Source organism: Pseudomonas sp. MPB26 (assembly GCF_046605355.1).
GTDB classification, from domain to species: Bacteria; Pseudomonadota; Gammaproteobacteria; order Pseudomonadales; family Pseudomonadaceae; genus Aquipseudomonas; species Aquipseudomonas cedrina.
Genome location: NZ_CP176793.1, coordinates 3577736 through 3693078, shown reverse-complemented (window position 1 = coordinate 3693078; position 115343 = coordinate 3577736). Strand labels below are relative to the sequence as shown.

General features: G+C 61.1%; 102 protein-coding genes, 1 other RNA gene and 1 pseudogene (2 of these 104 running past the window's edge). 52 read left to right on the top strand and 52 right to left on the bottom strand.

Annotated features, from left to right (window positions below; genetic code table 11):
* Positions 1–399, top strand: the final stretch of a protein-coding gene (locus ACLH0H_RS17170; protein ID WP_411378539.1) for an IS3 family transposase. Its footprint begins 438 nt before the window's first position; 399 of the gene's 837 nt are visible here — the last part of the coding sequence; its start codon lies beyond the left edge, outside the window; it ends in the stop codon at positions 397–399.
* Between the two features lie 491 nt (positions 400–890).
* Here ACLH0H_RS17170 and ACLH0H_RS17165 read toward each other — a convergent pair whose 3' ends face one another.
* From ACLH0H_RS17165 to ACLH0H_RS17145, 5 genes are all read right to left on the bottom strand, one after another.
* On the bottom strand, positions 891–1430 hold the full coding sequence (locus ACLH0H_RS17165; RefSeq protein ID WP_411378904.1) for a C40 family peptidase: 540 nt from the start codon (positions 1428–1430) through the stop codon (positions 891–893).
* A gap of 144 nt (positions 1431–1574) precedes the next feature.
* On the bottom strand, positions 1575–2204 hold the full coding sequence (locus ACLH0H_RS17160) for an NlpC/P60 family protein (protein WP_411378903.1): 630 nt from the start codon (positions 2202–2204) through the stop codon (positions 1575–1577).
* 209 nt (positions 2205–2413) lie between these two features.
* Positions 2414–3118, bottom strand: a complete 705-nt coding sequence (hda, locus tag ACLH0H_RS17155) for a DnaA regulatory inactivator Hda (protein ID WP_058424954.1) — start codon at positions 3116–3118, stop codon at positions 2414–2416.
* Between the two features lie 203 nt (positions 3119–3321).
* Positions 3322–4395 carry an AI-2E family transporter gene (locus ACLH0H_RS17150; RefSeq protein ID WP_411378902.1) on the bottom strand — a complete coding sequence of 358 codons (1074 nt, stop codon included), beginning with the start codon at positions 4393–4395 and terminating at the stop codon, positions 3322–3324.
* A 32-nt stretch (positions 4396–4427) separates the two neighbouring features.
* Complete coding sequence (locus ACLH0H_RS17145; RefSeq protein WP_411378901.1) at positions 4428–5468, bottom strand: DUF2066 domain-containing protein; 1041 nt, start codon at positions 5466–5468, stop codon at positions 4428–4430.
* A gap of 353 nt (positions 5469–5821) precedes the next feature.
* On the opposite strand from ACLH0H_RS17145, the gene purM reads away from it, so the two are divergent.
* From purM to ACLH0H_RS17125, 4 genes are all read left to right on the top strand, one after another.
* Positions 5822–6880 carry a phosphoribosylformylglycinamidine cyclo-ligase gene (gene purM / locus ACLH0H_RS17140; RefSeq protein ID WP_411378900.1) on the top strand — a complete coding sequence of 353 codons (1059 nt, stop codon included), beginning with the start codon at positions 5822–5824 and terminating at the stop codon, positions 6878–6880.
* Positions 6880–7530, top strand: coding sequence for a phosphoribosylglycinamide formyltransferase (gene purN, locus ACLH0H_RS17135; protein WP_411378899.1), 651 nt, complete (start codon positions 6880–6882; stop codon positions 7528–7530). The genes purM and purN overlap by 1 nt, the downstream gene beginning before the upstream one ends.
* Before the next feature lie 8 nt (positions 7531–7538).
* Positions 7539–8252 carry a DUF3108 domain-containing protein gene (locus ACLH0H_RS17130; protein ID WP_411378898.1) on the top strand — a complete coding sequence of 238 codons (714 nt, stop codon included), beginning with the start codon at positions 7539–7541 and terminating at the stop codon, positions 8250–8252.
* 220 nt (positions 8253–8472) lie between these two features.
* Positions 8473–8661 carry a hypothetical protein gene (locus ACLH0H_RS17125; RefSeq protein WP_010208657.1) on the top strand — a complete coding sequence of 63 codons (189 nt, stop codon included), beginning with the start codon at positions 8473–8475 and terminating at the stop codon, positions 8659–8661.
* Positions 8662–8811: 150 nt separating this feature from the next.
* On the opposite strand, the gene ACLH0H_RS17120 is transcribed toward ACLH0H_RS17125, so the two are convergent.
* The 7 genes from ACLH0H_RS17120 to ACLH0H_RS17090 all read right to left on the bottom strand — a co-directional run bounded on the left by ACLH0H_RS17120 (position 8812) and on the right by ACLH0H_RS17090 (position 16649).
* Positions 8812–9357 carry a DUF2058 domain-containing protein gene (locus ACLH0H_RS17120; protein WP_076952926.1) on the bottom strand — a complete coding sequence of 182 codons (546 nt, stop codon included), beginning with the start codon at positions 9355–9357 and terminating at the stop codon, positions 8812–8814.
* Between the two features lie 25 nt (positions 9358–9382).
* A complete protein-coding gene (gene mazG / locus ACLH0H_RS17115) occupies positions 9383–10216 on the bottom strand; it encodes a nucleoside triphosphate pyrophosphohydrolase (RefSeq protein ID WP_411382427.1) in 834 nt (277 codons plus the stop codon).
* Positions 10217–10368: 152 nt separating this feature from the next.
* Complete coding sequence (gene relA, locus ACLH0H_RS17110) at positions 10369–12612, bottom strand: GTP diphosphokinase (protein WP_076952924.1); 2244 nt, start codon at positions 12610–12612, stop codon at positions 10369–10371.
* Between the two features lie 122 nt (positions 12613–12734).
* Positions 12735–14087: a 23S rRNA (uracil(1939)-C(5))-methyltransferase RlmD gene (gene rlmD / locus ACLH0H_RS17105; protein WP_411378897.1), complete on the bottom strand. Its 1353-nt coding sequence runs from the start codon at positions 14085–14087 to the stop codon at positions 12735–12737.
* Positions 14087–14989 carry a cysteine synthase CysM gene (gene cysM, locus ACLH0H_RS17100; protein ID WP_076952922.1) on the bottom strand — a complete coding sequence of 301 codons (903 nt, stop codon included), beginning with the start codon at positions 14987–14989 and terminating at the stop codon, positions 14087–14089. Before cysM ends, rlmD begins: the two co-directional genes overlap by 1 nt.
* A gap of 153 nt (positions 14990–15142) precedes the next feature.
* Complete coding sequence (locus ACLH0H_RS17095; protein ID WP_411378896.1) at positions 15143–15748, bottom strand: tRNA-uridine aminocarboxypropyltransferase; 606 nt, start codon at positions 15746–15748, stop codon at positions 15143–15145.
* 7 nt (positions 15749–15755) lie between these two features.
* Positions 15756–16649, bottom strand: a complete 894-nt coding sequence (locus tag ACLH0H_RS17090; protein WP_076952920.1) for a LysR family transcriptional regulator — start codon at positions 16647–16649, stop codon at positions 15756–15758.
* 246 nt (positions 16650–16895) lie between these two features.
* Between ACLH0H_RS17090 and speB the strand changes: the two genes are divergently transcribed.
* Genes speB through ACLH0H_RS17070 form a run of 4 tightly spaced genes read left to right on the top strand, consistent with a single transcriptional unit; the run spans position 16896 to position 21220 of the window.
* Positions 16896–17846 (top strand): agmatinase, encoded by a 951-nt coding sequence (gene speB / locus ACLH0H_RS17085; RefSeq protein WP_064453522.1) that lies wholly within the window; start codon positions 16896–16898, stop codon positions 17844–17846.
* Positions 17846–18268: a YybH family protein gene (locus tag ACLH0H_RS17080; protein ID WP_411378895.1), complete on the top strand. Its 423-nt coding sequence runs from the start codon at positions 17846–17848 to the stop codon at positions 18266–18268. Before speB ends, ACLH0H_RS17080 begins: the two co-directional genes overlap by 1 nt.
* Positions 18269–18289: 21 nt before the next feature.
* Positions 18290–19801, top strand: a complete 1512-nt coding sequence (locus tag ACLH0H_RS17075) for a purine-cytosine permease family protein (RefSeq protein ID WP_411378894.1) — start codon at positions 18290–18292, stop codon at positions 19799–19801.
* Between the two features lie 36 nt (positions 19802–19837).
* Positions 19838–21220 carry a sodium:solute symporter gene (locus ACLH0H_RS17070; RefSeq protein WP_411378893.1) on the top strand — a complete coding sequence of 461 codons (1383 nt, stop codon included), beginning with the start codon at positions 19838–19840 and terminating at the stop codon, positions 21218–21220.
* 27 nt (positions 21221–21247) lie between these two features.
* Here ACLH0H_RS17070 and ACLH0H_RS17065 read toward each other — a convergent pair whose 3' ends face one another.
* The 5 genes from ACLH0H_RS17065 to ACLH0H_RS17045 form a co-directional block, all read right to left on the bottom strand.
* The gene (locus ACLH0H_RS17065; protein WP_411378892.1) at positions 21248–23368 is read right to left on the bottom strand and encodes an FAD-dependent oxidoreductase; all 2121 of its coding nucleotides are present in this window, start codon (positions 23366–23368) and stop codon (positions 21248–21250) included.
* 343 nt (positions 23369–23711) lie between these two features.
* On the bottom strand, positions 23712–23834 hold the full coding sequence (locus ACLH0H_RS17060; protein WP_003193089.1) for a PA1414 family protein: 123 nt from the start codon (positions 23832–23834) through the stop codon (positions 23712–23714).
* Positions 23835–23976: 142 nt separating this feature from the next.
* Positions 23977–24870, bottom strand: a complete 894-nt coding sequence (gene ptrR / locus ACLH0H_RS17055) for a putrescine utilization regulator PtrR (protein WP_411378891.1) — start codon at positions 24868–24870, stop codon at positions 23977–23979.
* Between the two features lie 112 nt (positions 24871–24982).
* Complete coding sequence (locus tag ACLH0H_RS17050; protein WP_411378890.1) at positions 24983–26425, bottom strand: NCS1 family nucleobase:cation symporter-1; 1443 nt, start codon at positions 26423–26425, stop codon at positions 24983–24985.
* A gap of 366 nt (positions 26426–26791) precedes the next feature.
* Positions 26792–27628 (bottom strand): S1 RNA-binding domain-containing protein, encoded by an 837-nt coding sequence (locus tag ACLH0H_RS17045; protein ID WP_017134857.1) that lies wholly within the window; start codon positions 27626–27628, stop codon positions 26792–26794.
* Between the two features lie 335 nt (positions 27629–27963).
* Here ACLH0H_RS17045 and ACLH0H_RS17040 point away from each other — a divergent pair, with 335 nt between their 5' ends.
* The 5 genes from ACLH0H_RS17040 (at position 27964) to ACLH0H_RS17020 (ending at position 31296) form a co-directional block, all read left to right on the top strand.
* A complete protein-coding gene (locus ACLH0H_RS17040) occupies positions 27964–28143 on the top strand; it encodes a hypothetical protein (protein ID WP_003193095.1) in 180 nt (59 codons plus the stop codon).
* Positions 28144–28349: 206 nt separating this feature from the next.
* On the top strand, positions 28350–29072 hold the full coding sequence (locus ACLH0H_RS17035; protein WP_411378889.1) for a TorF family putative porin: 723 nt from the start codon (positions 28350–28352) through the stop codon (positions 29070–29072).
* Between the two features lie 69 nt (positions 29073–29141).
* A complete protein-coding gene (locus tag ACLH0H_RS17030) occupies positions 29142–30008 on the top strand; it encodes a DUF6279 family lipoprotein (protein WP_411378888.1) in 867 nt (288 codons plus the stop codon).
* Positions 30009–30160: 152 nt separating this feature from the next.
* Positions 30161–30463: a transposase gene (locus ACLH0H_RS17025; protein WP_014717988.1), complete on the top strand. Its 303-nt coding sequence runs from the start codon at positions 30161–30163 to the stop codon at positions 30461–30463.
* Complete coding sequence (locus tag ACLH0H_RS17020; RefSeq protein WP_411378539.1) at positions 30460–31296, top strand: IS3 family transposase; 837 nt, start codon at positions 30460–30462, stop codon at positions 31294–31296. Before ACLH0H_RS17025 ends, ACLH0H_RS17020 begins: the two co-directional genes overlap by 4 nt.
* A 71-nt stretch (positions 31297–31367) precedes the next feature.
* Here the strand turns inward: ACLH0H_RS17020 and ACLH0H_RS17015 are convergent, their stop codons facing one another.
* Entirely contained in the window at positions 31368–31757 is a 390-nt protein-coding gene (locus ACLH0H_RS17015; RefSeq protein WP_411378887.1) for a transcriptional regulator, read from the bottom strand.
* 153 nt (positions 31758–31910) lie between these two features.
* Here ACLH0H_RS17015 and ACLH0H_RS17010 point away from each other — a divergent pair, with 153 nt between their 5' ends.
* Positions 31911–32186 (top strand): hypothetical protein, encoded by a 276-nt coding sequence (locus tag ACLH0H_RS17010; protein WP_411378886.1) that lies wholly within the window; start codon positions 31911–31913, stop codon positions 32184–32186.
* A 105-nt stretch (positions 32187–32291) separates the two neighbouring features.
* On the opposite strand, the gene ACLH0H_RS17005 is transcribed toward ACLH0H_RS17010, so the two are convergent.
* A complete protein-coding gene (locus ACLH0H_RS17005; RefSeq protein ID WP_411378885.1) occupies positions 32292–33635 on the bottom strand; it encodes a DEAD/DEAH box helicase in 1344 nt (447 codons plus the stop codon).
* Between the two features lie 194 nt (positions 33636–33829).
* Between ACLH0H_RS17005 and ACLH0H_RS17000 the strand changes: the two genes are divergently transcribed.
* Positions 33830–35128, top strand: a complete 1299-nt coding sequence (locus ACLH0H_RS17000; RefSeq protein WP_411378884.1) for a mechanosensitive ion channel family protein — start codon at positions 33830–33832, stop codon at positions 35126–35128.
* Positions 35129–35134: 6 nt separating this feature from the next.
* Here the strand turns inward: ACLH0H_RS17000 and ACLH0H_RS16995 are convergent, their stop codons facing one another.
* Positions 35135–35704: a TetR/AcrR family transcriptional regulator gene (locus ACLH0H_RS16995; RefSeq protein WP_411378883.1), complete on the bottom strand. Its 570-nt coding sequence runs from the start codon at positions 35702–35704 to the stop codon at positions 35135–35137.
* A gap of 169 nt (positions 35705–35873) precedes the next feature.
* Between ACLH0H_RS16995 and ACLH0H_RS16990 the strand changes: the two genes are divergently transcribed.
* The gene (locus ACLH0H_RS16990) at positions 35874–36662 is read left to right on the top strand and encodes an SDR family NAD(P)-dependent oxidoreductase (RefSeq protein ID WP_411378882.1); all 789 of its coding nucleotides are present in this window, start codon (positions 35874–35876) and stop codon (positions 36660–36662) included.
* A gap of 86 nt (positions 36663–36748) precedes the next feature.
* On the top strand, positions 36749–37747 hold the full coding sequence (locus tag ACLH0H_RS16985; RefSeq protein WP_411378881.1) for an NADP-dependent oxidoreductase: 999 nt from the start codon (positions 36749–36751) through the stop codon (positions 37745–37747).
* 9 nt (positions 37748–37756) lie between these two features.
* Here the strand turns inward: ACLH0H_RS16985 and ACLH0H_RS16980 are convergent, their stop codons facing one another.
* From ACLH0H_RS16980 to ACLH0H_RS16970, 3 genes are all read right to left on the bottom strand, one after another.
* Positions 37757–38635, bottom strand: coding sequence for a carboxylate/amino acid/amine transporter (locus ACLH0H_RS16980; protein WP_411378880.1), 879 nt, complete (start codon positions 38633–38635; stop codon positions 37757–37759).
* A gap of 212 nt (positions 38636–38847) precedes the next feature.
* Positions 38848–39450, bottom strand: a complete 603-nt coding sequence (locus ACLH0H_RS16975) for an FMN-dependent NADH-azoreductase (protein ID WP_411378879.1) — start codon at positions 39448–39450, stop codon at positions 38848–38850.
* Between the two features lie 138 nt (positions 39451–39588).
* Positions 39589–39903, bottom strand: a complete 315-nt coding sequence (locus tag ACLH0H_RS16970) for a 3-phosphoglycerate kinase (protein ID WP_411378878.1) — start codon at positions 39901–39903, stop codon at positions 39589–39591.
* Between the two features lie 49 nt (positions 39904–39952).
* Between ACLH0H_RS16970 and ACLH0H_RS16965 the strand changes: the two genes are divergently transcribed.
* From ACLH0H_RS16965 to aqpZ, 5 genes and pseudogenes are all read left to right on the top strand, one after another.
* Positions 39953–40876, top strand: a complete 924-nt coding sequence (locus ACLH0H_RS16965) for a LysR family transcriptional regulator (protein WP_076952900.1) — start codon at positions 39953–39955, stop codon at positions 40874–40876.
* A 7-nt stretch (positions 40877–40883) separates the two neighbouring features.
* Positions 40884–41105, top strand: a pseudogene (locus ACLH0H_RS16960) (alpha/beta fold hydrolase); the annotation flags it as partial.
* 3 nt (positions 41106–41108) lie between these two features.
* Complete coding sequence (locus ACLH0H_RS16955; RefSeq protein WP_076952899.1) at positions 41109–41672, top strand: peptidylprolyl isomerase; 564 nt, start codon at positions 41109–41111, stop codon at positions 41670–41672.
* 81 nt (positions 41673–41753) lie between these two features.
* Positions 41754–43586 carry an ABC transporter ATP-binding protein gene (locus ACLH0H_RS16950; RefSeq protein WP_411378877.1) on the top strand — a complete coding sequence of 611 codons (1833 nt, stop codon included), beginning with the start codon at positions 41754–41756 and terminating at the stop codon, positions 43584–43586.
* Between the two features lie 666 nt (positions 43587–44252).
* Positions 44253–44954: an aquaporin Z gene (gene aqpZ / locus ACLH0H_RS16945; protein WP_411378876.1), complete on the top strand. Its 702-nt coding sequence runs from the start codon at positions 44253–44255 to the stop codon at positions 44952–44954.
* A gap of 177 nt (positions 44955–45131) precedes the next feature.
* Here aqpZ and ACLH0H_RS16940 read toward each other — a convergent pair whose 3' ends face one another.
* The gene (locus ACLH0H_RS16940; RefSeq protein ID WP_411378875.1) at positions 45132–46256 is read right to left on the bottom strand and encodes a GNAT family N-acetyltransferase; all 1125 of its coding nucleotides are present in this window, start codon (positions 46254–46256) and stop codon (positions 45132–45134) included.
* Positions 46257–46540: 284 nt separating this feature from the next.
* Between ACLH0H_RS16940 and ACLH0H_RS16935 the strand changes: the two genes are divergently transcribed.
* Positions 46541–47893 (top strand): putative porin, encoded by a 1353-nt coding sequence (locus ACLH0H_RS16935; protein WP_411378874.1) that lies wholly within the window; start codon positions 46541–46543, stop codon positions 47891–47893.
* Positions 47894–47994: 101 nt separating this feature from the next.
* On the opposite strand, the gene ACLH0H_RS16930 is transcribed toward ACLH0H_RS16935, so the two are convergent.
* From ACLH0H_RS16930 to aceK, 5 genes are all read right to left on the bottom strand, one after another.
* Positions 47995–48228: an anti-sigma factor family protein gene (locus ACLH0H_RS16930; protein WP_411378873.1), complete on the bottom strand. Its 234-nt coding sequence runs from the start codon at positions 48226–48228 to the stop codon at positions 47995–47997.
* Positions 48222–48836 (bottom strand): RNA polymerase sigma factor, encoded by a 615-nt coding sequence (locus ACLH0H_RS16925; protein ID WP_411378872.1) that lies wholly within the window; start codon positions 48834–48836, stop codon positions 48222–48224. Before ACLH0H_RS16925 ends, ACLH0H_RS16930 begins: the two co-directional genes overlap by 7 nt.
* Before the next feature lie 149 nt (positions 48837–48985).
* Positions 48986–50107, bottom strand: coding sequence for a beta-ketoacyl-ACP synthase III (locus tag ACLH0H_RS16920; RefSeq protein WP_411378871.1), 1122 nt, complete (start codon positions 50105–50107; stop codon positions 48986–48988).
* 350 nt (positions 50108–50457) lie between these two features.
* Positions 50458–54369: an ATP-dependent RNA helicase HrpA gene (gene hrpA, locus ACLH0H_RS16915; protein ID WP_411378870.1), complete on the bottom strand. Its 3912-nt coding sequence runs from the start codon at positions 54367–54369 to the stop codon at positions 50458–50460.
* 104 nt (positions 54370–54473) lie between these two features.
* A complete protein-coding gene (gene aceK / locus ACLH0H_RS16910) occupies positions 54474–56183 on the bottom strand; it encodes a bifunctional isocitrate dehydrogenase kinase/phosphatase (RefSeq protein ID WP_411378869.1) in 1710 nt (569 codons plus the stop codon).
* A gap of 122 nt (positions 56184–56305) precedes the next feature.
* Between aceK and ACLH0H_RS16905 the strand changes: the two genes are divergently transcribed.
* A complete protein-coding gene (locus tag ACLH0H_RS16905) occupies positions 56306–57190 on the top strand; it encodes a DMT family transporter (RefSeq protein ID WP_411378868.1) in 885 nt (294 codons plus the stop codon).
* A 130-nt stretch (positions 57191–57320) separates the two neighbouring features.
* A complete protein-coding gene (locus tag ACLH0H_RS16900) occupies positions 57321–58886 on the top strand; it encodes a methyl-accepting chemotaxis protein (RefSeq protein ID WP_411378867.1) in 1566 nt (521 codons plus the stop codon).
* Between the two features lie 142 nt (positions 58887–59028).
* Here the strand turns inward: ACLH0H_RS16900 and ACLH0H_RS16895 are convergent, their stop codons facing one another.
* The gene (locus tag ACLH0H_RS16895; RefSeq protein ID WP_411378866.1) at positions 59029–59721 is read right to left on the bottom strand and encodes an alpha/beta family hydrolase; all 693 of its coding nucleotides are present in this window, start codon (positions 59719–59721) and stop codon (positions 59029–59031) included.
* 79 nt (positions 59722–59800) lie between these two features.
* Here ACLH0H_RS16895 and ccoN (ACLH0H_RS16890) point away from each other — a divergent pair, with 79 nt between their 5' ends.
* The 16 genes from ccoN (ACLH0H_RS16890) to hemN all read left to right on the top strand — a co-directional run bounded on the left by ccoN (ACLH0H_RS16890) (position 59801) and on the right by hemN (position 74631).
* Positions 59801–61225, top strand: coding sequence for a cytochrome-c oxidase, cbb3-type subunit I (ccoN, locus tag ACLH0H_RS16890; protein ID WP_186693664.1), 1425 nt, complete (start codon positions 59801–59803; stop codon positions 61223–61225).
* Between the two features lie 10 nt (positions 61226–61235).
* On the top strand, positions 61236–61844 hold the full coding sequence (ccoO, locus tag ACLH0H_RS16885) for a cytochrome-c oxidase, cbb3-type subunit II (protein WP_411378865.1): 609 nt from the start codon (positions 61236–61238) through the stop codon (positions 61842–61844).
* A 3-nt stretch (positions 61845–61847) separates the two neighbouring features.
* A complete protein-coding gene (locus ACLH0H_RS16880) occupies positions 61848–62048 on the top strand; it encodes a cbb3-type cytochrome oxidase subunit 3 (RefSeq protein WP_076949454.1) in 201 nt (66 codons plus the stop codon).
* Positions 62045–62992, top strand: a complete 948-nt coding sequence (gene ccoP, locus ACLH0H_RS16875; RefSeq protein ID WP_076949455.1) for a cytochrome-c oxidase, cbb3-type subunit III — start codon at positions 62045–62047, stop codon at positions 62990–62992. The genes ACLH0H_RS16880 and ccoP (ACLH0H_RS16875) overlap by 4 nt, the downstream gene beginning before the upstream one ends.
* Before the next feature lie 457 nt (positions 62993–63449).
* On the top strand, positions 63450–64892 hold the full coding sequence (ccoN, locus tag ACLH0H_RS16870; protein ID WP_076949456.1) for a cytochrome-c oxidase, cbb3-type subunit I: 1443 nt from the start codon (positions 63450–63452) through the stop codon (positions 64890–64892).
* Positions 64892–65500, top strand: coding sequence for a cytochrome-c oxidase, cbb3-type subunit II (gene ccoO / locus ACLH0H_RS16865; protein WP_065881226.1), 609 nt, complete (start codon positions 64892–64894; stop codon positions 65498–65500). Before ccoN (ACLH0H_RS16870) ends, ccoO (ACLH0H_RS16865) begins: the two co-directional genes overlap by 1 nt.
* 3 nt (positions 65501–65503) lie before the next feature.
* Positions 65504–65689: a CcoQ/FixQ family Cbb3-type cytochrome c oxidase assembly chaperone gene (locus tag ACLH0H_RS16860; protein WP_003183474.1), complete on the top strand. Its 186-nt coding sequence runs from the start codon at positions 65504–65506 to the stop codon at positions 65687–65689.
* Complete coding sequence (gene ccoP, locus ACLH0H_RS16855) at positions 65686–66663, top strand: cytochrome-c oxidase, cbb3-type subunit III (protein WP_411378864.1); 978 nt, start codon at positions 65686–65688, stop codon at positions 66661–66663. Before ACLH0H_RS16860 ends, ccoP (ACLH0H_RS16855) begins: the two co-directional genes overlap by 4 nt.
* A gap of 160 nt (positions 66664–66823) precedes the next feature.
* Complete coding sequence (locus ACLH0H_RS16850) at positions 66824–67078, top strand: type II toxin-antitoxin system Phd/YefM family antitoxin (RefSeq protein WP_076949458.1); 255 nt, start codon at positions 66824–66826, stop codon at positions 67076–67078.
* The gene (locus ACLH0H_RS16845) at positions 67078–67488 is read left to right on the top strand and encodes a type II toxin-antitoxin system VapC family toxin (RefSeq protein WP_411378863.1); all 411 of its coding nucleotides are present in this window, start codon (positions 67078–67080) and stop codon (positions 67486–67488) included. The genes ACLH0H_RS16850 and ACLH0H_RS16845 overlap by 1 nt, the downstream gene beginning before the upstream one ends.
* A 207-nt stretch (positions 67489–67695) precedes the next feature.
* A complete protein-coding gene (gene ccoG, locus ACLH0H_RS16840) occupies positions 67696–69099 on the top strand; it encodes a cytochrome c oxidase accessory protein CcoG (RefSeq protein WP_411378862.1) in 1404 nt (467 codons plus the stop codon).
* Between the two features lie 14 nt (positions 69100–69113).
* Complete coding sequence (locus tag ACLH0H_RS16835; RefSeq protein ID WP_411378861.1) at positions 69114–69653, top strand: FixH family protein; 540 nt, start codon at positions 69114–69116, stop codon at positions 69651–69653.
* Between the two features lie 124 nt (positions 69654–69777).
* Positions 69778–72228 (top strand): heavy metal translocating P-type ATPase, encoded by a 2451-nt coding sequence (locus ACLH0H_RS16830; RefSeq protein ID WP_411378860.1) that lies wholly within the window; start codon positions 69778–69780, stop codon positions 72226–72228.
* Between the two features lie 22 nt (positions 72229–72250).
* Complete coding sequence (gene ccoS / locus ACLH0H_RS16825) at positions 72251–72469, top strand: cbb3-type cytochrome oxidase assembly protein CcoS (RefSeq protein WP_411378859.1); 219 nt, start codon at positions 72251–72253, stop codon at positions 72467–72469.
* Positions 72462–73145: a sulfite exporter TauE/SafE family protein gene (locus ACLH0H_RS16820; RefSeq protein WP_411378858.1), complete on the top strand. Its 684-nt coding sequence runs from the start codon at positions 72462–72464 to the stop codon at positions 73143–73145. Before ccoS ends, ACLH0H_RS16820 begins: the two co-directional genes overlap by 8 nt.
* Positions 73146–73248: 103 nt before the next feature.
* Positions 73249–74631, top strand: a complete 1383-nt coding sequence (gene hemN / locus ACLH0H_RS16815; RefSeq protein WP_411378857.1) for an oxygen-independent coproporphyrinogen III oxidase — start codon at positions 73249–73251, stop codon at positions 74629–74631.
* Between the two features lie 6 nt (positions 74632–74637).
* On the opposite strand, the gene ACLH0H_RS16810 is transcribed toward hemN, so the two are convergent.
* Positions 74638–75132: a hypothetical protein gene (locus tag ACLH0H_RS16810; protein ID WP_411378856.1), complete on the bottom strand. Its 495-nt coding sequence runs from the start codon at positions 75130–75132 to the stop codon at positions 74638–74640.
* A 156-nt stretch (positions 75133–75288) separates the two neighbouring features.
* On the opposite strand from ACLH0H_RS16810, the gene fnr reads away from it, so the two are divergent.
* A complete protein-coding gene (fnr, locus tag ACLH0H_RS16805) occupies positions 75289–76023 on the top strand; it encodes a fumarate/nitrate reduction transcriptional regulator Fnr (RefSeq protein WP_411378855.1) in 735 nt (244 codons plus the stop codon).
* A 79-nt stretch (positions 76024–76102) separates the two neighbouring features.
* The gene (locus ACLH0H_RS16800) at positions 76103–76651 is read left to right on the top strand and encodes an adenine phosphoribosyltransferase (RefSeq protein ID WP_076949468.1); all 549 of its coding nucleotides are present in this window, start codon (positions 76103–76105) and stop codon (positions 76649–76651) included.
* An 87-nt stretch (positions 76652–76738) separates the two neighbouring features.
* On the opposite strand, the gene recR is transcribed toward ACLH0H_RS16800, so the two are convergent.
* The 5 genes from recR to ACLH0H_RS16775 form a co-directional block, all read right to left on the bottom strand.
* Positions 76739–77341 (bottom strand): recombination mediator RecR, encoded by a 603-nt coding sequence (recR, locus tag ACLH0H_RS16795; protein WP_010208540.1) that lies wholly within the window; start codon positions 77339–77341, stop codon positions 76739–76741.
* A 66-nt stretch (positions 77342–77407) separates the two neighbouring features.
* Positions 77408–78442: an NADP-dependent oxidoreductase gene (locus ACLH0H_RS16790; protein WP_411378854.1), complete on the bottom strand. Its 1035-nt coding sequence runs from the start codon at positions 78440–78442 to the stop codon at positions 77408–77410.
* 222 nt (positions 78443–78664) lie between these two features.
* Positions 78665–79003 (bottom strand): YbaB/EbfC family nucleoid-associated protein, encoded by a 339-nt coding sequence (locus ACLH0H_RS16785; RefSeq protein ID WP_076949470.1) that lies wholly within the window; start codon positions 79001–79003, stop codon positions 78665–78667.
* A 44-nt stretch (positions 79004–79047) separates the two neighbouring features.
* A complete protein-coding gene (gene dnaX, locus ACLH0H_RS16780; protein WP_411378853.1) occupies positions 79048–81108 on the bottom strand; it encodes a DNA polymerase III subunit gamma/tau in 2061 nt (686 codons plus the stop codon).
* A gap of 133 nt (positions 81109–81241) precedes the next feature.
* Entirely contained in the window at positions 81242–82111 is an 870-nt protein-coding gene (locus ACLH0H_RS16775; RefSeq protein WP_411378852.1) for a DMT family transporter, read from the bottom strand.
* Between the two features lie 102 nt (positions 82112–82213).
* Here ACLH0H_RS16775 and ACLH0H_RS16770 point away from each other — a divergent pair, with 102 nt between their 5' ends.
* The gene (locus tag ACLH0H_RS16770; RefSeq protein WP_411378851.1) at positions 82214–83077 is read left to right on the top strand and encodes a LysR family transcriptional regulator; all 864 of its coding nucleotides are present in this window, start codon (positions 82214–82216) and stop codon (positions 83075–83077) included.
* Positions 83078–83204: 127 nt separating this feature from the next.
* Here the strand turns inward: ACLH0H_RS16770 and ACLH0H_RS16765 are convergent, their stop codons facing one another.
* The 10 genes from ACLH0H_RS16765 to ACLH0H_RS16720 all read right to left on the bottom strand — a co-directional run bounded on the left by ACLH0H_RS16765 (position 83205) and on the right by ACLH0H_RS16720 (position 96976).
* On the bottom strand, positions 83205–83795 hold the full coding sequence (locus tag ACLH0H_RS16765) for a hypothetical protein (RefSeq protein ID WP_411378850.1): 591 nt from the start codon (positions 83793–83795) through the stop codon (positions 83205–83207).
* A 1-nt stretch (position 83796) separates the two neighbouring features.
* Positions 83797–84843, bottom strand: coding sequence for an N-acetylmuramidase family protein (locus tag ACLH0H_RS16760; protein WP_411378849.1), 1047 nt, complete (start codon positions 84841–84843; stop codon positions 83797–83799).
* Positions 84844–84999: 156 nt separating this feature from the next.
* A complete protein-coding gene (locus ACLH0H_RS16755; RefSeq protein ID WP_411378848.1) occupies positions 85000–86961 on the bottom strand; it encodes a hypothetical protein in 1962 nt (653 codons plus the stop codon).
* 38 nt (positions 86962–86999) lie between these two features.
* Positions 87000–87425: a hypothetical protein gene (locus ACLH0H_RS16750; protein WP_411378847.1), complete on the bottom strand. Its 426-nt coding sequence runs from the start codon at positions 87423–87425 to the stop codon at positions 87000–87002.
* Positions 87426–87552: 127 nt separating this feature from the next.
* An RNA gene (gene ffs, locus ACLH0H_RS16745) (signal recognition particle sRNA small type) lies at positions 87553–87649 on the bottom strand.
* Positions 87650–87922: 273 nt separating this feature from the next.
* Positions 87923–89089 carry a putative zinc-binding metallopeptidase gene (locus ACLH0H_RS16740; RefSeq protein ID WP_411378846.1) on the bottom strand — a complete coding sequence of 389 codons (1167 nt, stop codon included), beginning with the start codon at positions 89087–89089 and terminating at the stop codon, positions 87923–87925.
* 160 nt (positions 89090–89249) lie between these two features.
* Positions 89250–91616 (bottom strand): NAD-dependent DNA ligase LigA, encoded by a 2367-nt coding sequence (gene ligA, locus ACLH0H_RS16735; RefSeq protein ID WP_411378845.1) that lies wholly within the window; start codon positions 91614–91616, stop codon positions 89250–89252.
* A gap of 86 nt (positions 91617–91702) precedes the next feature.
* Positions 91703–92566 (bottom strand): cell division protein ZipA, encoded by an 864-nt coding sequence (gene zipA / locus ACLH0H_RS16730; protein ID WP_169377487.1) that lies wholly within the window; start codon positions 92564–92566, stop codon positions 91703–91705.
* 259 nt (positions 92567–92825) lie between these two features.
* A complete protein-coding gene (smc, locus tag ACLH0H_RS16725) occupies positions 92826–96314 on the bottom strand; it encodes a chromosome segregation protein SMC (RefSeq protein WP_411378844.1) in 3489 nt (1162 codons plus the stop codon).
* Positions 96315–96316: 2 nt separating this feature from the next.
* Positions 96317–96976, bottom strand: coding sequence for a GntR family transcriptional regulator (locus ACLH0H_RS16720; RefSeq protein ID WP_411378843.1), 660 nt, complete (start codon positions 96974–96976; stop codon positions 96317–96319).
* 280 nt (positions 96977–97256) lie between these two features.
* On the opposite strand from ACLH0H_RS16720, the gene xdhA reads away from it, so the two are divergent.
* The 4 genes from xdhA (at position 97257) to guaD (ending at position 103366) form a co-directional block, all read left to right on the top strand.
* A complete protein-coding gene (gene xdhA, locus ACLH0H_RS16715) occupies positions 97257–98705 on the top strand; it encodes a xanthine dehydrogenase small subunit (protein ID WP_411378842.1) in 1449 nt (482 codons plus the stop codon).
* Positions 98698–101091 carry a xanthine dehydrogenase molybdopterin binding subunit gene (gene xdhB, locus ACLH0H_RS16710; RefSeq protein WP_411378841.1) on the top strand — a complete coding sequence of 798 codons (2394 nt, stop codon included), beginning with the start codon at positions 98698–98700 and terminating at the stop codon, positions 101089–101091. Before xdhA ends, xdhB begins: the two co-directional genes overlap by 8 nt.
* A gap of 115 nt (positions 101092–101206) precedes the next feature.
* On the top strand, positions 101207–102046 hold the full coding sequence (xdhC, locus tag ACLH0H_RS16705) for a xanthine dehydrogenase accessory protein XdhC (protein WP_411378840.1): 840 nt from the start codon (positions 101207–101209) through the stop codon (positions 102044–102046).
* Positions 102047–102058: 12 nt separating this feature from the next.
* Positions 102059–103366, top strand: a complete 1308-nt coding sequence (gene guaD, locus ACLH0H_RS16700; protein WP_411378839.1) for a guanine deaminase — start codon at positions 102059–102061, stop codon at positions 103364–103366.
* A 155-nt stretch (positions 103367–103521) separates the two neighbouring features.
* Here guaD and ACLH0H_RS16695 read toward each other — a convergent pair whose 3' ends face one another.
* Positions 103522–104286: a GntR family transcriptional regulator gene (locus ACLH0H_RS16695; protein WP_411378838.1), complete on the bottom strand. Its 765-nt coding sequence runs from the start codon at positions 104284–104286 to the stop codon at positions 103522–103524.
* Positions 104287–104531: 245 nt separating this feature from the next.
* On the opposite strand from ACLH0H_RS16695, the gene ACLH0H_RS16690 reads away from it, so the two are divergent.
* Positions 104532–105722, top strand: a complete 1191-nt coding sequence (locus tag ACLH0H_RS16690; RefSeq protein WP_411378837.1) for a benzoate/H(+) symporter BenE family transporter — start codon at positions 104532–104534, stop codon at positions 105720–105722.
* Between the two features lie 40 nt (positions 105723–105762).
* On the opposite strand, the gene ACLH0H_RS16685 is transcribed toward ACLH0H_RS16690, so the two are convergent.
* Positions 105763–106107 carry a YggL family protein gene (locus tag ACLH0H_RS16685; RefSeq protein WP_010208515.1) on the bottom strand — a complete coding sequence of 115 codons (345 nt, stop codon included), beginning with the start codon at positions 106105–106107 and terminating at the stop codon, positions 105763–105765.
* 237 nt (positions 106108–106344) lie between these two features.
* On the opposite strand from ACLH0H_RS16685, the gene dacB reads away from it, so the two are divergent.
* Positions 106345–107805 carry a D-alanyl-D-alanine carboxypeptidase/D-alanyl-D-alanine-endopeptidase gene (dacB, locus tag ACLH0H_RS16680; protein WP_411378836.1) on the top strand — a complete coding sequence of 487 codons (1461 nt, stop codon included), beginning with the start codon at positions 106345–106347 and terminating at the stop codon, positions 107803–107805.
* Positions 107806–108139: 334 nt separating this feature from the next.
* Here dacB and ACLH0H_RS16675 read toward each other — a convergent pair whose 3' ends face one another.
* Together ACLH0H_RS16675 and rlmKL are read right to left on the bottom strand one after the other, a co-directional pair.
* Positions 108140–110569, bottom strand: coding sequence for a diguanylate cyclase (locus tag ACLH0H_RS16675; protein ID WP_411378835.1), 2430 nt, complete (start codon positions 110567–110569; stop codon positions 108140–108142).
* A 202-nt stretch (positions 110570–110771) separates the two neighbouring features.
* Positions 110772–113036, bottom strand: coding sequence for a bifunctional 23S rRNA (guanine(2069)-N(7))-methyltransferase RlmK/23S rRNA (guanine(2445)-N(2))-methyltransferase RlmL (gene rlmKL, locus ACLH0H_RS16670; RefSeq protein ID WP_411378834.1), 2265 nt, complete (start codon positions 113034–113036; stop codon positions 110772–110774).
* Between the two features lie 542 nt (positions 113037–113578).
* On the opposite strand from rlmKL, the gene rmf reads away from it, so the two are divergent.
* Positions 113579–113794 (top strand): ribosome modulation factor, encoded by a 216-nt coding sequence (gene rmf / locus ACLH0H_RS16665; RefSeq protein WP_074702867.1) that lies wholly within the window; start codon positions 113579–113581, stop codon positions 113792–113794.
* Between the two features lie 251 nt (positions 113795–114045).
* On the opposite strand, the gene ACLH0H_RS16660 is transcribed toward rmf, so the two are convergent.
* Positions 114046–115065 (bottom strand): quinone-dependent dihydroorotate dehydrogenase, encoded by a 1020-nt coding sequence (locus tag ACLH0H_RS16660; RefSeq protein ID WP_411378833.1) that lies wholly within the window; start codon positions 115063–115065, stop codon positions 114046–114048.
* 86 nt (positions 115066–115151) lie between these two features.
* Positions 115152–115343 carry the 3' portion of a transglycosylase SLT domain-containing protein gene (locus tag ACLH0H_RS16655; protein ID WP_411378832.1) on the bottom strand. 270 nt of this gene lie beyond the right edge of the window, so the window shows 192 of its 462 coding nt (coding positions 271–462); its start codon lies off the right edge, out of view — the gene reads right to left on this strand; its stop codon occupies positions 115152–115154.

The following is a 115343-nucleotide window of genomic DNA, read 5'->3' as shown; positions in this document are numbered from 1 at the left end:
TACGCTCGCAGGATCGTAGGCTGGTCGTTCTCGATGATTTCTGATGCCAACCTGACCTGCGAAGCGCTACGCATGGCGGTTGAGCTACGCGGCCATCCCCAGAATGTGTTGTTTCATTCTGACCAAGGTTGTCAGTACACCAGTCATAAGTTTCGAAACGAGCTGCTCAAACAGGGTTTTAGGCAAAGCATGAGCCGTAAAGGCGAGTGCTGGGATAACGCCCCGATGGAGCGTTTCTTTGGCAGTTTGAAATCAGAGTGGGTGCCTGAGACGGGCTACAAACTGGAACATGAGGCCCGAGCAGACGTACAGCGCTATGTCTCTCGCTACAACATCAGCAGGCCTCACAGCTATAACGACTACCGGTCGCCGGTCATGAAGGAAAGGTTGGCGGCGTGAACCGTAATCAGTGTCCAAGATTACTTGACCAGTTCAGCTTGCCCCCGATGGCGGTGGGTCAGCTAAACATTTATCAACTGACCCACCCTCATCGGGGGCAAGCCCCCTCCCACATTTTTCAAGCGAGTACACCGCCCCCCATTACCGGTCGGCTCTTAGGCCGCCGCGCTTTTGCTTTTGATCTGGGATCGCCCCGTCAACCACGCTGGCCGGAATTCGACAGTGATTTGGGGGGTAAACCGGCAGGACGCCGGTTTAGCCGCCCCGCGCCATGGATGGCGCGTGGCGGCGGCCCCCCAAATCAATGTCGGATTACGGGCATGCCGAGCCTAGGCGAGGCACCGAGTGGTGGGGCGAAGACCTTTTGGTTACTTTTGGGTCTTTCCAAAAGTGACCCGCCGTAAGGGCGGAACCCTAAGCCGCCGTTACCGCAGTAACGGATATGTACTCGGTCCCCCGCACGGCAGCAAGCCCCACATTTGAATCGTATCTCAGGGATTACGCGCCAAATTCCCCGGCAACACCCGCTTGGCACTCAGATAAGCATTCTGCCAATACGCCTTGGCCAAGCTATCCAGCTTCACCGTCCCACCCGTTTGCGGCGCGTGCACAAAGCGGCCCTCACCCACATAGATGCCGGCGTGGCTGACTTGCGAACCGCCCCCGGTGGCGAAGAACAGCAGGTCGCCGGTCTGCAGGTTCTGCTCGCTGACGTCTTGCGCGCGCATCACGATCAGTTCGCGGGTGGTGCGTGGCAATGAGATGCCGGCGGCATCGCGGAAGACAAAACCGATCAGGCCACTGCAATCGAACCCCGAGTCTGGCGTGTTGCCGCCCCAGCGGTACGGCGTGCCGACCAGGCCGAGCGCGCGGAAGAGCACGTCGTCAGCCGCCGGCGAGAAATTCTGGGTGGAATAGTTGAACACCGGCTTAGGCTTGACCGCGACAGGTGCGGGCGGCGGTGGGCGGCTGGCGCAGGCGCTGAGCAGCGCGGCGCAAACGAGGAGAATCAAGCGGGCCGAGGTCGACATGTGCAGAACAATCCTGGTCTGGATGCGGCTTTCGCTGCCGAACGCTGAAAACCAGAACGCGCAAGCAAGGCTCGCGCGAACGGATTACAGCAATGTCCAGGGATTCTAGCGCTTACACGTCAAACTTCAAGTATCACTTTAAGTTTACTTACTGGCGGTAACCGTAGTCGGGGCCATGGCGAGTGCGCGCTTGGCTTCGATGAAGGTTTTGCTCCAGTAGGTGTCGCCCAGGCTGTCGACACGAACACCACCACTGCGACGGCTGCTGGAGTGGATAAACTGGTTATCGCCCAGGTAGATACCGGCATGACTCACGCGACCACGGCCCGCCGTACTGAAGAAAAGCAGATCACCGGGCTTGAGGTTGTTGCGTGCGACCAACGGTGCTTTTACGTTGATCATTTCGCGGGTGGAGCGCGGCAGGTTCATGCCGGCTTCTTCACGAAACAGGTAGCCGATGAAACCGCTGCAGTCGAACCCGGCTTCGGACGTACCGCCGAAACGGTAACGGGTACCGATCAGGGACATGCCGCGCTCAAGGATACTGTCGGCCAGGACAGGGAGCTGATAAGGCTTGCTGCCGGAAAAATCGGCCAGTTCCTTTTCAGTTGCCACTTCTTCTTCATAAACGGAAGAAGACTGTGCGGCGACGAATTTTGCCTGGGACTGTTGCTGAGGCTTCTGCTGCTCGACCACTTGTTGAGGGTGGGAGGCGCAGCCAAACAACAGGGTAACGAGTGCGAGAGGCACGAGGGGTGCGAAGCGATTTAGCATGGGCACGACCGTGGCTGGTATGTAAAGAAGCCGAGACTATGCCTTCTATCACATCGATTTGCAAATTCAATCGTGGTCTATGTGACTTCGCAATTGGACCACGGCATCTAAGCCGTAATTCCATTTATCGGTTCAAATGCGTGGCCAAACAGGTCATAACGCAGGATTTCTGGCGCCTGTAAAATGCCGAACCTCGACGAATCAACGACTTACCAACCCAACGTCTCTTTGAGAAAAGGGATCGTCAATTTTCGTTGTGCCTGCAAGGAGGCCTGATCAAGCTGCTCGAGCAGATCGAACAACGCACTCATGCTGCGGGTGCCACGGGTGAGGATAAAATGCCCGACCTCGTCGGTGAGGTGCAGGCCGCGCCGCGATGCGCGCAGCTGAAGGGCACGCAATTTGTCTTCATCGGACAGCGGACGCATCTGGAAGATCAGTGCAAGGGTCATGCGCGACTTGAGATCGGCCAGCTTGATCGGCAATTCGCGTGGCGAGGTAGAGGCTGCGATCAGCAGGCGCCGCCCGCTGTCACGCAAACGATTGAACAGGTGAAACAGCGCCTCTTCCCAATCAGCCTTGCCGGCGATCGCCTGCAAGTCGTCCAGGCACACCAGTTCGTATTGCTCAAGATGGTCAAAGATGCCGATACCGCGGTCCATCAATTCAGCCAGGGGCAGGTAGACCGCCGGCTCGCCCATTTGCTCGAAACGCAGGCAGGCGGCCTGCAACAGGTGGGTACGCCCTACGCCGTGTTTGCCCCACAGGTAGATAAGGCTTTCGGTCCACCCGGCGTCGGCTTCGCAAAGCCGCTCGACATAGCCGAGTGCAGCGGCATTGGCGCCTGGGTAGTAGTTGATAAAGGTGGCGTCATCACGCAGACGCACACCCAAGGGCAGCTGAATCGGTTTCATGCTGACTGAACGGCTGCAAAAGAACCGTTAGTGGCCTCTATGTAAAGTTTGCAAAGTTTATACCCGTGACGCCGGGCGCACAATGCAGCAGACCCCAAGCAAAATCAAAGGTTTGCGTTAACCCGTTGGATTCACGAAGATTGTTTGACGTTACGGCGCCACAAATAACAAACCCGGCCGGAGCCGGGTTTGTGGTGCACCGATTACAAGTCGGGGTCTTCAACCCCCGTATACACTTCCGAATCCTTGTACAGATCGTGCACATGGCGCACCAGCACCATGATCACCGCCGCCACCGGCAGCGCCAACAGAATGCCGGTAAACCCGAACAGCTCACCGCCCGCCAGGATCGCAAAGATCACCGCCACCGGGTGCAGGCCAATCCGATCGCCTACCAGCAACGGCGTCAGCACCATGCCTTCCAGGGCCTGGCCGACCATGAACACGGCGACGATCCCCAGCATCGGATACAGGTCGCCGCCAAACTGGAACAGCCCCGCCACCAAGGCCGCGCCAATACCGATCACAAACCCCATATACGGCACGATCGCGGCCAGGCCGGCGATCAGGCCGATCAACAGGCCCAGTTCCAGGCCAAGCGCCATCAAGCCCGCAGCGTAAATGATCCCCAAAGCCAGCATGACCAGCAACTGGCCACGCACAAAGGCACCCAGCACCTCATGGCATTCCTCGGCCAGGGAGACGATGCGCTCCTCACGGTTACGCGGCAGCAAACTGCGGATCTTGGCCATCATGATGTCCCAGTCGCGCAGCAGGTAGAACGCAACCACCGGGATCAGCACCAGGTTGGTCAACCAGCCGATCAGCGCCAGGCTGGACGCGGTCGCCTGGCTGAGGATGACACCGACGATATCGGTGGTCTGGCCCATGTGTTCACTGATGGCTGCCTTGACCTTGTCAAATTTCCAGAACCCATCCGACAACCCCAGCTTGGCCTGGGCCCACGGCATCGCCGTGTGCTGCAGCCAATCGAGCATCTGCGGCGCCAGCTCATACAGGCGAAACAGTTGCTTGGCCAACATCGGCACCAGCACCAGCACCAACGCCGTGATGATCAAGGTAAACAGGGCGAACACCGCCACAGCGCCCCAGGTACGCGACAACCCAGCCTTCTCCAGGCGATCCACCACGGGATCGAACAGGTAGGCCAACAGCAACGCCACCAGGAACGGCGTCAGGATAGAATGCAGCAAGAATACAAAAACGCACAGCAGGACAATCCCGCCAAGCCACACCCAACGACGCGTATCCGCCATAAACCACTCCAGCTATATAAAGAAGAAAACTGTTACCAACGAAAACGCAGTTGCGCCTGAGGCTCAGGCGCGGCAGGTGGCTGAGCGCCATCCGCCAGCGGCTGTTGAACCGGCGCCTCACCGGCAGGAATCTCCTGCAACTTGGCCAGGCTCAACTGGGTACGCAACTGATCGGCACTGCCGTTGACGCGATACACAATGCGATCGCCCTCCACCCGCTGCGGCTGAGCGCCAAAGGGTTCAAGCAGATGGCCCAGCGCGGCATACCGCTCAAGGGTCATGCCCTGCACTTCCAGCAACTGTTCGGCGCTCACGCCAGGCTTGACCGCAAAGCGCGGTGCCAGTTTCTGGCTCACCGCCAGCATCACCGCGTCCGCCACGGCGCCCGTGTCGGCACCTTGCGCGGTGCCCTGCTCGCTTTTGTCGCCCAACCACAGGCGCCATTTGGCCTGCCATTGGCTGCCTTCCTGACGCGCGTGCACGGCCAGCAAGGCGTCGGCGCCGTAGCGCTCGGAGGCCGCGCGTAGCGGCGTGGCGTCGGCGTTCTCAAGGTTCGGCGCGGTGGCGACCACCTGCTCATCCAGGTCGCCCAGCGGCAGGCGCAACGGCAAGCCACGGTGTTGCGCGGCACGACGCAGCGCCTGGGCGACGGTCTGGCCATCGCCGACCAGGCTGCTGCCCTCGGTGGAGTCGTTCAGCCACCAGCCGAGGATTGACGGCCGGTTGCTGCCCCAGATCGACAAGCCTGCTTCACGCAGCACACGATCAGTGCTCACCGGGTCGAAATCCACTTGCAGGCTCTCCGGCGGGCCGGCGTCATAGCCATATTGCGTGATGATTTGCTGCGGGTCTTTGCGAACGGCCGCCAGGCCCGGGCCCTCGGCGGCCTTGGCATCGCCGGTCAGGCGTATGACCAGGGTCTGCACGGCGCGCTGGGTAGCCTGGTCGCGCTCTTGCGCAGACTGGCTGCCGACCGGTTCGAGTACTTGATACAGGCCATTGAGTGTTTCGGCATGACTCGCCAGGCTGACCAATGACAAGCAGCCTACAAAGAAGAATTTACACAGACGCATGGAAGATTCCCGAACGACAAATTTAGCGGCTGGATCAGACCGCGTGGACTCGGTTTGGCAGGGCTGTGACCACAGCGACCGGCAAAACACTCACGGGGTCCCGGTAGTTTTCGTACTGTCATAACGATAGCGAGTTAAAGGCTATACCTTAATACGTGCCAAAGCAGAGCCGATCAGCATTTTTTAACCGGCTTTTTTACCGATATGCCCCTGCCCGTCGGCCCGAGGATGGCCGCTGCCCCTCAAGCCTGATAAAATCGCGCGCCTTCGCAGACCGTCAACGGCTGGGCCTTTACCAAAAGCGCCTGCCGGCCCGGTCGTTACCCAGAAATCCCCCCCTAAAGGCCTGGATCATGAGCAAGCAACCCTCCCTGAGCTACAAGGACGCCGGTGTAGACATCGACGCCGGTGAAGCATTGGTCGAACGCATCAAGAGCGTCGCCAAGCGCACTGCGCGCCCCGAAGTCATGGGCGGCCTGGGCGGTTTTGGCGCCCTCTGCGAAATCCCGGCCGGCTACAAGCAGCCTGTGCTGGTGTCCGGCACCGACGGCGTGGGCACCAAGCTGCGCCTGGCGCTGAACCTGAACAAGCACGACACCATCGGCATCGACCTGGTTGCCATGTGCGTCAACGACCTGGTGGTGTGCGGCGCCGAGCCGTTGTTCTTCCTCGACTACTATGCCACCGGCAAGCTGAACGTAGACACCGCGGCGCAAGTGGTCACCGGCATCGGCGCCGGCTGCGAGCTGTCGGGTTGCTCCCTGGTGGGCGGCGAAACCGCTGAAATGCCAGGCATGTACGAGGGCGAAGACTACGACCTGGCCGGCTTCTGCGTCGGCGTCGTGGAAAAAACCGAGATCATCGACGGCTCCAAGGTAGCTGCCGGTGACGCACTGCTGGCCCTGCCATCCTCCGGCCCGCACTCCAACGGTTACTCGCTGATCCGCAAGATCATCGAAGTGTCCGGCGCCGACATCGAGAACACCCAACTCAACGGCAAGCCACTGGCCGACCTGCTCATGGCCCCGACCCGTATCTACGTCAAGCCGTTGCTCAAGCTGATCAAGGACACCGGCGCGGTCAAGGCCATGGCGCACATTACGGGTGGCGGCCTGCTGGACAACATCCCGCGCGTGCTGCCAAAAGGCGCCCAGGCGATCGTTGACGTGGCCAGCTGGCAGCGTCCTGCGGTATTCGACTGGTTGCAAGAGAAAGGCAACGTCGACGAAACCGAAATGCACCGCGTGCTCAACTGCGGCGTGGGCATGGTCATCTGCGTGGCTCAGGAGCACGTTGAAACTGCGCTGAACGTGCTGCGTGAAGCCGGCGAGCAGCCTTGGGTCATCGGCCAGATCGCCAGCGCCGCCGAAGGCGCGGCCCAGGTTGAACTGAAGAACCTCAAGGCTCACTGATGTCCGCAACCTGTGATGTCGTGGTGCTGCTTTCCGGCACCGGCAGTAACTTGCAGGCCCTGATCGACAGCACGCGCACCGGCAACAGCCCAGTGCGCATCGCGGCGGTGCTCTCCAACCGCAGCGACGCCTACGGCCTGCAGCGCGCCAGAGACGCGGGTATCGCTACCCGCTCGCTGGATCACAAGACGTTCGAGGGCCGCGAGGCGTTCGACAGCGCCTTGATCGAACTGATCGACGCCTTCAACCCCAAACTGGTGGTACTGGCCGGTTTCATGCGCATCCTCAGCGCTGATTTCGTGCGACATTACGAAGGGCGCCTGCTCAATATCCACCCTTCCCTGCTACCCAAGTACAAAGGCATGCACACGCACCAGCGTGCGCTCGATGCTGGCGACCGCGAGCACGGCTGCAGCGTGCATTTTGTTACCGAGGAACTCGATGGCGGGCCTCTGGTCGTACAGGCAGTGGTTCCGGTAGAGTCCAACGACTCGGCGCAGAGCCTTGCGCAACGGGTTCACACCCAGGAACACAGGATTTACCCACTGGCTGTTCGCTGGTTTGCCGAGGGACGGTTGATTCTTGGCGACCAGGGTGCATTATTGGACGGTCAGTTACTTGCGGCCAGCGGCCACTTGATTCGAACCTAGGAGATTTTATGCGTCGCGCCTTGCTCTTCGCCTTTGCGCTGTTCGCCTTGCCTGCCGTGCAAGCAGCAGATTTACATCCTTTCTCCGCCAGCTATACCGCCGACTGGAAACAGTTGCCCATGAGTGGTTCGGCAGAACGCAGCCTGACCAAGAACGGTGACGGCACCTGGACCTTGAATTTCAAGGCTTCCATGATGATCGCCAGCCTGACGGAAACCAGCGTGATCCTGTTCGACAAGGACACCTTGCAACCTAAGAGCTACTCCTTCGAACGCGGTGGCCTGGGCAAGGCCAAGAAGATCAACCTGGACTTCGATCAATCCGCCAAGAAAGTCACCGGCTTTGAGAACAAGGACCCGGTCAACGTCACGCTTGAAAGCGGCATGCTCGACAAATCGACTTACCAGCTTGCCCTGCAACGTGACGTGGCTGGCGGCAAGAAGAGCATGAGCTACCGCGTGGTCGAAGGTACTGATGTCGACACCTACGACTTCCGCGTGATTGGCCAGGAAAAGGTCCAGACCAAAGTCGGCGCCATCGATGCGATCAAGGTCGAGCGCGTGCGTGATCCGTCGCAGAGCAAGCGCATCACCCAGATGTGGTTCGCCAAGGATCAGGGCGGCATCCTGGTTGCGTTGCGCCAGGTGGAAACCGACGGCAAGGAATACAACATCATGCTGCAGGACGGTACCGTTGATGGTAAGGCTGTCAAAGGTAGCTGATTGAGCTGGTGGGTAGAAAAGGCCTCGCTGAATGCGGGGCTTTTTTTCGTCTGCAGGTTTTTTGTTGAAGCTTCTGCCGCCATCGCAGAGCTTTTAGCCGACCCCCAACATGAAACTTCTGTCATAAACCGTTAAAGCCATTTACTTAGCAAGCTATCAAAATATATAACAAAGGCCTGCGACGACTTGCCGCAGGCCCGCCAGAGATTGGAGCAAGCAGATGACTGTAAAAGTAACTGAACGCGACGACGAACATATGTCCCACGAAGCATTGGGCCATGGGATTCATATCTGGGATGTACACCAACAAGACCTGTTGGTCGGCATGTTTCACAACGAGAGCGACGCTCATAACTATAAAAACGAGCTTGAAGCCCTTGAGATGAGACGCCAGGCGCAAGGCTCCTGAAACGCTGAATTAGCCCTTTGTAGGAGCGAGCTTGCTCGCGAAGAACTCACAGACGCCGCGTTCGTTCAGGAAGCACGCGTTATCGTTGACGTTTTTCGCGAGCAAGCTCGCTCCTACAGAAAAAAGCCTTAACTGACTATTTTTACAGCCTTACCACATCAGGTCATCAGGGATCTGGTAGGCGGCGTATGGGTCATCCTCATCCGGCACCTGGCTTTCGGTAAGCAGGTTGAGCTGCACGATACGCTCCGGTGCGCGCTCCTGGATCTTCAGCGCCGCTTCGCGCGGGATCACCTCATAGCCGCCGCCGTGATGCACGATCGCCAGGGAGCCGTTGCTCAGCTTGTTACGCATCAGTGTGTTGACCGACAAGCGCTTGACCTTCTTGTCATCCACGAAGTTGTAGTAGTCCTCGGTGGTCAGCTTGGGCAGGCGCGAGGTCTCGATCAGTTGCTTGACCTGCGCGGTGCGCGCCTTGGCCTCGGCTTTCTCCTGCTGCTGGCGGTTCAGCTCCTGGTCGCGCTTGACCTTCTCGGCGTGCGCCTCGGCGGCCAGGCGGGCCTGGGTGTCATCCGCCTCGATCTGGCCTTTGTGGACCAGGCGCTGCTGCTTCTGTTTGTCTTTGCCGACCTGCTTGGCCTGCTTTTGGTTGACCAGACCTGCTTTGAGCAACTGGTCGCGAAGGGAAAGGCTCATGGTGCTTACTCACTTAGGCAACTGCTCAACCGCAGCTGGACACGTTCTTTTCCTGACGTTTGGCTTCGCCCCAGAGGGCGTCCAAGTCTTCGAGGGTGCAATCTTCCATGGGACGGTGGGTCTGGCGCAATGCCTGTTCGATAAATCGGAAACGTCGCTCGAATTTGGCGTTGGCACCACGCAGCGCGGTTTCCGGGTTGACCTTGAGGTGCCGAGCCAGGTTCACCGCCGCGAACAGCAGGTCACCGACCTCGTCGGCGATGGCCGCTGCATCGTTATCGGCCATGGCTTCGAGCACTTCGTCCAGCTCTTCGCGCACGTTATCCACCACCGGCAACGCAGACGGCCAGTCGAAACCGACCTGGCTGGCGCGCTTCTGCAATTTGGCGGCGCGGGACAGGGACGGCAGCGCGGTGGGCACATCGTCAAGCAGGGACAGTTGCTCCGGCGCGTCGGAATTCTCCGCGCGCTCTTCAGCCTTGATCTGCTCCCAGCGTTCCTTGACCTGCTCTTCGTTCAACTGCGCAATATCCAGCGGTGCGTACAGATCGCCGGTGGGGAACACGTGGGGATGGCGACGGATCAACTTGCGCGTGATGCTGTCGACTACCCCGGCGAATTCAAAGCGCCCTTCTTCACGCGCCAGTTGGCTGTAGTAGACCACCTGGAACAACAGGTCGCCCAACTCGCCTTGCAGGTGATCGAAGTCACCGCGTTCGATGGCGTCGGCCACTTCGTAGGCTTCTTCAAGCGTGTGCGGGACGATGCTGGCGTAGGTTTGCTTGATGTCCCACGGGCAACCGTATTGCGGGTCGCGCAGGCGGTTCATCAGGTGCAGCAGGTCTTCGAGTGAATACATCATTCTGTGTCCGATCAATAAGAACGCCGCCGGTCAAATGTGGGAGCGGGCTTGCTCGCGAAGGCGTTGGATCAGCCAATACATCTGACACTGATACACCGCCTTCGCGAGCAAGCCCGCTCCCACAGTTTAGTCCGCGTTTATCCAGCTATTCATGGCGTACGGTTACGCCGCGTCTCAATGATGTTCGGCAACTGGGAAATCCGCCCCAGCAACCGCCCCAGTGCGTCCAGCCCCGGAATCTCGATGGTCAGGGACATCAACGCGGTGTTGTCCTCTTTATTCGAACGGGTGTTGACCGCCAGCACGTTGATCCGCTCATTGAGCAGCACTTGGGACACGTCCCGTAGCAAACCGGAACGGTCGTAGGCGCGGATCACGATGTCCACCGGGTAGGTGAGCACCGGCACTGGCCCCCAGCTGACCTGGATGATCCGCTCCGGCTCGCGCCCGCCCAGTTGCAGCACCGAGGCGCAGTCCTGGCGGTGGATGCTCACGCCGCGCCCCTGGGTGATGTAGCCGACGATAGCGTCGCCCGGCAACGGCTGGCAGCAACCGGCGATTTGCGTCATCAGGTTGCCGACGCCCTGGATCTGGATGTCGCCGCGCTTGCCGGGCTTGTAGCCAGTGGCCTTGCGCGGGATCAGTTCCAGCTGTTCGTTGCCGCGTTCCGGCTCGACCAGTTGCTGGGCCAGGTTGACCAGTTGCGCCAGGCGCAAATCGCCGGCGCCGAGGGCGGCGAACATGTCTTCGGCGATCTTCATGTTGGCCTTTTCGGCCAGCTTGTCGAAGTCCACCTGGGGCAGGCCCAAGCGGCCCAGTTCGCGCTCGAGCAAGGTCTTGCCGGCGGCGACGTTCTGGTCGCGCGCCTGCAATTTGAACCAGTGCACGATCTTCGCCCGCGCCCGCGACGTGGTGATGTAGCCCAGGTTCGGGTTCAGCCAGTCGCGGCTCGGCGTGCCGTGCTTGCTGGTGATGATCTCGACCTGCTCGCCGGTCTGCAGGCTGTAGTTGAGCGGTACGATGCGCCCATTGATCTTGGCGCCCCGGCAGTTGTGGCCGATTTCGGTGTGCACGCGGTAGGCAAAATCCAGCGGCGTGGCGCCCTTGGGCAAGTCGATGGCATGGCCGTCGGGGGTGAAGATGTAGACCCGGTCCGGCTCGATATCCACCCGCAGCTGTTCGGCCAGGCCGCCAATATCGCCGAGTTCTTCGTGCCACTCCAGCACTTGGCGCAGCCAGGAGATTTTCTCTTCGTACTGGTTGGAACCGGCCTTGACGTCGGTGCCCTTGTAGCGCCAGTGCGCACACACACCCAGCTCGGCCTCTTCGTGCATGGCATGGGTGCGGATCTGCACTTCCAGCACTTTGCCTTCCGGGCCGATCACAGCCGTGTGCAGCGAGCGGTAGCCGTTTTCCTTGGGGTTGGCGATGTAGTCGTCAAATTCCTTGGGAATGTGGCGCCACAAGGTATGGACGATACCCAGCGCGGTATAGCAGTCGCGCATTTCCGGCACCAGCACGCGCACGGCGCGCACGTCGTAGATCTGGCTGAAGGCCAGGCCCTTGCGCTGCATTTTGCGCCAGATGGAATAGATGTGCTTGGCGCGGCCGCTGATGTCGGCTTCGACGCCGGTGGCCTGCAACTCGGAACGCAATTGGCCCATCACGTCGCTGATGAAGCGTTCACGGTCAAGCCTGCGCTCGTGCAGCAGCGTGGCAATCTGTTTGTACTGATCGGGTTCGAGGTAACGGAAGGACAAGTCCTCCAGTTCCCACTTGATATGGCCGATACCCAGGCGGTGCGCCAGCGGCGCGTAGATATCGAAGACTTCCCGAGCGACGCGGTTGCGCTTCTCGTCGTCGGCGGTCTTGACCGCCCGGATCGCGCAGGTGCGCTCGGCCAGCTTGATCAGGGCGACACGCACGTCGTCGACCATCGCCACCAGCATCTTGCGCAGGTTTTCCACCTGGCCCTGGGTGCCCAGCACCATGGACTGGCGCGGGCTGAGGCTGGCGCTGATCGCGGCCATGCGCAGCACGCCGTCAATCAGCTTGGCCACGACCGAGCCGAAACGCTGACCAACGGTGGCCAACGGGATGTGCCCTTCACGCACGCCGCGATACAGCACGGCGGCGATCAGCGAATCCTGGTCCAGCTTGAGATCGGCGAGGATCTCGGCGATTTCCAGGCCAGTGCGAAAGCTTGAAGTGCCTTCGGCCCACAGGTTTTTGGCCGCATTGTCTTGCTGCTCAGACTCGCGAGCGAACTCGCAGGCTGCTTTCAAGGCTTCACGGTCCAGCGCCGGGTCGACGCTGATGGCATGATCCAGCCATGCCTCGAGATTGATACTGCCGTCGGTGTTGATCGGCTGGTGTGCTCTCACCTGTACCATCTTGCTTACCTTCCCTACGACGCACCTTGGATGCGCCAGAATTCATCGCCGACCTTGTACTGCAGGCTCCCTGGCAGATCACAGCCCAGGAGACGACAGGCCGGTCGGATTAAACGGGCATCCTAGCCCGCTTCAAATAACGCCATGGCCTCGACATGCGCGGTTTGCGGAAACATGTCGAGGATCCCGGCACGTTTTAGCCGGTAGCCTTGCTTGACCAATTCAACCGTGTCCCGCGCCAGCGTGGCCGGGTTGCAGGACACATACACCAGGCGCTTGGCCCCAAGGGTCGCGAGCGTACGCACAACCTCCAGGGCACCGTCACGGGGTGGGTCCAAGAGTACCGCAGAAAAGCCCTGTTTGGCCCATTGCGCGTCAGTCAAAGGCTGGGACAAATCGGCTTGAAAAAACTGCGCATTATGCAAATTATTCTCGGCGGCGTTGACGGCCGCGCTATCGACCATGGCCTGCACGCCTTCTACCGCCACCACTTCACGCACGTGGCGCGCCAATGGCAGGGCAAAGTTGCCCAGGCCGCAAAACAGGTCCAGCACCCGTTCGTCGGGTTGTGGCGCCAGCCATTCCAGAGCCTGGGCGACCATCGCCGCGTTAACTCCAGCGTTGACCTGCACGAAGTCTCCCGGCCGATAGGCCAGCGCCAGGTCCCACTGTTCCAAGCGATAACCGAGGGTTTGATCCGCCTCGACCGGTTCCGGTTGCCCCTCGCCATGCAGCCACAGCTGGGCCTCATGGAAGCTGCAGAATTCTTTCAGGACCAGCAGGTCCGCTTCCGATAACGGCGACATGTGCCGTAGCAACACGGCCACGGACGTGCCACTGAACAGCTCCACATGCCCCAATGCCTGAGGCTTGCTCAAGCGGCGCAGCAGGTTGGGCAGGCGTTGCATGATCGGTTGCAAAGCCTGTACCAGCACCGGGCATTCATCGATGGCAACGATGTCCTGGCTGGCCACCGCGCGAAAACCGACCTCCAGGTGTTTGGCCTTGGCGTCCCAACGCACGGCCACGCGGGCGCGGCGGCGGTAGCCGAATTCCGGGCCGCTCAACGGCGCGGCCCATGCGTGCGGTTCGACACCGGCCACACGGGACAATTGCTCGGCGAGCATGCGCTGTTTGAGGGCGAGCTGTTCGGCATGGGGCAAATGCTGCACGCTGCACCCGCCGCAGCGGTCAAAGTGCGCACAGGGCGCCGGGCGCCGCAACTCGCTGGCCTTGAACACCCGCTCGGTACGCGCCTCGACGATTTTGCCGTGGGCGCCCAACACCCGTGCTTCCACCTCTTCGCCGGCCAGCGCACCATTCACAAACCAGGTGCGCCCTTCAAAGAACACGATGCCGCGACCGTCATTGGCCAGGCGCTCGATGGTCAGGCGTTGCTTCTTGCCCACCGGAATCTGCGGGGCCCGGCTGCCGCCCGTGGGTTGGAAGCGCAGGCCTCTCTCGTGCTTGGCCATCAGTTGGGTTCGTCGAAAATGCCGGTCGACAGGTAGCGGTCGCCTCGGTCACAGATGATCGCGACGATCACCGCGTTTTCAACCTCCTGGGACAAGCGCAACATACCGGCCACGGCGCCACCGGACGACACGCCGCAGAAGATGCCTTCTTCACGGGCCAGTCGGCGGGTGGTGTCTTCGGCTTCACGCTGCGCCATGTCGATAATGCGGTCCACGCGGGTCGCGTTGTAGATCCTGGGCAAATACTCTTCGGGCCAGCGGCGGATACCTGGGATGGCCGCGCCTTCCATCGGTTGCAGGCCGACGATCTGCACGTCCGGGTTCTGCTCCTTGAGGTAGCGCGAATTGCCCATGATGGTGCCGGTGGTGCCCATGGAACTGACGAAATGGGTGATGGTGCCCTGGGTCTGGCGCCAGATTTCCGGGCCGGTGCTGGTGTAGTGCGCTTCGGGGTTGTCGCCGTTGGCGAACTGGTCCAACACCTGGCCACGGCCTTCGGCGGCCATGCGCTCGGCAAGGTCGCGCGCGCCTTCCATGCCCTGCTCCTGAGTCACCAGGATCAGTTCGGCGCCATAGGCCGTCATCGCGGCCTTGCGCTCGGCGCTGGAGTTGTCGGGCATGATCAGGATCATCTTGTAACCCTTGATCGCCGCGGCCATGGCCAGGGCAATCCCGGTGTTACCCGAGGTGGCTTCGATCAGGGTGTCGCCGGGCTTGATCTGCCCGCGCAATTCGGCACGGGTGATCATCGACAATGCCGGGCGGTCTTTTACCGACCCGGCCGGGTTGTTGCCTTCGAGCTTGAGCAACAGGGTATTGCTGGTTTCACCCGCCATGCGTTGCAAGCGGACCAGGGGCGTGTTGCCGACGCAATCGGCGATTGTGGGGTACTGCAAGGTCATGGCGTATTCGCAATCCAGACTGCGGGGCGCACATCATACCGGGAAAGGCCGGCGGGCCATATCACGCAAAGTGCGGTGCATATGACCTAAAGGAATAAGAGAGGGAGGTGGTGGCTGAGCTTGCCCCCGAGGGGCCGCGCCTCGATAACCCGCCTAACCCAAATGCCCGTCGCCATGATTTCTTTGAAAAATCTCCTGCCCCATCGCCGCAATCTGCCCTTCGATCAGCGCTTCGAAGGGTTTAAGCAATGGCTCGAACGAGGCTGGCGCTTCCAGCACCTGCAATGCCTGTGTGATGGCTTCTACCGTCGACAGCGCCCCTGCGCCCGGTGCCTTGCGTAGCCGGTAACGTGAAATGCCGCCGTCGTCCAACGTCACCCGTGGCAACGCCGCCAGCAGCGGATTGAGATGCAGCAGTTTGCGCGCCTTGCGCCAAGTGCCGTCGGGAACCACCAACAACAGCGGTTGATCCTTGGGCGCATAGGCTTGCAGCGGCTGGGCGTCATCCGCCGGAAACAGCAGCCGGGCCTGATAACCGGGCGGGTTCAATAAAGTCGCCAAATCCTCGAACACCTCCCCCACCACCAACTGCGCATTGTTCAAGCCCAGCGCTGCCAGACGCGCGGTGTTCAGCGCATGGCCGACCTCACTCGGATGCTGCAGCAGCAACACACGGGTGCGGCTGTCGAGGCTGGGAATCAGCGCGCACAGGCAATGGCTGGTGGGGCGGTGGCAACGGGCACATTGCGGTCTGGACATGGTGTTTTCAGGCCTGGTTGAGCTGGGCTTTGAGCAGATCGCGAAAGGTCTGGATCAGCGGTTCGCGGCTGCGGCCACGGCGCATGATCATTGAGAACGGCGCCTGGTAGCCGAAGGTGGCGGGCAGCAACACGCGCAAGTCGCCCTTGTCGGCCCACGCCTGGGCGTAGTGCTCCGGCAGGTAGCCGATGTAGGCGCCCGACAGCACCAGTATCAGTTGCGCTTCCATACTTTCCACCGTGGCGGCGCTGTGCTTGAAGCCGTGGCGCGCCAGCTCCGCCTGGCTCCAGTAGCCGCGCCCCACCATACGCTGCTGGGTGATGACCTGCTCCGGAATGCGTCGCTCATTGAACAACGGGTGCCGGGAACTGCAATACAACCAATGCTGCTCACGATACAGCGGCATGTAGATCAGCCCGCTCATACGGTTGGAGAAGGCGCCGATGGCCAGGTCCAGGCGATTGTCCTGCACGCCCAACTGCAGCTCGTAGGGGCTCATCACCGACAAATGCAGGTGCACCGCCGGGTGTTCCAGGCTGTAGGCGCCGATCACCTCAGCGAACGGCAGGGCCTTGTCGCTGACGGTGGAATCGAGCACGCCGAGCTTGAGGGTGCCGCGCAACTCGCCCTTGAGTGCAGCGGCATATTGCTCGAAACCTTCCAGCTCCCCTAAAAGACGCAGGGTTTCCTGATGAAACAGCTCGCCCTTGCTGGTCAGGCTGAAACCACCCCGGCCACGATGGCACAGCACCAGCCCCAGCGCCGATTCCAACTGGCTCATGTAGGTGCTGATGGCCGACGTCGACAGGTTGAGTTCGTGCTGGGCGTTGGCAAACCCCTGGTGCCGCACGACGCTGACGAAGATGCGCAGGAGTTTCAGGTCGGGCAAGGCGTTGGCCATCGGATCTCCAAGGTGAACACGAAACCTGTGGGAGCGGGCTTGCTCGCGAATACGGTGGATCATTCGAATGATCTGTGACTGACACACCGTATTCGCGAGCAAGCCCGCTCCCACATTTGGACCGAGTTTACCCCAGGCTTTAGTTTAGAAAAATCTGAACTAAGTATTTGCCCCTGCCGATTCTTTCGTTTCCACCTATTTCGCAGAATCGGCCCCAGATAACCACAACAACGATGAGGCACTACCGTGGACAAGATTTTCCACCAACCACTGGGCGGCAACGAAATGCCGCGCTTCGCCGGCATCGCCACCATGATGCGTCTTCCCCACCTGCAAACGGCCAAGGGCCTGGACGCCGCCTTTGTCGGCGTGCCCCTCGACATCGGCACCTCGCTGCGCGCCGGTACCCGCTTCGGTCCGCGTGAAATCCGCGCCGAATCGGTGATGATCCGCCCCTACAACATGGCCACCGGCGCCGCGCCGTTCGACTCGCTGTCGGTGGCGGACATCGGCGACGTGGCGATCAACACCTTCAACCTGCTCGACGCCGTGCGCATCATCGAGGAAGCCTACGACGAGATCCTCGAGCACAACGTCATCCCGATGACCCTGGGCGGCGACCACACCATCACCCTGCCGATCCTGCGGGCGATCCACAAGAAACATGGCAAGGTCGGGCTGGTGCACATCGATGCGCACGCCGACGTCAACGACCATATGTTCGGCGAGAAAATCGCCCACGGCACCACCTTCCGCCGCGCCGTGGAAGAAGGCCTGCTCGATTGCGACCGCGTGGTGCAGATCGGCCTGCGCGCGCAGGGCTACACCGCCGAAGACTTCAACTGGAGCCGCAAACAAGGTTTCCGGGTGGTCCAGGCCGAAGAATGCTGGCACCACTCCCTCGCGCCGTTGATGGCCGAGGTGCGCGAAAAAGTCGGTGGCGGCCCGGTGTACCTGAGCTTTGATATCGACGGCATCGACCCGGCCTGGGCGCCTGGCACCGGCACACCGGAAATCGGCGGGCTGACCACCATCCAGGCGATCGAGATCATCCGTGGCTGCCAGGGCCTCGACCTGATTGGTTGCGACCTGGTAGAAGTTTCGCCGCCCTATGACACCACCGGCAACACCTCGTTGCTGGGCGCCAACCTGCTGTACGAAATGCTCTGCGTACTTCCCGGCGTGGCCCATCGCTGATGAGCACGCACGAAGTGCTGCAAGCCGCCGCCGACCTGGTGGCAGCCTTCGCGCGCAATGACCGCGCCGCTTATTTCGGCGCGTTCTCGGCCGATGCCAGCTTTGTGTTCCATACCCTCCCCCAGCCGCTGCTGAGTCGCGATGCCTACCAGGCGTTGTGGGACAGCTGGCGCCGGGACGAGGGGTTCGAGGTGCTGTCTTGCGCCTCGAGCAACGCCTTTGTCAGCCTGCAGGGTGACGTGGCGATTTTCATGCATGACGTGGCCACCGAGCTGCGCATGAACGGGGAGCAATTCTTCAGCCAGGAACGCGAGACCATTGTCTTCAAAAGGCAAGGTGCTCGCCCACAACAAGAAAAAGGCCTGTGGCTGGCCTGTCACGAACATTTGTCCGCTATGCCGGAAGGGCTGCCGCCCCCTTAGCCAATGTGATCGGAGCTGATCATGAATAATAAAAACAACGATAAACGTATTCGCAAGATAGAAACCAACGGGGTCGAACAGATCCCCGACCAGGAACGTACCGCCGGCCCCATGGACTTGTTCCGCCTGATCTTCGGCGGTGCCAATACCTTTGCTACCGCGGTGCTGGGCTCCTTCCCGGTGCTGTTCGGCCTGTCATTCCAGGCCGGCGTCTGGGCGATTGTGCTGGGCGTGCTGGTGGGTGCGCTGATCCTCGCGCCCATGGGCCTGTTTGGGCCGCTCAATGGCACCAACAACGCCGTGTCTTCCGGTGCGCACTTCGGCGTACACGGACGGATTGTCGGCTCATTTCTGTCGCTGCTGACGGCGATTGCCTTCTTCTCGCTGTCAGTATGGAGTTCAGGCGATGCGCTGGTGGGCGGTGCGAAACGCCTGGTCGGCTTGCCGGAAACCGACCTGACCCTGGGCCTGGCCTACGGTGTGTTCGCCCTTCTCGTCCTGACGGTGTGCATCTACGGCTTTCGCTTCATGCTGTGGGTCAACCGCATTGCGGTGTGGGCGGCGAGCCTATTGTTTCTGCTGGGGATCTTCGCGTTTGCACCGGCCTTCGACAGCCAGTTCAGCGGCACCGTCGCCATGGGCCGGCCCGGGTTCTGGGCAGCGTTCATTGGCGCGGCACTGGTGGCCATGAGCAACCCGATTTCCTTCGGGGCGTTCCTGGGTGACTGGTCGCGCTATATCCCGCGCCAAACACCGAAAATACGCATCATGCTGGCCGTCGTCGCGGCACAGATCGCCACCCTGATCCCCTTCCTGTTCGGCCTGGCCACTGCGACCATCGTGGCGATCAAGGCACCGGACTACATCGCGGCCAACAACTATGTCGGCGGTTTGCTGGCGGTGGCGCCCACCTGGTTTTTCCTGCCGGTGTGTCTGATCGCGGTGATCGGCGGCATGTCCACCGGCACCACCGCGCTGTACGGCACCGGGCTGGACATGTCCAGCGTGTTTCCGCGCCTGCTGTCGCGGGTCAGGGCCACGCTGCTGATTGGGGTGATGTCGATTGCCTTCATCTTTATCGGACGTTTCGCCGCCAACCTGGTGCAGAGCGTATCGACCTTCGCGGTGCTGATCATCACCTGCACCACGCCGTGGATGGTGATCATGATCATCGGCCTGATCGTGCGTCGCGGCTTCTACTGCCCGGACGACTTGCAGGTGTTCACCCGCGGTGAAACCGGCGGCCGCTACTGGTTCAGCCATGGCTGGAACTGGCGCGGGCTGGGAGCGTGGATTCCGAGTGCGCTGGTGGGCCTGTGCTTCGTCAACCTGCCGGGGCAGTTTGTCGGCCCGCTGGGAGAGCTGGCCGATGGCATCGATATCAGCTTGCCGGTGACGCTGGGGCTGGCCTCGGTGGTGTACCTGACCTTGCTTCGTGTATTTGCCGAACCTGTGGCCGTGTACGGGCCGACCGCCCCCCGCAGTAAGCGCACGGATGCGCGCGTTAAACCGGCGCTGCAACCCGCCGCCTGATCGCCCCATAAAAAAGACAATTGGAGAATCGCCGTCATGGCTTTGGATTTATTCGTCGTACTCATCTACGCCGCCGGCATGCTGGTGCTCGGCTACTACGGCATGCGCCGCGCCAAAACCCATGAAGACTACCTGGTGGCCGGGCGCAACCTCGGCCCGTCGCTGTATATGGGCACCATGGCCGCTACGGTGCTGGGCGGTGCATCGACCGTCGGCACCGTACGCCTGGGCTATGTGCATGGCATCTCTGGCTTCTGGCTGTGTGCCGCGCTGGGCGCGGGGATCATCGCGCTGAACCTGTTCCTGGCCAAGCCGCTGTTGAAGCTGAAGATCTTCACCGTGACCCAGGTGCTCGAAAAACGCTACAACCCCATCGCTCGCCAGGCCAGCGCGGTGATCATGCTGGCCTACGCCGTGATGCTGGGCGTGACGTCGGTACTTGGGATCTGCACCGTGCTGCAAGTACTGTTCGGCCTGCCCTTCTGGGCCTCGGTACTGCTCGGCGGCGGCGTGGTGGTGATGTACTCGACCATCGGCGGCATGTGGTCGCTGACGCTCACTGACATCGTGCAATTTGTGATCAAGACTGTCGGGCTGGTGTTTATCCTGCTGCCGATCTGCCTTTATCGCGTCGGCGGCTGGGACGAACTGGTGGCCAAGCTGCCGGCGTCGAGCTTCAGCTTCACCGCGATCGGTTGGGACACGATCATCACCTACTTCATGATCTACTTTTTCGGCATCCTGATCGGCCAGGACATCTGGCAACGGGTATTCACCGCCCGTGACGAAAAGGTCGCCAAGTACGCAGGCACCTTCGCCGGTTTCTACTGCATCCTCTACGGCCTGGCCTGTGCGCTGATCGGCATGGCGGCGCATGTGTTGATCCCGGACCTGGACAACGTCAACAACGCCTTTGCCGCGATCGTCAAAGTGTCGCTGCCCGACGGCATTCGCGGCCTGGTGATCGCCGCCGCCCTGGCGGCGATGATGTCCACCGCCAGCGCCGCCTTGCTCGCCGCCTCCACCGTTTTGACCGAAGACCTGCTGCCGCGCTTGCGTGGCGGCAAGCAGTCGAGCCTGGCGCTCAACCGCCTGTTCACACTGCTGACCGGTATGCTCGTGCTGGGTATCGCGCTGGTGGTGAGTGATGTGATCAGCGCCCTGACCCTGGCCTACAACCTGCTGGTGGGCGGCATGTTGATTCCGCTGATGGGCGCGATTTTCTGGAAGCGCGCGACCACGTCGGGAGCAATCACGTCCATGATCCTGGGCTTTGTGACGGCGCTGGTGTTCATGTTCAAGGATGGGCTGGATGCAAACACGCCGATTTACTACAGCCTGGCGGTTGGGCTGGTGAGTTTTGTCGTGGTGAGTGTGTTGTCGCGCAAGCCGGACGCGGCGGTGGCTCGGGCGGTTTGACGCATAGCGGGGTCTAGAGCGGTTTCTTCAGCGGGCGCGACGTCGGATGTCGTGCCCGTTTTTTTCATTCAACTTAGCGTTTGCCTGGATGATTTCCTGGACCAGAGAGGCCCAGACCAATCCCTGGGTTGTGCCTGCGGCATACGTTCCCCCGGCCGCGATACGATGATGGGCGGACCAATAAACTATCGAAAGTCCATCCGGCGTGCCGGGTCTGGCACATTCGATAATGTGCAAGTCGCCCGTTTCGATCGCCTTGCGGTAGGACGTTGGAAAATGCCGAGCAACCGCCGCGAGACAATCATTCAATATCTGCTCCTTGCGCTCCGGAGTCGAATCGGGCGGAACTTGCCCGCCGGAAACTAGAATGTAGTCCCCGTCCAAGCGGCAATTCATGACGCCGATTGGCAAATCGTATTGCAATTTGAGTCCGCGCATCCCGGCACCTTCACGGCCAGTAGCGCGCAGCTTAAAAAACCAGCCAATGATCGGAATTACCCTTGGCTCCTCCACTCCAGTGGCAGTGACGACGAAGTGCTCTTTACTCAGTTCAGCAATTTGGACCGAGTCCAGATGTTGAGACAGAAACTGAACGCCAGAGCACTGCAAAAGCGCTTCCAGCTCATTCATCAAATAGACAAATTCTAAATCGTAGCCCGATACTTCAATAGCCCGGCCGATCCCAGGCATTCCAAAACGTGCCTGGAATTGCAGCTGGCTGATCTCTGTAAGTTCATGTCCTGGCTTGCCGCTCGGCCAAGTCCTGTTTTCGATACCACGTTGCTCGCGGATCGCGGCCTCTACGCCACTGGCATCCTCCATATAGACTCGCACAATCGACGCCCGCGCAAATCGTGCCAGCGATGGGTTGTCAGCCAGTAGCTTTTCAAAGAGCTCAATACCTGCGCGATTGCACTCAACGGTCAACTGCTGGTTTCCAGGCATTAGATAGTTGTTATGCAGTGGCTTTGCGGTCGTCTCCGTTGCTGACAGATGGCGCATGTTCACCTTTTTATGACTTGCGCCATCGCTCTCCTGACTTCCTCCATACACGGTGACCTGATAGTTCGCGAGACGGAACATTACGGCCTGGAGCAGACCGTTAATACCTCTGCCGATGATCGACACGCGAGGTGCACGGGTACACACCCGTAGAGAAGGGATCGTCAATGAGTGTGCAAGTTTGCGCCTGACGAGACCGCGCAAGGCCGTCAAGCTCAGTTGAACGCAAACCGCGTAGTCCAGATCGCAATGGCAGGCTTCGGTGGTTGCCGCCTGTGTAGTCAGCGTGGCCGGGTTGTGCCATGTGGACACATCGCAGCCAAGGGTTTGCGTGCGTATGCCAAACGCATCCAATGTCGTAGGCCCATAGTCCAGAATAAGCTGGATGCCTTCAGCGACTGCCAGCGCGTGCAATGCATCGTCGCTGAACACATCCGGCTTGGCGACACAGACCAGGCGCGCGTGTTCCTGCATACCCTGAATCAGGACCGGATCGATGCGATGGGTGGAGTCATCATTCAGGGCTAAGCAGATCGCGACAGCAGTGGCTCCCTCCAGCGCCTCTGACCAGTCCACCACAAATGACACGCGGCTATCGCAAAAGGCCCCGCCGTGAGCGTCCGGTGCTCGACCGTGTCGAACCAACACCTTGATCCGGACATCCGGATCTCGATCAAGCAGTAATTTGACAAGCTCTTTTCCCACGTTGCCGTATCCGAGTACGCGGACATCAGCGGGCATGGAGCCATCGGCCAGTGTCAGCCAGTGCGCGATATAAGCCGCAACGTGCGGTGCGTTGATTCCAGGCGTATTGACCACTCGGATGCCGTTGGCTTTGCACAGGTCCAGTTGCACTTTATCCAGACTTGTTCCTCTGCGGATCAGGTTGAGGTCGCCAAATGGGTGGGATACACGCCATTGGGCAATAACCTCTGCATCGATGACCTGGTCTCCAACGACGATGGTTGTTGGGCGCAGGAGTGCGACCTGCAGGAGCAGCGTTTGCCTGGTTAAGGTCGGGGGAAGAAACACGACGTTACTGGGCGCGTCAGCCTTCCAGGCTTTCGACACAGGTGCGATATGTAAAACACTGTCGGTTGTGGCGATGAGTGATGCGGCGACCGGCGGAACCGAAGAGAGCGGCATGGCGTGTCTCCAACAATCCTGACGTATTGGAGCACCTCGAAAGGCGCATGGGCTTGGTCCGAAACAAGTTGTCTCGTTCTCTGAGGGAACCCAACCTACGCGCGTTTTTTAAAACAAATAAGCCAGCCGATTCTGACAATCCGGTAGTCCAGCTCCGACAACTGAACGTCAAAAGCCTGATAGACAGGCATAAATCCGGTTTTTTCGTTATGCACAAACAAATGTGGGAGCGGGCTTGCTCGCGAATGCGGTGTGTCAGTCAACTTTTCATCGACTGATACACCGCATTCGCGAGCAAGCCCGCTCCCACATGGGAATTGTGCGGCGGTTTAGAGAACGGCGTTTACCGCCGGCGCGGACGTCGCTGCTCGTCGTCTGTGCGAATCGGCACCGGCTGCAGCGGAGGTTCGATCAAGCCCAGTGCAACGCCCAGATCATGGAGCCAGTTTTGAATTTTCTCTTTCATGGTTGCCCCCCTTGAGGGTAATGCTGGTAGGTGCAAGTTCTGTCACCTTTTCCTACATTGATAGTAGCCCTAAGTCCTACGTAATGCTTGAACGAAACCACAACGAACTATTACTGAATTGATACAAATCCTGACGGATCGTTCAAGCAATTGTGCGTGCGTACTGCGGGACCTCGGCCTTGCCCCTCTGCTGCAGGTCGATCCATGCGTTGAGATTAGCGCCGAGCATACCTTTTCGCCACATCAGCCAGGTGGTCGCAGTGGCAAAAGGCCCTACCAACGGATGAACGGACACGCTGTCCTTGCCTGGCAGGCTGTCGAGCATGGATTCGGACATCAACGCCACGCCCGACCCGGCGATCACACAGGCGAGCATACCTTGGTAGGATTCGATCTCGATTGCCCGGCCCATGGCCACGCGCTCGTGGGAAAACCAGGTTTCCAGGCGCGTGCGGTAGGCGCAACTGCGACGAAAGGTGAACACCGCGCGCCCCGCCACGTCCTGCGGACCGCGTACAGGCGGGTGATCGGCTTCGCAAATCAACACCAGGCGTTCTTCGCACAGGGCCACACCGTCCAGCGAGGCAATCGTGATGGGGCCGTCCACAAACGCAGCGTCCAGTCGACCGGTCATCAAACCTTCGAGCAATTCACCGCTGGGCGCCGATTGCACCTGAAGGTTCACCTGCGGATAAGCCTTGTGATAGCGCGCAAGGAGCTTGGGCAGATGAACTGCTCCCGTGCTGTACATGCTGCCCAACACAAAGTCACCCGCCGGTTGCCCTCCTTGCACCGCGCCGTGGGCTTCGTCGTGCAGGGCCAGCAGACGGGTGCTGTAGTCCAGCAACACTTTGCCCGCAGGGGAAAGCTGCAAGCGTTGACGCTCGCGAACGAACAGCTCCACGCCAAGTTGTTCTTCCATCTGCTTGAGCCGAGTCGACAGGTTTGACGGTACGCGATGCAGACGCTCGGCAGCGCGGGTGATGGAGCCCTCCTGCGCCACGGCCTGGAAAATGCGCAGCTGACTGAACTCCATACCTTTCTCCAAAACTGAACAACTCAACCACTATCATTCAATTTTAAAGAAAGTCAATCCGCTTTATTCGCTTACAAAAAAACCTGACCATGCCCTCTTGCTTCGGTATTGGTCAGCCGGCAACCAATGGCAGGGGCGCGCGAACCCGCTCTCGCCGCGCAAGCACCAGGAAAAACAGCCCTCCCAGGAAGCAGCCGGTAAACCAGGCAAAGTTGGCCATGCCTTGCAAGGCCGGAGTAAAGGTGATCGCGACGCCGACCAGCGTCGCCGGCACCAGCGCCTTGACCGCTGTCCAGTTCACGCCGCCATCGAAGTAGTAACGCCCGCTCGGGCTGTCGTCAAACAGTGCATCCACGTCGATCTGCTGTTTTTTGATCAGGTAGAAATCCACCAGCAGAATCCCGAACAGCGGGCCGATAAACGCCGCGAGAATATCCAGGGTGTAATGGATCATCAGAGGGTTATTGAACAGGTTCCACGGCGTGATGAAAATCGATGCCACGGCAGCGATCATCCCACCGGCGCGCCAGCTGATCCTGCTGGGTGCGACGTTGGCGAAGTCAAACGCTGGCGACACGAAGTTGGCCACGATATTGATGCCGATGGTCGCCGTCACGAAGGCAAAGGCGCCCAGCAACACCGCCATGCTGTTATCGATGCGCGACACCGTGGCGATCGGGTCGTGCAGCATTTCACCAAACACGGGCAACGTGCCCGAGACGATCACCACGGTAACCAGGGAAAACGCCAGGAAATTCACCGGCAGCCCCCAGAAATTGCCCCGTCGTACATCCTGCATGCTGCGGCAGTAGCGGCTGAAGTCACCAAAATTCAGGGTCGGCCCGGAGAAGTAAGACACCACCAGCGCCGTCGCCACAATCACCTGGCCAAACGCCTGCCAGCCAGAGAGGGATTTCTCCCCCAGGGTAAAGCTGATGTTCGACCAGCCAGCCTTCCACACGATCCAGCCGGCGAGCGCAAACATCACCGCATACACCACCGGCCCCGCCCAATCAATAAAACGGCGGATAGACTCCATGCCGGCCCAGAACACCGCCGCCTGAAGTAACCACAGGCTGAGAAACCCGAACCAGCCAAGGTAGGAGAGGCCTGCAAAATGCGGCTCTGCATACACCGCCATCTGTGGGAAAAAACGCAGCACCACGATGATCAAGGCACTTGAGGCCAGATACGTCTGGATCCCGTACCAGGCCACGGCGATCAATCCGCGAATCACAGCAGGAATGTTCGCGCCGAACACTCCGAACGCCAACCGGCAAATCACCGGGTAGGGCACGGCGGCCTGCTGGCTGGGCTTTGCCACCAGGTTGGCGATCAACTGCACGATGCAAATGCCGGCAAGCAAGGCGATCAAGACTTGCCAACTGGCCAGCCCAAGGGCGAACAGGCTGGCGGCGAACACATAACCACCAACGCTATGCACGTCGCTCATCCAGAAGGCGAAGATGTTGTACCAGGTCCACTTCTGCGGCAGTGGGCCAAGGTCCTTGTTGTACAGGCGCGGGCTGTAGCCTTTGGGCAATTGTTCGGTCATCGCTGGGCTCCTCGAAGTACCAGCCTGCGCTTCCGTCACGGGTGCATACGGAAGGCGGCTCAGTTGTATACGAGGGAGGTGAGCAGAATGCGTGCCAATTGAACGCAATCCTTACGGAGCAGCGTTCCAAACGGTGTGATATCGATCCGAAGACGGGCCCGCGCTCAGCAACGGTGCACGTGAATCCTGTACACAATCATCAGTGCACTCGATGTGCACACACATAATCTACCGAACTGCCGGTAGCCCCTGGCCATATTTTTGCGTGCGGGACGAGCGTGCTCGCGAAAATATTCCAGCGCATCACAGTTCGGATTGCACCTTTTTCGCGAGCTGGCTTGCTTCTACAAGAGAACCAAAGCGCGTTTAGCTTAGTTCAATGCGATCCGCATGAATCACAATCTGGCCCTGTTTATACAGCGCACCAATCGCCTTCTTGAAGTTGCCCTTGCTCACGCCAAACAAGTTGCTGATCACGGCGGGGTCGCTTTTGTCGCTCACCGGCAAGGTGCCGTTGTTCTCACGCAACTTGGCCAGGATCTTGGAGTTAAGGCTGGAGGCTGCTTCTTGACCGACCGGTTGCAGGCTCAGGCTGATATTGCCGTCGGCGCGGATTTCCTTGATAAAGCCCTTTTCTTCCTTGCCCGGACGCAGGAACTTGAACACTTCGTTCTTGTGGATCAAGCCCCAATGCTTGTTGTTGATGATCGCCTTGAAACCCATGTCAGTGGCTTCGGCCACCAGCAGGTCGACTTCCTGGCCTACCTGGTAATTGGCCGGCGTCTTATCCAGGTAGCGGTCCAGGCGCGCAGTCGCGGTAATACGCTTGGTGTGTTTGTCGAGGTAGACGTGCACCACGCAGTATTCGCCCGCGGTCAACTGACGCTTCTCTTCGGAATACGGCAGCAACAGATCCTTGGGCAAGCCCCAGTCGAGGAACACGCCAATACTGTTGACCTCTACCACTTTCAAACTGGCGAATTCACCCACCTGAACTTTAGGCTTTTCAGTGGTGGCGATAAGTTTGTCATCACTGTCCAGGTAAATAAAAACGTTAAGCCAGTCTTCATCTTCACTGGGAATATCTTTGGGGATATACCGATTGGGCAAGAGGATTTCACCGTCTTGCGCCCCGTCCAGGTACAAACCAAAGTTAGTGTGCTTAACCACTTGCAAGCTGTTGTAGCGCCCGACCAAAGCCATTTTCAATACCCTCATTGCGTGGGCGGCATTCTACCCGAGTTGCGAGCGCCACGCGCGCGCGCCCGCAAAAACGCGGGCTCGCGTGGCGATCCAGTGGCACGGGCCGGTCGTCGCCCCCGCTCGTCCGAAGATTGCGCGCAATCTTCAAAAGCAGCCACGCAGCGTTTACGCCTTGGTTTCGAGGCAAAACAGTAAGTTAGAGGCTTATTTGCTCCCTGGACTTTGACTTAATCCTGGGCGCCACGCTTATTCCAAGGGGATATTTACCAAGCAATTGTCAAGTATTTCCTGTACGATGCCTGGCCAAGTTAATTTTCTACAGGTTAGTGGCCGCCATGCGTGTAAAAGCATCCAACAGCAAAGCAAAGCCAGCTCCAGCCGTTGAAACCAGCGAGTCGATCAACAGCCAGATCGCTGCGTTCCTCAAGTCCGGTGGCGAAATCCAGCAAATTGCCAAGGGCGTGAGCGGCCAGACTTTCGGCCCATCCAAGCAGATCAGCCTGGGTAAAAAGTAATATCGCGCAACACACCTGGTCCCTAAGCGTCTTGCCTTCAAGGCGCTAGGACTAGAGCCCGAAATACCCTCGCTGCACATTGATCATCGCGCTAATCGACGAACGGGCCTCACCTCCAGGCAATCGTCGGTATGCTTGCACACGTCTAGCACGGGCATCTGCCCGATTTTATCCGTCCCTGCTCCTCGCTTTTCATGGAGTGAAGCATGCTCAAATCCTGCGTTTTCCTGGTCAGCGTCCTCGCCGCCTGTCCCATCGCCCATGCGCAGATCTTCCAGCGCGAATTGGGCGACTTCGACCTGAAACTGGGCACCACCCCCAGCCGCAGCATGGCCCAGGGGCTGGTCAAGCCGACCGCCCCCGGCAGCGACGCGTTCCATGGCGGGCTGGACCTGAGCCACGAGAGCGGCCTGTACTTCGGCCAGTTTTCACCGAACATGGGCCTGTCGCCGGCCAGCACACTCGAGGTCGATTCCTATATGGGCTTCAAACAGCCCTTCGACCAGACCCTGGGCTACGAAGTGGGTTTGATCCACTACAGCTATCCCAAGCTCAGCCCCCTCGACAGCCAGGCGTTCTACGGCGGCCTGAACCTGCTGGGCAATCGCTTCGGCGTCTCCTTCAGCCATGATCCGGACCGGCAGGACAGCACGCTGTTCGCCGACCTTGGCGGCACGCAGCCCTTCGGGATTGGCGTGAGCATGAAGTACACCACCCACCAGCTAGGCACCCCGACATCGGTGGACGGCGGCGCCATCAGCAGCTTCAGCGATTGGTCGGTGCAGCTCTCCCGCGCTTGGAAAGGTGTCGACCTGGACTTGATCTACAGCGATTCCAGCCTCAGTGGCGGCGATTGCTCTGCCTACTCCGGACACAATTCGCAATGCGACGGCCTATTGACCTTGAAGGCCGTACGATCGTTTTATTGACAGGCTGAACTGTCGCCCTCGTCGCGGGTTCACATGCGTTAACTCTACTTACTGCGCAAGGACCGGCCCATGCTACGTCGGCTCAAACTTCTGGTGCTGCTGCTGAGCCTTAGCCTGGTGTTCGCCGGCTGCAGTCGCGTGGGCCTGGCCTACCGCAACCTGGACGTGATTATCCCCTGGACCCTCAACGACTACTTGGACATGAACGCCGGGCAGAAGAGCTGGTTCAACGACAAACTCAAGGAACACCTGGCCTGGCATTGCACCACGCAATTGCCGGGTTACCTGGATTGGCTGGACCGCCTGCAGCAGATGGTCGACAGCAACCAGGTGACCGATGCAGCGTTGCAAGCCCGAACCTTCGAAGCCAAGCAAGCCATCGCCGAAGTCGCCCGTGAGGTCACTCCGTCGGCCATCGAACTGCTGCAGGGCCTGGATGACCAGCAGGTAAAAGAGATGAATGACGCCCTGGCCAAGGATTTGCGCAAGCGCCAGGACGAATTCCTCAAGCCGCCCCTTGAGCAGCAGATCAAGGAGCGCGCCGAGCGTATGAACAAGCGCCTGGATGCCTGGATCGGCCCGTTGAGCAACAGCCAGCAGAATCGCGTGGCGGCATGGTCCATCGCATTGGGGGATCAGAATAAGGAATGGATCGGTAACCGCGCGAACTGGCAGGCGCAATTTATCCAAGCCGTGCAGCAACGCCGCAACGCAGACTTCCCGCAGAAAATACAGCAATTGCTGGTGGAGCGAGAAAGCCTGTGGACGCCTGAATATCGCGCGGCTTATGGGCGCACAGAGGCGGCGGCGCGCAGTCTGATCGTCGATTTGATGGCTGAAAGCACTGCACAGCAGCGCCTTAAGCTCATGCAAAAAATCGACGGCGTACGCAGCGACTTCAAGGCGCTCAAATGCCTCAAGGCCGCGACGAGTTAAACCTGTGGGGCGGGCTTGCTCGCGAAAGCGGTGGTTCAGCTTGCACATGTGTTGGCTGTCACACCGTATTCGCGAGCAAGCTGAACTGGCCTAATGATTTTGGACACTTCATTCGGGCGCTATGATAGCGCCCAAATTTGAGGTGTTTGGATATGCGTAAATCTTATTCGAGTGAGTTCAAGCTCAAGGCCGCCAGCATGGTGTTGGATGAAGGTCAGCCAGTTACCGAAGTCTGTGCCAGCCTGGATATCGGCCCCACAGCGCTGCGTCGCTGGGTCGATCAAGTGCAAAAAGAACGCTTGGGCTCGACTCCCGTAGGGGCCAAGGCGATTACCGCTGATCAACGAGAAATCCAGAGGCTCAAAGCTCTGCTCAGAGAGAAAGACCTGGATATCGAAATCCTAAAAAAGGCCAGTGCTCTCCTGCTTTTGGACGCCAAAGATCATTCACGTTGATCGATGAGCTGGACGAGCAGTACGGCGTTAAAAGGTGTTGCCGGGCGTTCGGGGTCAACCGCAGTAGTTTCTACGCTTGGCGCCAGCGCCAGGGCAGAGCAAATCCTGAACGGGACAAGCTCAAGGCCGCGCTGGTCAGGCACCACAAGGCGTCCAGAGAGTCGGCCGGCGCACGTACATTGTCCAAGGAGCTACAAGCCAAAGGGCATCGTATCGGACGTTATATGGCTCGCAGTTTGATGCGCGAAGCTGGCATCGCTAGTCGTCAGCGCAGGCGCCATAAGTACAAGTCGCCGGGCGCGGAGGCCTTGGTGGCGCCACACGTGCTCAAGCGGAAATTTGATGTGACGGCGGTTAATCAGGTGTGGTGTGGCGACGTGACTTACATCAAGGTCGGCAAGCGGTGGATGTACTTCGCCGCCGTTCTGGATTTGTACGCTCGCAGGATCGTAGGCTGGTCGTTCTCGATGATTTCTGATGCCAACCTGACCTGCGAAGCGCTACGCATGGCGGTTGAGCTACGCGGCCATCCCCAGAATGTGTTGTTTCATTCTGACCAAGGTTGTCAGTACACCAGTCATAAGTTTCGAAACGAGCTGCTCAAACAGGGTTTTAGGCAAAGCATGAGCCGTAAAGGCGAGTGCTGGGATAACGCCCCGATGGAGCGTTTCTTTGGCAGTTTGAAATCAGAGTGGGTGCCTGAAACGGGCTACAAACTGGAACATGAGGCCCGAGCAGACGTGCAGCGCTATGTCTCTCGCTACAACATCAGCAGGCCTCACAGCTACAACGACTACCGGTCGCCGGTCATGAAGGAAAGGTTGGCGGCGTGAACCGTAATCAGTGTCCAAGATTACTTGACCAGTTCAAGCCCGCTCCCACATTGGTTCAGTGCAGCGTCCGTTCAGGCAATTTGGGCCTTGGAGGCCACTTCAGCAAACGTCGCCGGCTCCAGTGCATCCGCTTGCTCATCCAAAACCTGGCGCGGATGGTCATTGCCGGGAATGGAGCTGTCGATCAACGCCAGCAGCTGTGCGCCCAACGCCGTCAAAATAAAATTCTCGCCATTGCCGCCCTCTTCCTCGGGGCGCGACTCAATGAAACCGCGCTTGAACAGCATCGCCTCGTAATCTGCCGCAGTCTTTTTCAGCGCGTCCAGATTGCCGGTGGACTCGCCCGCTGTCGCCTTTTCGGCCGCTTCCTGCTCGGCGTATTTACGCGGCGCGAAGCTACCTTCGCCGTTCTGCACTTCATGCAGCAGACGTTCGATCAGATCCCAGTTGTAAGTCGTCATCCTGATTCCTCCTGCAGGCCCACGAAAAAGTAGCCCGTCAGGACTGTGACACGCCCCCTTAGTGGCCGTTCAGCCTGATCGACGGGAGTTGGTTCGCTGAACTTTCCAGACGTTCGCCCCCTCAACCGAATACAACCGCCAAGGAGGTACCCGATGAAAACCCTGAGAAACCTGGCCGTCGCGGCCGCACTCATGAGTGCACTGCCCGCCTGGGCCTGTACGCCAGAAGAAGCGACCGCCAAGCGCGAGCAACTGGCCCAAGAAGTCACCAAACTGACCGAGCAGAACCCTACCAAGGCCAAGGAGATGAACCACGAGCTGCAGAAGATGGACCTGGATACGGAAAGCGCCGAGTTCCCTGATAAATGCCAGTTGATCGATGCGCGGCTCAAGGAACTCAAAGAAGCAGCGGTCAAGGCCAAAAACTGAGTGCAGGAACGGGACGCAGAGCGTCCCGGGATGCATTCCCACGCGGAGCGTGGGAACGATCAAACCGGACAATCGTCCGGTTTTTTCATATCAAACCAACCAACCTTATTCCGCAGCCGGCACTTCCGGTTTGCGGCGCTTGAGCGGCGCCATGCCGTCCTTGCTGACAAGGGACAGGTTGTCGGTCTTCGGCCGGTTGGCAATCTTGCGCTTGGTCGGCGACTTGCCGACTTTCTTCTTCTCGCCCTTGGCGTCGACTTTTTTCTTCTTCACGCCAACGGCCTTGCCCGACGCCTTGACCTTCTTCGGCCCGGTGTAGGTGCCTTTGACTTCCTTGATGGTGCGACGCTCGAACGACTGCTTGAGATAGCGCTCGATGCTCGACATCAGGTTCCAGTCGCCGTGGCAGATCAGCGAGATGGCCAGGCCATCATTGCCGGCACGCCCGGTACGGCCGATACGGTGCACGTATTCGTCGCCGCTGCGCGGCATGTCGAAGTTGATCACCATGTCCAGGCCATCGACATCCAGGCCGCGCGCGGCAACGTCGGTGGCAACCAGGATCTTCACGCCGCCGGCCTTGAGGCGGTCGATGGCCAGCTTGCGGTCCTTCTGGTCCTTCTCACCGTGCAGCACGAACGCCTTGTATTCCTGGGCGACCAGGCGACCGTAGATGCGGTCGGCCGCAGCGCGGGTGTTGGTGAACACGATGGCTTTCTGATAGGTCTCGTTGGCCAGCAGCCAGTTGAGAATCTGCTCTTTGTGCACGTTATGGTCAGCGGTAACGATCTGCTGGCGCGTGGTCGCGTTCAGGTCGCTGACGTTGTTGACCTGCAAGTGCTCAGGGTTGTTCAGGATCTTGGCGACCATGTCGCGCAGGGTCGAACCTCCGGTGGTGGCGGAGAACAGCATGGTCTGCTGGCGGTTGACGCATTCAGCGACCAGGCGCTGCACGTCGTCGGCAAAGCCCATGTCGAGCATGCGATCGGCTTCGTCCAGCACCAGCACTTCGACTTCCTTGAGGTCGAGGTTGCCGGCGTTGAGTTGCTCGATCATGCGACCTGGCGTGCCGATCAGGATGTCCGGCACCTTGCGCAGCATGGCGGCCTGCACCTTGAAATCTTCACCGCCGGTGATCAGGCCGGACTTGATGAAGGTGTACTGCGAGAAGCGCTCCACTTCCTTCAGCGTCTGTTGGGCCAGCTCGCGGGTCGGCAGCAGGATCAGGGTCTTGATGCTGACGCGGACTTTGGCCGGGCCGATCAGGCGATGCAGGATCGGCAGGACGAAAGCGGCGGTCTTGCCGCTACCGGTTTGAGCCGTCACCCGCAGGTCACGCCCTTCGAGCGCGAGCGGGATGGCCGCTGCCTGCACAGGCGTAGGCTCGACAAATTTAAGCTCGGCCACGGCTTTGAGCAGGCGTTCGTGCAGGGCGAATTGGGAAAACACGGGTGCTACCTCGAAGAAATACAAAAAAACAGCTGCATAGGGTACCGGTTTCGCGCGTCCAAACCGAGTTTCTTTACGCGAACGGTTGTATTGAGCGGCTTTTTTGTCAGGACATTTGTCCACGACGTCAACATTGTTGCACTTAAATGCTCTAATCGCCCCCCTGTAGTCCCACAGAAGAACCGGTTTCACCCATGGATATCAAACAGCTCTGGCTCAACCTCCAGGACCTCTGGGGCGCCCTCGACGAACACCCGCTGCTGCATGCCAGCCTCGGCTTGCTGGTATTGCTGGTCGTGGCCCTGCTGCTCGGCCGCGTGGCGCGCTACCTCACCCTCCACGCCATCAAACTGCTCGGCCGGCAACCGGCGCTGCATTGGCTCAACGATCTGCGGCACAACAAAGTCTTCCATCGCCTGGCGCAAATGACGCCCTCCCTGGTCATCCAGTTCGGCCTGTACCTGGTGCCGGACCTGAGCAAGACCGCGATCTTGTTCATCGGCAACGTCGCCTTGGCACTGACGATCCTGTTCCTGGTGCTGGCCATGAGCGCCCTGCTCAGTGCCCTGCTGGACATCTACGCGCGCACCGAACATGCACGCACCCGCTCGATCAAAGGCTACGTGCAGTTGGCGAAGATGGTGTTGTTCGTGTTTGGCGCGATCATCATTGTCGCCACCCTGATCGATCGTTCGCCGCTGTTGCTGCTGTCGGGCCTGGGTGCGATGTCGGCGGTGATCCTGCTGGTGTACAAGGACACCCTGCTGTCATTCGTCGCCAGCGTGCAACTGACCAGCAATGACATGCTGCGGGTCGGCGACTGGATCGAAATGCCCCAGGTCGGCGCCGACGGCGATGTGGTGGATATCACCTTGCACACGGTCAAGGTGCAGAACTTCGACAAGACCATCGTCTCCATCCCCACCTGGCGCCTGATGTCCGAGTCGTTCAAGAACTGGCGCGGCATGCAGCAGTCCGGCGGGCGCCGCATCAAGCGCAGCCTGTTTATCGACGCCAGCGGCGTGCGCTTCCTGCATGACGGTGAGGAGTTGCGCATGACCCAGGTGCATCTGCTCACCGACTACATCGGGCGCAAGCAGGCCGAACTCAAGGCCTGGAACGAAGCCCAGGGCCACAGTGCGCAGTTATCGGCCAACCGCCGCCGCATGACCAACCTCGGCACCTTCCGCGCCTACGCACTGGCCTACCTGAAAAGCCACCCGGACATCCAGCCGAACATGACGTGCATGGTGCGCCAGATGCAAACCACCGCCCAGGGCGTGCCGCTGGAAATCTACTGCTTCACCCGCACCACGGTCTGGGCCGATTACGAGCGGATCCAGGGCGATATCTTTGATTACCTGCTGGCGGTACTGCCGGAGTTTGGCTTGAGCCTGTACCAGCAGCCCAGCGGCAACGATTTGCGCGCGGGAATGATGCCGGCGGTCATGGGAGCCAGCCATTTGCCTGCCCCTCAGAACAGCCTGGCGTAATCGCTTCTACTGCGCCAATGAAGCGGTCATTTCAGTGCGGCATGCCTCGAGGATTTCGTCCGCGAGGGGAGAGTCATCCGGGCATGCCCGCGACAACATGACCGCGCCGATTGCATGGGCCAGCATGTCGATCATCTTTGCGCGCGCAACGTCCCTGGGCGCCTGTTCATCGGCCAGGTACTTTTGCTGGAGCTTGGCCAGCGTGCGCTCTATCCCCTCGGCAAAGGTCGCCTTGAACTCGCCCGATTGACGCGCGGCGTCCCCGCACAGCGCTGCCAGAGTGCACCCTTCGCTCCTGCCGTCACGGTGGTCCCGCGACACGTAAAGATTGATGAATTGCCGCAAGTCCAGGCTTTCAGTGCTGGTCACCGACTGCGAAAGACTGGTGGCCGCCGCTTCCGCCATCAAATCGGCCTTGGAGCCAAAATGCTTATAGAAGCCGCCCTGGGTAAAACCGGCCGCGGCCATAAGCTCCGCCACACCCACGCCATCGTATCCGCGCTCACGAAACAGCTCTGAAGCCGTCTCCACGATATGCGCTCGATTGGCCAGTGACTGTGCCTTGGTGATTTTCATGTGTTCGCCTCTGCATCGCTAAGCAATGCCCGCATCTTACTACGATGTCGACCGTAATCAAAAGTATTGACAGTTTTGATTACGAACAACATCATAAATGCGCTGTCGCGAATTCCCGCGATCAAGGCGCCTATCCCCTGTCGATTTTCCAAGCAGAGAATTCCCCCCCATGAACACCACCGATACCGTTCTGATCACCGGCGCCTCCACTGGCATCGGAGCCACCTATGCCGAGCGTTTCGCACAACGCGGGCACGACCTTGTACTGGTGGCCCGCGACAAGACTCGCCTGGACGCCCTCGCCGCAACATTGCGCGAAAAATACAAGGTCGCTGTGGATGTCCTGCAAGCTGACCTGACCCAGATCGATGACCTGAAGACCGTCGAGGCTCGCCTGCGTGATGACGCACGCATCACCCTCCTGGTCAACAATGCCGGCGCCGCCCAGTCGGGCAGCTTCATCGAACAGTCCACCGACAGTGTGGCAAACCTCATCGCCTTGAACACCACGGCATTGGTGCGGCTGGCCAGTGCCATCGCTCCGCGCCTGGCACAGGCAGGCAAGGGTGCGATCATCAACATCGGCTCGGTCGTCGGCCTGGCTCCCGAGTTCGGGATGACCGTGTACGGCGCAACCAAGGCATTCGTGCTGTTTCTGTCACAAGGCATGAGCCTGGAACTCTCGCCCAAAGGGGTGTATGTGCAAGCCGTTCTCCCGGCAGCCACGCGCACGGAGATCTGGGACCGGGCGGGTATCGACGTCAACACCCTCAGTGAAATCATGGAAGTCGACGACCTGGTCGACGCCGCACTGCTCGGGTTTGATCGCCGTGAGCCGGTGACCATTCCCCCGCTGCATGACGCCGCCCGTTGGGATGCCTTGCAGGCGGCGCGCCAGGGCCTGCTGGCGCAGATCCGGCAGTCCGAGGTTGCCGAGCGTTATCACGCCAACGCCTGATCAACGCAGCCCTCGACGCTGTTACAGGTTTGTCGCGGTAACAGCGTCGCCTTCAGGCGCCCTCAGAACCCTAAGAGCACATCATCATGAAAGCCTTTTTTATCGAACGCTACGGCAAGGACAAGGGACGTATCGGCGAGGTGCCCGCGCCTGAAGTGGGGCTCCACGATGTGCTGGTCCAAGTGCATGCGGCAAGCGTCAACGTCCTGGATTTAAAAATTCGCAAGGGCGAATTCAAACTGATCCTGCCGTATTCATTCCCACTGGTCCTCGGTAATGACCTGGCCGGCGTCGTGGAGCGTGTGGGGCCCGCTGTACGGTGCTTCAAGCCGGGCGACGCCGTTTATGGTCGCCCGCCCGAGCAGCGCATCGGCAGCTTTGCGGAGTTGATCGCGGTGCACGAAGATGCCCTCGCGTTGAAACCCGCCTCTATCGGCATGGAACAAGCGGCCGCCCTGCCCTTGGTCGCTCTGACAGCCTGGCAGGTGCTGGTGCAAACCGCCCAACTGAAAAAAGGCCAGAAAGTCTTTATCCATGCCGGTTCCGGCGGCGTCGGCAGCGTTGCCATCCAGCTCGCCAAGCACCTGGGTGCGTTCGTTGCGACCACCACCAGCACAGACAATGTGGAATGGGTCAAGGCGCTGGGCGCCGACTTGGTGATCGACTACAAACAGCAGGATTTCGAGCGTGTGTTGCAGGGCTACGACGTCGTGCTGAACAGCCTCGGCGCCGATGCCTTGCACAAGTCCCTAGGCATTTTGAAACCGGGCGGCCGACTCATCTCGATCTCGGGACCGCCGACACCCGCATTCGCCCAAGAGCAAAAGTTGTCCTGGGTCCTGGGGCTGGTGATGCGGATGTTAAGCCGCCGGGTCCGCGCCGAGGCACGCAAACGGGGCGTCGACTATGGGTTCGTGTTCATGGGCGCCAGTGGTGCGCAATTGGAGAACATCACCGCGCTTGTGGAGTCGGGGATTATCCGGCCGGTGCTCGACCGGACCTTCCCTTTCGAGTCAACCGCCGAGGCCTTGAGCTACGTTGAACAAGGCCGATCCAAGGGCAAGGTGGTGATTACGCTGAGGTAAGCATGAGCGTCAGCGCGATCGGTGTGACCGCACTGGCGCCGCGCGCAGGCCCAGGCGGCTGATCCACACCGCGCCCAGAATCACCAACCCACCCAGCGCCAGGCGCCCCAGCGGTTCGTGCTGGTTCCAGATCAGCAGGTTCAGCAGCAGGCCCACCGGCACATGCAAGTTGTTCATCACCGCCAGGGTGCCGCCATTGACCAGGCAGGCGCCCTTGTTCCACCAGTACAAACCCAGCGCAGTGCTGACCAACCCGAGGAACACCAGCACGCCCCATTGCAGCGGCGCTTCGGGCAGGAAGTCGGACTTGCCGAACAACAGGAACGCCGGCAGCACCACCAGCAAAGCACCCAGGTAGAAGTAGCCGAAGCGTCGATAGTGCGGCAAATCGCTCGGGTAACGCGCCACCAGATGCTTGTACATCACCTGCCCGGCGGCGTAGGTGAAGTTGGCCAGTTGCAGTAGTAGAAATCCCATCAGGAAGTGCGGGGTGATCTGGTCGAAACGAATCACCGCCGCGCCCGCTACCGCGACCAGCGCGGCGATCAATGCCCAGGGGTTGAAGCGCCGGTTGAGGGCATCTTCGATCAGGGTCACATGCAGCGGCGTGAGGATGGTGAACAGCAGCACCTCCGGCACCGTGAGCACGCGAAAGCTCAAGTAGAGGCACACATACGTCACGCCGAACTGCAACGCGCCGATCACCAGCATGCCGCGCATGAAGGCCGGCTCCACCGAGCGCCAGCGGGTCAGCGGGATGAACACCAGCCCGGCCAGCACGACGCGCACCAGCACCGCGAAATAGCTGTCGACGTGACCGGCGAGGTATTCGCCGATCAAGCTGAAGGAAAATGCCTGTATCAGGGTGACAACCAGTAAATAGCCCATGTTCGCCTCGTTTCGTATGGGCGCGACATTAAAGGTTTTCGCCGGTTGAAGAAACTCGGAGCAAAAAAAACCCGACCTCGCTGAAGCGGCAGTCGGGCAGGAGCACTCAGGAGCAGAAAGTGCAAAGGGAGGTTCGATACGCGTACTTGAAGGGTTGGCGTGGAGCGATAAAAACACCCCGCGGTTATGTGACGATTAAACGACCCGCCGGCTCAGGCGACGAGTTGAACCAGCAAGGCCTTGGCGTGGTTGATGCCTTTTTCCTGGAAATCTCCGCTCAGGTTCACCCCTTCGGCGTGAATGAAGGTGACATCGTGAATGCCGATAAAAGCCATGACCTGGCGCAGGTAAGGTTCCTGGTGATCGGAGCTGGCGCCGGTATGGATGCCGCCGCGAGCGGTGAGCACAATGGCGCGCTTGCCGGTCAGCAAGCCCTGAGGGCCGGTGGCGGTGTATTTGAAGGTCACACCGGCCCGCAACACATGGTCCAGCCAGGCCTTGAGCGTACTGGGGATGGCGAAGTTGTACATCGGTGCAGCCATTACCAATACGTCGGCGGCCAGCAGTTCGTTGGTCAATTCGTCAGAGCGGTCCAGGGAGGCCTGTTCACGCTCGTTGCGTTGCTCCGCCGGCTTCATCCAGCCGCCGAGCAGGTCGGCGTCCAAATGCGGGACCGGGTTGAGCGCCACGTCACGCACGGTGATCCGGTCCGCCGGGTGGGCGGCCTGCCACTGGCTGATGAACTGCCGGGTCAGCTGGCGCGAGATTGAATCCTGCTGGCGGGCGCTGCTTTCGATGATCAGAACATTGGACATGGCTTTGTAGGCTCCATCTGAAATTGCTGTAAGTCGATGGAGTGAAGATTAAACAGAGCCAATTCGATTAAAAAGCGCAAAAAACTGCTATAACCCATCTATAAATTTGTTTATATACCCGCGTGTTCCGCCATCGGCTTATTTCGGCGCGCAGGCCAGGGCGATACGCATCTTGATAATGGCGCGGTTGAACTTGGCGGTGGTGTTGGTGCTTTTACCCGCCGGCACCGTGACCGTCCTGCGGCGCGGCGCCTCCGGGCCGTTGGTGAAGATTACTGAGCAGACGGCGTCCCGGGCGCCGTAGTTATTGAGCTGGATCGAGCTGATATCGCCATCCACATCGGAGGCGGTGTAGTCGATGCTCACGCCGTCAATTTTTTTCGTCACGTCGATGGGGTAGGCAAACGCGCTCATCGGCAGCAGCGCCAGCAATACACAACAGAATTTTCTCATTCGACAGTCTCCAATAAGGACCGTCAGCTTAGGACAAGAGGAACCCATCTTGAAAGCGCCCCGCGTTACCCTCGATCAATGGCGCACGCTGCAAGCCGTGGTCGACCATGGCGGCTTCGCCCAGGCGGCCGAAGCGTTGCACCGTTCGCAGTCCTCGGTGAGCTATACCGTGGCCCGCATGCAGGACCAGCTCGGCGTGCCACTGCTGCGCATCGATGGGCGCAAGGCGGTGCTCACCGACGCCGGGGAAGTGCTGTTGCGCCGTTCCCGGCAACTGGTGAAAAACGCCAGCCAACTGGAAGACCTTGCCCATCATATGGAACAGGGCTGGGAAGCCGAAGTACGCCTGGTGGTGGACGCCGCCTACCCCAATGCGCGCCTGGTACGCGCCCTGACCGCCTTCATGCCGCAGAGCCGCGGCTGCCGGGTGCGCCTGCGTGAAGAAGTGCTATCCGGCGTCGAAGAGCTGTTGATCGAAGGCGTGGCGGACCTGGCGATCTGCGGCTTCAGCATCCCCGGCTACCTGGGCACTGAAATGAGCGATGTGGAATTCGTCGCCGTGGCCCATCCCGAACACGCCCTGCACCGCATGAATCGCGAGCTGAGCTTCCAGGACCTGGAAAGCCAGATGCAAGTGGTGATCCGCGACTCCGGCCGCCAGCAACCGCGTGATGTGGGTTGGCTAGGCGCCGAACAGCGCTGGACCGTCGGCAGCCTGGCCACCGCCGCATCCTTCGTGGGCAGCGGCCTGGGCTTTGCCTGGTTGCCCCGGCACATGATCGAACGCGAACTCGCCGAAGGCGTGCTCAAGCAGCTACCCTTGGAACAGGGCGGCAGCCGCCACCCCACGTTCTACCTGTATTCGAACAAGGACAAACCCTTGGGGCCGGCGACGCAGATCCTCGTGGAACTGCTGCGCACCTTTGACACCGCCCCGCTGGATGCGCCTTTCGCCGCGCCCCGGCAAGCTTGAAATGGTGGGCGTGCAGGAACGACTTTGGCGGATGACCTGTCCAACCTTGGTCATCGGCGCCGACCACGACTACCCCCGTGGCGCACAAGGAAAACTATGTAAAACTGCTGCCCGATGCGCGACTGGTGGTGATCAAAAATTCCCGCCACGCCCTTGGACCAACCCGAGGTCTTTAACGCTTCCCTGCTCGACCCTAAAGACCGTCGACTCCACTACCCAGGACCACTGACCCATGCTGAAAAAAATCGCCTTCTTTGCCGGTTCCGTACTGTTCGCCGCCAACCTGATGGCCGCCGAGCCCGCCAAGGCGCCTCACGTATTGATCTCCACCACCAATGGCGACATCGAAATCGAACTGGACCCGGTCAAGGCGCCGATCAGTACCAAGAATTTCCTGGCCTATGTCGACAAGGGCTTCTACACCAACACGATTTTTCACCGCGTGATTCCAGGCTTCATGGTCCAGGGTGGCGGGTTCACCCAGCAGATGTCGCAAAAGCCGACCGAAGCACCGATCAAGAACGAAGCCAGCAACGGCCTGCATAACGTGCGCGGCACCTTGTCCATGGCGCGCACCAACGACCCGAACTCGGCCACCAGCCAGTTCTTTATCAACGTGGCTGACAATGCCTTCCTCGACCCGGGCCGCGATGCCGGTTACGCGGTATTCGCCAAGGTGGTCAAGGGCATGGATGTGGTGGATGTGATCGTCAACTCGCAGACCACCACCAAGCAAGGCATGCAGAACGTGCCAATCGATCCTGTGTACATCAAGTCGGCCAAGCGCATCGACTGAGGTGACAGGTAGTCTCGCGCGCGGCCCACAAGGCTGCGCGCGCATTTGAAAGGAGAGCCCGCCAGTCGGGCGTCAAACCTGATGCTCTATCGCCGTTTTGAACACCTGATCGATATTTTCCGCGACGCCCCCGGCGAAGCCCCGCCCGATAAAGTCCTGCCCTTCTACCTCTACTACCTGCGCCAGGTGTGGCCGTGTTTTGCCGCGTTGCTGGTGGTGGGCCTGGTCGGTGCGCTGATCGAAGTCGCGCTGTTCAGCTACCTGAGCCGCATCATCGACCTGGCCCAGGGCACGCCGCCGGCAAATTTCTTCCAGGCGCACAGCGCCGAGCTGATCTGGATGGCCGTGGTCGCCTTGCTGCTGCGCCCGATTTTCAACGGCCTGCATGACTTGCTGGTGCACCAGACCATCAACCCCGGCATGACCAGCCTGATCCGCTGGCAGAACCACAGCTATGTGCTCAAGCAGAGCCTGAATTTCTTCCAGAATGACTTCGCCGGGCGCATCGCCCAACGCATCATGCAAACCGGCAACTCATTGCGTGATTCCGCGGTGGCAACGGCTGAGGCGATCTGGCACGTGTCGATCTATGCCATCACCTCGCTGGTGTTGTTTGCCGAGGCCGACTGGCGACTGATGATTCCGTTGATCACCTGGATCGTCTGCTACTGCCTGGCCTTGCGTTACTTCGTGCCGCGGGTCAAGGAGCGTTCGGTGATCTCCTCCGAAGCGCGCTCCAAGCTCATGGGGCGCATCGTCGACGGCTACACCAACATCACCACCTTGAAGCTGTTTGCCCATACCCAGAGCGAGCAGGAATACGCCAAGGAAGCGATTGTCGAGCAAACCGAAAAAACCCAACTGGCGGCGCGCGTGCTCACCAGCATGGATGCGGTCATCACCGTCCTGAACGGCCTGCTGATCGTCACCACCACTGGCCTGGCCCTGTGGCTGTGGACGCAGTCGCTGATCTCCGTAGGCGCCATTGCCCTGGCCACCGGCCTGGTGATTCGCATCGTCAACATGTCCGGCTGGATCATGTGGGTGGTCAACGGTATTTTCGAGAACATCGGCATCGTGCAGGACGGCCTCAAGACCATCGCCCAGCCGCTGGCGGTGGTCGACCGCGCCAACGCCCCGCGCCTGACGGTGCCCCATGGCGAAGTGCGTTTTGAGCAGGTGGATTTCCACTACGGCAAGCAGAGCGGGATCATTGGCGGCCTGAACCTCGAGATCAAGGCTGGGGAAAAGATCGGGCTGATCGGCCCGTCCGGCGCGGGCAAGTCGACCCTGGTCAACCTGCTGCTGCGCCTCTACGACCTGCAGGGTGGACGCATTCTGATCGACGGCCAGGACATCGCCGAAGTCGCCCAGGAAAGCCTGCGCGAGCAGATCGGCATGATCACCCAGGACACGTCGCTGCTGCACCGTTCGATCCGCGACAACCTGCTGTACGGCAAGCCCGACGCCACGGACGAACAACTCATGGCCGCCGTGCACAAGGCCCGCGCCGATGAATTCATCCCCCTGCTGTCGGATGCCGAAGGCCGCACCGGGTTGGACGCACATGTCGGTGAGCGCGGGGTGAAACTCTCCGGGGGCCAGCGCCAACGTATCGCCATCGCCCGTGTGCTGCTCAAGGACGCGCCGATTCTGATCATGGACGAAGCCACGTCGGCGTTGGATTCGGAAGTGGAAGCGGCGATTCAGGAAAGCCTGGAAACCCTGATGCAGGGCAAGACGGTGATTGCGATTGCGCACCGACTGTCGACCATCGCGCGCATGGACCGCCTGGTGGTGCTGGAGAAAGGCCGGATTGCCGAGAGCGGCAGCCATGCCGAGTTGCTGGCCCACGGCGGGTTGTATGCGCGATTGTGGCAGCATCAGACCGGAGGCTTCGTCGGCATCGACTGACATTTTACGGGCGTGCAGACATTCAACTGTGGGAGCTGTCGAGCCCCGGCGAGGCTGCGAAGGCGGCGGTATTGCTGGCATTTTATTCGCCTGACCCACCGCTTTCGCAGCCTCGCTAAAGCTCGGGAGCTCCCACAGGGGATCGGCTGTCTCGGCTGAATCTCGGTTATGCCTGCGAACACAATCTGTGCAGCAACGCAGCCAACTGTGGGAGCTGTCGAGCCCCGGCGAGGCTGCGAAGGCGGCGGCACTGCTGGCATTTTATTCGCCAGACCCACCGCTTTCGCAGCCTCGCCGGGGCTCGACAGCTCCCACAGGGGACCTGCTTTGTCGGCTGGATCTCGTTGTGCCTGCGAACGCATCTCTGCAGCAGCGCAGCTCAACTGTGGCTGGGTTGCTCGCGTGAATGCGGTGGATCAGTCGAAATATCAGGTGACTTACACTCCGCATTCGCGAGCAAGCCCGCTCCCACACTTGACCGCTTCAATCAGCATAATTTGCATCAAGCCCCCCGCGCCAAAGACCCCTGGCATCTCTGGTGCCCCTGGATTTGTACCAAAAGCCTGCTGTAATTCAGTGCAGTGCCCAGACGGGCGCTGAAGTAAATCTGCAGGGAGCATCACTGATTTACTGATTCGGTAGAGCGATCTATCAAGGACGTGTGGCATGTCTTTGTTCAAGCGTTCAGTCACAGAGGGGTTAGGAACGTTTTGGCTGGTGTTGGGCGGGTGCGGGAGTGCGGTATTGGCCGCAGCGTTTCCCGCGGTCGGGATCGGGTTGCTGGGTGTGTCGCTGGCGTTCGGGCTCACGGTGCTGACCATGGCCTTCGCCATCGGGCATATCAGCGGTTGTCACCTCAACCCGGCGGTGTCGGTGGGGCTGGTCGTGGGCGGAAGGTTTCCGGCCAGGGAGTTACCGGCCTATGTCGTGGCGCAGGTCATCGGCGGCACATTCGCCGCTGCGTTGTTGTATTTCATTGCCAGCGGCAAACCGGGGTTCGAACTGGCCTCGGGCCTGGCGTCCAACGGTTATGGGCTGCATTCGCCCGGCGGTTATTCGATGGCGGCGGGGTTTGTCAGTGAACTGGTGATGACCGCGATGTTTGTAGTGATCATCCTCGGCGCCACCGACCACCGTGCCCCGCCGGGCCTCGCGCCCATCGCCATCGGCCTGGCGCTGACCCTCATCCACCTGATCTCCATTCCCGTGACCAACACCTCGGTCAACCCGGCGCGCAGTACCGGCCCGGCACTGATCGTCGGCGGGTGGGCGATCCAGCAGTTGTGGATGTTCTGGCTCGCGCCAATCCTCGGCGCGGTAATCGGCGGGTTCAGCTATCGATGGCTGGGCAAGGAAGCGCCGACCTGAGGCAACATGTTGTCCTTTGTAGTGAGCGGGCTTGTCCCGCGCTGGGCTGCGTAGCAGCCCCAAAACCTGGCACTGCGGTTTGTCTGAAAGAATGCAGCGCCTTGCTTAGGGCCGCTTCGCAGCCCAACGCGGGGCAAGCCCGCTCACTACAATCGTTCACTAGGCATAGCATTCACCTCACACTTGCCGATACGGCAGGGCTGCCCTCGCCTCTTCGGCATACGCCACAATCCCCACCCGCTCACGCTCGAGGAAATCCTCCACGGCGCTCTTCAAACCCGGATGGCGCAGGTAGTGCCAGGAGCGCGTTATCACCGGTTCAAAACCGCGTATCAACTTGTGCTCGCCCTGGGCCCCCGCGTCGAAGCGTTGCACGCCGTGGGCGATGGCGTAGTCCATGCCCTGGTAGAAGCAGGTTTCGAAATGCAGGCGGTCGAATTCCGCCAGGCAGCCCCAGTAGCGGCCATAGAAACTGTCGCCGCCGATCAGGCTGAACGCCATGGCCACCGGGCGGGTACCTTGCTTGGCCAGCACCACGCGAATCGCTTCGGGCATGCGCTCGGCCAGCAGGCTGAAAAAGGCGCGGGTCAGGTAAGGCGCCTGGCGGCGCACTGCATAGGTGTTGGCGTAGCAGGCGTAGACAAAATCCCACTGCGCTTCACTCAGTTCATGGCCTTGCAACCACTCGAACTCGATGCCCTGCCCGGCGACTTGCTCGCGCTCCTTGCGCATCTGTTTGCGCTTGCGTGAACTCAAGGCATCGAGGAAGTCCTGGAAGTCGCGATAGCCCCGGTTCTGCCAGTGAAACTGACAGCCGAGACGCTGCAACCAGCCCGGTTGTTGCGCCAGCGCATCATCGGCCAGGCCATCGGTGAAGTTGATATGGGCACTGGAGAGCCCTTCTATTTCCAAATAACCCGGCAAGCTTTTGAGCAGCTCGAAACCGTCTTCAGCACTGGCTGCCAACAAGCGCGGGCCGGTGACCGGGCTGAACGGCACGGCCGTCAGCAACTTGGGGTAGTAATCGATGCCGGCCCGCTCACAGGCGTCGGCCCAGCCGTGATCGAACACGTACTCCCCGTAGGAATGCCACTTGCGATAACCGGGCAGCGCCGCCACCAGCCGATCGCCCTCCCAGTGCAACAAATGCTCCGGCTGCCAGCCCGACTGCGGACCCAGGCTGGCGCTGTCTTCCAGCGCGCTCAGGAAGGCATGCCGCACGAACGGCTGGCCCTGCGGCACCAGCGCATCCCAGGCTTGCGGGGCGATCTCGGACAGGCTGTCCAGGCGTTGCAACGGCATTGGCATCCTCACTGGTTCAGGGGCGTGAAAGCTTCGCGAGTATCGCTGATCGCCGGGCTTCGCACACCCCCGTTTCGCGCGACAAGGCTCTGGTTCGATAGTTCCAGCCAAGCCAAATTGTCATGTAGATGACATCACTTAGCCACTGCTGCGTCATAAACCATCGCGATACTGACGCCTGTTTTTAGAGCGCCTGGTTCTAGCAGGTGGTTATTTTTTCCGTCCGTCATCGGTCGGTTGTGTTCTGGATGGTTTGCCATCCCTCCTCACTTTCGGAGATTGATATGCGTCTTGCTTCCACTAAAACTGCGGCGGTCCTGTGCGGCGGCCTGTTACTGGCCCTGAGCGTTCCGGCCAGCGCCGCAGTCGACGCTAAATTGCTCGACATGCTCAAGGCCAACGGCCAGATCACCGCGGCGCAGTACACTGAACTGCAAAGCGAGTTGGCTAAGGACCAGAAAGAACAGCAGATCGCACGGCAAGCTCAACAAGAGACCAACGAACAGATCGCGGCCACCGCGAAGAAGACCAACGAGCTGAGCAGCTTCGACCAGAAGCTGGCCTGGGCCGCCAAGACCCAGATCAAGGGTGATGTGCGCTTTCGTCATGAGACCATCAAGATCGACGGTACCCCCAACAATGGCGGCAAAGACAAGGACCGTGAGCGTATTCGTGCCCGTCTGGGCGCGTTTACCGAAATCAACTCGCAAGTCGACACCGGCATCCGCGTCGCCACCGGCAGCAGCGACGATGCTCGTTCCACCAACCAGGACTTGGACGGCTACTTCAACAAGAAGTCGATCTGGCTGGACCTGGGCTACATCGACTACCACCCGACCCAAATCAAGAACCTGCACGTGATCGGCGGCAAGATGTTGCAGCCTTGGGTCAGCATGGCCGACGTGATCTGGGACAGCGATATCAACCCGGAAGGTCTGGCCCTGACCTACAAATACCCGCTGGGCAGCAGCGCCGAGCTGTTCGGCAGCCTGGGTAACTACAGCCTCAAGGACAACGTCAACGGCGACGGCGTACAGTTTCGCAACGACCTGCGCATGACGGCTGGCCAGCTGGGCTCGCGCTTCTCGCTGACCGACAACCTGAAACTGACCCTGGGCGGCAGCGTCTACGCGTTCCAGAACGACGAAGACAGCCGTTGCCCGACCGCCACCGGTACCACGCCAGGCTGCCTGACCCCAAGCGAAACCGTCGCCAATACCACCGCCGGCAATGCCAGCGAATACCGCCTGTATGAAGGTTTCAGCCAAGTCGACATCGGCGGCCTGGCCGTACCGTTGTCGTTCTACGGCCAGTACGTGCAAAACACCAAAGCCACCGATAAAGATAAGGACACTGCCTGGTTGCTCGGTGCCAAATCCAAGGTGTTCGGCTTGAACCTGGACTACAACTACCGCGACGTACAGCGCTACGCAGTGGTGGGCGCCTTCACGGACTCGGACTTCGCCGGCGGCTTCACCGGTGCACGTGGTCACAAGTTCAAGGTCGGTTACGACATCGACAAGAACTTCGCCATCGGCGCCACCTACTTCCTGACCAAGGCCGACTACGCCAGCGCCACCGGCTATCGCGATGCCAACGCCAACACACTTCAGCTGGATGCAGAAGCCAAGTTCTGACCCCACTGTAGGAGCGGGCTTGCTCGCGAAGAACGCACACGCAACGCGTTGAATCAGGCAACTCGCGTTATCGTTGACGTTTTTCGCGAGCAAGCTCGCTCCTACAGGTCCTTGAGCCGTTCCTCGGCCAAGCGTTGCGCCAAGGCATCCACGCCCTCCACCGGCTCCTGCGGCATGAGCTTGAGCGTCGCCTGCATCAGGCGCATCTGACGGATAAACCGTCGGCAGTTCGGGCAGAACATCAAGTGATGACGCACCAGCAGACGCTCGCGAAAGGTCAATTGCCCATCGAGATAGTCACTGGAACGTGCCACTTGTTCTTTACAGGTCAACATTCGCCCGTTTCCTCAAAATGCTCCACCATGGCGAAGACTTTAAGCCGTGCCCGATGCAATAACACCCGCACATTGGACAGCGAGAGCGTCAGCAGATTACAAATCTCTTCCAGCTCCAGGCCCTGGCGTTCGCGCAGCACCAGCACGCTGCTCTGTAACTGCGACAAACTCAGCAACGTATGCTCCAGGCACTCGCGTAGTTCATCCTCGGTCAGCAAGGCTTCCGGGGTGTCCTGGTGCCAGGCGTAAGGGGCGACAGCCCAGTGGCCATCGTCGGGTGCGAAACGGTCGTCGCCAATGGTGCCGTGGGGTGAGGGCAGGTCGTCGAGCAACACTTCGCGACGATTCTGCTTGTAGCGCCCCTTGGCGGCGTTGGCGGTGATGGTCAACAGCCACGTCTTGAGGCTGGAACGCCCTTCGAACCTGGCCAGGTTGCGCACCACCGAAAGCCACGCATCCTGCACGACTTCATCGGCGTGGCGCTGGCCGACAATGGCATAGGCCACCGCACGCATGGCGCTCTGGTATTGGGTGACCAATTCCTTATAGGCCCGTTGCTCGCCCTTGAGCAGCCGTTCAAGCAGGTGCGTGTCGTCCGCTGCTGCCATTGTTTACCTCATGCGAGTTAACTGTGGGAGCGGGCTTGCTCGCGAATGCGGTAGTTCAGCCAACATCTGCGGCGACTGACACTCCGCTTTCGCGAGCAAGTCGAATCGTCGCACCGCCGCTCCCACATTTGACCGTGCTCTGCCTGGGGTCAGCGTTTACGCAGGATCACGCTGCCGATCGAATAGCCCGCGCCAAACGAGCTGAGCACCGCCACGCTCCCCTTGGGCAAATCGTCCTGGTAGGTATGAAACGCAATCACCGAACCCGCCGAACTGGTATTGGCGTAGGTATCGAGGATCACCGGAGCTTCTTCCACGCTGGCTTCGCGGCCCAACAGCTTCTTCACGATCAGGTGGTTCATGCTCAGGTTGGCCTGGTGCAGCCAGAAGCGCTTCACATCGGTCACGTCCAGCTGGTTTTCCTGCAAATGCGCGCCAATCAGTTCGGCGACCATCGGGCAGACGTCACGGAACACCTTGCGGCCTTCCTGCACGAACAACTTGTCGGGCGCCCCCATGCCTTCTTCCGCCGCGCGGTTAAGGAAGCCGAAGTTGTTACGGATATTGTTGGAAAATTTGGTCAGCAGCTTGGTGCTCACCACGTCGAACTGATGCTCGGAGGTCGCCAGGTCGGCGCGCTCCAGGACCACCGCGGTGGCCGCGTCGCCAAAGATGAAATGGCTGTCGCGATCGCGGAAGTTCAAGTGTCCGGTGCAGACCTCCGGGTTGACCATCAGGATCGCCCGCGCCTGGCCCAGCTGGATGCTGTTGGCGGCGTTCTGGATGCCGAAGGTAGCCGAGGAACAGGCCACGTTCATGTCAAAACCGAAACCCTCGATGCCCAGGGCTTCCTGGACTTCAATGGCGATGGCCGGGTAGGCGCGCTGCAGGTTGGAACAGGCGACGATCACGCCGTCGATGTCGGCGGCGGTCTTGCCGGCGCGTTGCAACGCTTGTTCGGCGGCGCCGACGGCCATCTGGCAGAGCACCGACCACTCGTCGTTGCTGCGCTCCGGCAGGCGTGGGGCCATGCGCCGGGGGTCAAGAATGCCATCCTTGTCCATCACGAAGCGGCTCTTGATGCCCGAGGCTTTCTCGATGAAGGCTGCACTGGATTCGGTCAGCGCCTGCACCTCACCGCGCTCGATGGCGGCCGCGTTGTCACTGTTGAACTGTTGCACGTAAGCATTGAAAGACTGCACCAGCTCTTCGTTGGAAATGCTGTTGGCCGGGGTGTACAGGCCAGTGCCGCTGATGACGACGTTATGCACGGTCGTTCCTCTAAATCTGTCAGGCAGAAGATATTGGTACCGTCGTACCAAACTTTATGTAGTCCGATTCCGCACCGCGGGCATCAAACCGGCTTCGCTTTATTCCATCACGTCGCAGCCCTTCACGACGATCATGGCATTTATAGCGACGAAGTTTGCCACAAAGCCTGGGATTTGGCGCTATATCCCCCATAAACACCCGTTTCCAGGGTGGCGCTGATCTAAATGTGGGAGCGGGCTTGCTCGCGAATGCGGTGTGTCAGCCATGCATCTTGCGACTGACACACCGCATTCGCGAGCAAGCCCGCTCCCACAGTGGAACTGCTTCGTCCCTGAAATCGAAAACGGCTTCAGGGCTCTACCTGACTCCATTGCTTGCTCAGGCGCTTGTCGGAAATCGGCACTTTGGTGCCCAACTGCTGGCCAAACAGCGACACGCGGTATTCTTCCAGCCACCAGCGGTAAAGCTCCAGCTGGGGATCGCGCTTGCCTTCCTGGGTGTGTTTTTTCAGGCGGGTTTCGTACTGCGTCCAAAGACCGCTGAGTTCGCTGCTCCATACCCGGTCCTTTTGCACCTGGCTGGGCAGTTTTTCCAGGCGCAGTTCAATGGCCTTGAGGTAACGCGGCAATTCCTTGAACCACTGCGCCGGGGTTTCGCGCACGAACCCTGGGTACACCAGGTTGCCCAGTTGCTGCTTGATGTCGTTAAGCGCCACGGCCTGGGCGAGGTCGATCTTGCCTTTGAAGCGCTTTTGCAGGCCGTGCCAGAGTTTCAGCACCTCCAGGGTCAGCCGCGCCAGGCGTTCGGCCTGTTCAGTCCATCCGCCACGTTTACGCTCGGCCAACGCCGCCAGGCCGGCACCGTCGCGCGGCAGGCTGGCTTCGCCTTCGAGCACGCAGGTGTCGAGGCTGGCCAACAGGATATCTTCGACCAATGCATCGATGCGGCCCAATTCGCGGTACATCAGGCCCAGTTCCGTCAGGCCCGGCAATTTGCCGCGCAGGAATTTCGCCGGTTCCGCCAATTGCTGTATCAGCAAGCGCTGCAACGCACGACGGTGCTGGAACTCCGCTTCGGCCGCGGTCGAGAAACGCCCTTCCTTGACCGTGCCGTTCTCTTCCACCAACGCCGGATATACCGTCATCGACAGCCCGGCGATTTTCTGCTGGGTCTTTTCCGCCACCGGAGCAAATACCTTGGCTTGCACCGGCTGTTGGCTCTTCGCCGTTTGCGGCACGGCCAACGCGGCCTGGCTGGCTTGGGCAAAGCGCGCAGTCAGCTCGGCCAGGTCACGGCCTTCGCCAAGGAACTTGCCTTGGCCGTCGACCACTTCCAGGTTCATCTTCAAGTGGCTCTCCACCTGCTGCGCGGCCTCGGCCCAGGCTTCATCGCTGACCCGCGCGCCGGTCATGCGCAGCAGTTCGCGGCCCAGCGCCTGGGGCAACGAACCCTGGCCGAACTCGATACGTTGCAGCGCCGCCTTGACGAAGTCCGGCACCGGCACGAAGTTCTTGCGCAGGGCCTTGGGCAGGTTGCGCACCAGGGCGATGCACTTGGCCTCGATCACCCCCGGCACCAGCCATTCCAGACGCTCCGGCGGCAAGGCCGGCAGCAGCGGCGCCGGCACGCGCAGGGTCACGCCGTCGCGCGGGTGGTTGGGTTCGAAGTGGTAACTCAAGGCCAGCTCCAGGTCGCCCAGGTGCAGGGTGTCCGGATAATGCGCGGCGGTGACTTCACTGGCCTCGCGGGCCAGCACGTCTTCTTCGCGCATGATCAGCAGTTGCGGGTCTTTCTGGCTGTTGACCTTGTACCAGCTGTCGAAGGTGGCGGTCTGGTGAATTTCCGCAGGCAGACGCGCATCGTAGAAGGCATAGAGGGTTTCTTCGTCCGCCAGGATGTCGCGGCGGCGCGCCTTGGCTTCCAACTCGTCGAGCTGTTCAAGCAGTCGCTGGTTGGCCGTGAGGCACTTGGCGCGCGACTGGATCTCGCCCCGCACCAGGCCTTCGCGGATAAACAGCTCGCGCGACACCACCGGGTCAATCGGCCCGTAATGCACCGGCCGCCGCCCGACCACGATCAGGCCGAACAGGGTGATCTGCTCAAACGCCACGACTTGCCCGCGCTTCTTCTCCCAGTGCGGCTCGAAGTGGTTCTTCTTGATCAGGTGCCCGGCCAAAGGCTCGATCCAGTCGGCGTCGATCTTGGCCACCATGCGCGCATACAGCTTGGTGGTTTCCACCAGTTCGGCGGTCATCAGCCATTGCGGGCGTTTCTTGCCGATGCCCGACGAGGGGTGAATCCAGAAGCGGCGCTGGCGCGCGCCCAGGTAGTCGCCGTCCTCGGTCTTCTGGCCGATCTGGCTGAGCAAGCCGGACAACACCGCCTTGTGCAATTTCGGGAAGTCCGCAGGCTCCTTGTTGATCGTCAACTGCATGTCGCGGCAGATCAGGCTCAACTGGCGATGGGAATCGCGCCACTCGCGCAGGCGCAGGTAATTGAGGAAATTCTTGCGGCACCAGTTGCGCAGCGGGCTGGCGGTGAGCGCCTGGCGCTGTTCTTCAAAGCCGCGCCATAGGTTGACCAGCCCGGCGAAGTCCGAGTCCGCGTCTTTCCACTGGGCGTGGGCCTGGTCGGCGGCTTGCTGACGCTCCGGCGGGCGCTCGCGGGGGTCCTGGATCGACATGGCGCTGGCGACGATCAGCACTTCCTGCAAACTGCCAAGCTTGGCGGCTTCCAGCAGCATGCGGCCCATGCGCGGGTCGACCGGCAGGCGCGCCAGTTGGCGGCCCAGGGGGGTGAGCTGGCTGTTGCGGTCCACCGCCGAGAGTTCTTGCAGCAAGTTGAACCCGTCGCTGATGGCCTTGCCATCCGGCGGTTCGATAAACGGGAAATCGGTAATCTCGCCAAGACGCAGATGCAGCATCTGCAGGATCACGGCGGCGAGGTTGGTGCGCAGGATCTCCGGGTCGGTAAATTCCGGGCGGCCGATAAAGTCTTCTTCGCTGTACAAGCGAATGCAGATGCCTGGCTCGACGCGGCCGCAACGGCCTTTACGCTGGTTGGCGCTGGCCTGGGAAATCGCCTCGATCGGAAGGCGTTGCACCTTGGCGCGGTAGCTGTAGCGGCTGATGCGTGCGGTGCCGCTGTCGATCACGTAGCGAATGCCCGGCACGGTCAGCGAGGTTTCCGCAACGTTGGTCGCCAGCACCACACGCCGGCCCGGGTGGGACTGGAAGATGCGCTGCTGTTCGGCAGGCGACAGGCGCGCATACAGCGGCAGGATTTCGGTGTGCTTGAGCTGGGCCTTGCGCAGCATTTCGGCGGCGTCGCGAATCTCACGCTCGCCCGGCAAAAACACCAGCACATCGCCAGGGCTGCGCCGCTCGCTGCGCTCATAGGCGGCGATTTCATCCAGGGTGGCGAGGATCGCCTGGTCGACCGTGAGGTCATCCTCGACGCGGTTGCCCTCCTCGTCCTGCTCCAGGGTCAGCGGGCGGTACCAAGTGTCCACGGGGAAGGTGCGCCCCGAGACCTCGACGATCGGCGCATCGTCGAAGTGCTTGGAAAAGCGCTCCAGGTCGATGGTCGCCGAGGTGATGATGACTTTCAGGTCCGGACGGCGCGGCAGCAGAGTTTTCAGGTAGCCCAGCAGGAAGTCGATGTTCAGGCTGCGTTCGTGGGCTTCGTCGACAATGATCGTGTCGTAGCGTTCCAGGTAGCGATCATTTTGGGTTTCCGCCAGCAGGATGCCGTCGGTCATCAGCTTGATCAGCGTGTTGGAATCACTCTGGTCTTCGAAGCGCACTTGATAGCCAACCAGCGCGCCCAGCGGCGTGGCCAGTTCCTCGGCAACCCGGCTGGCGACGCTGCGCGCGGCGATCCGGCGCGGCTGGGTGTGGCCGATCAGGCCGAACTGGCCACGGCCGATTTCCAGGCAAATCTTCGGCAACTGGGTGGTTTTACCCGAGCCGGTCTCACCGGCGATGATCAACACCTGATGCTTGTTCAGCGCTGCCTTGATCTCATCGCGCTTGGCCGCAATCGGCAGGCTGTCGTCGTAACGGATCACCGGCAGGCTGGCGCGCCGCGCAGTGACCTGCGCGCACGATGCCTGCATTCTCGCCACCCACTGCGCCAGCTTGCCCTCGTCGGGTTTCTTGCGCAGCTCGAGCAATTGCCGGCGCAAGCGCTGGCGGTCGGCGAGCATGGCGTGATCAAGGGTTTGGAGCAGTTGGTCGATAGTGGGCGCTTGGTCAGTCATCAGGTACTTTGGCGGTCATCTATTTATGCACGGCCGGTAAGTGTGGCAGAAAATCGGCTCACCTGGCAGGCGGCTATGTAAACAGGGACCCACTGTGGGAGCGCTTACAGGGGATCCTTTCTGCGGTAGGGAAACACGTCGATCACCTTGCCGGCGCGAATCGCCTCCTGCAGACCTTTCCAGAAGTCCGCGTTGTACAACTCGCCATGCAGCTCAGCAAACAGCTTGCGCTGGCCGGCGTCGGCAAACAGGAACGGCGGGAATTCTTCAGGGAACACATCCAGCGGGCCGATCGAGTACCAGGGTTCGGAGGCCATTTCGTCTTCGGGGGTGCGCGGTGCCGGGATATGGCGGAAGTTGGCTTCGGTGAGGTAGCAGATTTCATCGTAGTCGTAGAACACCACACGGCCGTGGCGGGTGACGCCGAAGTTTTTCAGCAGCATGTCGCCGGGGAAGATATTCGCCGCCGCCAGCTGCTTGATCGCCAAGCCATAGTCTTGCAGGGCTTCACGCACCTGGGCCGGGTTGGCGTTCTCGAGGTAGAGGTTGAGCGGCGTCATGCGCCGCTCGGTCCAGCAATGGCGGATCAGCACGGTGTCGCCTTCCACCTCGACAGTGCCGGCAGCCACTTCCAGCAGCTCGGCCAGGCATTGCGGTTCGAATTTGCCCAGGGGGAACCGGAAGTCGGCGAACTCCTGGGTATCGGCCATGCGCCCGACCCGGTCGACGCTTTTGACCAAGCGATACTTCTCGATCACCGTGGCGCGGTTGACGTTCTTCGAAGGTGAGAACCGGTCCTTGATGATCTTGAACACGGTGTTGAAGCCCGGCAGGGTAAATACGCTCATGACCATGCCGCGCACACCGGGCGCCATGATGAATTGATCGTCGGTGCTGGCCAGGTGGTTGATCAGCGCGCGATAGAACTCCGACTTGCCGTGCTTGTAGAAACCAATCGAGGTGTACAACTCGGCGATATGTTTACTGGGCAGGATGCGCTTGAGAAAGCCGACGAATTCCGCCGGCACCGGTACATCCACCATGAAGTAGGAACGGGTGAACGAGAAGATGATCGACACGTCGGCTTCATCGGTGATCAGCGCGTCGATCTGGATGCCCTGCCCTTCGCGGTGCAGCAGTGGGATGACCAGCGGCCATTGTTCGTCGCGGGTATAAATGCGCCCCACTAGATAGGCGCCCTTGTTGCGGTAAAGCACCGAGGAGAACAACTCGACCTTGAGATCCGGGTCTTTACAGACCCAATCCGGCAGGTTTTCGCGCAGTTGCGCTTCGAGGCGGCGCAGGTCGGCGGTCAAATCGGCGTAGGGTTCGCTGAAACTGAAGTCTGCAAAGACCTGCGCAAGCATGTGCGCAATGTTGCCGACCGGTGCATACGTGCGGGTTTGCGCCGCCCGCGCCCGGCGCAGGCTGGGCCGGGTGGTGTGGATGAACATGCAGCCATCGCTGATCAGGTCATGACTGAACAGGCCGCAGAAGATCGAGTTGTACCATGTCTCGGACAGTTCATCGTCCAAGCGCAGATCGATAAGGCCGATGTAGGCGCTTTTAACCAAGGGCCAGCTTTCAATATCCAGCAACAGCGCGTCCTCGAAACTCGCGCGCAGGCGCTTGGTCACCTCGAGCACTTTTTCTTCATACAGGTTGATGCGCGACGCCGACGCCGCCTGCCCCTGCTGCCACTGGGCCTTTTCGAAACGCTCGCGGGCGCCGTCGGTGATCTGGCGGAAGTGCTCACGGTAATCATCAAAACCATCGAGGATCATCCGGGCAATGGCGAGGGCGGACTGCGACATGCGGGAAACCTCGAACGGGCATCGGGAAGCCCTGAGCTTAGCCAGTGCAGGGGGGGAAGGAGAAGAGGCATTTTTTGTGCGGCCCTGTACACTCCCCCGCCTTACTGACCTGGGAGTGTTCCGTGAGACCTGTCGACACCCTGTACTTGTTGGGGCTGGCCGCCATCTGGGGCGCGAGCTTTTTGTTCATGCGCATCATCGCACCGGAGATCGGCACCCTACCGACCGCGTTCTTTCGTGTATCGATCGCCGCCACAGGGTTGTTGGTGATGTTGGCGGTGATGCGGGTGAAATGGGATTTCCAGGGCAAGTTCAAGACCGTCCTATTGCTGGGCGTAATCAACTCAGGGATCCCGGCGACCCTTTATTCGGTAGCCGCCCAGGTGCTGCCGGCCGGCTATTCAGCGATCTTCAACGCCACCACGCCGCTGATGGGCGTATTGATCGGCGGGCTGTTCTTCAGCGAACGCCTCACCCTCTCGAAAATCGCGGGGGTGTGCCTGGGTTTGTTCGGCGTGGGCATACTGACCCGCGCCGGGCCGGTGGCGTTTGACCTGGAATTATTGATGGGCGCATTGGCCTGCCTGTTGGCCACCACCTGTTATGGCTTTGCCGGTTTTCTCGCGCGGCGCTGGCTGGATCAGCGTGGCGGGCTGGACAGCCGCCTTTCGGCGTTGGGCAGCATGCTCGGGGCTACGTTGTTCCTGCTGCCGTTGTTTGCCTACAGCGCCATCAGCCATCCCCCCGCCAGTTGGGGTGGATGGCAGGTGTGGATGTCGCTGCTGGGGCTGGGGTTGGTGTGTACGGCGTTTGCGTATGTGTTGTACTTCCGGCTGCTCACCGCGATTGGACCCGTGAGATCGATGACCACCACCTTCCTGATTCCGCCGTTCGGCGTGCTATGGGGCGCGTTGCTGCTGGATGAGCCTTTGTCCATGGCGCATCTGTATGGCGGGGTGCTGATTGCTGGGGCGTTGTGGCTGGTGTTGCGGCCGAAAAAACGCTGAGGATCGGCGGTACGCCCCTGAAGGCTGCCATCACACCGCAGGACACTGGCGGGCCGATTGTTGCAAAAATAAGTTAAATAAACCCCCGTTCCGGCCGACAACCCCTGAAAGCCTTGCGGATTGAACAATCATGCGTAATAACCAGCCCGTTACCCAGCGCGAACGTACCTTCCCCGCTCAGCAACGGTTGATCTCCACCACAGATGCCAAGGGCGTGATCACCTACTGTAACGACGCGTTTGTCGAGATCAGTGGGTACACCCGCGACGAACTGGTCCGTGCCCCGCACAACCTGGTGCGGCACCCGGATGTTCCGGCCGCGGTGTTCGCGCACATGTGGTCCACGCTCAAACAAGGCTTGCCATGGATGGGCATTGTCAAGAATCGCTGCAAGACCGGTGATCACTACTGGGTTAACGCCTATGTGACGCCGGTCTTCGAAGGCAACCAGGTGGTCGGCTACGAATCGGTGCGCATCAAACCCTCCGCCGAGCAGATCCGCCGCGCCGAAGCGCTCTACCAGCGCATCAACCAGGGCAAGTCGGCGATCCCCCAGCGGGACAAGTGGCTGCCGGTGTTGCAGGACTGGCTGCCGTTTATCCTGATCAGCCAGTTGAGTTTCATGATCGGCGCCACGCTAACCTCGCAATGGGGCTTTGCCCTGGCGGCGGGGCTGTCGGTACCGCTCGGCCTGCTCGGCCTGAGCTGGCAGCAGCGCGGCCTCAAGCGCCTGTTGCGCCTGGCCGAGCAGACCACCTCCGACCCGCTGATCGCGCAGATGTACACCGACAGCCGTGGTGCCCAGGCGCGGCTGGAGATGTCGATCCTCAGCCAGGAGGCGCGTCTGAAGACCTGCCTCACGCGCTTGCAGGACACCGCCGAACACCTCAACGAACAGGCCGCGCAGTCCAATACCCTGGCGCATAACAGCTCCAGCGGCCTGGAACGCCAGCGCGTGGAAACCGAACAGGTGGCCACCGCAGTCAACCAGATGGCGGCCACCACCCAGGAAGTCGCCAGCCACGTGCAGCGTACCGCCGATGCGACCCAGGAGGCCAACCGCCTGACGGGCCGCGGCCGCGATATCGCCGGGGAAACCCGCGAGGCGATCCAGCGTCTGTCCGTTGCGGTGGGTGAGACCGGCGTGACCGTGACCCAACTGGCCAAGGACAGCGATGAAATTGGCGGGGTGGTCGACGTGATCAAAGGCATTGCCGACCAGACCAACCTGCTGGCGCTCAACGCCGCGATTGAAGCGGCGCGGGCCGGCGAGATGGGCCGCGGGTTTGCCGTGGTCGCTGACGAAGTGCGTCAACTGGCGCAACGCACCGCCGAATCGACCGGGCAGATCCATGCCCTGATCGCCAAGCTGCAGCAGACGGCCGCCGCTGCCGTGCAAACTATGGACGCCGGGCATCGCCAGGCCGAAGAGGGCGTGGCGCGGGTGATGGAAGCGGACCAGGCGCTGGTGGGCATCAGCGAAGCGGTGGCGCACATCACCGACATGACCACCCAGATCGCGGCGGCAACCGAAGAGCAAAGCTCGGTGGCCGAAGAGATCAGCCGCAACATCAGCACCATTGCGCTGTTGGCGGACCAGACCTCGGAACAGGCGATGAACTCGGCGCAGTTGAGTGAAGAGCTCACGCATACCGCCAATACCCAGTATTCGCTGGTGGAGCGGTTTAACCGGTAGACCGTTACGGATCGTTCCCACGCTCTGCGTGGGAATGCCTCGTGTGACGCTCTGCGTCACGGTTTCAAGAGCAGACGCGGAGCGTCCAGGGCTGCGTTCCCACGCAGAGCGTGGGAACGATCAAAAGTACTGCGATGGCGCCCTAAAGGCCAGCAACAAACCCAGCCACTTTCACCGCCGCCGCCTCAAGATGGTGCTCATGACTGAACCCCGAAGCCTTCAACGGCTTCAAGTCATGGTCACCCGCCGCCAGCCACATCACTTCGATGCTCGGCGACAATGCATACGTCTGCACCGCCGCGCGGTTGCCCAGTGCATCACGCTCGCCTTGCACAATCAACGTCGGCGTCTGCAACCCAGCCAGGTGCTCGACCCGGGGTTTTTCCGGCTTGCCCACGGCATAGAACGGATACCCCAGGCACACCAGCCCATCGGCGTGCAATTCATCGGCCAGCAAACTGGCCATGCGTGCGCCCATCGACTTACCGCCAATGGCCAATTTTCCCGCGACATGAGGTCGCACCTCGGCATACACCTCGCGCCACGCCTCCAACAGTTTCGGCGCCGGATTGGGCGGGCGTTTACCCCCATCCGCGCGGCGTTGGGCCATATAGGGGAACTCAAAGCGCAACACGTTCACGCCATGCCCGGCAAGGCGTGCAGCCATGTCATTCATGAACCCGGAGTCCATCGGTGCGCCGGCGCCGTGGGCCAGGATCAGCGTGACCGCTTCGCCCGCCCGCTTGCCCGACGCGACATCCCACAGCCAGCCGTGTTCCCGCACACGCTGTGCCCATTGATCCCCGTCAATACTGGCCTTGTGCTCTTTGCCCATGCTTGCCTCGCTTTTTAGTCTGCCTATAACTCCAGCCCAAGTGCGGCATCTGCTTGGGTTGAACCGTGGATGGGGAACCATGAACACTACTTTAAGTACCGCCTATAACTACAAGGTGGTCCGCCAATTCGCCATTATGACGGTGGTGTGGGGCATCGTCGGCATGGGGCTCGGGGTTTTTCTCGCCGCCCAATTGGTCTGGCCTGCACTCAATTTCGACTTGCCGTGGACCAGCTTCGGGCGCCTGCGCCCGCTGCACACCAACGCGGTGATCTTTGCCTTCGGCGGCTGCGCGCTGTTCGCCAGCTCCTTCTACTCGGTGCAACGCACCTGCCAGACCCAGCTGTTCGCGCCCAAACTGGCGGCGTTCTGCTTCTGGGGCTGGCAACTGGTGATCCTGCTGGCGGCGATCAGCCTGCCGCTGGGCTACACCAGTTCCAAGGAATACGCGGAGCTGGAATGGCCGATCGACATCCTGATCACCATTGTCTGGGTGGCCTACGCCATCGTGTTCTTTGGCACCGTGGCCAAGCGCAACACCAAGCACATCTATGTCGGCAACTGGTTCTTCGGCGGGTTCATCCTTACCGTGGCCATCCTGCATATCGTCAACAACCTGGAAATCCCGGTCAGTCTGACCAAGTCCTACTCCCTTTACGGCGGTGCAACGGATGCCATGGTGCAGTGGTGGTATGGGCACAACGCGGTAGGCTTTTTCCTCACCGCCGGTTTCCTCGGCATGATGTATTACTTCGTGCCGAAACAGGCCGAGCGTCCGGTGTATTCCTATCGCTTGTCCATCGTGCATTTCTGGGCGCTGATCACCCTGTACATCTGGGCGGGCCCGCATCACCTGCATTACACCGCGCTGCCGGACTGGGCGCAGTCCCTGGGCATGGTGATGTCGCTGGTGCTGCTGGCACCGAGCTGGGGCGGCATGATCAACGGCATGATGACGCTGTCGGGCGCCTGGCATAAATTGCGCAGCGACCCGATCCTGCGCTTTCTGGTGGTCTCGCTGGCGTTCTACGGCATGTCGACTTTCGAAGGCCCGATGATGGCAATCAAGACCGTCAACTCGCTGTCCCACTACACCGACTGGACCATCGGCCACGTACACGCCGGCGCCCTCGGCTGGGTGGCGATGATCTCCATCGGCGCGCTGTACCACATGATCCCCAAAGTCTTCGGCCGCGAGCAGATGCACAGCGTCGGCCTGATCAACGCGCACTTCTGGTTGGCCACCATCGGCACCGTGCTCTACATCGCCTCGATGTGGGTCAACGGCATCGCCCAGGGCCTGATGTGGCGCGCGATCAACGAAGACGGCACCTTGACCTACTCGTTCGTCGAAACCCTGGTGGCCAGCCACCCAGGCTTCATCGTGCGGCTGGTGGGCGGGGCGATCTTCCTCAGCGGCATGTTCCTGATGGCTTACAACACGTGGCGCACCGTGCGTTCGGCGCAGCCAGTCGAAGCCGTCCCTGTCGCGCAGCTGGCCTGAGGAGTCTGTGATGAAACACGAAACGATTGAAAAAAACGTCGGCCTGCTGATGCTGCTCATGGTGCTCGCCGTGAGCATCGGCGGCCTGACCCAGATCGTCCCGCTGTTCTTCCAGGACGTGACCAACAAGCCGGTGGAAGGCATGAAACCCTACACCGCGCTGCAACTGGAAGGCCGTGACATTTACATCCGCGAAGGCTGCGTACAGTGTCATTCGCAGATGATCCGACCGTTCCGCGCCGAAACCGAGCGCTACGGCCATTACTCGGTCGCCGGTGAAAGCGTGTGGGACCACCCCTTCCTGTGGGGCTCCAAGCGTACCGGGCCGGACCTGGCACGCGTCGGCGCGCGTTACTCGGACGACTGGCACCGCGCGCACTTGTACAACCCGCGCAACGTGGTGCCGGAGTCGAAGATGCCGGCCTATCCGTGGCTGGTCACGGCTGCCGTCGACAACAGCCACACCGAGACCAAGTTGAAAGTGATGCGCACCCTCGGCGTGCCCTACACCGACGACGACATCACTGCCGCCGTCGCCAGCCTGAAGGGCAAGACCGAGATGGACGCGCTGGTTGCGTACCTGCAAGTGCTCGGCACTGCCATCAAGAGCAAGAGGTGAGCCATGGGATTTGAATTCGATGCGGGCACCATCCGCGGCCTCGGCACGCTGGTGGTCGCCATCGCCTTTATCGGCCTGTCGCTGTGGGTATTCAACAACCGGCGCAATGCGGAATTCGAGGAAGCACGCCTGCTGCCCTTCGCCGACGAGCCTGCGCCATCCGACGCTCACCAAGAGCCTGCAACAAGGAGCAATCGGCCATGACCACTTTCTGGAGTACATGGATCTGCGTACTGACCCTCGGCAGCCTGATCGGCCTGACCTGGCTCTTGATCGGCACCCGCAAGGGCGAGACCAAGGGCAGCGTCGACCAGACCATGGGCCACGCCTTCGACGGAATCGAGGAATACGACAACCCGCTGCCCCAGTGGTGGTTCATGCTGTTCGCCGGCACCCTGGTGTTTGCGGTCGGCTACCTGATCCTCTACCCGGGCCTGGGCAACTGGAAGGGCGTGCTGCCGGGCTATGAAGACGGCTGGACCTCAGCCAAGGAGTGGGACAAGGAGATGGCCAAGGCCGACACCAGGTTCGGGCCGATCTTCGCCAAGTTCTCGGCCATGCCCGTGGAAGAAGTCGCCAAGGACCCACAAGCCTTGAAGATGGGCGGCCGCCTGTTTGCCTCCAACTGCTCGGTGTGCCACGGCTCGGACGCCAAGGGCGCGTTTGGCTTCCCGAATCTTGCGGACAACATCTGGCGCTGGGGCGGTTCGGCCGAAGCGATCAAGACCACCATTCTCAACGGCCGTCACGCGGCAATGCCGGCCTGGGGTGACATGCTCGGCGACGAGGGTGTGAAAAATGTTGCCGCCTATGTGCGTCACGACCTGGCCAAGCTGCCATTGCCGGCCGACAGCAGCGCCGACCTCGCGGCAGGCCAAGCGGCGTTCAACACCACCTGCGTCGCGTGCCACGGCCCTGAAGGCCACGGCATGCAAGCCATGGGTGCGCCCGACTTGACCAAACCGGGCGGCTACATCTACGGCACCAGCCTGGCGCAGTTGCAGCAGACCATCCGGCACGGCCGCCAAGGCCAGATGCCCGCGCAGGAAGTGTTGCAAGGCAACGACAAGGTGCACCTGCTGGCGGCCTATGTTTACAGCCTCTCCCACAACGCTGATGGCGCAACGCCAGAAAGCCAAGCCCAATAGCCTCTGATTGCCGCCGCTGATCAGGCGCGGCAACCGGCCTTTCTGTAGGAGCGAGCTTGCTCGCGAAGAACCTGAGGATGCCGCGCTCATCCAGAATGAACGCGGCGCTCTTAGTTATTCGTGAGCAAGCTCGTTCCTGCAGTGGGTTGAGACTGCGCGACCAAGTGTCGCACCCTTCCAAAGCACACCTTTCCCCCCGCGCTATTCGGGTCTACGCTTTCGTGCAAGCGCAGCGGTTGCGGCGCGAGCACGAGCGTCGTTGCGGCCCGAAAAAATTCCTGTCCACTCGATCAGCTTTCTATTTGGCAATTTGTCCTTACATCAAACATGGAAAGGGCGCAGAATCTGGCTTGGAACGCCTTGACGCAGGTCAGCGTTGCGTTGCATTGGCCTCTCGCTTTCTACATACTTGCGGCCGATTTTTACCTATAAAAAAACTAAACCGTGGAACCTTAGAATGAGCACAGCAATCAGTCCGACTGCTTATAACTATAAGGTAGTCCGCCAGTTCGCCATCATGACGGTGGTCTGGGGGATCCTTGGCATGGGGCTCGGGGTGTTCATCGCCTCGCAGCTGGTTTGGCCGGAATTGAATTTCGGCTTGCCATGGACGACCTTCGGTCGCCTGCGCCCGCTGCACACCAACCTGGTGATCTTTGCCTTCGGCGGATGTGCATTGTTTGCCACCTCCTACTATGTCGTGCAGCGAACCTGCCAGACGCGACTGATCTCCGACGGCCTTGCGGCCTTCACCTTCTGGGGCTGGCAAGCCGTCATCCTCGGCGCCATCGTCACTCTGCCGCTGGGTTACACCACTACCAAGGAATACGCCGAGCTCGAATGGCCCATCGCCATTTTGCTCGCCATTGTCTGGGTGACCTACGCCGTGGTGTTCTTCGGCACCATCGTCAAGCGCAAGACCAAGCACATCTATGTGGGCAACTGGTTCTACGGCGCGTTTATCCTGGTCACGGCGATGCTGCACATCGTCAACCACGCCTCGTTGCCGGTCAGCCTGTTCAAGTCCTACTCGGCCTACGCCGGGGCGACGGATGCGATGATCCAGTGGTGGTACGGGCATAACGCCGTAGGGTTTTTCCTGACCACCGGTTTCCTGGGGATGATGTACTACTTCGTGCCTAAACAGGCCGAACGTCCTATTTACTCGTATCGCCTGTCCATCGTGCACTTCTGGGCGCTGATCACCCTGTACATCTGGGCCGGCCCGCACCACTTGCACTACACCGCGCTGCCGGATTGGGCGCAATCCCTGGGCATGGCCATGTCGATCATCCTGCTGGCGCCAAGCTGGGGCGGCATGATCAACGGCATGATGACGCTGTCGGGCGCCTGGCATAAGCTGCGCACCGACCCGATCCTGCGCTTCCTCGTGGTCTCGCTGGCGTTCTACGGCATGTCGACCTTCGAAGGCCCGATGATGGCGATCAAGACCGTCAACTCCCTGTCCCACTACACCGACTGGACCATCGGCCACGTACACGCCGGCGCCCTCGGTTGGGTGGCGATGATCTCCATCGGCGCGCTGTACCACATGATCCCCAAGCTGTTCGGCCGCGCGCAGATGCACAGCGTCGGGCTGATCAACACGCACTTCTGGCTGGCCACTATCGGCACCGTGCTCTACATCGCCTCGATGTGGGTCAACGGTATCACCCAGGGCTTGATGTGGCGTGCGATCAACGATGACGGCACCCTCACCTACTCCTTCGTCGAAGCACTGCAAGCCAGCCACCCGGGCTTTATCGTCCGCGCCCTGGGCGGTGCGTTCTTTGCCACCGGCATGCTGTTCATGGCCTACAACGTCTGGCGCACCGTGCGTGCGTCCGACCCTGCGCAAGCTGAAGCCGCCGCCAAGATCGCCGTTGTGGGAGCCCACTGATGAAGCATGAAGTAGTCGAGAAGAATATCGGTCTGCTGGCCTTCTTCATGGTCATTGCCGTGAGTATCGGCGGCTTGACCCAGATCGTGCCGCTGTTTTTCCAGGACGTGACCAACAAGCCGGTCGAAGGCATGAAGCCGCGCAGCGCCCTGGAACTGGAAGGGCGCGACGTGTACATCGCCAACGGTTGCGTCGGCTGCCATTCGCAAATGATCCGCCCGTTCCGTGCCGAAACCGAACGCTACGGCCACTATTCGGTCGCCGGTGAAAGTGTCTGGGACCACCCGTTCCTCTGGGGCTCCAAACGCACCGGCCCGGACCTGGCCCGTGTCGGCGGTCGCTACTCCGATGACTGGCAACGTGCGCATTTGTACAACCCGCGCAACGTCGTGCCTGAATCGAAAATGCCGGCCTACCCGTTCCTCGTGGAAAACAAGCTCGACGGCAAGGACACCGCGAAGAAGATGGAAGTGCTGCGCACCCTGGGCGTGCCCTATACCGACGAAGATATCGCCGGCGCGGCCGCCGCCGTGAAGGGCAAGACCGAAATGGACGCATTGGTGGCCTACCTGCAAGGCCTGGGCACCATCATCAAAAGCAAACGGTGATTCATGGATATCGGGATGATTCGTGGGCTGGGCACCGTTGTGGTGATGGTGGCCTTTATCGGCCTGGCGCTGTGGGTGTTCAGCCCCAAGCGCAAATCGGAGTTTGACGACGCGACCTTGCTGCCTTTCGCGGATGATCCCGAAGCCATCAAGCACGTCGAGCAAGCGTCTAGGAGTAACAAAGAATGACTACGTTCTGGAGTCTGTACGTCACAGTCCTCAGCCTGGGCACCATCTTCGCCCTGACCTGGCTGCTGCTGTCGACCCGCAAGGGCCAGCGCGCCGAGCAAACCGACGAGACTGTCGGCCACTCGTTCGACGGCATCGAGGAGTACGACAACCCGCTGCCCAAGTGGTGGTTCATGCTGTTTGTCGGCACCATCATTTTCGCCCTCGGCTACCTGGTGCTGTACCCGGGCCTGGGCAACTGGAAGGGCCTGCTGCCGGGCTACAACTACCTCGACAACGATAAGCAAACCCCTTTCGCCAACGGCCAGACCGGCTGGACCGGCGTGCACGAATGGGAGAAGGAAATGGCCAGGTCGGAGGCCAAGTTCGGGCCGATCTTCGCCAAGTTCGCCTCGATGCCGATTGAAGAAGTGGCCAAGGACCCGCAAGCCCTGAAGATGGGTGGCCGCCTGTTCGCCTCCAACTGCTCGGTGTGCCATGGTTCCGACGCCAAGGGCGCCTATGGCTTCCCCAACCTGACCGACGCCGACTGGCGCTGGGGTGGCGAGCCGGCCACTATCAAGGAAACCATCATGAAGGGCCGCCACGCGGTGATGCCGGGCTGGCTGGATATCCTGAAGGAACAAGGCGTCAGCGACGTCGCCGCCTTCGTGCTGACCAACCTCGACGGCCGCAAACTGCCGGAAGGCGCAAAGGCTGATGTCGCCAACGGCGAAAAACTCTTCGCCGCCAACTGCGTGGCCTGCCACGGCCCCGCCGGCAAAGGCACCCCGGCCATGGGCGCGCCCGACCTGACCCACCCGGCTGCCTTCATCTACGGTTCGAGCTTCGCCCAACTGCAACAGACCATCCGCTGGGGCCGCCAGGGCCAGATGCCGGCCCAGGAACAGCTGCAGGGCAATGACAAGGTGCACTTGCTCGCGGCGTATGTGTACAGCTTGTCCCATGGGGAGAAGAAGGCTGAGGAAAAATAAGGCCTTGAGAACACCAAAGCCCCGCGCAGCATAACTGGCGGGGCTTTGTTGTTTCTGGCGTCGGACGTCGTAATGCGCTACCACTTGTAGCCTCGGACTTGCGGTGCGCAACCATCAAGTAGTAACGTAACTACATGCATTCCACGAAGGGGATCACCCCATGACCATCACTACCATTTCCAGCCGCGAATTCAACCAAGACACAAGTGGTGCCAAAAAAGCCGCGCGCCAGGGCCCGGTTTTCATCACCGATCGCGGCAAGCCTGCCCATGTACTGCTAAGCATTGAGGACTACCAGAAATTGACAGGTCTCAATGCTGACATCGTTGACCTGCTGGTGATGCCAGAAGCGGCCGAAATCGACTTCGAAACCGAACGCGCCGTGATTACTCATCGACCCGTGGACTTCTCTTGATGTATCTACTCGACACCAACGTTATTTCCGAACTTCGTAAACCCCAGGCTGATGCAAATGTGGTCGCTTGGGCCAAAAGTGTCATGGCGCCGCGCATGTTCATATCAGCGATTACGCTCAAGGAACTGGAGACCGGAGTCTTGCGCATTGAGCGCCGTGACCCGGCCCAGGGGAATGTGTTGCGAACCTGGCTCAAGCGCCATGTGATGCCCGCCTTTGATGCCAGAATCCTGCCCGTGGATGCTGCGGTCGCATTGCGATGCGCACACCTGCATGTACCGGATCGAGTCAATGAAAGTGATTCGCTGATCGCTGCAACTGCTCTGGTTCATGGGCTCACCGTTGTTACGCGCAACGTCAGCGATTTCAAATCCAGCGGCGTTCCATTGATTAATCCATGGGACGAATGACCGGCCTGCCGGCAAAAACCGTCCATACTTGCAAAGTCAATTGATCCAGATCACTTACACCATCAATTGACTTCACCCAACGCGACCAAAGGTCGCACCCCTTGCGCACCTTCGGGGGCGTATCATTGGGCCACTGCAACACCCTTAATTTGACCCCGGTTGGCACGTACTGGCCGAGGCAAATCTCCACCGCCGTGGGATGCAATGATGAGCGACCAGATACCGGTACATAACGTTACCCCGCCTGCCAAAACCGTCGACCTCTACGCTTCGCGAGAGAAGATCTACACCCGCGCCTTCACCGGCCTGTTCCGCAATTTGCGCATGCTCGGTGGCGCCGCACTGTTCCTGCTCTACTTCGGCACCGTGTGGCTGAACTGGGGTGGTCACCAGGCCGTGTGGTGGAACCTGCCGGAGCGTAAGTTCTTCATTTTCGGCGCGACCTTCTGGCCCCAGGACTTCATCCTGCTCTCCGGCATTCTGATCGTCGCGGCCTTTGGCCTGTTCTTTATCACCGTGTACGCCGGGCGCGTGTGGTGCGGCTATACCTGCCCGCAAAGCGTGTGGACGTGGATCTTCATGTGGTGCGAAAAAGTCACCGAGGGTGACCGCAACCAACGCATCAAGCTCGACAAGGCGCCGATGAGCGCCAACAAATTCCTGCGCAAATCCAGCAAGCACACGCTGTGGCTGTTGATCGGGTTTGTCACCGGGCTGACTTTTGTCGGCTACTTCTCGCCGATCCGCGAACTGGTGTTCGATTTCTTCACCGGCCAGGCCGATGGCTGGTCGTATTTCTGGGTCGGGTTCTTTACCCTCGCCACCTATGGCAACGCCGGCTGGCTGCGCGAGCAGGTGTGCATCTACATGTGCCCGTACGCGCGGTTCCAGAGCGTGATGTTCGACAAAGACACCCTGATCGTTTCCTACGACCCTCGCCGTGGCGAAGTGCGTGGCCCACGTAAAAAAGGCGTCGACTACAAGGCCCAGGGCCTGGGCGATTGCATCGATTGCACGATGTGCGTGCAAGTGTGCCCGACCGGTATCGACATCCGCGACGGCCTGCAAATCGAGTGCATCGGCTGCGCCGCCTGTATCGATGCCTGCGACACCATCATGGACAAGATGGACTACCCGCGCGGCCTGATCAGCTACACCACCGAACACAACCTCTCCGGGCAGAAAACCCATAAGCTGCGCCCGCGCCTGATCGGCTATGCCTTGGTGTTGCTGGCGATGATCGGCCTGTTGATGGCGGCATTTTTCATGCGCTCGCTGGTGGGTTTCGACGTGAGCAAGGACCGTGTGCTGTACCGCGAAAACGCCGAAGGCCGTATCGAAAACGTCTACAGCCTGAAGATCATGAACAAGGACCAGCGCGACCACACCTACGTGCTCGATGCCGCTGGCCTGCCGGACCTCAAGCTGCAGGGCCGGCGCGAAATCAAAGTGGCCGCCGGCGACATCGTCAGCCTGCCGGTGGAACTTTCGAGTGCGCCGGAGCAATTGCCGTCGAGCACCAACGAGGTGACATTCATCCTCAAGGATGCCGATGACACCAGCGTCCAGATTGAAGCCAAGAGCCGATTCATCGGCCCACACGTTCGTTGAACAGGAACCCGAGCATGTCCGCACCCACCGCCGCAAGCCCTTGGTACAAGCACCTCTGGCCCTGGATCATCATCGGCATCCTGGCCTGCTCGGTGACCTTGACCTTGTCCATGGTGACCATCGCGGTGAATAACCCGGACAACCTGGTCAACGACAACTACTACGAGGCCGGCAAAGGCATCAACCGCGCCCTTGACCGCGAGCGCCTGGCCCAGACCCTGCAACTGCGCGCCAAACTGCACCTGGATGAGCTGACCGGCGAAGTCGAGCTGAACCTCACCGGCTACAGCAACCCGAACACCCTGGCGTTGAACCTGATCTCCCCGACCCAGCCGGAGAAGGACCGCAAGATCAACCTGGCGCGCAGCGATAGTGCACCCGGCCGCTACATCGGCCAGGTCACCGACAAGGTCGAAGGCCGTCGCTTCGTGGAACTGCTGGGCGTGGAAGGCGACAAGACCTGGCGCCTGTTCGAGGAGGAAGAGGTCAGCCACGACAAGGACCTGCTGCTGGGTGATGAGCCGTTGCAGGGCGCCGAAGACCTGAAGAAGTAATTTGATCGTTCCCACGCTCCGCGTGGGAATGCAGCCCGTGACGCTGCGCGTCACAAAAGCGGAAGCGGAGCGTCCAGCGAGGCGTTCCCACGCAGAGCGTGGGAACGATCTGCGGAACTAAGCCATGACCAGCCCAACCCCCTGCTACCACTGCGCCCTGCCCGTCCCGCCGGGCGGCCGCTTTACCGCGGTGATCCTCGGCGAACGCCGTGAACTCTGCTGCCCAGGCTGCCAGGCGGTGGCCGAAGCAATTGTGGCCGGCGGCCTGGAGAGTTACTACCAGCACCGCAGCGAAGCCTCGGCCAACCCTGAAGCGCTGCCGGTGCAACTGTTGGATGAGCTGGCGCTGTACGACCGCGCCGATGTGCAAAAACCCTTTGTGCGCCACGAGGGCGAACTCGCCGAAGCCACCTTGCTGATGGAAGGCATCAGTTGCGCCGCCTGTGGCTGGCTGATCGAGAAACACCTGCGCAGCCTGCCCGCCGTGGCCGAGGCGCGGCTCAACCTGTCCAACCATCGTTTGCACGTGCGCTGGGCTGACGGGCAACTGCCGTTGAGCCAAGTGCTGAGCGAACTGCGGCATATCGGTTACGCCGCCCACCCTTACCAGGCCGACCGCGCCGCCGAGCAACTGGCCAGCGAAAACCGCCTGGCCCTGCGTCAATTGGGCGTGGCCGGGCTGCTGTGGTTCCAGGCAATGATGGCAACCATGGCGACCTGGCCGGAATTCAATGTCGACCTGAGCCCGGAACTGCATATGATCCTGCGCTGGGTGGCGATGTTTCTGACAACACCTATCGTGTTCTACAGCTGCGCACCGTTTTTCAAGGGTGCCCTGCGCGACCTGCGCACGCGCCACCTGACCATGGATGTATCGGTTTCACTGGCCATCGGCGGCGCGTATCTGGCGGGGATCTGGACCGCGATCACCGGCACCGGTGAGTTGTACTTCGACGCGGTGGGCATGTTTGCGCTGTTCCTGCTGGCCGGGCGTTACCTCGAGCGCCGTGCCCGCGAGCGTACGGCCGCGGCGACCGCGCAACTGGTCAACCTGCTGCCCGCCTCGTGCCTGCGGCTCAAGGCGGATGGCCAGAGCGAACGCATCCTGCTCCCGGAGCTGGCCTTGGGCGATCGCGTGCTGGTGCACCCCGGCGCCGTGCTGCCGGCGGATGGCCTGATCCTCGACGGCCAGTCCAGTATCGATGAGTCGCTGCTCACGGGTGAGTACCTGCCGCAACCCCGACAAGCCGGGGATGCGGTTACGGCGGGCACGCTCAATGTCGAAGGGGCATTGATTGTCGAAGTTCGCGCCTTGGGCCATGACACACGCCTGTCCGCCATCGTGCGCCTGCTGGAAAGGGCCCAGGCCGAGAAACCGCGCCTGGCCCGGATCGCAGATCGCGCCGCACAGTGGTTCCTGCTGTGCTCGTTGATCGCGGCTGCCCTGATCGGGTTGTTATGGTGGCAGCTGGATTCGTCGCGGGCATTCTGGATTGTGCTGGCGATGTTGGTGGCAACCTGCCCGTGCGCGTTGTCCCTGGCCACGCCCACCGCCCTCACCGCCGCCACCGGCACCTTGCACACACTCGGCCTGCTGCTGACCCGCGGCCATGTGCTGGAAGGGTTGAACCAGATCGATACGGTGATTTTCGACAAGACCGGCACCCTGACCGAAGGACGCCTGGTATTGAGTGCCATCCGGCCACTGGGCAACTTGAGCACGGACCTGTGCCTGAGCCTCGCCGCCGCCCTGGAAAACCGCTCCGAACACCCGATCGCCCGCGCCTTCGGACGCGCGACGCTGGCCGCCGACGAAGTCGTCAGTTCGCCCGGGCTTGGCCTTGAAGGCCGCGTGGGCGCGCGCCAACTGCGCATCGGCCAGCCGGGCTTTGTCTGTGAACTCAGTGGTTGCCAGGTTCCGGCCGCGCCGCAGGATGGCGGCCAATGGCTGCTGCTGGGTGACCGCGAAGGCGCGCTGGCCTGGTTCGTGCTTGACGACCGCCTGCGCAGTGATGCGCCTGCGCTGCTGGCGGCCTGCAAGGCGCGCGGCTGGCGCACGTTGCTGCTGTCCGGAGACAGCTCACCAATGGTCGCAAGCGTCGCGTTGGAGCTGGGTATCGACGAAGCCCACGGCGGCCTGCGCCCCGATGACAAGCTGCACGTGCTGCAACGGCTGCACCAGGAAGGCCGCAAGGTGTTGATGCTCGGCGATGGAGTCAATGATGTACCCGTGCTCGCCGCTGCGGATATCAGCGTGGCCATGGGCACGGCCACCGACCTGGCCAAGACCAGCGCCGACGCCGTGTTGCTCTCCAACCGCCTGGACGCCTTGGTACACGCCTTTGCCCTGGCGCGGCGCACCCGTCGGGTGATTGTTGAAAACCTGCTGTGGGCAGGCCTATACAATGGCCTCATGCTGCCGTTTGCCGCCCTGGGTTGGATCACGCCCATCTGGGCCGCGGTCGGCATGTCCCTCAGTTCGTTGACCGTGGTGCTCAATGCCCTGCGCCTGACTCGCCTGCCGAGCGCGCCGGTTGCACGAGCCCCCTCAGTAACCCGTCCGCTGCCGGCTTGAGCCGCGCGGGCATGGAGTGCAGATGCCAGCTTTATACGTAATGATTCCGGCGGCGCTGCTGTTAGTGGGCTTGGCCATCTACATCTTTTTCTGGGCGGTGGACAGCGGCCAGTACGACGACCTCGACGGCCCGGCCCACAGCGTCTTGTTCGACGACCAGGACCCGAACCACCTCGCCGCCGTCGACGAAGCCAACGGCCCCGAGCAACCGCCCACGCCCAAAGACCCGCCCCATGCTTGAATTGGCGCCGCTGCTGGTTTCCGCGCTGATCCTCGGCCTGCTGGGCGGCGGCCATTGCCTGGGCATGTGCGGCGGGCTGATGGGCGCGCTGACCCTGGCGATTCCCAGGGAGCAGCGCGGCCGCAGGTTTCGACTGCTGTTGGCATACAACCTGGGCAGGGTGCTCAGCTATGCCGTCGCCGGCGTATTGATCGGCCTGGCCGGTTGGGCCGTGGCGAACAGCCCGGCGGCGATGTTCATGCGTGTGCTTGCCGGGCTGCTGTTGATCAGCATGGGCCTGTACCTGGCCGGTTGGTGGAGCGGCCTCACCCGCATTGAAAGCCTCGGTCGCGGCCTGTGGCGCTATATCCAGCCCGTCGCCAACCGCCTGCTGCCGGTGTCGAGCCTGCCGCGCGCGTTGCTGCTGGGCGCGCTGTGGGGCTGGTTGCCGTGCGGGTTGGTCTACAGCACCCTGCTATGGGCCGCGAGCCAGGGGAATGCGCTGGACAGTGGGTTGCTGATGCTGGCGTTCGGCCTGGGTACCTGGCCGGTGCTGTTGGCCACCGGGCTTGCGGCCGAGCGGGTCACCGCGCTGCTGCGCAAACGCAGCGTGCGCAGGGCGGGTGGCGTGCTGGTGATCCTGTTTGGCCTATGGACATTGCCTGGGCCCCACCAGCACTGGCTGATGGGACACTGATTGACGATGTGGCATAGCGCCGCTCCCTGTTGATGCAAATCAAGGTGGCTGCGCCAACCAGCCCCTAGACTCGGCCCACCAGCCAATCCGGGGGACCGCCCGCATGCTCGACGCCATTCGTTGGGACGCCAATCTGATTCACCGCTACGACCTGGCGGGACCGCGCTACACGTCCTACCCCACCGCCGTACAATTCGACAGCCAGGTCGGTACCTTCGACCTGCTCTACGCCCTGCGCGACAGCCGCAAGGCCGCGCGCCCCTTGTCGCTGTACCTGCATGTGCCGTTCTGCGCGAACATCTGCTACTACTGCGCCTGCAACAAGGTCATCACCAAGGACCGTGGCCGCGCCCAGGCCTACCTGCAACGCCTGGAGCAGGAAATCCAGCTGGTGGCCTGCCACCTCGACCCGAAACAACCGGTGGAGCAACTGCATTTCGGCGGCGGCACCCCGACGTTTCTCAGTCACGATGAACTGCGCCAAGTCATGACGTGCCTGCGCCGGCACTTCAACCTGCTGAACGATGATTCCGGCGACTACGGCATCGAGATCGACCCTCGCGAAGCCGACTGGGCCACCATGGGCCTGCTGCGCGAACTGGGCTTCAACCGCGTCAGCATCGGCCTGCAGGACCTCGACCCCGAGGTGCAACGCGCGGTCAATCGCCTGCAAAGCCTGGAAGAAACCCGCGCAGTGATCGAGGCGGCGCGCACCCTGCAATTTCGCTCGATCAATATCGACCTGATCTACGGCTTGCCCAAGCAAACGCCGATCAACTTCGCGCGCACCGTGGAAGAAGTGATCAAGCTGCAACCCGATCGTCTGTCGGTGTTCAACTACGCCCACCTGCCGGAACGTTTCATGCCGCAGCGGCGCATCAACACCGACGACCTGCCCTCCCCGGCGGAAAAACTGCTGATGCTGCAAACCACCATCGAGCAACTGACCCAGGCCGGCTACCGCTACATCGGCATGGACCACTTCGCCCTGCCCGACGATGAGCTGGCCATCGCCCAGGAAGAAGGCACATTGCAACGCAACTTCCAGGGCTACACCACCCACGGCCATTGCGACTTGATCGGGCTCGGGGTGTCGGCGATCAGCCAGATCGGCGATTTGTACTGCCAGAACGGCAGTGACCTCAACGGTTACCAGAACACCTTGGCCGGCGCGCAACTGGCCACCAGCCGTGGACTGGTGTGCACCACGGATGATCGGTTGCGGCGGGAGGTGATCCAGCAGTTGATCTGCAATTTCAGCCTGGCGTTCGCGGGGATCGAACAGGCGTACAAGATCGACTTTCGCGGCTATTTTGCCGAGCTGTGGCCACAACTGGAAACGATGGCCAGCGACGGTTTGATCGAGTTAGACGCCCGAGGCATCCGCGTACTGCCGGCCGGGCGCCTGCTGGTGCGTTCGGTGTGCATGGTGTTCGATGCCTACCTTGAGCACCAGAACCGGCAGCGTTTCTCGCGGGTGATCTGAAAATACCTACGCCATCGCCAGGGAGGCGGCCTTCATTGCGTCGTCGCCACTGAGCCCCTTCATAGCCTTGCTCAACGAGGTCTGCGCCGTGATGAGGCTCGCGTTCAGCGCGGCCAGTGCACTCTGCAGATTATTGACCTTGACCCTGGCCTGCTCCGGAGAAAGGGACTTATCGGCCATGACAGCGGCCAATTCGGCCTGCTTTTCTGCAATCTGTTTCTTGATCTCGCGGATCATCTTCAAGACCTGCTGAACATCGTTGGGCAGGCCGCTTTCCTCGATATCACTGTTGGATTTCTTGGTGTCACTGATCGCCAGCAAGGCCGCGCCGGAAAACGTCACTTTTACGCCTTCCTCCGTCTTGGTGCTGAGGGGCGACGACGTGGCATCTTTGAGCTCCTTAGCAGCCGCAGCCGATTTGGCCTCTGCCACCAAATCCTTGGGCTCCGGCACAGGCAGCGCGCTGAGGCTTGCCGGGGTATTTGCACCAATGGAAATCATGGGTCTGGCTCCGAATTCAAAGAGTATCGTCACTTTGTATCGGCCGTGACACACGAACCTTTATACCCCCGAGGTTTTTTTGTACACGCTGGCCTCAGCCACCCCCAGTGCGTTACCCTTACGTCTTATGTGTGTTTTCCCACAAGGATTTAAGAAATGTCCGAGCCAGTCAAACTGCGCGCTCACGGCCAGGCCCATTGCAAGGATTGCAGCTTGGCTCCCCTCTGCTTGCCACTTTCGTTGAATTTGGAAGACATGGATGCGCTGGACGACATCGTTAAACGCGGTCGCCCGCTGAAAAAAGGCGAGTTTCTGTTTCGCCAGGGCGACACGTTCGATTCCGTCTATGCAGTGCGTTCGGGCGCGTTGAAGACCTTCAGCCTGAGCGACAACGGTGAAGAACAGATCACCGGTTTTCACCTGCCCAGCGAACTGGTGGGGTTGTCGGGCATGGACACCGAGATGCACCCCGTGTCGGCCCAGGCCCTGGAGACGACATCGGTGTGCGAAATCCCCTTCGAACGCCTGGATGAACTGGCCCTGCAATTGCCGCAACTGCGCCGTCAGTTGATGCGCGTGATGAGCCGCGAGATTCGTGACGACCAGCAAATGATGCTGCTGCTGTCGAAGAAGACCGCCGACGAGCGCATCGCCACTTTCCTGGTCAACCTGTCGGCACGCTTCCGTGCCCGCGGCTTCTCGGCCAACCAGTTCCGCCTGAGCATGTCGCGCAATGAAATCGGCAACTACCTGGGCCTGGCGGTGGAGACCGTGTCCCGTGTATTCACCCGTTTCCAGCAGAACGAGCTGCTTGCCGCCGAGGGCAAGGAAGTGCATATCCTCGACCCGATCCAACTGTGCGCACTGGCGGGTGGCTCGCTGGAGGGCTGACGCAGACACGCGCGGCCGCGCCAATCGCCGAGGCCGCAGGTATACTCGGCGTCCGTTTCCAGCCCAGGACTCTTCGACGATGACCTTTGATTCGTTCGACATCAAATCCCTGATCCGCCCCGTCATCGACTTCCCCAAGCCCGGGGTGATCTTTCGTGATATTACTCCCCTGTTCCAGTCGCCCCGCGCCCTGCGCCTGGTGGCGGACAGTTTTGCCCACCGTTATGTCGAAGCCGAGTTCACCCATATCGGCGCGATGGATGCGCGCGGTTTCCTGATCGGTTCGATCATTGCCTATCAACTGAACAAGCCGCTGGTGCTGTTCCGCAAGCAAGGCAAGCTGCCAGCGGACGTGCTGGCCGAGGGTTACCAGACCGAGTACGGCGAGGCCTTTTTGGAAGTGCACGCGGACAGCCTGTGCGAGGGCGACTCGGTGTTGATATTCGATGACTTGATCGCCACGGGCGGTACATTGATTGCGGCGGCGAACCTGGTACGGCGCATGGGCGCGAAAATTTTCGAAGCGGCGGCAATTATCGATTTGCCGGAGCTGGGTGGGTCGCAGCGCTTGGAAGATATGGGGATTCCCACTTTTTGCCTGACGCAGTTTGCGTTGACCGAGCGTTAACGGCTAACCGAACCGACGTTGATTGATCGGCGGGACGCGGAGCGTCCCAGGCGGCGTTCCCACGCGGAGCGTGGGAACGATCATGGCTCAGAGCGCGATCGGCTTGCGGCCGGCAAACGAATGCGCCAACGTCCCGCCATCCACCAACTCTAGCTCGCCGCCCAACGGCACGCCATGGGCGATACGCGAGGTGATCAGGCCTTTGTTGGTCAGCAATTGGGCAATGTAGTGGGCGGTCGCCTCACCTTCCACCGTCGGGTTGGTGGCCAGGATCACTTCAGTGAAGGTGCCCTGGGCTTCGATGCGCGCCACCAGTTGCGGAATACCGATGGCTTCCGGGCCCAGGCCGTCCAACGGCGACAGGTGGCCCTTGAGCACGAAATAGCGCCCGCGATAGCCAGTCTGTTCCACCGCGTACACATCCATCGGCCCTTCCACGACGCACAGCAGCGTATCGTCGCGGCGCGGGTCGGCGCATTGCGGGCAGAGTTCTTCTTCGGTAAGCGTGCGGCACTGGCGGCAGTGGCCTACTCCGGTCATGGCCTGGCTCAGGGCCTGGGCCAACCGGGTGCCGCCGCTGCGATCGCGCTCAAGCAGTTGCAGCGCCATGCGCTGGGCGGTTTTCTGGCCCACGCCCGGCAAAGTGCGCAGGGCGTCGATCAGTTGGCGAATCAGGGGGCTGAAGCTCATGGGCGAAGGGTCCGACAAAACAACGAGACGCGGTTTATACCCGCGCCTCGGATTAGCGTCAAATGCTCAATCCTGTGCGACACGCACCACCAACTTGCCGAAGTTGCGCCCTTCCAGCAAACCGATGAAGGCTTCGGGCGCCTGTTCCAGGCCGTCGACCACATCCTCGCGGAACTTGATCTTGCCGTCGCGCACCCACGGCGCCATGGCACTGAGGAACTCAGGCTGGCGGTCGCCGTAGTCATCGAACACGATAAAGCCCTGGATGCGCACGCGCTTGGTCAGCAAGGTCCGCTGCAGCGCCGGCAGGCGGTCAGGACCCGTGGGCGCTTCATGGGCGTTGTAGCCGGCGATCAGCCCGCACAGCGGGATGCGCGCCTTGGGGTTGAGCAAGGGCACCACGGCGTCGAAGACTTTGCCGCCGACGTTTTCGAAATAGATGTCTATGCCCTCGGAGCACGCCTGGGCCAACTCATCGGCAAACTCGGCGCTCTTGTGGTCGATACAGGCATCAAAGCCCAATTCGTCCACCACGTACCGGCACTTGTCGGCGCCACCCGCGATACCGACCACCCGCAGGCCCTTGAGCTTGGCCACTTGCCCCACCACCGAGCCCACTGCACCCGACGCGGCCGCCACCACCAGGGTTTCGCCGGCCTTGGGCTGGCCGATGTCCATCAGGCCCATGTAGGCAGTCATGCCCGGCATGCCCAGCACGCCCAAGGCCATCGACGGACTGGCCAAGCCCTTGGGCACCGGCATCAAGTTGCGCCCATCGGAAATGCTGTGGCTCTGCCAGCCGGTGGAGCCGACCACCAGGTCGCCCACTTCGAATTTCGGATTACGCGACTGCTCGATACGGCTGACAGCGCCACCGGTCATTACGTCGTCGATTTCCACCGGAGCTGCGTAGGACGGTGCGTCGCTCATGCGTCCGCGCATATAGGGGTCGAGGGACAGGTAGAGCGTCTTGAGCAGAACCTGACCGTCGGCCAACTCCGGCAGATTCACACGCTCCAGGCGGAAGTTTTCCGGGGTCGGTGCGCCTTGAGGGCGTGAGACCAGGACGATGCGCTGGTTCAGTGTCGGTTCTTGAGGCATGAGGAACTCCTTTAGCGAATGCAGCGGTATAGGGTGCAGACCCTCAGCATGCGGTTGGGGTTCAGATCGTTCCCACGCTCTGCGTGGGAATGCATCCCGTGACGCTCCGCGTCACCCAGCGGGACGCGGAGCGTCCCAGGCGGCGTTACCACGCAGAGCGTGGGAACGATCAACGAAAAAAATGCCAGGCATAAAGCCTGGCATTTGAGTTCAGCTAGCCGATCAGAACGGCAGCTTCATGCCCGGCGGCAGTTGCATGCCGGCGGTCACGCCGCCCATTTTTTCCTGGCTGCTGGCTTCGATCTTGCGCACGGCGTCGTTGACCGCGGCGGCGAACAAGTCTTCCAGCACTTCGCGGTCGTCATCGCTGACGCCTTCGAGCAGGCTTGGATCGATGCTCACACGCTTGATGTCGTGACGACCGGTCATCACCACACTGACCATATCGCCACCGGCTTTACCGGTGACTTCGGCGTTGGCCAGTTCTTCCTGCATCTTGGCCATCTTTTCCTGCATCTGCTGCGCCTGCTTCATCAGGCCGGCCATGCCACCTTTCATCATGGGAATCACCTCAAAAGTACGTGGATCAATTTAGTAGCCCGGTTTCATGATGCTTGGGGCACCGGGACGTCGACAGGTTCAATAGTATCGTGACGGACGACCGCACCGAACTGTTGCATCATTTGCTGGATGAGCGGATCACCCTGGATCGAATCCTCGGCCTCGCGCTGGCGATTGATACGCCGGCGCGTCGCGGCCTGGGCCGGGGTTTCCTGTTCGGGCTTGATCAGCTCGATGGTGATAGTCAGCGTGCGCCCATGGTACTGGTTCAGCGCATCGTTCAGGCGGCGTTGCTGGGTGGCGTTGAACAGGGCACTGTGGGCCGGGTCCAGGTGCAGCAGCCAGTGATCGCCCTCGATGGAGATCAAGGTACAGTTGGCGGCGATGCTGCCGGTCATGCCGGAAATCGGCAGTTTGGGGAACAATTCCAGCCATTGCAGGGCCAGGCCGGTGGCCGGGGCCGCCGCCGGTTCCACCTCGGGCTCGGGGGCAGGCTCGGCGGTATGTTCGCTGGCCAGCTCGTCCAGGTAACTATAGGCCGAGTCCATATCCGGCTCGATGTAGTCTTCGTCCAGCGGCGGTTCGTCGTCGAGGTCGATGCCCGGGGTGGCGGCCTCCACCTGGGCCACGGTGGGCTCCGGGATAGGCGCAGAGGTCCACTCGGGGGCATCGGGCACCACGCTGTCGGGAGTCGGCGTGGGCATCGGCGTCAGCTCGGGCTGCTCACCGCTGGTTTCCAGCACCGGCTCCACGGCAGGCACCTGCTCGACGTCGGCTTGCGCATCTGTCGGATCATTCCACGGCAGGTCAACGACAGGCTCAGGTTCCTTGACCGGTTCGGGTTCAACCAGGGGCGCTGCGACCATGGGCTCCGGCGCCGGTGCAGCCGGCTCGATCTCAGGAGACGGCGCAGCGACCACTGGCGCAGCCACCGCCGCGCCAGCCACGGGTTTGGCGGAATCAACTGTGGCCTGGCTGATCCCCACTGGCTTTAGCGGCTGTCTCGGCGCGTCGGCCGAATCGGCGGGCCGAAAGGCCAGCATCCGCAGCAGCACCATTTCAAAGCCGCCGCGGGGGTCGGGCGCCAAAGGCAGGTCGCGGCGGCCAATCAGGCCCATCTGGTAGTAGAACTGCACATCTTCGGCCGGCAACGCCTGGGCCAGCGCCAACACACGGTCACGGTCGCCATGGCCGTTGTCGACACCCTCGGGCAAGGCCTGGGCGATGGCGACGCGGTGCAGCACATTGAGGATCTCCGAGAGCACGCCGTTCCAGTCCGGGCCCTGCTCCGACAGGTGGCGCACCGCTTCAAGCAACGCCTTGGCGTCACCTTCGATCAGTGCGTGCAGCACGTCGAACACCTGGCCGTGGTCCAGGGTGCCGAGCATGGCGCGCACATCGGCGGCCATGACCTTGCCTTCACCAAAGGCGATGGCCTGGTCGGTAAGGCTCATGGCGTCACGCATCGAACCATCGGCGGCGCGGCCGAGCAGCCAGAGTGCATCGTCTTCGAACGGTACGTTCTCGACGCCCAACACGTGGGTCAAATGCTCGACCACCCGCTCGGGGGTCATGTTTTTCAAGGAGAACTGCAGGCACCGCGACAGGATCGTTGCAGGGAGTTTCTGCGGGTCGGTAGTGGCCAGGATGAATTTGACGTAGGGCGGCGGCTCTTCCAGGGTTTTCAACAGTGCGTTGAAGGAATGGCTGGAAAGCATGTGCACTTCGTCGATCAGGTAGACCTTGAAACGACCACGGCTGGGCGCGTATTGCACGTTGTCGAGCAGCTCGCGGGTGTCTTCGACCTTGGTGCGGCTCGCGGCGTCGATCTCGATCAGGTCGACGAAACGCCCTTCGTCGATTTCCTTGCACACCGAGCAGGTACCGCACGGCGTCGACGTGATGCCGGTTTCACAATTCAGGCATTTGGCGATGATGCGTGCAATGGTGGTCTTGCCCACCCCCCGCGTACCGGTAAACAGGTAGGCGTGGTGCAGCCGTTGGCTGTCCAAGGCATTGATCAGAGCCTTGAGCACATGGGTCTGGCCGACCATTTCGCGGAACGAGCGCGGGCGCCATTTACGTGCAAGAACCTGATAACTCATCGAAAACCGTCGCAACTGGGAAGCGGAAGCCGGTAATGCTAGCGGAGCAAGGGGGAAATTGCATCCGGCACGCTCGCCTAATCTGATCAAGCGCTGCTGATTGGCGCTGAAAAGCAGGGCAAGATCAGCCAGATCAACGCCTCTCCAGGCTGATCGCCGCCACGCTGGTCAGCACGATCCCACCGCCCAGCACCACCTGCAAAGCGATATGCTCACCCAGCAGCGTCGCCGCCAGGGCCATGGCCACCGGCGGGATCAGGTACATCGCCACCGACGCGCGGCTGACGTCGACATGCTTCAACACATAGCCCCAGGCCAGGTACGCCAAGGCACTGGGGAAAATGCCGAGCACCAGCATCGCCAGGTTGTCCGCCCACGGCGCCTGCGCCACCGCAGCGGGCAAGCCTGGCAGGTTCACGCAGAGCATCAAGGTGCCCGCCCACACCATGTAGCAGGCCATCGTCAGCGGGCTATAACGATGGGCATAATGTTTCTGGATGGCGAAGTAGAGGCTCCACGACACCGCCGCCAGCAGGATCAGCAAGCCACGCGGGTCGATATCGCCCACGCCCTGGTCGCCCCAGATCACCACCATCACGCCAAGCAAACCGAGTAGCACACAGCTCCAGCGCCAGAAGCTGACCCGCTCCTTCAAGCAGAAAAACGCGATCAACACACTGAACAACGGCGCCGATTGTGCCAGTACGCTGGACGCCGCCGCCGTCACGAACTGTTGCCCGTAGTTAAGGCTGGTGTGGTGCAGGAAAACCCCGAAAAAACTCAACACCATTAGCCACGGCATATCCCCAAGGCGCGGCCGGCCAATGCCCGTCACCAGCGCCACAGCAGCCATGAACAGCGAGGCAATCAGGAACCGCAGCAGCGCAAGGTGGCCAGGGCTGTAGCTGCGCAGCCCCATGTGCACGCCAATCGGCGAATAGGCCCAACAGAGGATGACGCTGGCGATGACTAGCGTAAGCTTCAGGGGTGTCGGGGTATTCATCGAAGGCATCCGGAAACTGAGAAGGGATGCCGTCAGTCTTGGCCCGCCCGAGGCGTAGGACAATTAAGCGTTTCTGACTTCTGAAATCATTGGAACTGAGTAATGGAACTGGCCCAACTGAACATGGTGCGAGCCGTGGCGCAAACCGGCAGCGTGGCCCAGGCCGCCCTGCGGTTGCACTGTGTGCCCTCCAACATCACCACGCGGATCAAGCAACTGGAAGCCGAGTTGGGCACGCCGCTGTTTATCCGCGCCGGGCGTGGGCTGGCGATCAGCGCGGCGGGCGAGATTTTCCTGGAATATTGCGAACGCATCCTGGCCCTGGTGGAAGAGTCCAAACGCGCGGTCGACGCTGACGCCATTCCCCGGGGCACCCTACGCATCGGAGCGGTGGAGTCCAGCGCCAGCGGCCGTCTGCCGCCACTGTTGGCGGAATATCACCGGCGCTACCCGGATGTCAGCCTGGAACTGGTGACCGGCGCCTGGAGCGAACTGCTCGACGACCTGCAACACCACCGTTTGGATGTGGCGCTGGTGGCTGCCAGCAACAAACGCGCGAAGCTCGAACACAGCGTGGTCTACAGCGAACGCCTGGTGCTGATCGCCAGTGCAAGCAGCGAACCGATCCGCAGCGCTGCCGACCTCGCAGGCCGCACGCTGCTGGTATGGCCGCCCGGCTGTCCTTACCGTGCCGCGCTGGAGAACTGGCTCAAGCCCCATGCTTTCCAGCCGGCCGTGGCCAGCTATGCCAGTTGGGGCACGATCATCGGTTGCGTCAGCGCGGGCATTGGTGTGGCGCTGGCGCCGGAAGGCATCCTGGGCCGCTATGAACAGGCCGACCAACTGGCGTCGTACCGGTTTGACGAACTGCAGGCGGTGGACAACCAGCTGTTCTGGCACAAAGACACCCAGCGGCATCTGGCGCGGGATGCGTTTGCCGGGTTGTTGCGCGAGACCTTCGGCTGAACACTGATCAAAAAGTGGGAGCTGGCTTGCCTGCGATAGCTCTCCGTCAGTGAATACATCTTTGACGGGTACACCGCTATCGCAGGCAAACCAGCTCCCACATTCGGGCTTGCATCGTTATTGAAAATCAGCTTTTGGGCGCGGACAAACGGCTGTACTGATCCTGGCTGATCCAGCCGGTAAACGAACGGTCCTCGGCATTGATGAACTCGACCTGGGCCCAACCGTCCTTGAAGGCCAGCACACCGACGACGTCATCCTTGACGATATACGGGCGCTTGGTGGCCTTGGCGCTGGGATTCTTCAGCAGGTAAGCCTTGTCGGCGGACACTTTCACCAGGCCGATCCACGGTTTGCTGGCTGTCTGGGTCAGGTCCAGGCCGGTGGCGATCTCCGGCATCAATACATTGAGGCAACCGGGATGCTGGCGACCCTGTTCCACCGTCAGGGTCACGCCGTCCGACGAAGGTGCCACGCTGCCGGGGTAGGTTTCGTCCTGCCAGGTGGTCAGCGCGTCGGGTTTGCCTTGCAGGTAGAACGTGCAACCGCGCGTCACGCCCTCGCCCATGGCTTCGGCGTAGTAGCCTTCGACCTGATGCTGCGGTGTCACCGCCAGCTTCAGCCCTTCGTATTGGCCTGAGTGCAGCTCGGGCGAACCGGCAAAAGCAGACGCCACGGCGCTTAACGACAACACACCCATCGCTAGAAAACGCATCATCTTATTTTTTCCCTTCAAGTTTCTCGTAGGCTTTTTGCATAAGGACGTCATAGTTGCCGTAGTCCTTGCCGTTGTAATTGAATGCCATGGAAGTGAAGTCCTTGGCTTTCATGGCCGTCATCAACGCCGGGTTCTTGCTGCAAAAGCCGAGGAATGCCTTTAGTTGACTGCCGGCATTCACTTTCAAGGCCGCGACCAACTCGAACACCGTTTTGTAACCGCATGACCCGTAGTTGAACCCCATGACCTGGAACATGCCCCAGGACGCCGACATCAGCGCGGCCTCCTGATCCAAGGCAAACGCCGTAGCCATGGTTTCCCAGGCCTTGATCTGGTCCTTGTTGTTGACTTGCCATTGCGGCCCGGCCTTTTTCTTGTAGGGGTAAGACAGCAGCGGGTGCGCCTGGTCGTAGATGTTCTTGGTGTACTTGCGAAACACGTGCCCTTCAAACGCAATCACCGGCAGCCTGGCCGGTCCGAAGCCCGAACGGCCGCCGGATTCCACGGTGGCGAAGGCCTTGATGATATTCACCGAAATACCGCCTCCCAACTGAGTGGCAGCATTTTGAAAGTCCGTCTCGCTGAGGGTCATGCCCCCATCGCACGTGGCCTGGAGTATCAGTTGGCGATTGCGGCGCTCGGCCTCGATCATTGCGCGCATGCGGTCCAGGTACACATTGACCGTGGCCTGCACCGCATCCCCAGAATTGTTGCCGAACGCATTTAGAAAGCTCGGGATGCGCATGCTCGGGAAAGCCTTGACCGGCACCTTCACCGCCTCTTCAATCAGGCTGTTGAAGGTGCGGCCCGTGGGGTCAATCACCCCATCGGGATGGGCGTATTTGAGATGACGGAACTGGTACTGGCTGATGCACTGCACCAACTGGCCGTCGCATTTACCGTTTTCGGCCAGCGGAAAACCCAGCTTGGGGATGATCAGATTGAATAAATACTGGATGCACTGCACATCGGCGGGCAAGTTGCGGGCTTTACCAGGCGCGCCTACCGAAGCACTGATAAGACGCGGCAACCCTTGCAGGCTTTTCATCACAGACATCCTTGTTAGTTAATAAAGTGATAGCACTTAGATATCAACTTGCTACCCTTGTTACACTCTGAAACAAGCGGCTGGCGGAAACTATCAAGGTGGATTCAGGTTGTCCATGGCGACCTGTGAAAGATGTGAAACAGGCAGGTTATTTGATCAGTAACCGTGAAATTCCCGGGTCTTCTGGTACTTGTGGAAATCGATCCACTCCACCACGTCGTAAGGCAGGTAAAGCTGTACCCTGGCGCGGGAAATGGCGATGTACACCGCGCAAAGCCGCTGATCGAACGCGTAGGCATCCTTGAACTTCACGTTGGTCAGCAGCTCAGGCGTGAGCAGCACCCGATCGAATTCCATGCCGCCCGCCTCTTGCGCCTGCATCAGCAGACAGCGTTTGCCGGGGACACCGCTCAGCCGGTTCAAACGCGTGATGTCCGCGACGTTGAAGCCTTTTTCGAGCTCACTTTCAACCCATAGGAACGACTCGTCGAACTGGCTGGCATCGCGCACCTGTTGCCAGTCGTCCATGTCGCTGAAATAAGGATGTGGCCCGTTTGCGTTGTGCTCGTTGCTGTAGAACTGCGGCTTGAACAAGGCGATGACGCTGGTCATGAAGCGCTGCAGATCCTGCTGCGCCGTGCTGTCGGGAAAACCGAACGGGCAGTTGGCCTGCTGCAACTGGATGGCCCATTTCATGGTGTCCCAATGCGACGCGGTCAACACCACGCAGCCTTCCGGCGGCACGAAGCCCCTGGGGTAATGTTCGATGCCGACGTCGGCATCCCGGGCGCCTTCGAACGGCGTTTTGCACTTTTGCGAGTGCACGCTGATCAGCGGGTTGACCAGGCGCTCGACGTTGCGCCCTGAGCGCACGGAATAACTGATATCGGTGTGCCGGACTTCGCGCTTTCTCCTGACCATCACACCACTGGCCAACTGGTACTCGTCACCAAGAGTGACCAACACCTGGCGGCCGCGCTCGATGATCTGCAACAAAGACGGCGGGATGTCCTGGCTTTCATCGATCAATACATGGGTATACCGGGGCGGCACCACGCAGCCTTCGAGGCTCGCGCGCTTGATCAGCAGCAGCGCCGCGAAGGCAGTCTGGCCGGCCCATTGTGGGTTGGCCTCCAGGTAAGTCCAGACGCGGCTGGAGTACTCCAGCAACACTTGGGCCTCCACGTTCGATAGCGGTTGCTGGAAATGCGGCAAATGCCTGGCCGACAAACTGTGATGGTTGGAGTGGCAATAACACTCGAGCACTTTCAGGCAGATAGCCAGCGTCGCCGGGCCATCGTGAGTTCGCCAGCCATGGATATCCAGGGCCTGCGCCACCTCATTCTTGCCGGGCATTCGGGCCGGCGCGTGTGGCGCGGGTGGGCGTGGCCCTTGCAGCAGCGCCTTGGCGAAGGCCGCAAAGGTTGAGCCGGCCTTGCTGTCTTGCGCCAAGCCCATGCGTTCACGCAGGGTCGCCAGCTTGGCTCCGGTGCGGGCCAGCACCAGGGTCTGGGCGGGCCGCAGGCACTCCATCAAGGCGCCGAGCAGGTGGCTCTTGCCGATGCCGGCATAGCCTTGCACATGCAGGTCTTCGTTGAGGTTGGCGCGGAACGTGCGCACCAACTTGTCCTGGGCCGGGCTGAGCCAGCGTTCGCGGTGCCGGGGGGTGACCATCTGCTGGCTGAACGGATCATTGTTGCGCAGGTGGCGAACCTTGTAGCCGATGTCCCATTTGCCTGTAGGCAGCAGGTAATCCCGCGCCGCGACTTCTTCGGCCGACAGCAGGCGCAGGTTCACATTTTTGAGTGCATTAAAACCGAAGTACAACTTGCGCGGATCAAACAGCCGCTGGGCTTCGGACAGCAACGTCGCGGTACCTGACGGCGCAGTGTCCACCGCCCAGCCGATCAGCTTGGCCAGGACGCGCTCGGCGCCAGCGCAGGTCAGGTCCTTTTCCGCGGCCTGGGCCAGGTTCTGAATGACCAGTACCGCGGCCAGTTCCGGATCCGTCAGGCCGACAAGGGCCTTGGCGCCATCCTCGCCGAGCAGGGCCGTGCAGGTTTCATCCGTGACGGGCAGGAAGACGGGGCTGGCTAAATCAAAATGTTCCGGTTGCATAGTTCCTCGCAGCCAGGGGCCGACGTATGTTGCGGGAGTCAGGCATTATCGCGGCTGTTCAGCTCGAATCGATATTCGCCCAACGAGCCCGACATACCGCCGCGACTCGCTTGAGCCCCAGGCGCCATTGCGTTGATCTGTTGCTGGAGTTCGAAGACGGCCATGTCGAGCAGCCTGCGCATGTCTTCGACACTCTGCGCCGCCACATTCAATTGCAGCGTGCAGGCGCCCGTGAGCGCTGGCGCCGCCTGCTCGGCGCCTGGCGCGGGGTCATCGTTCACGTCAGCCGCGCGGATCATCTCAGCCTGGCTGAGGATCTCGGCGTGCTCGTCGTCCATGAGGTCCAGCACCTTCGACAACTCCAGGGTCTGTTCGGGGTGCGATTGGATACGGTCCTTGATCTCCAGGCGCCGCATCTGCCACTCGCGCAGTTTTTCGCGGGTGAGGTCGTCCACTTTTTCCACGGGTACTGTCTCCGAATGCCGGGCACTGGAGTATGCCGCCATGGACCGCCCGATGGCAGATGGCGTGAAAGCATTTTTTGAATTGAATTTGAAGGAGGTGTTGCAAGGAAGAGCGTTATGGAGGCAACCCCACCAGCCACACCCCGGCACACAATGTTCCCGCTGTGGCTGCTGCCTTCCGGCTCTGACCAGGTTCACGGGTAATCGTTGCGGGGGGACCGATGGGGTCACCATAACGACGCCTGCCTCTCGGCAAGCGGGGCCATTGTACCGATCTCATCGGAAGTTACAACCGTTGGCGCTGGATTAAAAATATGAGGGGGCTCAAGTACTTGTTGAGGCTCTGTAGTGAGCGGGCTTGCCCCGCGCTGGGTGGCGAAGCCGCCCCAATAAAGACACCTCGGCGCTCCAGTTAAAACCGAGTCGCCTGGGTTGGGGCGGCTTCGCCACCCAGCGCGGGGCAAGCCCGCTCACTACAGTCGATCACCGGGTACAGGTTACTGCGCCTGTATCACCTCATCCGCGCGGCCGCCCTCCTCCTGAATCACCAAGTGAATGAAGTGCAGCTTGGCGACGACCGCCGGTGGCAGCACGAAGGGGTAAAAGTCCGGTTGGCCCATGCTGCGCGACAGTTCGTTGAGCATGCCGGCCAGTTCGATCCAGGCGTTGACGAACGACAGGAACGCCGCACCGCCGGGGTGTTCGGGGTCGTAGAGCGTGCTGAGCGGGAATGGCTGGTAATCCAGGTCCATCGAACGGGCGCTCATGCCGAAGCCCAGGGCTGTGTCGACGGCGTCCATCATGTGCAGGTAATGGGCCCAGGTTTCGGCCCAGTCTTCCCAGGGGTGCATGGTGGCGTAGGCGCTGACGCAGGTTTGCTGCCAGTCGGGGCGCGGGCCGTTCTGGTAGTGCTGGTCGAGGGCGTCGGCGTAGCTGGCGCGTTCGTCGCCGAACAGGCTGCGAAACGGTTCGAGCCAGTGGGTATTGGCGATCAGGCGGTCCCAGTAGTAGTGGCCGACTTCATGACGGAAATGCCCGAGCAGGGTGCGATAGGGTTCGCGCATCTGTACGCGGACCTTCTCGCGGTGGGCATCGTCGGCTTCCTTGATATCAAGGGTGATCAGGCCATTGGCGTGGCCGGTCATCGGGGCGTTGCCTTCCAGGTCGATACCGACGAAGTCGAAGGCCAGGCCGCTGTTCTCGTCGACGCTCTTGGGCACCACGCGCAGGCCCAGGCTGATCAGTTGCGCAACCAGGCGGCGCTTGGCGGTCTCGACCTTGCGCCAGCGCTCGTGGTTTTCCGCAATCGACAGATCGGGAATGGTGCGGTTCAGGCTGCACGCGACGCACAGCGGTACCGTGCTGTGGGCCGGGATCAGCCAGTTGCAGGCAGCCGGGGTGTCAAGGTTGGCGCAGCGGCGGAAGGCGCCGGCGTCGAGGTTGTCGTCCTGCAGCCAAGTACCTTCGACCGGGCCGGGCTGCAGGGAGGACAGGCGGCTTTGTTGCGGCAGGTAGCCCAGCAACGCCTGGCAGGCCAGGCACTGGCTGTTGCGAAAGAACAGGGACTGCCCGCAACGACAGTGCCACACCTTGCTGTCGCGAGACGTGCCGGCGACGAAAGGTGCAGCGATGCGCGAACTGAGTTGCTCGAAGTAGCGGAACATGGCGATCTCCCCTGGGTGACTGAGACTAGATCATTTCGCTCGCATGATCGTTCCCACGCTCCGCGTGGGCATGCATCCGATGACGCTCTGCGTCATGCCTTTCAAGAGCAGACGCGGAGCGTCCAAGGCGGCATTCCCACGCGGAGCGTGGGAACGATCGTCAGACCGGGATGTTGTGCTTGGCCAGGAAGGCCACGAAGGCCTCTTCGTCCAGCACCTTCACGCCCAACTCGCTGGCCTTGGCCAGTTTCGAACCCGCTCCCGGCCCGGCCACCACGCAATGGGTTTTCGCCGACACGGAGCCGGCCACCTTGGCCCCCAGGCTTTCGAGCTTGTCCTTGGCCACGTCGCGGCTCATCAGTTCCAGGGAACCGGTGAGGACCCAGGTGTGCCCCGCCTCGGGCAAGCCTTCGACCACCTTTTTCTCGCTCAGCCAATGCATGCCGAAGTCCTTGAGCTGCTGCTCGATGGCCAGGGCACGGTTGGCGTTGTCTTGGTTATCGAAGAAGTCGCGCACGGCCTTGGCCTGTTTTTCGGGCAACGCCTGGCGCATATCCAGCCAGTCGGCCGCTATCACGCCTTCGAGGGTGACGAATTTGTCCGCCAGCTTCTGCGCAGCGCCCGGGCCGACGCTCGGCACATGCAATTTATCGAGCAGTCCGCCCAAGGTGGTGCTGGCGGCGAATTCCGCGCTCAGGTCGCCCTGCTCCTGCAATTGCAGGCCACACTCCTGAGGCGACAGCAACGCGCCGATCACGTCCTGGTTATGGCTGTCTTCAAAAAAACTGTGAATCTCGTGCGCCACTTCCAGGCCCACGTCAGGCAAGTAGGTCAGCACCTCCGGCAAAGCCTTCTGCACCCGCTCCAGGGAAGCCAGGGAGCGCGCCAGCACCTTGGCGGTCTCCTCGCCCACGTCGGGGATGCCCAGCGCGTAGATAAAGCGCGCCAGGGTCGGCGTCTTGCTGTTGTCGATGGCGGCGATCAATTTTTTGCTGGAGATATCGGCAAAGCCTTCCAGGTCGATGATCTGCTCATACTTGAGTTTGTAGAGATCGGCCGGCGAACCGATGAGTTTTTCATCCACCAGTTGCTCAATGGTCTTGTCGCCCAGGCCGTCGATGTCCATGGCGCGGCGCGAGACAAAATGGATGATCGCCTGCTTGAGCTGGGCACCACAGGCCAGGCGGCCGACGCAGCGGTACACCGCGCCTTCGCTGACGGTTTCCTTGCCCTTGCTGCGCTTGACCAGCTGCGTGCGTTCCACTTGGGAACCGCACACCGGGCAACGCTCGGGGACCTGCACCGCACGGGCGTTTTCCGGGCGGCGCTCGGGCACCACGGCGACCACTTGCGGGATCACGTCACCGGCGCGACGAATGATCACGGTGTCGCCGATCATCAAGCCCAGGCGCGCGACTTCGTCCATGTTGTGCAAGGTCGCGTTGGCAACCGTCACACCCGCTACCTTGACCGGTTTGAGGCGCGCCACCGGGGTGACGGCACCGGTGCGGCCGACCTGGAATTCCACGTCGAGCAGCTCGGTCAGCTCTTCCATCGCCGGGAATTTATGCGCAATGGCCCAGCGCGGTTCGCGGGCACGGAAGCCCAGCTCGCGCTGCGAGGCAATGCTGTTGACCTTGAACACCACGCCGTCGATTTCATAGCCCAGACTGTTCCGCCGCTCGCCGATATCGCGGTAGTAATCCAGGCATTCCTGAATGCCCTTGGCCAGCTTCAGTTCATGGCTGATAGGCATGCCCCATTTCTGCAACTGCTTCAGGTTGCCGATGTGGGTGTCGCTGATATCCGCCGTCACCTGGCCGATGCCATAGCAGCAGAATTCCAGCGGGCGGCTGGCGGTGATCTTCGAGTCCAACTGGCGCAGGCTGCCGGCGGCGGCGTTGCGCGGGTTGGCGAAGGTCTTGCCGCCGACTTCCAGTTGCGAGGCGTTGAGCCGTTCGAAACCAGCCTTGGACATGAACACTTCGCCGCGCACTTCGAGCGTCGCCGGCCAGCCGCTGCCGTGCAGCTTCAGCGGAATATTGCGCACGGTGCGCACGTTGACGCTGATGTCTTCGCCGGTGGTACCGTCGCCACGGGTGGCGCCGCGTACCAATTCGCCGTACTGATACAGCAGGCTGACCGCCAGGCCGTCCAGCTTCGGTTCGCAGCTGTACTCCACCGCTGCGCCCCCCCCAAACAGGTCGCCCACCGGCAGGTCGAGGCCTTCGGTGACCCGGCGGTCAAACTCGAGCATGGTGGTCTCATCAAACGCGTTGCCCAAGCTGAGCATGGGGATTTCGTGCCTGACTTGCGTGAACGCAGACAACGCCGCGCTGCCGACCCGCTGCGTCGGCGAATCGCGCGTGACCAGTTCCGGGTGCTCGGCCTCCAGGGCCTTGAGCTCGTGGAACAGCCGGTCGTACTCGGCGTCCGGAATGCTTGGCTCGTCGAGGACGTGGTAACGGTAGTTGTGCTGATCCAGTTCAGCGCGCAGTTCGAGGATGCGGGTGTGGGCGGCGGTCATGGTGTTCTCTCAAAAAGCAAAAGAGCAGCCGAAGCTGCTCAAATGGTAGTGCGCTTATTCTATCCGACAACGCCGAGGCGCGATCCTCAGCGTTTTTGTGTCAGGGCGCGACGCTCGAACTCGACGATGCGCTGACGGTAGTGTTCGATGGTCTGGGCAGTGAGGACGCTGCGCTGATCGTCCTTGAGCTCGCCATTGAGTTCCTGGGACAGCTTGCGCGCCGCGGCCACCATCACGTCGAATGCCTGCTTGGGGTGACGCGGGCCGGGCAGACCCAGGAAGAAACTCACCGCCGGCGTGCTGAACAGGTCGATATCGTCCAGGTCGAAGGTGCCCGGCTTGACCGCGTTGGCCATGGAGAACAGCACTTCGCCATTACCGGCCATGCTTTCGTGACGATGGAAGATGTCCATCTCGCCAAAACGCAGGCCGCTTTCCAGAATGTTCTGCAACAGGGCCGGGCCCTTGAACCCGGCGGCGTCGCGGCAGATCACGCTGATCACCAGCACTTCTTCGGCGGCAGGCTGATCGTTGACCGATTGGCGCGGCGCGTTCTTGCCGGCGTTTTCATCCGGGAAATCATCGTCGCGGCTGCTGAAGCTCGGGCCTTCATCCACATCCAAGTTCAGGTCGCCCTGATGCGGCTCGGCGCCAGCGGCGCTGCCTCGCTTGCCACGCTTGGACGACGGCTCGCGGGCTTCACGCAGCGGCGCGCTCATGGACGGCAAGTCATGCTCGTCCAGCTGCGGTTCCTTATGGGTGTCCAGTACACGGGGCGGCCCCAGCAGCTCGGCGCTGCCGTCATCGTCGGGCAAGTTGGACAGGTTGCGGTCCAGACGGAATTTGAGCTTGCCCTTGCCACCGCGCATGCGGCGCCAGCCATCAAAAAGAATACCGGCAATGACAATAATGCCGATGACGATCAGCCACTCGCGCAGACCGATTTCCATGTAATCCCGTGCCTCTAATAAAAAATGCTGAAAAATAAGGGGTTTAGCTCAGTGCAAACCGCTTTAAAACGTGGCGCCAACTCTATGTTCTGACTGACGTTTTGCCCACGCATACGAAAATTTGACATTAAACTAGCACGACCAAAGATAACTTTACACCGTCTGTCAAAATGCCTTGAACAAATATGTCCATTTGCCACTTTCAGCGGGGTGGTAAAGCGTCTTACCGCACGCTATGAAAATTCGCTGCGGGCAGGGTTCAAGACTCCACCATCGCCATCGCTTCTTCCACATCCACCGCCACCAAACGCGAACAGCCCGGTTCATGCATCGTGACCCCCATCAACTGATCAGCCATTTCCATGGCGATCTTGTTGTGGGTGATATAGATGAACTGCACGGTCTGGGACATCTCCTTGACGAGGCGCGCATAGCGTCCAACGTTAGCGTCATCCAGCGGAGCGTCAACTTCATCGAGCATGCAGAACGGCGCCGGGTTCAGCTTGAAGATGGCAAATACCAGGGCCAATGCGGTCAGGGCTTTTTCGCCGCCGGACAGCAAATGGATGGTGCTGTTCTTCTTGCCCGGCGGCCGCGCCATGATCGTCACCCCTGTATCGAGTAGATCTTCGCCCGTCAGTTCCAAGTAAGCGCTGCCACCGCCGAAAACTTTTGGGAATAAGGCCTGTAAACCGCCATTAATCTGATCAAAGGTATCCTTGAAGCGGTTGCGGGTTTCCTTGTCGATCTTGCGGATCACGTTTTCCAGGGTGTCCAGGGCTTCCACCAGGTCGGCGTTCTGCGCATCCAGGTAACGTTTGCGTTCCGATTGCTGCTGGTATTCGTCGATGGCCGCCAAGTTGATCGCGCCAAGCCGCTGGATACGCGCGGCAATGCGTTCGAGTTCTTCTTCGGCGTCTTTTTCATTGGCCTCGGCAGTCAAGGTATTGAGCACGCCGTGCAGGTCGTAGCCATCTTCGAGCAACTGGTCTTGCAGGGTCTTGCGGCGCACGGTCAGGGCTTGCCATTCCATGCGTTGTTGCTCGAGCTGGCCGCGAATCAATTGGGATTGCTGCTCGGCCTGGGTCCGGCGTTTTTCGGCGTCACGCAATTCACGGTCGGCGTCTTCCAGCGCGATCTGCGCGGTCTTGAGTTCTTCGTCGACGGTCATGCGCTTGTCGAGCAACTCTTCGAGTTTGAGACGCAGCTCTTCCAGTGGCGCTTCGCCCTCTTCCAGGTTGAGGCTCAGTTGCTCGCGTTTTTCGGTGAGGCGTTCGGATTGCATCTCCAGGCGCTCGAGGGCCTGGGCCGTGGAGCTGTGCTGGGCACGCAGGGAGCCGAGGCGCACCGCCAACTGGTGCGCATGGTCCTTGTGCTGGCGGGCTTCCTGGCGCACGCGGTCGAGGCGTTCGCGCAGGCTGTCACGCTGGGCCAACAGCAGTTCGCGCTGCTCGGTGTCGAGGGCCATGCTGTCGAGGGCCTCTTGCAACTGCAGGCGCGCTTCGCCGATCTGTTCGTGTTCCAGCGCGCGCTGCTCGCCCATTTCGGCGACTTCTTCGTCGAGACGGGTGCGGCGCAGGGTCAGTTGTTCGGCCTTGGCTTTGCTCGCCGAGAGCTGAGCCTTCAATTCGCCTTGCTGACGCGCTTCGTCCTGCAACAGGCGGCGCAGGTGTTCGCGGCCGGTCTCTTGCTGGCGCTGGGTGGCGCGCAGGGTTTGCAGTTCGGTTTCCAGGCTTTCGAGGGTTGCCTCGCGCTCTTCACGTTCGGCGCTCAGGTTGACGATTTCCTGGCCACGGGCCAATACGCCGCTTTCGGCTTCACTGGCGCGGCGAACGCGCAGGAAATGGCGGCCAACCCAAAAGCCGTCGCGGCTGATCAGGCTCTCACCGGCGCCCAGTTGACCGCGCTGGGCCAAGGCCTGCTCAAGTGACTCAACCGGTTTGACCTGGCCCAGCCACGGCGCCAGGTCAATCGCCGCATCCACCTTGTCCAGCAGACTGCCCGGCACGCGCGCGCCATCGGCTGCGGGGCTGAGCAAACGCAAGTCGCCCTGGGCAAAACCGGCCAGGTCGAAGCCGCCAAAATCATCCACCAACACCGCTTGCAGGTCGGCGCCGAGAACGGTTTCCACCGCCAGCTCCCAACCTGCTTCTACCTTCAAGCCTTCAGCCAGGCGCGGGCGCTCGGCCAGGTGCTGATCGCGCAGCCATTCGGCCGTGCCGGTGCCGGGGTCGAGCGCGGCTTGCTGCAACGCTTCAAGGGAGGCCAGGCGACCATTGAGCCGCTGCAAATCGCCCTGGGCCTGCTGCTGCGCCTGGGTCGCCTGTTGCAGTTGCTGGCGCAATTGCTCCAGGCGCTCCACTTGCTGTTCTTCGCTGGCTTCCAGCTCTTCGAGCGTCATTTCGCTCTCGGCCAGTTGCTCGCTCAGTTCCAGGATCGCCGCGTCTTCCGGGTCGGCGGCGAGCAACACGCGCTCTTCCTGCAGACGGCGCTGGCGCTCGGCCAGGCGCTCCATGCTGGTTTCCAACTGTTGAATACGCGACTGCTGCACCTCCGCCTGGCGACGTGGCTCGGCGGATTGCAGGTTGAAGGTGTCCCACTGCTCCTGCCACGCGTGCATGGTGGTTTCGGCTTCTTCCAGGGCGGCGGCGGCCTCTTCGGCGGCGGCGCTGGTGATTTCCTGCTCGGGAGTGAGCATGTCCAGCTCTTCGCCGAGGGTCAGCAGCAAGGTGCGGTCATGGCCCAGGTGCGATTCGGTTTCCAGGCGCGCACGTTCGGCTTCCTTCAAGTCATCCTGCAACTGGCGCAGGCGCTGCTGGCCGTGCTGGATGCTCTGTTCCACGCGGGCGATATCGCCGCCCACCGAATAGAACCGGCCCTGCACCAGATTGAAGCGCTCTGACAAGTCGTGGTGCCCGTCACGCAGGCGCTCGATGCTGGCGTCGGCGTTACGCTGTTCGGCCACCAGCGCTTCAAAGCTGATTTCCTGGGTGCCGATGATCGCTTCGCGCTGGCCGACCTGATCATTCAGCGCCTGCCAGCGCAGGGCCGACAGTTGCGCTTTGAGCTGGCGCTCTTCGCCCTTGTATTCCTGATACTTCTCGGCGGCCTGGGCCTGGCGGTGCAGACGCTCCAACTGGCGCTCCAGCTCTTCGCGCAGGTCGGTCAGGCGGGCGAGGTTCTCGTGGGTGCGGCGGATGCGGTTTTCGGTCTCGCGACGGCGTTCCTTGTACTTGGAGATGCCGGCGGCTTCTTCGATAAAGTTGCGCAGGTCTTCGGGCTTGGCTTCGATCAGCTTGGAGATCATGCCCTGCTCGATGATCGAATAGCTGCGCGGGCCCAGGCCTGTGCCGAGGAAAATATCGGTGATGTCGCGACGCCGGCACTTGGTGCCGTTGAGGAAGTAACTGTTCTGGCTGTCGCGCGTGACTTTGCGGCGGATGGAGATTTCTGCGTAGGCGGCGTATTCGCCGACCAGGGTGCCGTCGGAATTGTCGAACACCAGTTCGATGCTGGCCTGGCTGACCGGCTTGCGGCTGGTGGAGCCGTTGAAGATGACGTCGGTCATCGACTCGCCGCGCAGGTTTTTTGCCGAGCTCTCGCCCATCACCCAACGGACGGCGTCGATGATGTTCGACTTGCCGCAGCCATTGGGCCCGACCACCGCCGCCATATTACTGGGGAAGTTCACCGTGGTCGGGTCGACGAAGGATTTGAACCCCGCCAGTTTGATGCACTTGAGCCGCACGTTTAGGCGTCCGCCAACGCGGCGATGACCAGCGAACTGCTGCGCTGGCAATAGGCCGACAGCACCTGGCGAATCTGCACCAGGTCACGGGCCAATACGGCGGCGAGCAGTTGTTCGAACAGCGCCAGGTACTCGCTCATCGAGGCCTTGCGTTGATCCAACGCCAGGTAATAGGCGCGGTTCATCGCCGGCTGCAGGTTTTCGACGGTTTCCTGCAGGTACGGGTTGTTGGCGAAGGGGTACGCGGCGCGCATCACGTTGAAGCTTTCTTCAACGAAGGCGCGGATGTCCTCGCGCTCATAGCTGGCCTGCAGGCGCTGCTGGATCTGCAGGAACGGCGCCATGTCCGCCTGGCTCTGCCAGCCTTCGGCGACCGCATTGCCGAGCAGGATGTACATTTCGCCCATCAAGGTGCATAGGCTCTGCACTTTGTGCGCCGTCAGCTCGGTAACGTGGGCGCCACGGCGCGGCAGGATCGCAATCAGGTGGCGACGTTCGAGGATCAACAGGGCTTCGCGCACGGAACCACGGCTGACATTGAGTGCCAGCGTGACCTTTTGCTCCTGGATCCGCTCCCCAGGCTTGAGATCGCCGCGAATGATGCGTTCGGCGAGGTGGTGAGCGATTTGCTCGGCGAGACTGTCCGGCGCCTTGAACGTCATGTTTTCCCTTCAAAATCTTCTATCGGTACAAGCGCGGCAGTGTAGCGCATTGGCCCGCTGATGGCGCTACGCCCACGGTGGCGAATTTGGCACGGAATAAGCAGCGCTTGCCGTGTATCAGCCTGCAAAAACACCGGTTTCAGAAGACTGGACCATAATTGAAAGTGTTGTAACTGCAATTTCTTGACCTTATGGTCAGAAAATCGTTGACCGAAAAGTCAGACATGACTAGATTCGGCGCAAAGCGGTTAACAACAATAATGAGTCTGCGAGGCCTTCCGTGATCCAGTTTTTACTCAACCAGGAACTCCGTAGCGAGCACGCCCTGGACCCCAACCTGACCGTGCTCAATTATCTGCGCGAACACTTGGGCAAACCCGGTACCAAGGAAGGCTGCGCCAGCGGCGACTGCGGCGCGTGCACCGTGGTGGTCGGCGAGCTGCACACCAATGACCAGGGCGCCGAGCAGATCCGTTATCGCAGCCTCAATTCGTGCCTGACTTTTGTTTCGTCGTTGCACGGCAAGCAACTGATCAGCGTCGAAGACCTCAAGCACCAGGGCCAACTGCACAGCGTGCAACAGGCCATGGTCGAGTGCCACGGCTCGCAATGCGGCTTTTGCACCCCAGGTTTTGTGATGTCGCTGTTCGCCCTGCAAAAGAACAGCGACGCCCCCGACAGTCAGAAAGCCCATGAAGCCCTGGCCGGCAACCTGTGCCGTTGCACCGGTTATCGTCCGATCCTCGCCGCCGCCGAGCAGGCCTGCTGCAACAAGCCGCAAGACCAGTTCGACAGCTGCCAGGCCGACACCATCGCCCGCCTCAAAGCCATCGCGCCGACGCAAACCGGTGAACTCAACAGCGGCGACAAACGCTGCCTGGTGCCCCTGACCGTGGCCGACCTGGCCGACCTTTACGACGCCTACCCGCAAGCCCGGCTGCTGGCGGGCGGCACCGACCTGGCGCTGGAAGTCACCCAGTTCCACCGTACGCTGCCGGTGATGATCTATGTTGGCAACATTGCAGACATGAAGCGCATCGACGATTTCAATGATCGTCTGGAAATCGGCGCCGCCACCGCCCTCTCCGATTGCTACACCGCGCTGCACCAGGCCTACCCGGACTTCGGCGAACTGCTGCAGCGTTTTGCCTCGCTGCAGATTCGCAACCAGGGCACGCTCGGCGGCAATATCGGCAACGCCTCGCCGATCGGCGATTCGCCGCCGCTGCTGATCGCCCTCGGTGCGCAAATCGTGCTGTGCAAGGGCGAAACCCGCCGTACCCTGGCCCTGGAAGACTACTTCATCGACTACCGCGTCACCGCCCGCCAGGACAGCGAATTCATCGAAAAAATCATCGTGCCGAAGGGCCACACGCTGTTTCGCGCTTACAAGGTTTCCAAGCGCCTGGACGACGATATTTCCGCCGTTTGCGCCGCCTTTAACTTGAAACTCGACAACGGTGTGATCCGTGACGCGCGCGTTGCCTTCGGCGGCATGGCCGCCACGCCAAAACGCGCCAAACACTGCGAAACGCTATTGATCGGCGCCACCTGGAATGCCGCCACCGTCGAGCAAGCCTGCGCCGCGCTGGCCGAGGACTTCACCCCGCTTTCGGACTTCCGCGCCAGCAAGGAATACCGCCTGCTCAGCGCGCAGAACCTGCTGCGCAAATACTTCATCGAACTGCAAACGCCGCACATCGAGACTCGGGTGACCGCTTATGTCTAACCATCACGCCGTGGTAAAAACCCAGGCCGAACTGGCCGAGCTGTTCGCCCAGGGCCTGACCTCCGGCGTCGGCCGCAGCGTCAAGCATGACAGCGCCGCCAAGCACGTGTCCGGTGAGGCACAGTACATCGACGACCGCCTCGAATTCCCCAACCAGCTGCATCTGTATGCGCGCCTGTCCGACCGCGCCCACGCGAAAATCCTCAGCATCGACACCGCGCCCTGCTACGCCTTCGACGGCGTGCGCATCGTGATTACCCACGAAGACGTACCGGGTTTGAAAGACATCGGTCCGCTGCTGCCCGGCGATCCGTTGCTGGCCATCGACACCGTGCAGTTCGTCGGCCAGGTGGTGCTGGCGGTGGCTGCCCGCGACCTGGAAACCGCGCGCAAGGCAGCGATGGCGGCGGTCATCGAATACGAAGACCTGGAACCGGTGCTCGATGTGGTCCAGGCCTACCGCAACAAGCATTTCGTGCTCGACAGCCACACCCACCAGCGCGGTGATTCGGCCGGCGCGTTGGCCACGGCAAAAAATCGCATCCAGGGCACCCTGCACATCGGCGGCCAGGAACACTTCTACCTGGAAACCCAGATCTCCTCGGTGATGCCCACCGAAGACGGCGGCATGATCGTCTACTGCTCCACGCAGAACCCCACCGAAATCCAGAAACTGGTGGCCGAAGTGCTCGACGTGTCGATGAACAAGATCGTCGTGGACATGCGCCGCATGGGCGGCGGCTTCGGCGGCAAGGAAACCCAGGCCGCCAGCCCGGCATGCCTGTGCGCAGTGGTCGCGCGCCTCACCGGCCAGCCGGCCAAGATGCGCCTGCCGCGTGTGGAAGACATGCTGATGACGGGCAAGCGCCACCCGTTCTATATCGAATACGACGTGGGTTTCGACGACAGCGGGCGCCTGCACGGGATCAATCTGGAACTGGCGGGTAACTGCGGCTGTTCGCCGGACCTGTCCAACTCGATTGTCGACCGCGCGATGTTCCACGCCGACAATTCGTATTACCTGGGCGATGCGACGGTGAATGGCCATCGCTGCAAGACCAACACCGCGTCCAACACGGCCTATCGCGGCTTCGGCGGCCCGCAAGGCATGGTCGCTATCGAGGAAGTGATGGACGCCATCGCCCGCCACCTGGCGCTGGACCCACTGGCCGTGCGCAAAGCCAATTACTACGGCAAGACCGAGCGCAACGTCACCCACTACTACCAGACCGTCGAGCACAACCTGCTCGAAGAGATGACCGCCGAACTGGAAGCCAGCAGCCAATATGCCGAGCGCCGCGAAGCGATTCGCCTGTACAACGCCCACAGCCCGATCCTGAAAAAAGGCCTGGCGCTGACGCCGGTCAAATTCGGCATTTCGTTTACCGCCAGCTTTCTCAACCAGGCCGGTGCGTTGATCCACATCTACACCGACGGCAGCATCCACCTCAACCACGGCGGCACCGAGATGGGCCAGGGTTTGAACACCAAGGTGGCGCAAGTGGTGGCCGAAGTGTTCCAAGTGGACATCGACCGTGTACAGATCACGGCGACCAACACCGATAAAGTCCCGAATACCTCGCCGACCGCCGCCTCCAGCGGCGCCGACCTGAACGGCAAGGCTGCGCAGAACGCCGCCGAAACCATCAAGCAGCGCCTGGTGGAATTCGCCGCGCGCAAGTATGAGGTAAGTGAAGCCGATGTGCAGTTCCGCAACGGCCATGTGCGCGTGCGCGAGCAGATCCTGACCTTTGAGGCCTTGATCCAACAGGCGTATTTCGCCCAGGTCTCGCTGTCGAGCACCGGGTTCTACAAGACCCCGAAGATCTTCTACGACCGCAGCCAGTCGCGCGGACGACCGTTCTACTACTTCGCGTTCGGCGCGGCCTGCTGCGAAGTCATCGTCGACACCCTGACCGGCGAATACAAGATGCTGCGCACCGACATCCTGCACGACGTGGGCGCCTCGCTGAACCCGGCCATCGACATCGGCCAGGTGGAAGGCGGGTTTATCCAGGGCATGGGCTGGCTGACCATGGAAGAGTTGGTGTGGAATGACAAAGGCAAGCTGATGACCAGCGGCCCGGCCAGTTACAAGATCCCGGCCGTGGCCGACATGCCGCTGGACCTGCGGGTGAAGCTGGTGGAAAACCGCAAGAATCCGGAAGACACGGTGTTCCATTCCAAGGCCGTGGGCGAGCCGCCGTTCATGCTCGGGATTGCGTCGTGGTGCGCGATCAAGGATGCGGTGGCGAGTCTGGGTGACTATCGTCATCAGCCCAGGATCGACGCGCCGGCGACGCCGGAGCGGGTGCTGTGGGGGTGTGAGCAGATGCGCAAATTGCAGACGGTGAAGGCGGCTGAAACCGAGATGGCTTCGCTCTAGACCGAGGCGCTGCCTTCGCAGGCAAGCCAGCTCCCACAGGGGAACGCATTCCAAGTGTGGGAGCTGGCTTGCCTGCGATAGCGGCCGAACTGACAACAGAGATGTTGAGGTAGACATGAACAATTGGATCAGTGCCCTAGCCCAGCTGCAAGACAGCGGCGAACCCTGCGTACTCGTCACCATCATCGAAGAACTCGGCTCCACGCCGCGCAACGCAGGTTCCAAGATGGTAATCAGCGCCGCGCAGGCCTTCGACACCATCGGCGGCGGCCACCTGGAATACAAGGCGATGCAGATCGCCCGCGACATGCTCGCCCGTGGCCAGCACAACACCCATCTGGAGCGCTTCAGCCTCGGCGCCAGCCTGGGCCAGTGCTGCGGTGGCGTGACCGTATTGCTGTTCGAACCCATGGGCCAGGTGCAGGCGCAGATCGCGGTGTTTGGCGCCGGCCATGTCGGCCGCGCGTTGGTGCCGTTGCTGGCGAGCCTGCCATGCCGGGTGCGCTGGATCGATTCGCGCGAACAGGAGTTTCCGGAACATATCCCACAGGGCGTGCGTAAAATCGTCAGCGAAGAGCCGGTCGACGAAATTGCCGACCTGCCTGCGGGCAGTTACTGCATCGTAATGACCCACAATCACGCGCTGGACCTGGAACTCACCACTGCCCTGCTCAAGCGCAATGACTTCGCCTACTTCGGCCTGATCGGCTCGAAAACCAAACGGGTCAAGTTCGAACATCGCCTGCGGGATCGCGGCTTCGATGCTGCGCAATTGCAACGCATGCGCTGCCCCATGGGCCTGGGCGAGGTGAAGGGCAAATTGCCAGTGGAAATCGCCATCTCCATCGCCGGCGAAATCATCGCCACCTATAACGCCCATTTCGGCCAGCACACCGCGGGCGCCGAGCCTATTGCCAAACTGCTGCCGGCTTCGCGTCGCAGCCAAGCCATCTGAATTGAGAAGACCATGCCTTTGACTCGCAAAGCCTACCGTGCCGCCATTCTGCACAGCATCGCCGACCCCGCTGAAGTGGGTATCGAAGCGTCCTATGAGTATTTCGCAGATGGTTTGCTGGTGATCGAGAACGGCCAGATCAGCGCTGTCGGCCATGCCGGGGATTTGCTACCGACCCTGCCTGCCGATATCGACATCACCCATTACCAGGACGCGCTGATCACGCCCGGCCTGATCGATACCCACATTCACCTGCCGCAGACCGGCATGGTCGGCGCCTATGGCGAGCAGTTGCTGGACTGGCTCAATACCTACACCTTCCCCTGCGAGAGCCAGTTCGCCGACAAGGCCCACGCCGAGGAAGTCGCGGATATTTTCATCAAGGAACTGCTGCGCAATGGCACCACCACCGCACTGGTGTTCGGCAGTGTGCATCCGCAGTCGGTCAACGCGTTTTTTGAAGCGGCCGAGAAGCTCGACCTGCGCATGATCGCCGGCAAAGTGATGATGGACCGCAACGCGCCGGACTACCTGACCGACACCGCCGACTCCGGCTACCAGCAGAGCAAGACGCTGATCGAGCGCTGGCACGGCAAGGGCCGCCTGCACTACGCGGTCACGCCACGCTTTGCGCCGACCAGCACGCCGGAGCAATTGGCGCTGGCCGGGCAACTGCTCGGCGAATATCCGGATTTGTACCTGCAGACCCACATCAGTGAGAACAAGCAGGAAATCGAGTGGGTAAAAGCGCTGTTTCCGGAGCGCAACGGTTACCTGGATGTGTACGACCATTACAAGTTGCTGGGCGAGCGCTCGGTGTTTGCCCACGGCGTGCACCTGTGTGATGAAGAGTGCGCGCGGCTGGCAGAGACGGGTTCGGCGGTCGCGTTCTGCCCCACCTCAAACCTGTTCCTGGGCAGCGGTTTGTTCAACCTGCCGATGGCCGAGAAGCACAAATTGAATGTGGGCCTGGGCACCGACGTCGGCGGCGGCACCAGTTTCTCGCTGCTGCAGACCCTGAACGAAGCCTACAAGGTCATGCAACTGCAGGGCGCGCGGTTGAGCCCGTTCAAGTCGCTGTACCTGGCGACACTGGGCGGCGCGCGGGCGCTGCGGCTGGAGGACAAAATTGGCACGTTGCAGCCGGGGACGGAGGCGGACTTTTTGGTGCTGGACTACAATGCCACGCCGCTGCTGAGCTATCGCTTGAAGCAGGCCAAGGATATTGCGGAGACGTTGTTTGTGTTGATGACGCTGGGGGATGATCGGACGGTGTTGCAGACCTATGCGGCGGGCAATCTGGTGCACCAGCGTCAATAGTAGTCACAACACAAAACCAAATGTGGAAAGCTGGGCTTGTGTGGGAGCGGGGCTTGCCCGCGATGCAGGCACCGAGGTGTATCAGTGATACCGCAGTGATGCTATCGCAGGCAAGCCAGCTCCCACACAAGCCCGCTTCCACATTTTGATCGGGTTTACAACTTGACGGAGGAGCGCCCCGGCTTCCTGGTCTGCAACAAATGCGAGAACACCGCATGCAAATCGTCCGACGCGCTCTCTTCATCGAGGTTGAGCTTGCTGTCGATATGATCCATGTGATGCATCATCAAATTCACCGCCAGAGTCGCGTCCCGCGCTTCGATCGCATCGATCAACTGGGTGTGTTCATCGTAGGAACAGTGCGAGCGGTTGCCGCTTTCGTACTGGGCGATGATCAACGAGGTCTGGGACACCAGGCTGCGCTGGAAGCTGATCAGCGGCGCGTTCTTTGCCGCTTCCGCCAGCTTGAGGTGGAACTCGCCGGAGAGACGGATGCCGGCCCCGCGATCGCCACGGGAAAAACTGTCGCGTTCGTCGTTGACCATCTGGCGCAGTTCGGCCAGTTGCTCAGCAGTGGCATGTTGCACCGCCAGCTCGGTAATCGCCCGCTCCACCAGACGCCGCGCAAGGAACACTTGGCGTGCTTCCTCGACACTCGGGCTGGCCACCACCGCGCCGCGATTGGGCCGCAACAGCACCACGCCTTCATGGGCCAGGCGCGACAGCGCGCGGCGAATGATGGTGCGGCTGACGCCGAAAATTTCGCCCAGCGCCTCTTCACTCAATTTGGTACCGGGCGCCAGACGTTGTTCGAGAATCGCCTCGAAGATATGCGCGTAGACGATATCGTCCTGGGTTCCGCTGCGAGCGGCCTTGCCGGCTCGCGGTTGTTTCTTGAGAGGTTGCAACTGTTCGTTCATGGGCACTCGGGTTTGGAGAACGGCGGCGAATTAACGGTAATACAGTGACTTTACGGTAATACGGCAACAGCGGGTCGCTGGCAAGTATCACCTGAAAACACGGCACATTGTACACAACCGCATGCGCCAACACACTGTACGGCTGTTTGCGCCGGCGGCTGTATTGCAATGAGTCGTCAGGTTTGAGTTTAGGCTTGAATCCGCGCCGTCACCGGCTAACACCCAGGTAAAAGGAACACCTCTGCATGACCGATTCCCCACAGGCGCCTTTACGTCCGCTGGCCGATACTTCGTTTGCGGCCGTCGTCGCCGGTTTTATCGCCATGATGACCGGCTACACCAGTTCCCTGGTGCTGATGTTCCAGGCAGGCCAGGCGGCGGGGTTGACCACGGCGCAGATCTCTTCGTGGATCTGGGCCCTGTCCATCGGCATGGCGGTGTGCAGCATTGGCTTGTCCCTGCGCTATCGCACGCCGATTACCATTGCCTGGTCGACGCCGGGCGCAGCGCTGCTGATCACCAGCCTTGGCGGTGTGAGTTATGGCGAGGCCATCGGGGCCTACATCACCTGTGCGGTGCTGGTGACGATTTGCGGGTTGACCGGCAGCTTTGAAAAACTCGTCAAGCGCATTCCTGCATCACTGGCCGCCGCTTTGCTCGCCGGGATCCTGTTCAAGATCGGCAGCGAGATCTTCGTCGCCGCGCAACACCGTACCGGCCTGGTGCTGGGCATGTTCTTCACCTACCTGATCACCAAACGGTTATCGCCGCGTTATGCGGTACTGGCCGCGCTGGTGATCGGCACTACACTGTCCGGGTTGATGGGGCTGCTGGACTTCAGCGGTTTTCACCTGGAAGTGGCAACGCCGGTGTGGACCACGCCGCACTTCTCGTTGGCGGCAACCATCAGCATCGGCATTCCGTTGTTTGTGGTCGCGATGACCTCGCAGAACATGCCCGGCGTCGCAGTCCTGCGGGCCGACGGCTACAGCGTGCCCGCCTCACCCCTGATCACCGCCACCGGCCTGGCTTCGCTGGTGCTGTCGCCGTTTGGCTCCCACGGCATCAACCTGGCCGCGATCAGCGCGGCGATCTGCACCGGGCCTCATGCCCATGAGGACCGCAACAAGCGCTACACCGCCGCCGTGTGGTGCGGGGTGTTCTACGGGGTTGCCGGGGTATTCGGCGCGACATTGGCGGCCTTGTTCGCAGCCTTGCCCAAGGAACTGGTGCTGTCGATTGCAGCCCTGGCGCTGTTTGGCTCGATCATCAATGGCCTGAGCATCGCCATGAATGAACCGAAGGAACGGGAAGCGGCGCTGATCACCTTTATGGTCACCGCGTCTGGCTTGACGCTGTTTTCCATCGGATCGGCGTTCTGGGGGATTGTGGCGGGGGTGTTGACGCTGCTGATTCTGAATGGACGCAAGGCATAAAAAAACGGCGACCCTGTTCAGGTCGCCGTTTTTTTCTGTATCACTTGGCCGCGTTGATCGGCTTTTCCGGATACCACACGTCCAGCAACGGGCTGACTTCAGCCTTGGTCAGCTCGGAACGGGTTTTCAGCCAGGCTTCAACAGCCGCGCGCTGCTCTTCGGAGACCGAGCCACGCTTCTGCAGGCAAACCAGACCGTAGTCATCGCCGCCGACGTAGCCCAGGCCATTGGCTTCCATGGCTTCTTTGATGAATGCTTCGAGGAAAGCGTCGATAGCTTCTTCACTCAGGCCTTCTTTGAAGTCCAGGTTCAGTTCGAAACCCAGCTCTTGAAATTCATCAACGCACAGTTTTTTGCGCAGACGCTGGGAACGGTTAGTCGCCATTGGAACAATCCTCATAAGTAATAACGGGCGGCACTTTAGCAGTTTAAGACGGCGATTGCCCGACTCTCTGGGACAGGCGGCACCCTGCCGGCAAAAAAACGCCGATTACCCGCTATGGTTCAGCTACAAGTGGCGCCACCTTGGGGCATAATGCCGACACTTTCATGACCATTGAGGGATTTTTCTTATTTACCCCTCACCTTTTTCACCCTCCTCAGCAGTAGGGTTTTACCTCTTATGATCAAATCTTTGCGTTCCGTATTTTTCGCCGGTCTTATCCTGCCCTTGGCCTTTTCCGCCACCGCTGCCCCCGTCAACACCACCTTGCCGCCGAATGTGCAGCAGGCACTCGCTAAAGCCAAACTGCAAAACACGGCGCTGTCCCTGGTGATGATCCCGTTGAACGGCCCGGGCACGCCTACCGTATTCAATGCCGACGTCTCGGTGAACCCGGCTTCCACCATGAAGCTGGTCACCACCTATGCAGCCCTGGAAATGCTCGGCCCCAACCACCAGTGGAAAACCGAGTTCTACACCGATGGCACCCTCAGCGGCGGCGTGTTGCACGGCAACCTGTACCTCAAGGGCGGCGGCGACCCCAAGCTGAACATGGAAAAGCTCTGGCTGCTGATGCGCGACCTGCGCGCCAACGGTGTGCAGCAAGTCACCGGCGACCTGGTGCTCGACCGTGGCTTCTTCATGCAACCGCAACTGCCCGAATTCAATGACGATGGCAACGACGAGAACAAACCGTTCCTGGTCAAGCCGGACGCGCTGCTGGTCAACCTCAAGGCCCTGCGGTTCGTGACGCGCAATGATTCGGGCCGGGTATTGGTGTCGGTTGAGCCGCCGATTGCCAGCATCCGCATCGACAACCAGGTCAAGGTCTCCAACGCCAAGCAATGCACCGGTGACGTGCGCTACAACCCGGTCACTGCCGCTGATGGCAGCGTGACGGTAACCGTCAGCGGCCAATTGGCCGAAGGCTGCAGCTCGCAGACCTACCTGTCGTTGCTGGACCACGCCACCTATACCGCTGGGGCCGTCCGGGCGATCTGGCAGGAGCTGGGCGGTACCATCCAGGGCCGTAACCTCCAGGCGCCCGTGCCAAAAGACGCCAAAGTGCTGGCCCGGGCGTTCTCGCCGGACTTGGCGGAGATCATCCGCGACATCAACAAATACAGTAACAACACCATGGCCCAACAGCTGTTCCTGAGCCTGGGTGCGCAGTTTCGCAACGATGCCGATGGCGACGATGCCAAGGCGGCGCAACGTGTGGTGCGCCAGTGGCTGGCGAAGAAAGGGATCACCGCGCCGCATTTGGTGATGGAGAACGGCTCGGGCTTGTCACGCGCCGAACGCGTCAGCGCCCGCGAGATGGCAGCGATGCTGCAAGCCGCCTGGCATAGCCCCTACGCCGCCGAGTACATCAGCTCGATGCCGATCGCCGGCACCGACGGCACCATGCGCAAACGTCTGAAAACCACCGCCATGCGCGGCGAAGCCCACGTCAAGACCGGCACCTTGAACACTGTGCGCGCCATCGCCGGGTTCAGCCGCGACAACAACGGCAACACCTGGGCGGTGGTGGCGATTCTCAACGATCCGAAGCCATGGGGCGCTTCGTCGGTGCTGGATCAGGTGCTGCTGGACCTGTATCGCCAGCCGAAGTTGGCGGCGGTTGCCCCGGTGCTCTGAAAGGGCTTCATCCCGGCAGGAGCGGGCTTGTGTGGGAGCGGGCTTGCCCTCGAAGGCGGTGCGCCAGTGAATAGCTCTGGTGACTGTCACACCGCTTTCGCAGGCAAGCCAGCTCCCACAGGGATTGATGGTGTTCGCCAGTCCGGTGCCTGGCACCGAAAAAACTGTGGGAGCGGGCTTGCTCGCGAAGGCGGTGCGTCAGTGGATAAATCTTGTGACTGACACACCGCTTTCGCAGGCAAGCCAGCTCCCACAGGGGATTGATGGTGTTCGCCAGTCCCGTGCCTGGCACCGAAAAAACTGTGGGAGCGGGCTTGCCCGCGAAGGCGGAGTATCAGCAATGGGCGGGCTGACCGCCATCGCGGGCAAGCCCGCTCCCACAGGTTTCAACCCGATCCCTGCCCGCCTGCTTGGCCACGTACACCGCTGAGTCGGCGCGCAGCAGCAACCCATCGACACCTTCGCCCACTCGCCAACTGGCCACGCCAAAGCTGGCAGTAACAATGCCGACCGGCTCCATCGGCGCATTGCGCAGCGACGACCACAATTCCATCGCCAGAATGTAGGCCTGCGCGCCATCAGTTTGCGGGCACAGCACCATGAATTCCTCGCCGCCCAGGCGGCAGAACACATCGGTGCGGCGCAGGCGCTGACTGATGCGTTTGCACAGTTCCTGCAATACACCGTCGCCGACCGCATGCCCATGCCTGTCGTTGATGCGCTTGAAGTGATCGATATCCAGCATGATCACCGACAAGGCCCCTGACGTGCGGTTGAGCCTGACCATTTCGATCTTGAGCCGATCCTGGAAATAGCGGCGGTTGTGAATCCCGGTCAGGGAGTCGGTGATGGAAAGCGCGCGCAGCTCTTCTTCCACCCGCTTGAGATCGGAAATATCCGACACATAGCCATGCCACAACGTACCGCCAGTGGGTAACTCTTCCGGAGTCGCTTCGCCGCGAATCCAGCGCAGGCCCCGTTGCGGCAACAGCACCCGGTACTCTTCGCGCCAGTGGCTCAACTGCAGCGCCGACAAGCGGATCGACGCACGCACCCGATTCGCATCCAGCGGATGAATACGCTCGAAAACCTTCTGTGCGTCCTGCTGCAATACGCCGGGATCGATTTCATAGATGTCACGCATACCGTCGCTGGCATAGATGAATTTCCAGCTGTCCCTGGGCTCCAGGGTGAACTGGAAGATGCCGCCGGGCACATGGGCGCTGAGTTTTTTGAGCAGGCGGTCCCTGGCAGCCAAGGCCTCGTAGGCACGCTTCTGCTCGGTTATGTCCAGGTAGATCGCCAGGTGGCCGACCCACAACCCATGGTCATCGAGCAATACCGTGGCCAGCATATTCACGGTCAGTTGGCTGCCATCCTGGCGGATTAGCCTCCACTCACGGGCTTCGTGCAGGTTGTCCGGGCTTTCCACCAGCATCGCCTGGCTGGCGGGAATCCGCTTGCCCAAGGCTACACTCAAGCTGGCGGAGCGCGCTTCCAGTTCCGACGCCAGGTGCAGGCTTTCCAGGGTGTGGGCGCCCACCACTTGCTCGGCCTTGAAGCCCAGCATCTGTTCGGCGCCAGCGTTGAAGGTGTTGATGACACCGCGCAAGTCGGTGGCGATGATGGCGACCTGGGTGGCCGCATTGAGCACGCTACGCAATTGACCATGGGCGCCGCGCAATTCCTGCTCGCGCAGACGCAGTTGCGCGGTACGCTGCTCCACCAGCTTCAACGCGCGCTGGCGTTGACTCACAAGCACATAGAGCAAGGCGGCGAGCAGCAGGCTGAGCAGGCCGCCCATGGTCAGGATCGTGCTCAACGAGGAATGGTTGGCCTGGTCGAACACTTGGCTCGGGCGCAGGCTAAGGGCGTACACATGGTCGCCCAGGGTCAGGCGGCGCGCGCCGACCAAATCACGATCGGACGCGACCGTACCGGACTCGAACAGCACACGCTTTTGCACGTCGGACGTATCAACCAGTTGCATGACCAGGTTGTCCCGGTCCGGCTTGGGCAATCCTTCGGCCACCAGTTGGCGCATGCTGATTACCGCCATCACGTAGCCGTAGGGCTCGCTCCGGGAGTGTTCGGACGTGGGCGCGTGACTCACCGGCGCGACCAGTAAAACCCCGGTGGCATAGGCCGGCTCCACCCCGACCAATTGCATGGGCTGAGACACCGCCAGCTCGCCGGTTGCGCGCGCGCGCTCAAGGACCGAGCGTCGCAGCGGCTGGGCCAGCAGGTCAAAGCCGAGCGGTGTGCCCAGCAGGCTTTGAGTCTGGCTGTACACCACCGGGACATATTCATCGCGCTCGAGCGCCGGGACCAGTTGACCTGCCGGATTCAACTCGCGGATAACAAAGGGCGTGCCGCGCTGAACGGAAACCTGCCGTTCAAACTGGCTGCGCTGCCCGCGATACACCCGAGGCGCCCACGAGTACGCGCGGGCGCGTAACAACAAGGGCTCGGCGAACCCGTCGAACTCTTCGCGGGACACTTCATCGGAATTGACAAAGAAACGCCGCAGGCTGTTAAGCCGCTGTTCCTGGTCTTCGAAGCGTTCCTGCAGGCGGATATAGCGCTCATTGACCAGCAGTTGGAAGCGTTGACGCACCTGTTGCTGGTAGAGGTCGGCGGCCGCCCAGGCGACGATCGCCGTCAACGCGAAACCTGACAGCAACACCACCAATGCCACCAGCCAAGCCGACGCCTGCTCACTGATAAAGCCTAGGATCTTGGGGCGAACAGCTTGTAACGGCATAGGCAACACTCAAGACGCCAGCCTGCGGGGTGTCACGTTGGCCAGGCCTTAAGTTATAGCCATCGACCCAAGGTTTGACCAGCGCAAAACCACTGTAGGAGCGAGCTTGCTCGCGAAAACTCAGGAGCGCCACGTTTCTTCGGGATAAACGCGGCGCTCTCGGGTTTTTCGCGAGCAAGCTCGCTCCTACAAGGTACGGTGGTCAGCGAGCCGTGATTTTCCACGCCCGGTGGATCTTCGCGTTACGCGCGAAATCCGGGTCGATGGTCTTGTCGCTGATTTCCTCAACCGCGTAGCGTTCGCTGAGGTTGTCCTCCAGCACGAACTTGCGGAAGTTGTTCGAGAAGTACAACACACCACCCGGTGCCAGGCGCGCCATGGCCAGGTCGAGCAGTTGCACGTGGTCGCGTTGTACGTCGAAGATGCCTTCCATGCGCTTGGAGTTGGAGAAGGTCGGCGGGTCGATGAAAATCATGTCGAACTCATCGCGGCTGGCTTCCAGCCAGGCCATCACGTCACCCTGCTCCAGGCGGTTCTTGTCGGAGAAACCGTTGAGGGAGAAGTTGCGGCGCGCCCAGTCCAGGTAGGTCTTGGACAAGTCGACACTGGTGGTGCTGCGCGCGCCGCCCTTGGCCGCGTGCACGCTGGCCGTGGCGGTGTAGCAATACAAGTTGAGGAAGCGTTTGCCGGCCGCTTCTTTCTGGATGCGCATGCGCATCGGCCGGTGGTCGAGGAACAGGCCGGTGTCCAGGTAGTCGGTGAGGTTGACCAGCAGCTTGACGCCGCCTTCGCTGACTTCGGTGAACTTGCCCTGGGCGCTCTGGCGCTCGTACTGCTTGGTGCCGCTCTGACGCTCGCGACGCTTGACCACCACGCGGCTCTTGTCGATGTTCAAGGCCTGGGGAATCGCTGCCAGGGCATCGAACATGCGTGCGGAGGCTTTTTCCGGGTCGATGGACTTGGGCGCGACGTATTCCTGCACGTGGACCCAGTCGTGGTACAGGTCGATGGCCATGGAGTATTCCGGCATGTCGGCGTCGTACACGCGGTAACAATCCACGCCTTCACGCTTGGCCCATTTGCCCAGCAACTTGAGGTTCTTCTGCAGGCGGTTGGCGAACATCTGCCCGCCTTCACTCAGGCGCGCCTGCTCGACCACCGGGGCTGGAGCGGGTTTGATCGGGTTGCCGTTCTTGTTGTACTGGCGTTCCTGCGGCTCGGCCGGCGCCTGATCGTAAGCGGCTTGCTCGCGTTCGGCCTGGCGCTGCTCCGGGGTGCGGCGCTCGCCGGTGACGAACTGATCCGCGTTGACCTTGATCAGCAGCAACTTGCACGGCAACGCGCCGTTCCAGAACGAATACTGCTTGTGGCTGCGGATGCCCATGCGCTTGCCCAGGTCCGGCGCGCCAGTGAACACCGCCGCTTCCCAGCCCATGCACGCCTGGCGCAGACGCTCACCAAGGTTCTGGTAGAGGTACAACAGGCTGGCTTCGTCACCCAGACGCTCGCCGTACGGCGGGTTGCAGATGACCAGGCCTTTCTGGTTCTGGTCCGGGCGCGGCTCGAAGGTGCCGACTTCGCCTTGATACACCTTGATCCAGTGGCTCAGGCCGGCGCGCTCGATGTTGTTGCGCGCGGGCTGGATCAGGCGCGGATCGGCTTCGTAGCCGCGAATCCACAGCGGCGGCTTGTTCATACCGATGGCGGCACGTTCGGTGGCTTCGGCGTGCAGTTTCTTCCACAGTGCCGGGACGTGACCGAGCCAAGTGGTGAACCCCCACAGTTCGCGATTCAGGTTGGGCGCCATGTCGGCGGCGATCATCGCGCCTTCCACCAGGAAGGTGCCCACGCCACACATCGGGTCGCTCAGCGCGCCGCCTTCAGCGGCAATACGCGGCCAGCCGGCGCGGATCAGGATCGCGGCGGCGAGGTTTTCCTTCAGCGGCGCCGCGCCCTGCTGCAGGCGGTAACCGCGCTGGTGCAGGCTGTGGCCGGAGAGGTCGAGGGACAGGATGGCTTCGCCACGGTCCAGGCGCAGGTGAATGCGCAGGTCCGGGTTGATCTTGTCGATGGAGGGACGTTCGCCGGTCGGCGTGCGCAGCTTGTCGACAATCGCATCCTTGACCTTCAGCGCGCCGAAGTGGGTGTTGTCGATGCCCGAACCGTGGCCGCTGAATTCAACCGCCAGGCTGCCGTCGCTGACCATGTGGTCGGCCCATTCGATATCCAGTACGCCGTGGTAGAGGTCTTCGGCGTCCTTCATCGGGAAGCGCTTGAGCACCAACAGCACGCGGTTGGCCAGGCGCGACCAGAGGCACAGGCGGTAGGCGGTTTCCATGTCGGCCATGCCGCGCACGGCCGAGGTGTGCTCGCGGGCTTCCTCAAGGCCAAGCCCGACGGCTTCCTCGATCAGCAGGCCTTCAAGGCCCTTGGGGCAGGTGAGGAAGAGTTCAAAACGGTCCGACATGGGGCATTCCAGGCTTTTCAGCAATAAATGAACGGGCGACGCATCGCCGGCTCGGTTTTCAATCAAGCACTTTTCTTGAAGAGTGCTCGCGTGGCACGAATGTGCCGTTCCACCCCGTCCGCCAGGCACTCGGGCCTTTATTGACGGGGCAGAAAGAACTTTTAACAACTAAACCCGCAACAAAAAGAAATATTGCGACCCTTCGTCGAATAATAACCGACTGCAACGGGCGGGCATTCTCACTAAGGGATTAAACCCATCCGCTGTGCAGGCTGCATCATAGCTGGCTTTGCCAGATAAAGGGGGCCCGACGCCATCCCGGCTTATGGCCATAGCATCATTATCGTTACGTGCTTATGACAAAACGATCATTGAATCCATGTGACCTATTGGTTAGAACTCAACACAGGTCGGCGCCGTTACGGTTCTGACACATAGGCTCGCCACGCCGGCAGCGAGCCCACCAACGGCAGAAAAACTCTGCCCGGCCCCACACAGGGTCGAAGGATATCAAGACAGTCAACAAGTGAGGGAAACACCCTATGAGAAGACTTAAGCGTGATCCGTTGGAAAGAGCATTTTTACGCGGATATCAATATGGCGTTCATGGCAAATCCCGTGAGCTTTGCCCATTTACTCTACCGTCGGTACGTCAAGCCTGGATCAATGGCTGGCGAGAAGGACGCGGCGACAACTGGGACGGTATGACTGGCACTGCGGGAATCCACAGACTCAACGAACTTCGCGCCGTCGGCTAATCAAGGGCAATCAATTCCGACATCACTACCTTTGAATATGTAACGACTTACCATGCACGCCCCATCCGGGCGGCGGGCTTCGGCCCAGGGGCTCCTTCAAGGAGCCCTTTTTATTGGGCGGGTCTCACGCCTGATCGTTCCCACGCTCTGCGTGGTAATGCATCCTGTGACGCTCTGCGTCACCTAGCTTCTCGGCGGGACGCGGAGCGTCCGGGGCGGCATTCCCACGCGGAGCATGGGAACGATCAGCATCAGCGCAAGGCAGCGATCGCATCCACCGACTGGCGAATCAGCGCCGGCCCCTTGTAGATAAAGCCGGAATACAACTGCACCAGGCTGGCGCCGGCGGCGATTTTTTCCGCCGCATGCTTGCCTTCGGTGATGCCGCCCGCAGCGATGATTGGCAATCGCCCGGCCAGCTCGGCCGCCAGCACCTTGACGATATGGGTGCTTTGCTCGCGCACCGGCGCACCCGACAGACCGCCCGCCTCGTCACCATGGGCCAGGCCTTCGACACCCACGCGACTGAGCGTGGTGTTGGTGGCGATCACCGCATCCATTCCCGCATCCATCAGGGCCTGGGCGACCAGGACGGTTTCTTCGTCGCTCATGTCCGGGGCAATCTTGATCGCCAAGGGCACGCGTTTGCCATGGCGCACCGCCAAGTCTTCCTGACGCTGGCGCAAGGCTTCGAGCAGTTGCTTGAGGGAGTCGCCGAACTGCAGGCTGCGCAGGCCCGGCGTATTGGGCGAGCTGACGTTGACGGTGACGTAGCTGGCATGGGCGTAGACCTTGTCCAGGCAGATCAGGTAGTCATCCACCGCACGCTCAACCGGCGTGTCGAAGTTCTTGCCGATATTGATGCCCAGGATGCCCTTGTATTTCGCTGCCTGTACCCGCGATAACAAATGATCAACCCCCAGGTTATTGAAGCCCATGCGGTTGATGATAGCCTCGGCTTCGGGCAGACGGAAGATGCGCGGCTTGGGGTTGCCCGGTTGTGGCCGCGGGGTCACGGTGCCGACTTCGACAAAACCGAATCCCAGCTGTGCAAAACCGTCGATGGCTGCCCCGTTCTTGTCCAGGCCGGCCGCCAGGCCGACCGGGTTGGGGAAGTCGAGTCCCATGACGGACACCGGCATTTTCGCCGGCGCCTTGCATACCAGCCCATTGAGTCCCAGGCGGCCACCCGCGCCGATCAGGTCCAGGGACAGATCGTGTGAGGTTTCCGGGGAGAGTTTGAACAACAGCTGGCGGGCCAGGGTATACATGGGCAGGCTAGACTCGGATGGCGGCGAAAGGTGGCGGCGATTATAGCCGGGGTGACGGTGAGCGCGCGAGGCGTGAACCGCAATCGTCAGTAGCGATGCCCAACCAACTGCTCATAAACCGCCCAGATTTTTTGCGCATACTGCATGCGCAGCGCCTCACGCTCGGGCTCGGACCCCGTCCCCACATTGTAGGAACCTACCGCTGTCCAGTTATAGCCGAAGCGCTGGATGAACTCGGCGAGAATCGAAGCACCCACCTCGATCGACAGGCATGGCTC

Bases quoted from the DNA above. Each gene is read 5' to 3' on its own strand.
- ACLH0H_RS17165 (WP_411378904.1), bottom strand. From the start codon at position 1,430: ATGTCGACCTCGGCCCGCTTGATTCTCCTCGTTTGCGCCGCGCTGCTC.
- ACLH0H_RS17160 (WP_411378903.1), bottom strand. From the start codon at position 2,204: ATGCTAAATCGCTTCGCACCCCTCGTGCCTCTCGCACTCGTTACCCTG.
- hda (WP_058424954.1), bottom strand. From the start codon at position 3,118: ATGAAACCGATTCAGCTGCCCTTGGGTGTGCGTCTGCGTGATGACGCC.
- ACLH0H_RS17150 (WP_411378902.1), bottom strand. From the start codon at position 4,395: ATGGCGGATACGCGTCGTTGGGTGTGGCTTGGCGGGATTGTCCTGCTG.
- ACLH0H_RS17145 (WP_411378901.1), bottom strand. From the start codon at position 5,468: ATGCGTCTGTGTAAATTCTTCTTTGTAGGCTGCTTGTCATTGGTCAGC.
- purM (WP_411378900.1), top strand. From the start codon at position 5,822: ATGAGCAAGCAACCCTCCCTGAGCTACAAGGACGCCGGTGTAGACATC.
- purN (WP_411378899.1), top strand. From the start codon at position 6,880: ATGTCCGCAACCTGTGATGTCGTGGTGCTGCTTTCCGGCACCGGCAGT.
- ACLH0H_RS17130 (WP_411378898.1), top strand. From the start codon at position 7,539: ATGCGTCGCGCCTTGCTCTTCGCCTTTGCGCTGTTCGCCTTGCCTGCC.
- ACLH0H_RS17125 (WP_010208657.1), top strand. From the start codon at position 8,473: ATGACTGTAAAAGTAACTGAACGCGACGACGAACATATGTCCCACGAA.
- ACLH0H_RS17120 (WP_076952926.1), bottom strand. From the start codon at position 9,357: ATGAGCCTTTCCCTTCGCGACCAGTTGCTCAAAGCAGGTCTGGTCAAC.
- mazG (WP_411382427.1), bottom strand. From the start codon at position 10,216: ATGTATTCACTCGAAGACCTGCTGCACCTGATGAACCGCCTGCGCGAC.
- relA (WP_076952924.1), bottom strand. From the start codon at position 12,612: ATGGTACAGGTGAGAGCACACCAGCCGATCAACACCGACGGCAGTATC.
- rlmD (WP_411378897.1), bottom strand. From the start codon at position 14,087: ATGGCCAAGCACGAGAGAGGCCTGCGCTTCCAACCCACGGGCGGCAGC.
- cysM (WP_076952922.1), bottom strand. From the start codon at position 14,989: ATGACCTTGCAGTACCCCACAATCGCCGATTGCGTCGGCAACACGCCC.
- ACLH0H_RS17095 (WP_411378896.1), bottom strand. From the start codon at position 15,748: ATGTCCAGACCGCAATGTGCCCGTTGCCACCGCCCCACCAGCCATTGC.
- ACLH0H_RS17090 (WP_076952920.1), bottom strand. From the start codon at position 16,649: ATGGCCAACGCCTTGCCCGACCTGAAACTCCTGCGCATCTTCGTCAGC.
- ACLH0H_RS17080 (WP_411378895.1), top strand. From the start codon at position 17,846: ATGAGCACGCACGAAGTGCTGCAAGCCGCCGCCGACCTGGTGGCAGCC.
- ACLH0H_RS17075 (WP_411378894.1), top strand. From the start codon at position 18,290: ATGAATAATAAAAACAACGATAAACGTATTCGCAAGATAGAAACCAAC.
- ACLH0H_RS17070 (WP_411378893.1), top strand. From the start codon at position 19,838: ATGGCTTTGGATTTATTCGTCGTACTCATCTACGCCGCCGGCATGCTG.
- ACLH0H_RS17065 (WP_411378892.1), bottom strand. From the start codon at position 23,368: ATGCCGCTCTCTTCGGTTCCGCCGGTCGCCGCATCACTCATCGCCACA.
- ACLH0H_RS17060 (WP_003193089.1), bottom strand. From the start codon at position 23,834: ATGAAAGAGAAAATTCAAAACTGGCTCCATGATCTGGGCGTTGCACTG.
- ptrR (WP_411378891.1), bottom strand. From the start codon at position 24,870: ATGGAGTTCAGTCAGCTGCGCATTTTCCAGGCCGTGGCGCAGGAGGGC.
- ACLH0H_RS17050 (WP_411378890.1), bottom strand. From the start codon at position 26,425: ATGACCGAACAATTGCCCAAAGGCTACAGCCCGCGCCTGTACAACAAG.
- ACLH0H_RS17045 (WP_017134857.1), bottom strand. From the start codon at position 27,628: ATGGCTTTGGTCGGGCGCTACAACAGCTTGCAAGTGGTTAAGCACACT.
- ACLH0H_RS17040 (WP_003193095.1), top strand. From the start codon at position 27,964: ATGCGTGTAAAAGCATCCAACAGCAAAGCAAAGCCAGCTCCAGCCGTT.
- ACLH0H_RS17035 (WP_411378889.1), top strand. From the start codon at position 28,350: ATGCTCAAATCCTGCGTTTTCCTGGTCAGCGTCCTCGCCGCCTGTCCC.
- ACLH0H_RS17030 (WP_411378888.1), top strand. From the start codon at position 29,142: ATGCTACGTCGGCTCAAACTTCTGGTGCTGCTGCTGAGCCTTAGCCTG.
- ACLH0H_RS17025 (WP_014717988.1), top strand. From the start codon at position 30,161: ATGCGTAAATCTTATTCGAGTGAGTTCAAGCTCAAGGCCGCCAGCATG.
- ACLH0H_RS17015 (WP_411378887.1), bottom strand. From the start codon at position 31,757: ATGACGACTTACAACTGGGATCTGATCGAACGTCTGCTGCATGAAGTG.
- ACLH0H_RS17010 (WP_411378886.1), top strand. From the start codon at position 31,911: ATGAAAACCCTGAGAAACCTGGCCGTCGCGGCCGCACTCATGAGTGCA.
- ACLH0H_RS17000 (WP_411378884.1), top strand. From the start codon at position 33,830: ATGGATATCAAACAGCTCTGGCTCAACCTCCAGGACCTCTGGGGCGCC.
- ACLH0H_RS16995 (WP_411378883.1), bottom strand. From the start codon at position 35,704: ATGAAAATCACCAAGGCACAGTCACTGGCCAATCGAGCGCATATCGTG.
- ACLH0H_RS16990 (WP_411378882.1), top strand. From the start codon at position 35,874: ATGAACACCACCGATACCGTTCTGATCACCGGCGCCTCCACTGGCATC.
- ACLH0H_RS16985 (WP_411378881.1), top strand. From the start codon at position 36,749: ATGAAAGCCTTTTTTATCGAACGCTACGGCAAGGACAAGGGACGTATC.
- ACLH0H_RS16980 (WP_411378880.1), bottom strand. From the start codon at position 38,635: ATGGGCTATTTACTGGTTGTCACCCTGATACAGGCATTTTCCTTCAGC.
- ACLH0H_RS16975 (WP_411378879.1), bottom strand. From the start codon at position 39,450: ATGTCCAATGTTCTGATCATCGAAAGCAGCGCCCGCCAGCAGGATTCA.
- ACLH0H_RS16970 (WP_411378878.1), bottom strand. From the start codon at position 39,903: ATGAGAAAATTCTGTTGTGTATTGCTGGCGCTGCTGCCGATGAGCGCG.
- ACLH0H_RS16955 (WP_076952899.1), top strand. From the start codon at position 41,109: ATGCTGAAAAAAATCGCCTTCTTTGCCGGTTCCGTACTGTTCGCCGCC.
- ACLH0H_RS16950 (WP_411378877.1), top strand. From the start codon at position 41,754: ATGCTCTATCGCCGTTTTGAACACCTGATCGATATTTTCCGCGACGCC.
- aqpZ (WP_411378876.1), top strand. From the start codon at position 44,253: ATGTCTTTGTTCAAGCGTTCAGTCACAGAGGGGTTAGGAACGTTTTGG.
- ACLH0H_RS16940 (WP_411378875.1), bottom strand. From the start codon at position 46,256: ATGCCGTTGCAACGCCTGGACAGCCTGTCCGAGATCGCCCCGCAAGCC.
- ACLH0H_RS16935 (WP_411378874.1), top strand. From the start codon at position 46,541: ATGCGTCTTGCTTCCACTAAAACTGCGGCGGTCCTGTGCGGCGGCCTG.
- ACLH0H_RS16930 (WP_411378873.1), bottom strand. From the start codon at position 48,228: ATGTTGACCTGTAAAGAACAAGTGGCACGTTCCAGTGACTATCTCGAT.
- ACLH0H_RS16925 (WP_411378872.1), bottom strand. From the start codon at position 48,836: ATGGCAGCAGCGGACGACACGCACCTGCTTGAACGGCTGCTCAAGGGC.
- hrpA (WP_411378870.1), bottom strand. From the start codon at position 54,369: ATGACTGACCAAGCGCCCACTATCGACCAACTGCTCCAAACCCTTGAT.
- aceK (WP_411378869.1), bottom strand. From the start codon at position 56,183: ATGTCGCAGTCCGCCCTCGCCATTGCCCGGATGATCCTCGATGGTTTT.
- ACLH0H_RS16900 (WP_411378867.1), top strand. From the start codon at position 57,321: ATGCGTAATAACCAGCCCGTTACCCAGCGCGAACGTACCTTCCCCGCT.
- ACLH0H_RS16895 (WP_411378866.1), bottom strand. From the start codon at position 59,721: ATGGGCAAAGAGCACAAGGCCAGTATTGACGGGGATCAATGGGCACAG.
- ccoN (WP_186693664.1), top strand. From the start codon at position 59,801: ATGAACACTACTTTAAGTACCGCCTATAACTACAAGGTGGTCCGCCAA.
- ccoO (WP_411378865.1), top strand. From the start codon at position 61,236: ATGAAACACGAAACGATTGAAAAAAACGTCGGCCTGCTGATGCTGCTC.
- ACLH0H_RS16880 (WP_076949454.1), top strand. From the start codon at position 61,848: ATGGGATTTGAATTCGATGCGGGCACCATCCGCGGCCTCGGCACGCTG.
- ccoP (WP_076949455.1), top strand. From the start codon at position 62,045: ATGACCACTTTCTGGAGTACATGGATCTGCGTACTGACCCTCGGCAGC.
- ccoN (WP_076949456.1), top strand. From the start codon at position 63,450: ATGAGCACAGCAATCAGTCCGACTGCTTATAACTATAAGGTAGTCCGC.
- ccoO (WP_065881226.1), top strand. From the start codon at position 64,892: ATGAAGCATGAAGTAGTCGAGAAGAATATCGGTCTGCTGGCCTTCTTC.
- ACLH0H_RS16860 (WP_003183474.1), top strand. From the start codon at position 65,504: ATGGATATCGGGATGATTCGTGGGCTGGGCACCGTTGTGGTGATGGTG.
- ccoP (WP_411378864.1), top strand. From the start codon at position 65,686: ATGACTACGTTCTGGAGTCTGTACGTCACAGTCCTCAGCCTGGGCACC.
- ACLH0H_RS16850 (WP_076949458.1), top strand. From the start codon at position 66,824: ATGACCATCACTACCATTTCCAGCCGCGAATTCAACCAAGACACAAGT.
- ACLH0H_RS16845 (WP_411378863.1), top strand. From the start codon at position 67,078: ATGTATCTACTCGACACCAACGTTATTTCCGAACTTCGTAAACCCCAG.
- ccoG (WP_411378862.1), top strand. From the start codon at position 67,696: ATGAGCGACCAGATACCGGTACATAACGTTACCCCGCCTGCCAAAACC.
- ACLH0H_RS16835 (WP_411378861.1), top strand. From the start codon at position 69,114: ATGTCCGCACCCACCGCCGCAAGCCCTTGGTACAAGCACCTCTGGCCC.
- ACLH0H_RS16830 (WP_411378860.1), top strand. From the start codon at position 69,778: ATGACCAGCCCAACCCCCTGCTACCACTGCGCCCTGCCCGTCCCGCCG.
- ccoS (WP_411378859.1), top strand. From the start codon at position 72,251: ATGCCAGCTTTATACGTAATGATTCCGGCGGCGCTGCTGTTAGTGGGC.
- ACLH0H_RS16820 (WP_411378858.1), top strand. From the start codon at position 72,462: ATGCTTGAATTGGCGCCGCTGCTGGTTTCCGCGCTGATCCTCGGCCTG.
- hemN (WP_411378857.1), top strand. From the start codon at position 73,249: ATGCTCGACGCCATTCGTTGGGACGCCAATCTGATTCACCGCTACGAC.
- ACLH0H_RS16810 (WP_411378856.1), bottom strand. From the start codon at position 75,132: ATGATTTCCATTGGTGCAAATACCCCGGCAAGCCTCAGCGCGCTGCCT.
- fnr (WP_411378855.1), top strand. From the start codon at position 75,289: ATGTCCGAGCCAGTCAAACTGCGCGCTCACGGCCAGGCCCATTGCAAG.
- ACLH0H_RS16800 (WP_076949468.1), top strand. From the start codon at position 76,103: ATGACCTTTGATTCGTTCGACATCAAATCCCTGATCCGCCCCGTCATC.
- recR (WP_010208540.1), bottom strand. From the start codon at position 77,341: ATGAGCTTCAGCCCCCTGATTCGCCAACTGATCGACGCCCTGCGCACT.
- ACLH0H_RS16790 (WP_411378854.1), bottom strand. From the start codon at position 78,442: ATGCCTCAAGAACCGACACTGAACCAGCGCATCGTCCTGGTCTCACGC.
- ACLH0H_RS16785 (WP_076949470.1), bottom strand. From the start codon at position 79,003: ATGATGAAAGGTGGCATGGCCGGCCTGATGAAGCAGGCGCAGCAGATG.
- dnaX (WP_411378853.1), bottom strand. From the start codon at position 81,108: ATGAGTTATCAGGTTCTTGCACGTAAATGGCGCCCGCGCTCGTTCCGC.
- ACLH0H_RS16775 (WP_411378852.1), bottom strand. From the start codon at position 82,111: ATGAATACCCCGACACCCCTGAAGCTTACGCTAGTCATCGCCAGCGTC.
- ACLH0H_RS16770 (WP_411378851.1), top strand. From the start codon at position 82,214: ATGGAACTGGCCCAACTGAACATGGTGCGAGCCGTGGCGCAAACCGGC.
- ACLH0H_RS16765 (WP_411378850.1), bottom strand. From the start codon at position 83,795: ATGATGCGTTTTCTAGCGATGGGTGTGTTGTCGTTAAGCGCCGTGGCG.
- ACLH0H_RS16760 (WP_411378849.1), bottom strand. From the start codon at position 84,843: ATGAAAAGCCTGCAAGGGTTGCCGCGTCTTATCAGTGCTTCGGTAGGC.
- ACLH0H_RS16755 (WP_411378848.1), bottom strand. From the start codon at position 86,961: ATGCAACCGGAACATTTTGATTTAGCCAGCCCCGTCTTCCTGCCCGTC.
- ACLH0H_RS16740 (WP_411378846.1), bottom strand. From the start codon at position 89,089: ATGTTCCGCTACTTCGAGCAACTCAGTTCGCGCATCGCTGCACCTTTC.
- ligA (WP_411378845.1), bottom strand. From the start codon at position 91,616: ATGACCGCCGCCCACACCCGCATCCTCGAACTGCGCGCTGAACTGGAT.
- zipA (WP_169377487.1), bottom strand. From the start codon at position 92,566: ATGGAAATCGGTCTGCGCGAGTGGCTGATCGTCATCGGCATTATTGTC.
- ACLH0H_RS16720 (WP_411378843.1), bottom strand. From the start codon at position 96,976: ATGACGTTCAAGGCGCCGGACAGTCTCGCCGAGCAAATCGCTCACCAC.
- xdhB (WP_411378841.1), top strand. From the start codon at position 98,698: ATGTCTAACCATCACGCCGTGGTAAAAACCCAGGCCGAACTGGCCGAG.
- xdhC (WP_411378840.1), top strand. From the start codon at position 101,207: ATGAACAATTGGATCAGTGCCCTAGCCCAGCTGCAAGACAGCGGCGAA.
- guaD (WP_411378839.1), top strand. From the start codon at position 102,059: ATGCCTTTGACTCGCAAAGCCTACCGTGCCGCCATTCTGCACAGCATC.
- ACLH0H_RS16695 (WP_411378838.1), bottom strand. From the start codon at position 104,286: ATGAACGAACAGTTGCAACCTCTCAAGAAACAACCGCGAGCCGGCAAG.
- ACLH0H_RS16690 (WP_411378837.1), top strand. From the start codon at position 104,532: ATGACCGATTCCCCACAGGCGCCTTTACGTCCGCTGGCCGATACTTCG.
- ACLH0H_RS16685 (WP_010208515.1), bottom strand. From the start codon at position 106,107: ATGGCGACTAACCGTTCCCAGCGTCTGCGCAAAAAACTGTGCGTTGAT.
- dacB (WP_411378836.1), top strand. From the start codon at position 106,345: ATGATCAAATCTTTGCGTTCCGTATTTTTCGCCGGTCTTATCCTGCCC.
- ACLH0H_RS16675 (WP_411378835.1), bottom strand. From the start codon at position 110,569: ATGCCGTTACAAGCTGTTCGCCCCAAGATCCTAGGCTTTATCAGTGAG.
- rlmKL (WP_411378834.1), bottom strand. From the start codon at position 113,036: ATGTCGGACCGTTTTGAACTCTTCCTCACCTGCCCCAAGGGCCTTGAA.
- rmf (WP_074702867.1), top strand. From the start codon at position 113,579: ATGAGAAGACTTAAGCGTGATCCGTTGGAAAGAGCATTTTTACGCGGA.
- ACLH0H_RS16660 (WP_411378833.1), bottom strand. From the start codon at position 115,065: ATGTATACCCTGGCCCGCCAGCTGTTGTTCAAACTCTCCCCGGAAACC.